Source organism: Marinovum sp. E3 (genome assembly GCF_055755275.1).
Window position 1 is genome coordinate 1 of sequence record NZ_JBVTQV010000007.1, and the last position, 111,298, is coordinate 111,298.

Sequence of the window (111,298 nt, forward strand, 5' to 3'; positions counted from 1 at the left end):
ATGAAAACGACAGACGGCACCGTTCGGCTGACCACGGCCCAGGCGATCATTCGCTGGCTGACCAATCAGTATATCGAGATCGACGGCCGGGAGCAGCGGCTCTGCGGCGGCGGATTTGGCATCTTCGGCCATGGCAATGTGACCTGTCTCGGCGAGGCGCTGAACCGGGTGCATGACGAACTGCCGCTCTATCGCGGTCAGAACGAGACCAGCATGGGCTTTGCCGCGGCCGGCTATGCCAAAGCCTGGCTGCGCCAGCGCTTCATGTTCTGCACCGCGTCCGCCGGGCCAGGCACCGCCAACCTGCTGACAGCCGCCGGGCTGGCCCATGCCAACCGCCTGCCGATGCTGATGCTCTGCGGCGATACCTTCATCACCCGGCTGCCCGATCCGGTGTTGCAGCAGATGGAGAACTACAACGACCCGACATTCGGCGTGAACGATGCCTTCAAGCCGGTCAGCCGCTACTGGGACAGAATCAGCCACCCGGCGCAGGTGATCCAATCGCTGCCCGCCGCCATCGCGACGATGCTCGACCCGGCCGATTGTGGCCCGGCCTTCCTCGGGCTGCCGCAGGACGTGCAGGGCTGGACCTATGATTATCCGGAAGCCTTCTTTGCCAGGAAGGTGCACCGCATCCGCCGCCAGTCACCGGATCAGGCCGAGATTGCCGATGCGGTGGCGGCGCTGAAGGCGGCCGAACGGCCGATGATCATCGCCGGCGGCGGGGTGCAATATTCCCGCGCGGTCCAGGAGCTGACCGGCTTTGCCGAGGCGCATCAGATCCCGGTGGTCGAAACCATTGCCGGCCGCGCCAACATGCTGGCGACGCATCCGCTGAACATCGGGCCCATCGGCGTGACCGGCTCGGAAAGCGCCAATGCGGTGGCGGAACGGGCCGATGTGATCCTGGCTGTCGGCACCAGGTTGCAGGATTTCACCACCGGCTCCTGGACCGCTTTCGACAAGGAGGCGAAAATCGTCGCCATCAACGCCGCGCGCCACGACGCCGGCAAACATATGTCGCTGCCGGTGGTGGGGGATGCGAAACTTTCGCTGACCGCGCTGAGCGACGCGCTGGACTATACCACGCCCGAGGATTGGCAGGGCTTTGCCCGGGAAGAGCGTGCCAAATGGGATGACTACGTCGCCGAGAACGTCAGACCCGGCAACCGGCCGAATTCCTATGCCCAGGCGATCGGCGTGGTGAACGAGCTTTGCGACCCGCGCGACCGTGTGGTCGCCGCCGCGGGCGGGCTGCCGGCCGAAGTCGCCGCCAACTGGCGCACGCTCGAGACCGGCACGGTGGATGTCGAGTTCGGCTTTTCCTGCATGGGTTACGAGATCGCCGGCGCCTGGGGGGCGCGCATCGCCCAGATGCAGCAGGCGCCCGAGCAGGACACCATCACCTTTTGCGGCGACGGCTCTTACATGATGCTGAATTCCGATCTCTATTCTTCGGTGCTCAGCCGCAAGAAACTGATCGTCCTGCTGCTGGACAACGGCGGTTTCGCCGTCATCAACAAGTTGCAGAACAACACCGGCAACGAAAGCTTCAATAACCTGCTGTCGGATTGCCCGACAATCCCCGAGCCGTTTGGCGTGGATTTCGTGGCGCACGCGGCCTCGATGGGGGCGATGGCAGAAAAGGTCGCCAATCCGGCCGAGCTTGGCGCGGCCTTCCAGCGCGCCAAGGCCTCCGACAAGAGCTATGTGATCGTGATGGATGTCGATGCCTACGACGGCTGGACCACCGAAGGTCATGCCTGGTGGGAGGTCGGCACGCCGCATGTCTCCGAGGATGCGAAGGTGCGTCAGGCGCATGAAGATTGGGAAGCCACCCGCGAACGCCAGCGGAGGGGGGTGTGATGACCGGCCTGATCGACGGCATCCGCAAGGGTAATTTCGCGGTCTTCGGCCGGGCGGGCATGGACATGTTCGCCGATCCGCCGGGCACCCGCGCCGACGAGGCCGAAACCTTCCGCGCCGATCTGGGCGGATCTTCGGCCAATATCTGCGCCGGGTTGTGCAAGCTCGGCATGCAATCGGCGCTGGTCACCTCGGTTTCTGACGATGCGGCCGGGCGGTTCTGTACCAAGCGGTTGCAGCATTACGGCGTCGATACGCAATACCTCAAGGTGCTGGGTGGCGAATACCGCATATCTCTGGCCGTCTACGAAAGCTGCATCGAGGATTTCCAACTGGTGATCTATCGCAACAACGCGGTGGATTTCCAGGTGACGGAAGCGGACGTCGACCGGGTCGACTACAGCCGTTTCGGCGCGCTGATCACCGCCGGCACGGTCTTTGCCGCCGAGCCGTCGCGCGGCTCGACCTTCCGCGCCTTCGAAAATGCCCGCAAAGCCGGGCTGCCGGTGATCTTCGACATCGATTACCGCCCCTACAGCTGGCCCTCGGCCGAGGTTGCCTCGGAGGTGCTGACCCGCGCCGGCGAGGAAAGCGACCTGATCGTCGGCAATGACGAGGAATTCGGCTTCATGGCCGGTGGCCTCGACAAGGGGCTGGCCAAGGCCCGCGAACTGGCCGCCAAGGACAAGCTGGTGATCTACAAGATGGGCCAGGCGGGCGCGATCACCTTTGCCGGTGGCGAGGAAATCCGCACCGGCATCTATCCGGTCACCGCCGTCAAACCCAATGGCGCCGGCGACAGCTTCATGGCCGGCCTGCTGGCCGCCATCGCCGAGGACCGCCCGCTGAAAGAGGCGGTGCTGCGCGGCTCGGCCTGCGCCTCAATCGTGGTCAGCCAGCCCGGCTGCGCCCCCGCCATGCCCACAACCGCCGCGCTCGATGCCTTTCTGGCAGAGCGCAATGGCCCCACTGACGTCTGAAAGGAATCGCCATGCATATCGCGCCGCATGACAACCAGAACAAACCCATTGTCGATGTCGATCACGACCTCGTGCCACTGAACTATTTTAACATCGTCAAGCTGAGGCGTGGCGAGACCTTCGAATATTCGGTGCCCGGCTACGAGACCTGTATCGTCCCCGCCACCGGCACCGTTGACGTCGATATCGATGGCGCGGGTTTTTCCGAGCTGGGCCATCGCGGCGAAGACGTCTGGGATGGCGATCCCGAAGGCGTCTATGTGCCGGTCGGGGCCAAGGTGCGCATGACCTGCATTTCCGATGCCACCGAAACCTTCATCGCCGGCGCCAAATACGACCGCGTGCTCGAGCCGTTCGACGTGCGGGTGCCCGATCTCGACCTTGTGCAATACGGCTCGGACGACACCAAGACACACCGCAAGATCAAGCATATCCTCGGCGCCAACCAACATGACAAGGTCGGCCGCCTGCTGGTGTCCGAGCTCTTTACCGTGGGCGCGGGCGGCTGGTCGGGCTTTCCCTCGCACAAGCATGACACCGACCGTCTGCCCGAGGAATCGCGGCATGACGAAACCTATAATTTCCGCTTCAAGCCGAACTACGGCTCGGGGCTTCAGATGCTGCAACGCGACGACAACGAGCCGGGCGACGCCTATCACATCATGGACCGCTCGACGATCCTGATCGACAATGGATATCATCCCTGCTGCGCGCTGCCGGGGTATCAGATGTATTATTTCACCATCCTCGGCGGGCTCTCGCAGCGTTCGCTCAAGCAGTATTTCCAGCCGACCCATGCCGAGCAGCTGCACACCATTCCGGGCATCATGGACATGGTGGCCAAGTTCAAATGACGCTGGTCACGCTTTCGGAGGTGCTGCAACCGGCGCTCCGGCAGGGCCATGCGGTGGCGGGCCTCGTCTGTCTCGGCTGGGAGGACATGCGCGCCTTTGTCGCCGCCGCCGAGGCCGAGCAGTGCCCGGTGATCCTGCAAGCCGGGCCGGGCTGTCGCGCGCATACGCCGCTGCCGGTGCTGGGCGCGATGTTCCGGCAACTGGCCGAGGCCGCCACAGTGCCAGTGGTGGCGCATCTCGATCATGGCTACACCGCCGAAGACTGCCGGATGGCGATCGACTGCGGCTTTACCTCGGTGATGTTCGACGGTTCGCGCAAGCCGCTGGCCCAGAACATCGCCGAAACCGCGGCCATTGCCGAAATGGCGCATGCGGCGGGCGTATCCTGCGAAGGCGAGATCGGCTTTGTCGGCTATGACGGCGGCGAGACCTCGGCCGGGACCGACCCGGCGGAGGCGGCCAAATTTGCCCGCGAGACCTCCGTCGATGCGATGGCGATCTCGGTCGGCAATGTGCATCTGCAACAGGACGCCGGCGCCGGGCTCGACGAGGCGCGCATCCGTGCCATCGAGGCGGTGACCGATGTGCCGCTGGTGATCCACGGCGGCTCGGGCGTGCCGATCACGCAGCGCCGGCGGTTGGCGCGGGGTTCGCAAATCTGCAAGTTCAACATCGGAACCGAGCTGCGCATGGCCTTTGGCGCGGCACTGCGCGCGGCGGTCGAGAAAGACCCGAACCGGTTCGACCGGGTGGAGATCCTGAAGGACACCCACGACCCGGTTGTTGCCGCCACCCGTCAGGTGCTGCGGGCGTTCAAGGCGGAATCACCGGGGTGACACGCGCCCAGGAGCAGGCGCGTGTCACCGAGCTCAGGCAGCCCGACCGCCGGGGTTCAGTGCGACCGCTTGCGGCCGTTCTGGTCCGCGATCTCGCGGCGCAGGCGCGCAACGGCCCAACCCTCGGCCAGCGCCTGGCGCAGTACGTCCTGCTGGCTCGGCGGGGCCATGCCCGACAGCGGCGAATCGATGTCGAGATTGGCCGGAAAGGGATAGCCCTCGGCAGTGGCCGCCACCACGGTGTCGGCCTCGCGCGCGGTCAAGGTGCCGGCGGCAAGCAAGGCCTTGAGGTCGTCATAGACCGCCAGGGTGATGCGGCTGCGGTCGACGATCTCGATCGAACGGCCATAGGCCGAGCCCACCTGCATCAGATTGGCAAAGCGATGGATATCGGCGGTCTTGTTGTCGCCCGCAGCATGGAAGGTCGCCGGGTTGAAGAACAGCATGTCTCCCTTCGCCAGCGGCAGCTGCACATGCGCCTCCTCGAAGAACGCGCGGAACTGCGGCAGCAGCACCGCGATATAGCCGGGCAGGTAGCTCTGCGAATAGGGCAGAAGCTTGGTCGGCCCGCTCTCGATCGGCATGTCGCTGTGCGCCACAGCGCCCTGCAAGGTCAGCGCCGCCGACAGCGCATGTTGCGAGGCCGGAGTGCGCTTGAGCGTTTCGACGTCCTGAAACCCCATGTGATAGTCGCGGTGCGCGGTCTGCGCCTTGCCGCCGGGGCGGACGACATTGGCCTGAAAGGTGATCTGATAGCCCGTTCCGAGCCAGCTTTCGCTGACCGCGCGGGTCAGTTCGTTGGCATTGTAGCGGGCAAAGAGCGCCGGCGCCTTCATGCAGAGCTTTTCATGCGCGTTCCAGACCCGGCTGTTGGCGCCGGCGGTGGCGAAATGGTCGCCTTTTCCGGTACTTCCGGCCTCTTCCTCGGCGATGATCGCATTCAGCTCTTCGGTAACGGCGTCGACGAGCCCGGTGTCGGCATACCCCTTGCGAATGGCGATGATGCCGGGACCGGAGAGAAAAGCCCGGTTCCATTCCGCCATCACCAGCCGCGCCTGCGCCGGCTCGGCCATCGCCTGCCGCATGGCATCGCCGTCATAAACCGGGATGTTGCTCGCGATTTCGGTGGCATGGGGGTAGTCTTCAGCCGGGGTCCGCTGCGCCGTGTGGCGCTTGAAGGCCTCGAGGTCGCAATCGCGGTCATCAAGCCATACCGTGGGCCGGCCGGTCTGTTGGTCGAGCATCTGTTGTCCTCCCGTGGTTGCACGTCCGACATCGAGACTAGGCAGCCAGTCGCACCCGGTCGCCGGGCAAATCCATCAAAAATACATCAGGCCCATGTCACACCGCTTCTCGATCAAGGAAATCGCGCATCAGGCCGGGCTCAGCACGGCCACCATCGACCGGGTGATCAACCGCCGCCCCGGGGTGCGTCGCCAGACCGCCAACCGCGTGCATGCCGCCATCCGCGAGCTCGAGGCGCAGGAGGCGCAATTGGCGATGTCGGGGCGCAAGCTGATGATCGATCTGTTGGTCGAGGCGCCGCAGGCCTTTCTCGACGCATTGCAGAGCGCGCTGCGCCAGGAGCTTCCCCTGATCCAGACCGCGATCTTTCGCGCCCGCAGCGATCTGCGCGCGCGATTCCCGACCGAGGCGCTTGTCGCCGGGCTGGAGCGGGCAGGCCGGCTGAAAAGCGATGGCGTCATCCTCATGGCCCCGGATACCGCGCCGATCCGCGCGGCGGTGGCGCGGCTGGCCGCAAGCGCAGTGCCGGTGGTGACCCTCGCCACCGACATGCCCGGCTCCGCGCGCGCCGGCTATGCCGGGCTCGACAACCGGCTGACCGGCGAAACCGCGGCCTGGCTGATGTGCCGGCTGATCGCCGGGCAGACGGCGCCGCATATCCTGGTCACCCAGCGCAACGATGCCTTTCGCGGCGAGGCCGAGCGCGCCGAGGGCTTCCGTGCCGCCATGGCCCGCGACCGGCCCGATGCGGCGATCACCCTGCTGGTGCAGGGCAAGGCGGGGGCGGATTTCGCCACGCAGGTCGCCGAGCGCTCACACCAGAGCCCGCCCGCCGGGCTTTATTCGATCGGCGGCAGCAATCGGGCGCTGGTGCAGGCCTTTGCCCGGCACGGGCTGCCGCGACCGGCGATGATCGGCCATGATCTCGACCCGGAAAACCGCGCGCTTCTGGCGGATGAGGCGCTGGATGCGGTGCTTTATCACGAGCTGACCGACGACATCCGCCACGCCTTGCAGGTCTTTCTGTCGGTGCACAGCCAAGGTGCGGTGCCGATGCCGGAAAACGGCACGCCGCTGCGGGTCATGTTGCCGCCGATGATGGCCGGGCCGGCGCGATCCGAAGCCTGAGCCCGGTTACACGCCGCTCATCAGCACATCGATGGCCCGCGTGATGGCATCGCCCTGATCGGCGACCTGCCCCCGGCGGCGCAGATCGGCGCGGCGCACCGCAGCAATCAGCCGAGTGGCCAGCACAAGCGCGCGACCGTCAAATCGGATCTCGGGATTGAGATGCCGGACCGCAGGGTACTCGGGCAGCAGCGGGATCACCACGACGGCAGGATCGGGCGGCAGAAGATCGCTTTCCACCACCACCATCAGAACGCCGCTGTATTCTGCGATGTCGAAGCGGCTCAGCGGCTCCATGTCGCCCCGCCGGGCGCAGCGATGATCTCGGCCAGCGGATGGCCATGGCGTTCGTGCCAATCCGCCTGTGCCACAAAGGCCTCGGCATTGTCCTTCAGCCAGTGCCGGTGCCGGGCCTCGGCCACGGCATGGCGCAGCGCCTGATCGGCCACCGCCGAGACATTGATGCCAAGCTCTCGGGCATCGGCCAGCGCCGCGGCATCAAGCGTGAGAGAGGTCTTGCGTCGGGGGGCAGGGGTCATGAATAGGGCTCCGCAAATATACCGCTAATGTATACCGCGCCGGCATCCGCTTCAAGCCCTGTGGCAAGGCGCGGCCTATTGGCCGGTCCTCAGCCGCGCCGCCACCTCGGCCATGGTCAGGGCTGCCTCGATACTGTCGATCACCGGGATGCCATGCCGGGCAGACAGGGCTCTGGCGCGGCCGGTCAGCCCGCCGGAGCCGAGGATGATTGCCCCGGCGCCGTCGAAGTTGCGGGCGTCCTGGATCGTCGCGTCGAGCTTGCGGGAAATCTCCGCCCCGCCCGCCGCCGCCGAGGCGACGCCGATCCCGGCGGCGCGCACCGTGCAGATATCGCCGGCGCCCAGGGCCGCCACCAGCGCGCGGATCCCCGGCACCATGGTGTCGACCGTGGTGACGATGGCGATGCGCGGCGCGAACAGCCGGGCCACGGAAATTGCCGCCTCGGCCGCGCAGACGATCGGCGCCTCCAGAAACCGCCGCCCGCCGCTGACCGCGATATCGTCGAAACAGGCCATGACATAGGCGTCATAGCCGGGATGCCGCGACAAGAGGTCGATGGCCAGGGGTTCGGCCACCGCCCGGTCGGCCCGGGTCTCGATCGAGCGCGGGCTGCCTTCGGGGTGCAAGACCCGGGCCGATGTGGCCCGGTCGAGCACCCCGGTGGCGGCATCGGAGACAAGGCGCGTGACCTCGGGATTGCCGTTGGGGTTGACGACGAGGATGCGGCGCAGAGCGGTCTGCTCTGTGGCGCGGGGTGAAACTGCGGTGTCCATCTCAGCGCCCCGCAGCCATATCGGGCAGGAAGAGCGCGATCTGCGGCACCGCCACCAGCAGCGCGGCAAAGACGATCATGATGATCACGAAGGGCGTCGCGCCGCGGATCACGTCGTTGAAATCGCCGCCGCCCTTGCGCACGCCCTGGACCACAAAGAGGTTCATGCCGACAGGGGGCGTGATCAGACCGATCTCGCACATCACCACCACGAAGACCCCGAACCACACCGGATCGACCCCGAGAGCGGTAACCATCGGCACCGCGATCGGCACGGTCAGCACCAGCATCGACATGGCGTCCATGAACATGCCGAGGATGACGTAGAACACCACCAAGAGCAGCAGAAGCGTGGTCTGCGACAGGCCCAGCCCGGTCACCCAGCGGGTCACCGCCTGGGTGCCGCCGGTCATCGACAGGGTCACGTTCAGCAGCAGCGCGCAGACGATCACCAGGATCACCATGCCCGAGGTGCGGGCCGACTGGATGAAACAATTCTCCAAGAGTTCCCAGCTCAGCCGGCCGCCTTTCCAGACGAAGTAGAAGGCCGCGATCACGCCGAGCGCGGCGCTTTCGGTGGGTGTCGCAAGCCCGCCGTAGATCGAGCCCATGACGATGCCAAAGATCACCGCCGGCGGCACGAGATGGCGCAGGAGGCGGCGTTTCTCCTCTTTCGAGACCTGCGGCGCGGCGGAATTGCGGCCCGCATCCGGATAGCTGAAGGCGACATAGGCCGAGAACAGCAGGGTCAGCAGCACGCCGGGCAGGATGCCGGCAATGAAAAGCTGCCCGACCGAGACATTGGCCAGCGAGCCATAGACCAGCAGGTTGACCGACGGCGGGATCAGAATGCCGAGCGTGCCGCCGGCGGCCAATGTGCCAAGCGCCGGGCGTACCGGATAATCGCGTTCGCCAAGCGCCGGCAGGGCGATGGTGCCGACCGTCGCGGCGGTGGCGACCGAAGAGCCCGAGGTCGCCGAAAACAGCGCGCAGGTGCCGATATTGGTGTGCAGCAGACCGCCGGGCAGGCGCCCGAGCCAGACCGCCAGCGTCTCGAACATGCGGTCGGCGATGCCCCCGCGCAGCAACAGCTCGCCCAACAGCATGAACAGCGGGATCGCGGTCATCACCGGGTTGTTGAGCGTGCCCCAGACAACGCCGCCCATGGTTTCGACCAGCGGCATGCCATAGGCCATATAGCCGCCGACACCGCCCACGGTCAGGATCGACACCGCCACCGGCATCGACAGGAACATCAACAGCAACATGACCATGAAGCCGGTGAAAATGACGGTAATGCTCATGCCCGTGCCTCCAGATCGGAAAGTTCGGCTTCCAGTTCGTCCTCGACGGTTTCCGGCGCGAAATCTCGGGTCAGCGCCGCGCCATTGCCGCGCCCGGCCAGCGCCAGGGCGCGCAGGGCCAGCAGGATGGTCGCGAGAGTGAAGACCCCCATGCCGATCATCCAGAACATCTGCGGCCAGATCAGCGGCGTCATCCAGGGCGTCTGCGCCACCGAGCCGAACATCTGGGTTTCCTGCACCGTGCGGACGGTAAAGACCGCCAGAAAGATCGCCAGCGCCGCAAGCGACACCGCCGACAGAAGGTTCAGAACCGCCTGCGCCCGTTCCGGCATCCGCATGTGCAGCAGGTTGATCCGGATATGGCTACGCTCGACCGCCGTTACGGCAAAGCAGAGGGGAGCCCCGATGGCGATGGCATAGCCCGAAAGCTCGTCCACCCCGGCCAGCGAATGATTGAGAAGTTTGCGCAACACGGTCTCGGCCGCGATGACGACGCAGAGCGCCGTCATCATCAGACCGAAGACAATCGCACATATTCGCGAATAGGTCTTCATCGGTAAATCCCTCCCTCTGACGTTGCCTTACAGGCCCAGCTTGGCGCCGACCGAAGCCATCCAGTCAGCCTCGCAGCTTTCGTTCACGGCATTGCATTGCTTGGTCCAGGCCGGCAGCGACGAGCCGACCAGCGCATCCGAGACGGCCTTGAGATCGGCGTCGGACACCGGCACGCTTTTCAGCGAATACTCGGTGCCATGTTCGCAGGGGGCCTGCCCGGTGTTGCAGTTCATCGCATCGACATAAAGCTCTTCGGAATAGGCCCAGACGTCGCTTACCAGCGTGTCGATGGCGCCTTGCAGCTTGTCCTGCTGTTCGCCGTCCAGCGCGTTCCAGCTGTCGAGGTTGATGGCATATCCGTTCACCGCCAGTTGCAGCGCGATCGGCAGCACGGTGGTGGTGACCTCGGGCCAGCCGGCGGAATTGGCCGAAGACGGCCCGGTGATCGCGCAATCGACAACCCCGCGCGCCAGCGACTGCTGGACCTCGCCAAAGGGCAGCGGGATGCCGGTGGCGCCGAACTGGCCGACAAAGGCGGCGGCGGATTGATCGCCGACCCGCACCTTCAGACCTTCGAGATCGGCAAGGCCGCCGATTTCCGGCTTGCAGAAGATCACCTGCGGGCCGGCCGGCCAGACACCCAGCAGCTTGGAATTGAAGCGCTGCTGAACCGCGGCGTCCACCACCGGCAGGAAGGCCTCGGTATGCGCCTTGCCGCTGGCGTAATCCGGGTTCTGGCCAACGAGATCGAGGCCCAGCATGGTGGGTTCGTCGCGGCTGACCTGCGGGCCACGGTAGGAAACGATGTCGAACAGACCGGTGCGGATCACCCGCATGCCGTCATTGTCGGGAATGCCGGCGACATCGACCGGCAGATATTCCACCGTGGCATCGATGCCCGAGGTTTCGGCGAAATTCTCGAAGAAGGGCTGTTCCTTCTGTTGCTGGATCAGGCCGGATCCGACCGGCTGGCCCAGAACGCGCAGCGAGACGGGCTCGGCTGCGGCGGCCTGGGCGAGACAGATCAGGGCGGTGGTGGCAAAGAGTGAACGCATGGCAATGTCCTTTCACGTGGGCATGAGTCGCGGTGTCGTTACACTGTCATGAAAACTCATTTTCATCATTTCACAAAGAACTTTTCGCGAAAGAAACGTTATTTTCTTCATTCGGGGCCGCAACGCGCGGAATTCGGGCAATTTCCCGGGCCCGGGCCCAGGCGGAAAAACCGCCCTCGGGCTCAGAGTTCGCGCAACAGGTCGTTGTAGTTTTCGATCGATTGCAACCTTTGGCGGCCCGAATCAGCGGCCAGCTCGATGGTCCTGTTGGTGATCAGATTGATCAGCGCCATGACGCTCACATGGCTGAACAGCGGCCCCGACGACCGGGTTGCGCAGCGGAAATGCCAGCCTGCGCCGCGGTTGGCCGCCACCCCTTCGTCGGTGATCAGCGCGATCTCGGCCCCGGTCGCGGCAATCGCCGCAAGCAGTTCGTCGAACCCGGCGATCCGGCGGCGCAGCCCGAACAGGACCACCACATCGCGCTCGGTCATCCGCGCCACATGTTCGCCCATGGTCTGGCCACCGCCGGGCACCGGAACTGCATCGTCAATCGCCTGAAGCAACTGCCATTGCAGGTATGTCGCCAGGGAATTCGAGGCGCGATAGCCCACACACCAGACCTTGCGCGCAGCCAGCAGCGCCTCGGCCAGACGGTCGATATCATCGCGCGAGACATCGCCGATGGTGTCGCGCAGATTGCGGATATCGCTGTCCAGATAGCTCTCGGGATCGGCCATATCGGCCTGGCCGGCATGTTGCAGATAAAGCCGCGATCCGCTGCTGGCCTCGTCGCGGGCGTCGCGCCGGGCATCTTCGTAGGATTTGTAGCCCAGCCGCCGGACAAAGCGCGTCACCGTCGCGTTCGACACCCCGGCCAGCGCCGCCAGCTCCGAGGCCGAGTAGCTGGCCAGTTCACCGGGGAAATCGCAGACCAGCTCGCCCAGCCGACGCTCCGCCGGGTGCAACTCGGGAAGTTTGCGGCGCACACGGGCAAGAAAGGACTGGTCGGGCATCGCGGCCTCCATGAAAACACATTTTCATGGATACGGGCTGCGGCGCCGTTTGCCAAGCCTTCTGTGTCAGCCGCCAAAGCCGGTGCGGCCGGCGCCCGCCTTGCCGAAGCCGCCGCGTGAGGTGGCGGTGGCGCGGGTCATCGGCGTCTTGCCGACGGTCGAGGCCGGGCGGGTGAACTGCGATGTGTTCAGCTTCGCCGCGCCCTTGTTGGTGGAAAAGGTGCTCGACCGGGCGGCATTGGTAAAGCGGCCATCGGAGGTCTTGTAAAGCGGCTGCGACGCCGCCATGCCGGAGCGGCCGCCCAGCATGTTGCCGATCAGATAGCCCGCCAGCAACGGCATGAAGATGCTGCCGGATCCGCCCTGCGTCGCCGCAGCCTCGGAGCCGCAGGCGCCCTCGCCGTGCTGCTCTTCGCAGACCGCAAGACTGTCGTAACGCGGCGCGGCCTCCACGTGCAGGGCCTCGGCCTCGGCAAAGGCGGTTTCGCACTGCTGCGCGGTGAACGCGCTGTTCAGCCCGGCTGCGTCGCGACAGCTTTGCAGATCGGGAAAGGCGGCGGCATCGACCTTTTCCTCTTCGCAGCCGGCCAGCGTAAAGGCGGCCGCGCCGACAATCGCAATGGCAACCCGTTTCGAACGTTTGGTCATGACAATCAGCTTTCTGCCAGGAGGCGGTTGGTGGTTCAGGCCTTGATATAATGCGGTTTGAACCGCGACAAATCCTGGGTGATGCGCGAACGGTCCTCGCGCAGCCCGATGCCGGCGCAGCTCTGGCCTATGATCCAGGCGCCGATCACCGGGCGGAAGCCATCGAACTCCGGCAGCGGCGCATAGGCCTGAAGGATACGGGGGTGTTCGGCATAGTCGGTGTTCTGCGACTGTTCGGTGACGGCGCCGGCCTCGACGATCGCCACCGAGGCGCCTTCGCGCGACAGGATCGGCTTGCTGACATGCCCCGCCGCCAGCTGTGCCTCGGCCCGGCCAAAGGCTTCGGCGACATCGGCGGGCGCGGCGCCACGCCCGGCCAGGGCCCCGGCGACATCGGTCTCGAAAAACGCCGGCAACAGGTTCGGATGACCTTCGAACATCTGCCAGAGAACGGGCAGCAGCCCCTTGTTCGACAACAGCGCCTTCCAGGCGGGCTCCAGAAACAGGCAGCCGGAGCCGGCGATCTGCTTGGCATAATCGTCGCGCAGCAGGTCTTCCCAGGGGTAGAGCTTGAACAGTACCGCGATCCGCCGGTTCTGATCGTCGAGAAACTGGCCGTCGTCGCTCAGCGCGATCTTGTCGAGGTCACAATAATGCGCGCCCATCCCGGCCTCCCGCGCGGCCCAGCCCATGGCCTCGACCGTGCCGTAATCTTCCGGGTTGCCGGCGACGGCGGTAAAATGCAGATCGCTGTCCGGCGCGAAGACCTCGGCAAACCGCGCGACAAGCGCCTCGTGGATGCCATTGAACTGGTCGCTGCCCTCGGCCAGCACACCGGCCGCAAGCTGATCTTCGAGCCATTGCCACTGAAAGGCCGCGCTCTCATACAGCGAGGTCGGCGTATCGGCGTTGTATTCCAAGAGCTTGGCCGGCCCGGTGCCGTCATAGGCGAAATCGAACCGGCCATAGATCTCGGGGTCGCCGTTGCGCCAGCTCTCGGCCACCAGATCGCGATGCGCCTCGGGGATCGCCAGCCGCTCCATCAGCGCCTCGCTGCCGATAATCTCCGCCACGGCCTCGCGGCACATGGCATGCAGTTCGGTGGCCGGATCTTCGAGATCGGTCTCGATCTGATCGAGCGAAAAGGCATAGGCCGAGGTTTCGTCCCAATAGGGCTCGCCGTGCATGTCGGCAAAGCTGAAGCCGACCTCTTCGGCATGCGCCCGCCAATGCGGCCGTTCGGGCAGGGTGATCTTTTGCATGTGACGGCTCTCCGGTGGTCCGGGCCGGTGTAGACGGTTTTGCGGCGGGCAACCAGAGGCTCCCGCCGCCGATCCGCGCGATAGTCAGACCGATGGGCTCAGGGGGAAGGCGCTGATTTCATACTGCGTGCGCCAGATCTCGCCCGCCCGCAGCGCAACACCCGCCGCCCGGTCCGCAACACTGTCGTCGAACGGCGCGATGCCCCGGTCGAACAGGCTCGAGACCGGCTCGACCCCTAGCCCGGTGAATTGACCCAGCCCCGGGATCTCGCCCCCGGGATTGGCCAGCCAGAGCAGGCAGTGCGGCAGATCCTCGGGCGCCCAGGTCAATCTGACACCCGCCGCTTCCTCGGCATAGCGCAGGGCGACCTCGCCCTCGCAGTCCCAGATCTGCACCAGCGCCTCGCGCTGCCGGGGAAACTCCGCCGGAAAGCGAAATTCCGTCCCGTCGAGACAGGCGACCGGGCCGCCCTTCGTGACCTGCGCGCCGGGCACGGGAGTCAGCGTCGGCGGCGCCAGCGCCTTTGGCAGGGTGGTCGCCTGCTGCCCGCCGGTCCAGTCCAGCGTCACGCCGGCGCCGCCTTCAGGCAGGCGAAAGATCGGGTGCAGGCCCAGCGGCAGGCAACAGTCGCTCGCGGCGGTGATCTCCAGCCCGAAGGTCACGCTGGGGCTGTCCGGGCTCAGCCGGACGCTGCGCGCCACCTGCGCGATATCATGCCCCGCCGGATAATCGATCGACAGCCGCGCGCTGCCGCCGTCGGCCGCGTCCAACCGCCAGACCGCATTGCTGCAAAATCCGTGGTGCTGCGGATCGGCGGGCGAGGTGCCAAAGGGCACACACGGCCATTCGCCGCCCAGCTCGGCCAGGTGCGGCGACAGGTCGGGGCTGTCCTCGGGCCGGGCTCGCCCGCTCCATTCCGCTTCGGCCAGCGGCGCGAACTTGCGGCCGTCGGGCAGGGTGAACGTCAGATCGTGAAGGATGGCGCCCAGCGGGCTGACCGCCGCGCTGCAATGCGCGGTTTTCAGCGGCGTCCAGCCGTCGCGCGGGGTGGACGGATGCGGGGGGATGTCAGGCATGAGAACGCTCCGGGTTGGCGACTGCCCGGCCGGGAATGGCGTGCGGGCGCAGATGGTTGCGCTATCAGTGGCATTTCGCACGGGGTTTTCCAATCGGATATCTCGTGCCTGCGGCCGTCACACCCCGAGATAGCGTTCGGTCGTCTGCGCATCGAGATCGGCAAAGTCGCCCTGCCAGACGCTGCGCCCCTTTTCCACGATCACCGCCGCATCGGCCACGCCGCCCAGCTCGCGGATCGATTTGTCGATCAGCAGGATCGCCAGCCCGGTCTCCGCCTTGAGCCGGGCGATGGCGGCCCAGATCTCCTGCCGCACCACCGGGGCCAGCCCCTCGGTCGCCTCGTCGAGGATCAGCAGGCGCGGGTTGGTCATCAGCGCGCGGCCGATCGCCAGCATCTGCTGCTCGCCGCCCGAGAGCGAGGCCGCGGTCTGATCGCGGCGCTCGGCCAGCCGCGGGAACAGCGCGGCGACGGCGGCGAAATCCCAGGCGCCGGGCCGCGCGGCGGCCAGCAGGTTTTCCGCAACCGTGAGCGTGGCGAAACAGCGCCGCCCCTCCGGCACCAGCCCGATGCCCAGTTGCGCCACCCGATGCGGCGGCAGCCCGCCGATATCCTGCCCGGCAAACCGCGCTTCGCCGTCGCGGGCGCGCAACAGGCGGCAGATCACCTTGACCGTGGTCGACTTGCCCATGCCATTGCGCCCCATCAGCGCCAGCACCTGGCCTTCTTCCAGCGACAGGTTCATATCGAACAGCGCCTGGCTGGCGCCGTAGAAAGCCGAGATCCGCGACAGCTGCAACAGGCTCATGCCTCGTCCTCCTCGCCCAGATAGGCGCGGCGCACCTCGGCGTCGCTGCGAATCTCGGCGACGCTGCCGGTGGCGATGATCTGGCCATAGACCAGCACGCTGATCCGGTCGGCCAGGGCAAAGACCGCATCCATGTCATGTTCGACCAGCAGGATCGGCGCGCGGCGACGCAGCCGGTCGAGAATGCCGGTCAGACGCTGCGATCCCTCGCTGCCGAGCCCCGCCATCGGTTCGTCCATCAGAAAAATGCGCGGCGCGAGGGTCAGCGCCACCGCCACCTCGAGCTGGCGGCGCTGGCCATGCGACAGCTCGGAGGTGCGCATGGCTTCGAACTCGGCCAAGCCAACCTCGTCAAGCGCGGCGCGGGCGCGGGCCAACAGCGCTGCATCCCGCATCACCGGACGAAAGAAGCGAAACACGCCGCCGCGCGCGCCAAGCGCGCCGAGTACCGCGTTTTGCAGAACGGTGTAGTCCATCGCCAGGGCCGAGATCTGAAAGGTGCGCCCCATGCCGAGCTGCGCCCGGGCGGCGGTCGAGAGCGCGGTGACATCCCGGCCGTCGAACAGTACCCGGCCGCTGTCGGGCGCCAGCCCGCCTGCGATCTGCTGGATCAGCGTCGATTTGCCGGCACCGTTCGGCCCGATCAGCGCGTGGATTTCCCCTGGCCGCAGGTCGAGCGAGATGTCGTCGCTTGCGGCCAGCGCACCAAACCGCTTGGTGACGCCGCGAATGTCGAGGATCGGCTCAGTCATGGGCCACCTCGCGCCCCGCGATCAGCCCGTAAAGCCCGCCGCGCGCAAACAGCACCACCCCCAGCAGGATGGCACCCAGGTAGATGTGCCAATAGGCGCTCAGCCCGCCCAGCAGATGTTCGAGCAGGATGAACAGAACCGCGCCGGCAACCGGGCCAAAGATCCGTCCGACGCCGCCAAGGATGACAAAGACCATGATCTCGCCCGAGGTCTGCCAGGAAAACATCACCGGGCTGACGAAGCGATTGAGATCGGCAAAGAGCGCCCCGGCCAGCCCGGTGATCGCGCCCGAGATCACGAAGGCCACGAGATAGAGCCGGTAAGGCGTCTGGCCCACCGCCTGCACCCGCGCCTCGTTCTGCCGTGCCGCGCCAAGCGCCAGCCCGAAGGCCGAGCGCGCCGCAAGGCTGACCAGCAGCAACACGATCAGCAGAAGAGCAAAACACAGGGCAAAGAATTGCAGCGGGTCCATCGTGTTGAGGCCCGGGAAACCGTTGCGCACATAGATCGAGAGCCCGTCCTCGCCGCCATAGGCCGCCCAGGAGATGGCGAAGTAATAGAGCATCTGGGCAAAGGCCAGGGTGATCATGATGAAATAGACGCCGCTGGTGCGCAGGCTGAGCGCGCCGATCGCCAGGGCCAGGAGCGAGGACAGGAGGATGCTGACCAGCCAGATCACCGGCATCGACTTGGTGCCCTGGATCAGCAGCGGCGCCTCGAACAGCGGCGTGTAGGTCTGGGCGTGATAGGCCAGCACCCCCATGACATAGCCGCCCAGCCCAAAAAACGCCGCATGGCCAAAGCTCACCAGCCCGCCAAAGCCCAGCGCAAAATTCAGCCCGACACCGGCAATGGCAAAGATCACCGCGCGGGTGGTGAGCGTGATCAGGAAGGGTTCGTCGCTGGCCTGCGCCCAGAGTGCCACCCCGAGGATCAGCGCCAGGAGCGCCAGGTTGAACACCATTTCGCGTTTCATATCAGGCGCTCCCGAACAGGCCCTTGGGCCGAAAGATCAGCACCCCGGCCATCAGGATGTAGATCGACATCGAAGCCAGCGAGGCGCCGACCGACCGCGCCGTCGCAGGGTCGAACACCAGCGCAAAGGCCTCGGGCAACAGAAACCGGCCCAGCGTCTCGGTCAGCCCGACCAGAAGCGCGCCGATGAAGGCACCCTTGATCGAGCCGATGCCGCCGATCACGATAACCACGAAGGCCAGGATCAGCACCGGCTCGCCCATGCCCACCTGCACCGACTGGATGGTGCCCACCAGCGCGCCGGAAAATCCGGCCAGCGCCGCCCCGAGCGCGAAGACGAAGGTGTAGAGCCGCGAGATATTGACCCCGAGCGCCGCAATCATCTCGCGGTCGTTTTCACCGGCGCGGATGCGGATACCGACGCGGGTCCGCGCGATCATCCAGAACAGCCCCGCCGCCACCGCCAGCCCGACCAGGATGATGGCTAGCCGATAGAGCGAATATTCGATGCCAAAGGGCAAAATCACCGTGCCCGACAGCCACTCAGGCTTGTCGAGAAACAGCGGGAAAGAGCCGAAGAGCCAGCGCGTGCCCTCGGAAAAGATCAGGATCAAGGCAAAGGTCGCCAGAACCTGATCGAGGTGGTCGCGGTCATAGAGCCTGCGGATCACCAGAACCTCGATCAGCACCCCGGCAAAGGCGGCGCAGACCAGGCTCGCCGCCAGCGCCAGAAGGAAAGAGCCCGAGGCCTGCGCCATGGCCGCCGCCGCGAAGGCGCCGATCATGTAGAGCGAGCCATGCGCGAGATTGATCAGCCCCATGACGCCAAAGACCAGCGTCAGCCCGGCCGCCATGAGAAACAGCATGACCCCGAATTGCAGCCCGTTCAGGGTCTGCTCGACAAGAAGGATAAGCGACATCAGCGTTGCGCTGCACCGCCCCGGCCCGCAAAGGGGCCGGGGCAGGCGGGTTACATCTTGCAGGCGTCGAGGAAGGCGTTGGACCGGTCTTCCAGCGCGACCCCGATGATCTTGTTGGTGTAGACGTCACCTTCCTTGATCACTTCGCGCACATAGATGTCCTGCACCGGATGGTTGTTGGCGGCAAAGGCAAAATCCCCCCGCGTGCTGGAGAAATCGGCCTCTTTCAGTGCCGCGCGGAACGCCTCCTGATCCGAAATATCGGCTTTTTCCATCGCCGAGATCATCAGGTTGGCAGTGTCGAACCCCTGGCTGGCGTAAAGCGAGGGCAGGCGGCCGTATTCGTCCTGAAAGCTTTCGACAAAGGCCTTGTTGGTCGCGTTGTCGATGTCCTTGCTCCACTGGCTGGTGTTCTTCACGCCAAGCGCCGCATCGCCCACCGCTTGCAGGATGCCCTGATCAAAGCTGAAGGCCGGGCCGACCACGGGCAGATCGACACCGCTGTCGGCATATTGCTTGAGAAAGGAAATCCCCATGCCGCCGGGCAGGAAAAAGAACACCGAGTCCGCCCCGCTGGCGCGGATCTGCGCGATCTCGGCGGCGTAATCGGTCTGGCCCAGCTTGGTATAGATCTCGCCCGCCAAATCCCCTTCGAAAAAGCGTTTGAAGCCGGTTAGCGCGTCCTTGCCGGCCGGATAGTTCGGCGCGAGGATAAAGCTGTTGGTATGGCCCGCGTCATTGGCATAGGCGCCGGCAGCCTCGTGCAGGTTGTCGTTCTGCCAGGCGACGTTGAAATAATTCTGGTGACAGGCCTGCCCGGCCAGCGCCGACGGCCCGGCATTGGGCGAGAGGTAGATCTTGCCCTGCGCCACCGCGCCCGGCACCACCGCCATGGCGAGGTTCGACCAGATGATCCCGGTCAGGATATCGACCTTCTCAGACTGGATCATCTTGTCCGAGAGCTGCACCGCCACATCCGGCTTGCGCTGGTCGTCCTCGATCACAACTTCGATATCGTCGCGGCCCGATTGCGCCACCGCGAGCATGAAGCCGTCGCGCACATCGATGCCGAGTCCGGCGCCGCCGCCGGACAGCGTGGTGATCATGCCCACCTTGACGCCTTCGGCCGTGACGCCCGTGGCCGCCGTCGCCATCGTGGCGGCCAGAATGATCGATTTGAGTTTCATCGTAATCCCTCCCAGGACAATTCTTTTTGTAACGGCTTAAGCTTTAGCGCTTTTTTCGCCCTGCACATAGGCCCGCCGGCAGAAAAGCCGCCGGCTCGGGGCGCGCCTTCGCCGAACGATGATACGTCCCAGAGCGCCACACAAGTCAAAAGCGTCGAAAGGTGACTGCATCGACATGTCGGCGCGGCGCCGGCCAGGACGGCAGCTTTTCGCGCCGCACCGCATGACGTGATTGCAAACACACCTATAGATGGAATTCCTTTGCGCCGTCGAAAATGCCGCTCTAGGGTTTGATTTGTGGAACGGGGGATCCATGTCTTTCTGTCAATCGATGGCGGTCGCAGCAGACCGGCAACCGTATAACCCGGGGAGGGGGTGAAGACGTGAGCAAATCTTCGATTTTTTTATTCTGTCTGACACTGACGCTTGCGTCGACGCAGGCGATGGCGGGGTCGAGCGCCGAAGATACCGAGGCAGAAGGCGCCACCAGCGAAGCGGCGGCAGATCAGGCCGACTTCGATCCGGCAGCGGGTGAAGAGCTCTACATGAAGGAATGCCGCGCCTGTCATGGCCCGACCGCCAAGGGCGTGTCGAGCTATCCCAAGCTTGTCGGCCAGTCCGCCGAATACCTCGTCACCATGCTCGAAAGATACCGGTCCGGCGAAAAGATCGGGCCGAACACGATGCTGATGGCGCCCCGCGCCCGCAAGCTGTCGGACGAGGACATTGGCGACGTCGTCGCCTTTATCACCTCGCTCGAATAACGCCGGCACAAGGCGGACCGGCACGGGAGGAGTGACCCGAACCGGAGATAACAATCAGACAGGACGTTCAGCACGCACATTTCCGATCGAGCGGTCATATATCACAAGGGAGGAAGTTTAATGCTTAGTCTACACCAATCATTTGCACTGGCAGTGGCGGTGGGCGCCGCCGTGGGGGCGACGCCGGCCCTGGCGCAGAACACCTCGAGCCTCACGCATTCCGTGGTGATCGAGGGCCTGGAAAACCCGTGGGACATGGCGTTCCTGGGCGATGGCACCATGCTGTTCACCGAGAAATGCAAGGGGCTGTCGGTGCGCATGCCCGATGGCAGCGTCAATGCGCTGCTCGGTATGGGCGGTGTCGAAGGCTACAACTCGGCCGAAGAGGACCTGTTTTGCGAAGGACAGGCCGGCATGATGGGGGTCGCCTTCGATCCGAACTTTGACGAAAACCGCCGGATCTATGTCTATGCCACGTCGAACATGTCCGATCCGCACACCAACCGGCTGATGCGTTTTGTCGTCAACGAGGATTTCAGCGGCGTGTCCGAACGCACCGACATCGTCGATGACGTGCCTTACAAGATGGCCGCCTCGGATCACCCGTTCGGCGGGCCCGGCGCGCACAACGGCGGGCGCGTCCGGTTCAACCCGGTCGATGGTTACCTGTATCTGACCACCGGCGACAACCACAACAGCGAGATCCCGCAAAGCCCGACGATGATGGGCTCGAAGGTGATCCGCATCGACACCGACGGCAATGCCGCCCCGGAAAACGCGCCGCCCGAGGGCTTTGACAAGCGGACCTATACCTATGGCCACCGCAACGTGCAGGGCATCGCCTTCAACGCCACCGGCACACCGATCACCGCCGAGCACGGACCTTGGCATTCCGACGAGATCACGGTGCTGGAAAACGGCGGCAACGCCGGCTGGGATCCGCGACCGAACATGGCGGGACGCGACGATTGCCCCGACGATTATTGCGGCTACAGCCCCAATCAGGCCGAAGGCATGAACCGTTTCGAGCGGGCCGCCTACATGCCGATGACCGACTTCGAGACCTATCCCGACGCGATGCCGCCGATCTGGAACAACAACGGCTGGTCGCAGGGCACCTCTTCGGCGGCCTTCCTCACGGGCGAGTCCTGGGGCGACTGGAATGGCGCGCTGGTCGTGGGCATCATGGGCATCGGATTCGGTGGCACGCCGATCGGCCAGCGGATCGACGTGATCGAGCTGACCGAGGACGGCACCGAAGTGGTCGATGTCACCGAAATGACCCTGCCGGACGGCATGGAGCCCGGGCGCTTCCGCTCTCTGGTGACCGGGCCGGACGGCAGCCTCTATGCCGCCGTCGATGAGGGTGTGATTCACAAGCTCACACCCTGAGGCATGACTTTGAGGCTGCGCCAACTTCGGCTGGCGCAGCCGATCCGCGATCAATTGCCGAACACGAATTCCCCGGACAGAACAAAGCGCTGGTCATCGACGCGCAGGTGATGCTGCCCGCCGTCGAGCCGCCAGTCGGTGTCGGTGCCAACCCCCGACATCGTGGCATTGGCGGCCACGAACTCTCCGTGCAGGAAATACAGATGCCGCGCGAAGCCGTTGGCGAAGGTGGCCACGACGGTCGCGTCGCCGCCGGTGCCCCGCGCCACCTCGGCGCGGCACAGTCCCAGCGCCTGACCGCGTTCCTGGGCGCAAACGATCTCGCCGCTGGCGTCGAAATCGCCGGCGCGGGCCCGGCGAGGCGAGCTGTCGAGGCCCATTGGCACGGCTCCGTCCGGCCCCGCCGCCGGTGCCAGGTGGCGACCGGGCACAAAGACGCGGGCCCCGCCGCGAAACCTCCGCACCTCGCACCAGGGCGCACCGTCCGCCAGCGTACATCCGAGGTTGGCCAATATCGCGCCGTCCTGCACCACGCCGACCGGTTCCGCCGTTTCCGAAGGCCCAGCCCGGGCTGTCACCGGGCCGCCGACGATCTCGAACCGCCGCGGACCGCCGTCGCTCGCGGCCGGCGGCACCTGCGCAAGCGCGGCGGCGGCGCAGCCCAGGGTCAACGCGCCGACGGCGAGGCCGCGAAAGAAAGCTGTGACCGGCATGAGGCGCTCCTCGTCATCGGGCGCGCAACCTGACGCGCCGCATCTGCACCATGGTGCGCCAGTGACGCAGCCAGGGCAAACCCGGATTGCTGCCGCCCGTGTAAACGCAAAATACGCATTATGTTAAGCGCCGGGTGCCACCTGAAGATTCAAATCCTCCGTCAGCGCCTTGTCACATTCCGGTCACGCGCGGCACGCCATAAGGACGGCGGATCATGTCATCGAAACATAGCGGCCAGCCTCGGACAACAGGACAGCCACCACGGCATGGCGTGCGATATTCGCACTGCGATGCGAACTATTTGACGCAGACCCCGGCCACCGCAATACCTGAGCCCAGATATTTCGGAGGAGAAAAACCCATGAATTTTCGAACGTTTGCCGCCGGCGCAGTTGCGCTTGCTCTGGCCGGGCCGGCCATGGCCGAGACCACACTGCGCATCCAGACCGCCCAGAACGCCGGCGATTTCGTCATGTCGCGGCTGCAAGACATCTGGGTGCCGAAACTCGAAGCCATGAGTGGCGGCGAGCTGAAGGTCGAACTTCTGCCCACCGGCGCCGTCGTGCCGCACCGCGAAACCCCCAAGGCGGTCTCCGCCGGGATCATCGACGGCCAGATGACCACCGCCAACTACTTTGCCGGCCAGGATGCCGCCTTTGCGCTCTTTGGCGATCTGATTGCCGCCTATGACAGCCCCGATCAGGGCCAGACCTTCTGTCGCAACCACAAGGGCCGCGAGGTTCTGCAACAGCTCTACGACAAACACTTCGGCGCCAAGCTTCAAGTCATCGGCTGCGGGCCCTACGCCCGGGAAGCGCTTGTCGCGACCGATCCGATCCGCACCCTGGCCGACATCAAGGGCAAGAAGATCCGCGCCCCCGAAGGCCTGGCCGCCGAGGTGTTCGGCGAGGTCGGCGCCACACCGGTGAGCCTGCCGTTCAGCGAGGTCTACACCTCGCTGGAAACCGGGCTGGTCGATGCGGCCGATGCCAGCGCGCTGGTCAACAACGAGGCGCTGGGCCTGCACAAGATCGCGAAATCGCCGATCTATCCGGGCATCCACTCGCAGGCGGTGCACAGCTTCTCGATCAACAAGGCCAAGTGGGACGGATTGAGCGAACAGCACCGCACCATCCTCGAGGTCTGGTACAACGCGGCTTATGACGACATCCGCCGCGCCGCCGATCTCGAAGACCGCCAGACCGCGGCTGATCTCGCCAGCCGCGACGGTTTTGAAATCGTCGACTGGTCGGCGCAGGATCGTCAGGCGTTCCGCGACGCCGCCCGCATCGCCTGGGAGCGTGCGGCCGAACAATCCGAGGATGCGGCGATGGTCTATGAGGCGCAAAAGGATTACCTGCGCCTGATCGGCCTGCTGAACGACTGATAGATTGCCAGCCGGGCCGGAGCGTCTGCTCCGGCCCTTTGCCGTGGAAGGACATCGGATGCAAGCGGCCAGCCTGCTCATCTCGCGGCTCAGCATTGCCATCGGCTATGCCTGCGCCCCGCTCTACTTCGTTTCGCTGCTCGTCGCCGTGCGCGAAGTCATCATGCGCTATTTCTTCAATGCCCCCTCGGACTGGGCCTTCGAGGTCACGCTGACCCTCTGCGCCGTGGCCTGGGCGCTGTCGGTGGGATATGTCGGCCAGCAAAACCGCCATATCGCCATCACCTTCCTGCACGATCTCGCCGGGCCCGCGCTCCGGCGGGTGCTGGATGTGGTGACGCTGGTGCTGACGGCCCTGGCCTTTGCCGCCCTTGCCTACGCCACCTTCGAGCCGGCGCTCGACGCCTTTACCCGGATCGAGCGGACCGGCAGCGCCTTCAACCCGCCGATGCCGGCAATCCTGAAACCGATCCTCTGCGCCTCGGCCCTGCTGGGCGTGGTCCAGTCCCTTGCCAATCTCGTGCTGGTGCTGACCGGCCAGACGCCGCCCGCGCCCGAGCCGGAGGATATCGCGCTATGAGCATCGCCCTTGTCACCGCCCTGATCGTCATCGCCCTTTTGGCGCTGATGGTGCTGGGAACGCCGCTGGGCGTGGCCACCCTGCTGGTCTCCGTCGCCACCTCGCTGATCTATTTCGGTCTGCCGGGCCTGTTTCTGGTGTCGAGCAACGTCTACCATGTGCTCGAGAATTATTCGCTGGTCGCGGTGCCGCTCTTTGTCTTCATGGCGGGCATTCTCGAACGCTCCGGCATCGCCGAGAGCCTGTTCGACGCCATGGCCGAGCTTGGCGGTTCGTTCCCCGGATCGCTGGGTATTCAGACCTGTGTGGTTGCCGTCTTTCTCGCCGCGATGAGCGGCATCATGGGCGGCGAGATCGTCATGCTGGGCATGATAGCCCTGCCGCAGATGTTCCGCCTGGGCTATGACCGCAAGCTGTCGATCGGCATCATCTGCGCCTCGGGCGCGCTGGCGACGCTGATCCCGCCGTCGATCGTGATGATCGTCTATGGCGTCACCGCCAATGTCTCGATCTCCGACCTCTTCCTCGGCGGCACCGGCCCCGGCCTGCTGCTGGCCTCGATCTACATGCTCTATATCTACAGCCGTGCCCGGATGAACCCGGCGCTGGCCCCGGCCCTGCCCGAAAAAGAGGGCCCCAGCGGCCCGCGCAAAAGGGCCGCCATCAAGGCGCTGATCGCGCCGCTTTTTGTCATCACCAGCGTGATGGGCACGATCTATTCCGGCATCGCCTCGGTGACGGAGGCGGCCGCCATCGGCGCCTGCGCCGCGCTCCTGGTGGCGTTGCTGCGCAGACGGCTGAGCTATGGCATGATCCGCGACACCTTTCGCCAGACGGTGCTGACCGTGGGTTCGGTGGTCTGGCTAGTGCTCGGCGCGGTCTCGCTGGTGGGCATCTACAACATCATCGGCGGCAGCCGTTTCCTGCAAGGCGTGCTCGAAGGGCTGGACTGGCACCCGCTGCTTGTGGTCCTGTTGATGATGGCCATCGTCTTTGTGCTCGGGACCTTCATGGAATGGATTGCCATCGTCTTTATCACCGTGCCGATCTTTGCGCCGGTGGTGGTGGGCTTCGGCTATGATCCGATCTGGTTCGGGGTGCTCTTTGCGATGAACATCCAGAGCTACTATCTCTCGCCGCCCTTCGGCCCGGCCTGTTTCTTCCTGAAAAGCGTGGCGCCGCGCGAAGTCACCCTGCAAGAAATCTTTGCCTCGGTCTGGCCCTTCGTGCTGATGCAGATCGCCGGATTGCTTCTGGTGCTCTTCTTTCCGCAAATCGCGCTGTTTCTCCCGGAGGTTCTGGCAAAATGAGCCCTGACGATCACCCCCGCCCCGAAACCCGGCTGAGCCGCCGCGCCAGCCTCGCCTCGGACATTGCCGGCTATCTGCTGGCCGGCGCGATCATCTTCGCGATGTTCGCCCTGTCCGGCTCGCTCTCCTGAAGAATGGACGCCCCATGACCAAGACCCCCGAAGATCTCCGCTCGCACCGCTGGTTCGGCGACCCCGGCCTGCGCACCTTCGGCCACCGCTCGCGGATGCGCCAGATGGGCTATGACCCGGAGGATTGGGAAGGCCGGCCGATCATCGCGATCATCAACACCTGGTCCGACATCAACCCCTGCCATGCGCATTTCCGCCAGCGCGCCGAGTCGGTCAAGACCGGCATTCTCCAGGCCGGGGGCTTTCCGCTGGAGCTGCCCGCGATCTCGCTGGCCGAGCAATTCGTCAAACCTTCGGCCATGCTCTATCGCAACCTTCTGGCGATGGAGACCGAAGAGCTGATCCGCTCGCATCCGATCGATGGCGTGGTGCTGATGGGCGGCTGCGACAAGACCACGCCGGGCCTGCTGATGGGCGCGATCAGCATGGATGTGCCGGCGATCTACCTGCCCGCCGGGCCGATGCTGCGCGGCAACTGGCAGGGCAAGACGCTGGGCTCGGGCTCGGACAGCTGGAAATACTGGGACGAACTGCGCGCTGGGCAGATCACCGAGGAGGATTGGCAGGGCGTCGAACGCGGCATTGCCCGCAGCTATGGCCATTGCATGACCATGGGCACCGCCTCGACGATGACAGCGATTGCCGATGCGCTGGGTATGACCCTGCCGGGCGCCTCGTCGATCCCCGCCGCCGACAGCAACCACATCGCCATGAGCAAGATGGTCGGCCGGCGCATCTGCGAGATGGTCTGGGAGGATCTGAAACCCTCGGACATCCTGCGCGAAGGCTCGGTCGAAAACGCCATCACCGTGGCCATGGCGATGGGCTGTTCGACCAATGCGATCATCCATCTGATCGCCATCGGCCGCCGCGCCGGGGTCGAGGCGACACTGGAGGATTTCGACCGGCTGAGCCGCGTGGTGCCGGTGATCGCCAACGTCCGGCCGAGCGGCAAGGAATATCTGATGGAAGACTTCTTCTACGCCGGAGGCTTGCCGGCGCTGATGACCCGGCTGACGGATCACCTCGACCTGGCGATGATTTCGGTCACCGGCCGGCCGCTGGGCGAGGATATCGCCACGGCCCGGGTATTCAACGACGATGTGATCCGCCCGATCGACAATCCGATCTATGCCGAGGGCGCGCTGGCGGTGCTCAAGGGCAATCTGGCGCCGCAGGGCTGTGTCATCAAACCCTCGGCCTGTAGCGAGAAATATCAGAACCACACCGGCCCGGCGCTGGTCTTCGACGATTACGCCGAGCTCAAGGCACAGATCGACCGTGACGATCTCGACGTGACCGAGGACAGCGTTCTGGTGCTGCGCAACGCCGGCCCGGTCGGCGGCCCCGGGATGCCGGAATGGGGCATGCTGCCGATCCCCGGCAAGCTGGTCAAGGCCGGGGTGCGCGACATGCTGCGGCTGTCGGATGCGCGGATGAGCGGCACCAGCTACGGCGCCTGCGTGCTGCATGTCTCACCCGAGGCGCATGTCGGCGGGCCGCTGGCGCTGCTCAAAACCGGCGACATGGTGACCGTCGACATCCCCGGCCGGCGCATCCACATGGAGGTCTCCGACGAAGAGCTGGCGCAGCGCCGCGCCGCCTGGACCGCGCCGGAAGACCCCTATCAGCGCGGCTTCGGCAAGATGTACATGGCCCATGTCAGCCAGGCGCACGAGGGCTGCGATTTCGATTTCCTGCAAACCGCCGCCGGCGCGCCGGTGCCGGAACCCAAGATCTTCTGAGCGCGATGACAAAGCCCCGGCCCGCCGCCTTTCCCGAAGACGCCATGCGCGACGCCCCCAAGGATTACTCGCTGACCCTGGCCAAGGGCATGGCGATCCTCGAGATGTTCTGCCCCGAGGTGCAGCGCGTCAGCTTCCAGAGCGCCGCCACCCACCTTGGCACGAGCCGGGCCACCGCCCGGCGGCTGATCCTGACGCTTCAGGCAATGGGCTATCTGGAAAAGACCGGCACCGGCGATTACGCGCTGACGGCCAAGAGCCTGGGCATCTCGCGCGCCTTCCTGTCGGGAAATTCGATCCTGTCGATGCTGGCCGAACAGGTCCGCCAGCTTGCCGCCGAGATCGATTGCCCCTGTTCCATCGTCTCGCTCAGCGGGCCGGAGGTGATGTTTCTCTGCCGCGACCCCTCGCGCCGGGTCTATGCCTCGCAATTGGCGCTCGGGGACCGGCTGCCGGCCCATGCCTCGGCCGGGGGCAAGCTCTTGCTGGCGACCAAGACCGACGACGATCTGCGCGCCTGGTGCGCCCGCCATGCGCCGCAGCCGCTGGCGAGCAGAACCATCACCGAACCCGAGGCGATGCTGGAAGACGCCGCCCGCACCCGCGCGCGCGGCTATGCCACCACCGATGGCGAGCTGGAGGACGGTCTTGTCTCCCTCGGCCTGCCGGTACGCGATCATCAGGGCGCGATCCGCCTGGCGCTGGTGGTGTCGCAATTCGCCAGTCGCATGTCCGGCAAGGCTTTCGTCGGAAAATTCCTGGCCCCGACCCGCGCCGCCGCCGAGCGCATCTCGGCCACCTACGCCGATTACCTTCGCCACAACGCCTGACGCGCGAGCGCCAGGCCGGGCCATCGGCTAAGGCGATCCGCGCCGCTGTGCCAGACGTGCCTTCATTTGGGTGATGCGCTGATGATGCGCCTCGTCGCGGCGCAGGCTGACGGCGGTCGACAGGATGTCGATCACCACCAGATGCGACAGCCGCGACACCGTGGGGGTGAACAGATCGGTGTTTTCCAGCGTCTCGACCACAAGCGCCACGTCGCAATGATCAAGCATCGGGCTGGGCTGACCGGTGATACCGATGGTGCCGGCGCCGTTTTCCTGCGCGACCTGAAGTGCGGTGACGATCTCGCGGGTGTGGCCGGTGTTCGACACCCCCACCGCCACATCGCCGTCGCCCAGCATCTCGGCGGTCATGTACATCTGATGTGCATCCGCCGGCGCGCCGCAGGGCGTGCCGAAGAGCGGAAACTTCTGCTGCGCGTCCCGCGCCACGATGCCCGAGGCGCCAAACCCGAAGAACTCGATCCGCCGCGCCCCCGCCAGAAGATCGACGGCGGCGCGCACCGCCTCCTGGTCCAGCTTGCTCTGCGCCCAGTTCAGGTTCGACAGGTTGTAGTCGAAAATCTTGGTCATCACCGCGCCCAGATCATCCTCCGAGGTGATCGCGGTATGCGATGTGGTGCGGGCAAAGGCCATCGAGCGCGCCAGCTTGACCCGCAGATCGCGAAATCCCTCGCAGCCGATGGCGGCACAAAACCGGATCACCGTCGGCTCGCTCACCCCCGCCGCTTTGGCCAGCTGCGCCAGCGTCATGGAGACCACCTCGCCCGGCGCCGCCAGCACCACTTCGGCGACGCGCCGGTCGGATTTGCGCAGTTCATCCTTCTGCCGCAGCACGGTCTCCAGCAGATTGTCATCCAGACCGTTGGCTGCGTGATCCATCAAAAGCGTCCTTCAATGCCCGATCCGCAAGTGGTGGCCTGCGGTGGGGCGGATGATCCTCGGGGTGGTCGACCGCGCGGCGGCGGCATCGATGGCGCCCGGGTCCAATGTGTTGAAGGCGAACATACCGAAGTGATGCGGTACGAGAAAGGCGCATTCGCGGGCCAGATGCCGGGCCTCCTCCAGCGTGAAATTGCCCGGGATCCTTGCCGCACGCCGCACCGCATCCCGGCCATTCACCGGCAAGAGCGCGATATCCGGGGCAAAGCGCTGAACCCGGGCATCGAGATCGGCAAAGGGAACGCTGTCGCCGGAGTGATAGAGCCGCACCCCGGGCACCGCGATGCCGTAGCCGAGAAACCTGTCGCGGCCCATGTCGTCGCGCGCGCGCACCTCATGCGCCGCCGGGAACACCTCGAGCGTCAGCCCCGGCAGCGGCACCAGCCGGTCGTCGGCCTGCACCGGGCGCAGCTTTGCCCCCGGCCCGATCCGGTCGCGCGCGATCTCTTCGACGGCGGCCGGCACCACGAACGGCAGATCGGGAAACCTCTCGCGCAGCGGCCCCAGAGTCTCGGGATCCATGTGATCGGTATGGGCATGGGTCACCAGCACCAGATCGGGCCGGGGCAACGCGGCCACCGATACCGGCGCGGCCATCATGCGAAGATGCGGATAGGCCGTGCCGGCATATTTCCGCGCCAGGCTGTCCGACAGATAGGGATCAATCAACAGCCGGTGCGCGCCGGTGTCGATCCAGAACCCGGCCTGCCCGAGCCAGAACAGCCCGGGCGTGCCGGTCGCAGGAAAGCCGGGCGCCGATTCAAGCCGCATGGCGGGAAAGCACCTGCAACAGATGATCGACGGCGCAGCGCGTCGACCGCTCCACCGATTGCCGCGTGAAACCGCCGATATGCGACGTGGTGATCACACGCGGATGACGCAACAGGCCCGTCATCTGCGGCGGTTCCTGGTGGAACACATCGGTGGCGTAGGTGCCGACCCGGCCGCTGTCGAGCGCCGCGATCATCGCCGCGTCATCGACCAGCCCGGCCCGCGCGGTATTGACCACCACGGCCCCCGGCGCCAGCAGCGCCAGTTCCGCACCGCCGAGTACCGGCCGGCCATCCGTAGGCATCGGCGCATGCAGGCTGACGACGCCGGCGCCGGCCAGGGTCCGGGCCAGATCGCCGCGCAGAAACGCCGGATGTGCCAGCCTGTCCTGCGGCGCGAAGGGATCGAATCCGTGCACCTCGGCTCCGAGCGTCAGACAGAATTCGGCAAAACTCGCGCCGATCGCGCCGAGGCCGACGACCCCCACCGCCGCGCCCTGGATCTCGGACCCGGTGCGGCGCGGCCACCGGCCCTCTTGCAGCCCGGCATGGGTCGGCACGATGTCGCGCAGCCCCGAAAGCGCCAGCGTCAGCGCCAGTTCCGCGACGCCGCGCGCATTGGTGCCTTCGGCCCGGCGCAACGCGATGCCGCGCCGCTCGAGCGCCGCCAGCGGCAGGTTGTCGATGCCCGATCCGTTTCGGCTGATGACGCGCAGATCGGTCGCGGCCTCGATCACCGCCTCCGACACCGGCTCGACCCCGGCCAGCCAGCCGACACAGCCCGGCACCGCGGCCAGCAGCGCCGCCTCGGACGGGGTTTCGCCGGGCGCCGGCATGACCAGTTCGAATCCGGCCTCTTCCAGCGCGGCCAGCGCCGGGTGACCGCCGGAGGACAACGAGCGGGGCGTTATCAGGATACGGCTCATGACGTCCGCCCCGTGGCCTCGGCGGCGATGCGCGAGATCGCATCGAATTGCGGGCCGGAGGTGGCGATCTCGATGTCGAAGACCTCGGCGATCACCTGGGTCCAGCCGTGGATGAAATAGGTCCAGCCATCCTCAATCTGCACCGCCTTTTCGGCCTGTTGCGCCCGGGCCTGATCGAGAAACACCAGATCACCGCGATAGTTCAGTTCCCAGACCACGCCATCCCGGGGGAACGGGCCGCCAAAGGTCAGGGGCGAGCCCGGCGCATCCTTGCCCAGACCGGTGGCGTTGATCACCAGCGATCCGGGTGTCAGACCCGCCATGGCGCGGTCATTGTCCTCGGGCGTCTCGGCGACGACATATTCACAGGGAATGTCGCTGCCGATCTGCGCATGGATTTCGCGGATGTGATCAAGCCGGGGCGCGCTGCGATTGGTCACCACGATGCGGCGCGGCCGGTTGGCACCGCGCGCGGCCTGCATCAGATGCCAGGTCAGCGCGATGGTCGAGCCGCCGGCGCCCATCGACAGCACCTCGGCCCCGGTCCTGGCAAAGTGATCGGCGGGCAGAAAGCCATCCAGCGCCAGCCCGGAAGAGATCGGATCCTTGGCGCGGCAGATCAGCTTGCCGTCACGTTTCGACAGGCAGGAGGTCTCGGACATCAGCGCGGCATGGGGATCGATAATGTCGAACATGTCGCGGCAGGCGGCGAACAGATCGAGCTTGTGGGTGGTGACCAGCGCGCCGAGCGACTGCGGGTCAGCCTTGAGAAACTGGATGACGGCGCGGTAATTTTCAGACGTGTCATGCGGCACCATGTCTATGCCCTTGATCTCGACATCGCCGAGACCGAGGTACTCGGCCCATTTCGGGAACACCCGCATGATCGAGGAACTGCCGGTGGTGACACCGATGAAATAGAACGTCGGGCGGGTGGCGGGGGTCAGCTGCATCACGCCCCCCGAATGTCGCGCACACGCGCCACGGCGGCGCGGGCGTTTTCGGTGATGACGTCCCAATTGCCGGCCGCGATGTCATCGCGCCGGGCAATCCAGGTGCCACCGACCGCACGGACCTGCGGCAGTGCCAGCCAGTCAGGCAGGTTCTCGGGCGTGACGCCACCGGTCGGATTGAAGCCGATGCCGGTGTGGGCGTAAGGCGCAGCGATGTTTTTCAGCATCGACGGCCCCCCCGCCGGCATCGCCGGGAAAAACTTCACCATCTCGCAGCCATGCCGCAGGGCGATCTGAAGCTCCGAAGGGCCCATGATGCCCGGCGCGAACGGCAGGCCGATCCTGGCGGCATGGGCCAGGACGGCGGCACCGATCCCCGGCGACAGGGCAAAGCGCGCGCCGGCCGCCAGCGCTTCGTCGGCCTGGGCCTCGGTCAACACGGTGCCGGCGCCGACGATCATCTCAGGGCGCTCGGCGGCGATTTTCGCGATGACATCTCGCGCGGCCTCGGTGCGAAAAGTGATTTCCGCCACAGGCAGGCCGCCGGCGATCAGCGCATCGGCCAGCGGCAGGGCCGCCGCTGCGTCGTCAATCGCGATGACCGGCACGACGCCGTAGGTGGAAAGCGTGTCATAAATGCTCATGAGGTCTGTCCGTCAGTCGGTGGTGGCATAAACGCGCGCGATCTCTTCGGCGGCGCGGGGGCAGTAGGTGGGATTGTCGATCGCGGCCCAGCCGTCGCCGTCGGCGACGATACGTTTGGCCATGCCGCCGGCGCGGGCGATGATCTCGTAGTCCTGGCCGCTGTCGCCGGGGTAGCAGAAGCTCATCACCAGCGGCTCGGGGCCGGTGTTGACCGAACGGTGAATCCACAGCGGCGGCACATAGACCAGGGTCTTGGGCCCGATCTCGACGATCTCGGTCGCGCCTTCGGGGGTTTCCAGCAGCATCACCCCCTGCCCGCTTTCGCCGTAATAGGTCTCGGGCCGGTTGCCGCGGGCGTGGATATGGCCGCGGGTCATGTAGTATTCGCCGCCGATCTGCCCCGGCTCCATGAAGGTGGTGCCAAAGATCAGATCGCCCCGGGTCGTTGCCGGGCGGACCTCGTTGACGGCATAGACGATGCGCCCGCCCGCCTCTTGCGCCGCACGGTCGAACGCCGGCGCATCGGCATAGAGCCCGGCAAGATCGCGCAGGCGTTTCTCGTACCGCCCGGTGGCATGGCTCATCGCGCCTGTCGCCGGGTCGATTCGATGCGCTGTCGGTGGCTGGTGCATGGTAGGCTCCCGTTCCAATTTGGTAGTGAACCTACAGAACTGGCGATCAGGCCGCAATGCATTTCTGTAGCCAAACTACCAAATGATGCACGGACCTCGCTGTGCGCAAAACCGTTGTGACTATGAGGATATCGAATTTCACCTTCTATATTAGCGATTTAGGCGAGAATGTGTCACCTCGGCACCCGATGCGAGCCGCACTACAGATGCTGGAGATTTTCACCTTTCCCCTGCACTTTCTGTAGTTATGCTACTTTTTGATGTTGATTTCGACCCCGGACTGCGGCAAGTTGCCCGGCAACGGAGGACACCTGACATGAGCCAAACCCCACAGCCTGACAGGGTGAAGTACGCCTTCATCTTTCCGGCCTTCCTGCTGGTGCTGACGATCACGCTTTTTCCGCTGATCTACGCCCTTGTCGTCTCGTTCCAGACGATCCGGATCGTGCCGCCGGTGCCGCCGAAATTCGTGGGTTTTGACAATTACGCCGAGATCCTGGCTTCGGCCCGCTTCTGGGGCTCGATCCAGGTGACGGCGGTGATCGTCTTTGTCTCGGTCGCGCTGCAATATGTGCTGGGCTTCGCGCTGGCGCTGACCCTGCATCACAATGTGCCGGGCGCGAGCCTCTACCGCGTCAGCTTCCTGCTGCCGATGTTCCTGGCCCCGGTCAGCGTAGCGCTGATTGCGAGGATGCTGTTTCACCCGGTGCTCGGCCCGGTGAACGAGTTCTTTACCCTCTTCGGGTTGGAAAACCTGCCGTTCCTGACATCGCCCAGCTTCGCCATCGCCACGCTGATTACCGTCGAGATCTGGCAATGGACGCCCTTCGTGGTGCTCTTGATGCTGGCCGGGCTTCAGGGCCTGCCGTCCGAAGTGTTCGAGGCCGCCCGCGTCGACAACGTCTCGGCCTGGCGCCGGTTTCGCGACCTGACCTTCCCGATGCTTCTGCCGCTCTCGGTGGCGGTGGTGTTCATCCGCCTGATCGAAGGCTTCAAGATCATCGATACCGTGTTCGTGCTGACCGGGGGCGGGCCCGGCACCTCGACCGAAACGCTGACCCTCTTCGCCTACAACGAGGGTTTCAAGAAATTCAACATCGGCATGACCTCGGCGCTCAGCTTCCTGTTCCTGATCGTGGTGATCCTGTTCGGCACGCTCTACCTCGCCGCGGCGCAACGCATGATCCGGAGATACCAGTGATGGACCGTACAACCTTTCGCCGCCTTGGCCTCGGCCTCGCGCTGATCTGGCTGGCCTTCTGCCTGTTTCCGCTCTGGTGGGTGCTGGTCACCGCCTTCAAGCCACCCTCGGCGGTGAGCGGCGGCGCCACCTATATCCCCTTTGTCGATTTTCAGCCCACATGGCAGGCCTTTCGCGATGCCTTTTCCGGGGTGCGGGGCGATTTTGCCGGGCCGATCTTCAGCTCGCTCGCGGTGTCGCTGGTCTCGACCGCGCTGGCGGTATTCCTCGGGGCGATGGCGGCCTATGCGCTGGTCCGGTTCGAGTTCCGCATCCGCCTGCTGGCCGGGCTGGTCTTTGGCGTGCTCTCGATCGGCGGTTTTGCCCTGCTCAACCAGGGCGCAGGCCTCTCGGTGCCGCAATCGCTGGGTCTTGTCATGCTCATCGCCCTGCCGGTGGCGATCTGGCTCAATGGCCGTAACCTGCCCGGGCCGGTGCTGGGCAATGACGATGTGACCTTCTGGTTTGTCTCGCAGCGGATGTTCCCGCCCATCGTCTCGGCCTTTGCGCTGTTCCTGCTTTATGCCGAGATGAACAAGGCCGGGGTGCGGCTGCTCGACAGTTTCCCGGGGCTGGTCGCCGCCTATACCGCCTTTGGCCTGCCCTTCGCAGTGTGGCTGATGCGCGACTTCTTTGCCAATGTCCCGGTCGAGGTCGAAGAGGCCGCGATGGTCGACAACATCGGGCGCATGCGGATCTTTTTCCAGATCGTGCTGCCGATGTCCAAGCCCGGGCTGGTGGCCACATCGATGATCGTTCTGGCCTTCATCTGGAACGAGTTTCTCTTTGCCCTGCTGCTGACCTCATCCAAGTGGCAGACCCTTCCCATCCTCATGGCCGGACAGAATTCGTCGCGCGGCGATGAGTGGTGGGCAATTTCCGTGGCCGCGCTGATTTCGATCATCCCGATGATCGCGGTCGCCATCTTTCTCGGGCGCATGATGCGTTCGGGGTTTCTTGCCGGCTCTATCAAGTGACGGCGTTTCCAGGGAGGAAAATCCACATGAAAAACCTGATGCTCGCCACCGCGCTTGTGCCGATTGCCGGGCTGGCCAGCGCGGCCTGCGCCCCCGATTATTCCGGCGTGACGCTGACCGTCTCGACCCAGAATGGCCCCTTCATCGCCTCGGCGCTGAAAACCGCCGCCGACAGCTGGCAGGAAAAGACCTGTGGCACCGTCGAGATCGTCGAATTTCCCTTCTCCGAGCTTTATCCCAAGTTCCTCACCGCGATGAGCCAGCAGACTGGCGATTTCGACGTCATCGGCTTTATCCCCGCCTGGGCGCCGGATTTCGCGCCCTTCCTGTCGACCATGCCGGCCGAGATGCAGCAGGGCCCGGCCTGGGAAGACATTCACCCGGTCTACCGCGAACGGCTGATGTCTTGGGGTGGCGAGGTGAAATCGGCGACTATGGACGGCGACATGCACATGCTGAACTATCGTGCCGACCTGTTCGAAGACGAAGCAAACAAGGCGACGTTCAAGGAACAATACGGCTATGACCTCGCCGCGCCGGTGACCTGGGATCAATATTACGACATCGCCGAATTCTTCACCGCCTCGGACGCGGTGGATTTCGGCACGGCCGAGGCCTACCGCCGCGGCGGCCAGCAGTTCTGGTATTTCTTCAGCCACGCCGCCAGCTACACCAACAACCCCAACACCCCCGGCGCGATGTTCTTTGATCCCGAAACGATGGATGCGCAGATCAACAACCCGGGCTGGCTCAAGGCGCTGGAGGATTACAAGCGCGGGCTGGAGTTCAATCCGCCGGGCGCGCTCAACAATGGCTCGGGCGACGTGCGGCCGCTCTATTCCGGCGGCACCGTGGCGATGAACATCGACTGGGCCGACAGCGGCGTTCTGGGGGCGACCGAAGGTGCGATTGCGGGCAATGTGCGCACCGCCGTCCTGCCCGGTGCGACCGAAATCTGGAACTCGGAAACCGAGAGCTGGGACAGCTTCGACAGCCCCGTCGCCTCGCCCTTCCTGGCCTTTGGCGGCTGGCAGCTGGCCGTCCCGGGCGACAGCCGCAACAGCGAGGCGGCCTGGTCTTACGTCGCCGAGGTCACCAGCCCCGAGGTCTCGGGCCAGGCCATCGTCACCGCCAACACCGGGGTGAATCCCTACCGGCTGAGCCACTACGAGAATCTCGACAATTGGTCGGCGATCTTCACCCCGGCAGAAGCCAAGAGCTACCTGACCGCGCAGCGCGCCTCGCTGGATGCCGACAACGTGGCACTTGACCTGCGGCTGCCGGGCTTTTTCTCTTATACCGAGGTGCTGGAGATCGAACTGTCCAAGGCGATTGCCGGCCAGGTCGAGCCGCAGGAGGCACTGGATGCCATTGCCGCCGAGTGGAACAAGCTGACCGATGAATTCGGCCGCGACAACCAGCTCGCTGCCTATCGCGCCGCGATGGGCCTCGACTGACCCTTGCCTCCCCCGTGGTCCCGCCCCTTCGGGCGGGGCCGCATCAGCGCCCGAATGACCGAGGAGAGAGCCATGCTCGACACCGCCGCAACGCCGCATATCGTCTTTGATCAGATCACCAAGTCCTATGGCGCGGCCCAGGTCGTGCCGCCGCTCGATCTGACCATCAACAAAGGCGAATTCATTGTCCTTGTCGGCCCCTCGGGCTGTGGCAAGACGACCACCCTGCGCATGCTCGCCGGGCTGGAAACCGTAACCAGCGGCCAGGTGCATATTGCCGGCGCAGACCTGACCCACGCCCGCCCCGGCGAACGCGACTGCGCCATGGTGTTTCAGAACTACGCGCTTTACCCGCATATGAGCGTGCGCGAGAATATCGGCTACGCCATGAAGGTGCATGGCACCCCGAAAGCCGAGATCGACGCCCGGGTCGACGAGGCCGCCCAGCTTCTGGGGCTGGAACCTTACCTCGACCGCAAGCCGCGCAATCTCTCGGGCGGGCAGCGCCAGCGGGTCGCCATCGGCCGGGCGCTGGTGCGCCATCCGCAGGTCTTTCTGTTCGACGAACCGCTGTCCAACCTCGACGCCAAACTGCGCGTGGAAATGCGCACCGAAATCAAGCTGTTGCAGAAACGCCTTGGCACCACCGCCGTCTATGTCACCCATGATCAGGTCGAAGCCATGACCATGGCCGACCGCGTCGTGGTGATGCGCGCCGGGGTGATCGAACAGGTGGATGCGCCGATCCGGCTTTACGAGGAACCGGCCAACCGCTTTGTCGCCAATTTCATCGGCTCGCCGGCGATGAATTTCTTCGAGGTCGCCACCCGCGACGGCGCCGCCTGGCTCGATGGTCAGCGCCTGCCGCTATCGTCCGAGGCTTTCGCCCGCACCGGCGCCCGCGAACGCGTCACCCTCGGCATTCGGCCCGAACATATGGACGGCGGCGACCAGCCCGAAGCGCTCACCCTGCGCTGCGACACGCTGGAGCCTCTGGGCGCCCATACACTTGTGCTGGGCCACATCGGCGGGGACAAGGTCGTGGCCCAGGTCGCGCCGCGCTTTCCGGCGGAACCGGGCCGCGACTGCACCGTGCAGGTCGATATGAGCAAGGCGCATTTCTTCGACATCGACACCGAGACAAGGCTTTGATGACCCGCGATCTCTATCTTGCGATTGACGTCGGCACCGGCGGCTTGCGCGCCGCCCTGGTGGGCCGCGACGGGCGCATCCTGGCACTGAGCCACCGCGAGCACGAGCAGATCGTGCCGCAATTCGGCTGGTCCGAGCAGCGGCCCGCCGATTGGTGGGCGGGCACCCGCGCGGTGGTGCGCGCGGTGCTGGATGAAATCGACACTGCCGCCAGCCGCGTCGCCGCAATCTGCACCTGCGGCCAGATGCATGGCACGGTGCTGATCGACGACGCCGGCGCGCTGACCCGCGATACCGTGCCGTTATGGAACGACAAGCGCACCGCGCCGCAGGTCGCGGGTTTTGCCGCCCGGACGGATCCGGCCGAGGTGCTGCGCCTGACCGCCAATCTGCCCGCCACCGCCTGGCCGGCCTTCAAACTGGCGTGGCTGGCCGAAAACGATCCGCAGGCGCTGGCCCGCGCCAGCAGCGTGCTGATGCCCAAGGACTGGATCAACTTCTGCCTTACCGGCCGCTGCGCACAAGATGTGACCGAGGCCTCGCTGTCCTTCCTGATGGACTGCCGCACCCGGAAATGGTCGGACGAGATGTGCGCGCTGACCGGCGTCGACCGCGCGCTTCTGCCCGATCTGCATGCGCCGCAGGACATCCTCGGCCCGCTCCTGCCGCAGGTTGCCGCCGAACTGGGGCTCTCGGCCGATATCCCGGTGCTGGTCGGCGCCGGCGATTATCCCCTGGCGCTCACCGGCTCTGGCGTGATCGCGCCTGGCATGGGCTCGGATGTCACCGGCACCTCGACGATCATCACCCTGATGCATGACGCACCGGTGATCGACCCCGAAATTTCCAATGTGCTCTCGGCCAGCGGCGCCTGGGGCGCGATGACGTTGCTCGATGCGGGCGGCGATGCCGTCCGCTGGGCGCGCCGGGCCTTTCACGGCAATGCCCGCAGCTATGCCGAGATCGCCGCCGACGCCGAGGCGGCGAACCCCGGCGCCGACAAGCTGTTTTTCCTGCCCTATCTCTCGGGCGAGCGCCATCACCCGGGCTCGCGGGCGCAGTTCTTTGGCCTGACCGCCGGCCATGGCCTGCCCGAATTGCACCGCGCGGTGCTCGAAGGGGTGGCGCTCGCCATGCGCCTCCGGCTGGACGGGTTGCAGGGCGATGCCGGTCGCCCGGAGCGCATCGTGGCCGCCAGCGGCGGCGCGAAAAACGCGCTCTGGCTCAGGATCAAGGCCAGCATGTTCGGCGTGCCCTACCTGGTGCCCGAAGAGCTGGAATGCGGCGTGGTGGGCGCGGCAATGCTGATGGCGACGGCCACCGGCGATGCGCCCGATCTCGCCCACGCCGCCCGCCGCATGGTGCGCTACGCCCATGAGATTGCCCCCGATCCGGGCTGGGCCGACACCTACAATCGCATGGCACCGGTCTTTCATCGGCTGTACCACACGGCCAATGACATCTATCCGGAGCTGGACAACCTGCCATGAGCACCCCGACACGCGCCATCCTGTGGGACATGGACGGCACCCTGATCGACAGCGAACCGGCACATGAGGCGGCCTTTGACAGCGCCCTGCGCGAGACCGGCCTGACCGTGCCCGAGAGCCTGCACGCCGACCTTCTGGGCGCCAGCGGCGACACGGTCTTTGCCGCGCTGCAAGAGGCCACCGGCACACCGCTTTCGCTGGCCGACTGGACCCGGCTCAAACATCGCCACTTCGAACATCACGCCCGCGCCATCACCCGCCTGCCCGCCGCCGCATTGGCCGAGCGGCTGGCGGCGCGCGGCGTGCCGATGGCGCTGGTGTCCAATTCCACCGCCGAAGAAGTGGCGTTCTGCCTGCGAACCACCGGCCTCGACACGCTGCTGACCACCATCGTCACCCGCGCCGACGTGTCCCAGGGCAAACCGGCACCCGAGGGCTATCTGCTTGCCGCCCGGCGCCTGGGTGTGGCGCCGCAACAATGTCTTGTCGTCGAAGACAGCCCGACCGGCGCCGCCGCCGGCTGTGCCGCCGGCATGCAGGTGATCTATCATCCGCAGTTTCCCGACCCTTCCCCGCCACCGGGCGCGCGCTATGTCGCCCCCGACCAGCCGCCGGTGCCGCTGATCGAAACATTTCTGACCCAGAAGGACCCCTTATGACCGACATCCGCCAACTCCCCCTCAACGACGACCGCCACCTGCCGCAACTGGGCATCGGCGTCTGGCAGATCGACGATGCCACCACTCCCGGCGTGGTCAGCACCGCCGTCGAACTGGGTGTGCGGCTGATCGACGGCGCCTTCATCTATGGCAACGAAGCCAGCATGGGCGAAGGCATCCGCCAGGCCCTGGTGTCGCGCGACGCGCTTTTTGTCACCTCCAAGGTGTGGAACGCCGATCAGGGCTATGACAGCGCCCGCGCCGCCATCGACGGCAGTCTCGGGCGGATCGGGCTCGATTACCTCGACCTCGCACTGATCCACTGGCCCTGCCCGGCGCGTGATCAATATGTCGAGACATGGCGCGCGCTGATCGACGCCCGTGCGGCCGGCAAGGTCCGCTCGATCGGGGTGTCGAACTTCAACCCCGACCACCTCGACCGGCTGATCGACGAGACCGGCGTTACCCCGGCGGTCAATCAGATCGAGATCAACCCGCAGTTCCAGAACGCCGGGGTGCGCGCCGCCAATGACGCGCGCGGCGTCGTATCCCAGGCCTGGACGCCCCTGGGCAATGGCAAGTCCTTCGACGCTCCCGCCATCCGCGAGGCCGCCGCGCGCAGCGGCAAGAGCCCGGCGCAGGTGATCCTGCGCTGGCATGTCCAGCTGGGACATTCGGTGATCCCGCGTTCGACCAAGCGGGATCATCTGGCCAGCAATCTCGACGTGATGGATTTCGAGCTGACCGGGGCCGAGATGGCCGCCATCGCCGCGCTGGAGGCCGGCGCGCGGTGCGGCCCGGATCCGGAAAGCTTCGAGGCCGAGTGAGCCCCCGGCCGCGCCCGTTCAGGGCGCGGCCACGCAGGGCACCGTGCGCGCCCGCTCCGTGCCGCCGGCATAGGCGCCCGCCGGCGAGGTTTTCAACCCGGCCGCCACCAGTGCCTCGGCCAGGGTCACCGCACAGGTCACCCCGTCGATCACCGGCAGGCCGAAGCGCCGCGCCAACCGGTCGTTCAGGTCTGCCATGCCGGCACAGCCGAGCACGATGGCATCGGCCCGATCCTCCGAGATCGCCGCAGCGATCTCGGCGGCGATACGTGTCTCGGCCCGGGCCGGATGGGTCTCGAGCTCGAGTACCGGCACGTCTGTGGCCCGCACCCCGACGCAGCGCCGGGCCAGCCCGTAGCGGTCGAGGTTGTCCTCGAGCCCCGGCACCGACCGCGCCAGGGTGGTGACCACGGCAAACCGCGTGGCGATCATCGTCGCGGCATGAAACCCCGCCTCGCCGATCCCGATCACCGGCCCGTCAAAGACACAGCGCAGCGCATCGACGCCGGTGTCGTCAAAACAGGCCACCACAACCGCATCGACATCCGGGTGCCGCCGCGCCACCTCGAGCAGCCCCTGCTGGCTGCGCGCGACATCAAGGAAACCCTGGATGCTTTCGGGGCCGATGTCGGGCTGGATGGCAATGATCTCGGTGCCCGGCCGCGCCACCCGGCGCGCGGCGGTGGCGATCTTGGCGGTCATGGCGCGGGTGGTGTTGGGGTTGATGACAAGCAGCCTCATGTCGCGGGCCTTTCTTCGGGAGATCTTGCAGAGCGCCACAGCCGGGCGGGTTCGTCGCGCAAGCCGGTCAGCCCGGCGTCGCGGATGGCGCGGTCGGCCGCCTCGGTTGCCTCTGCCAGCACCGTCTCCGGGTCCAGCGTTTGCGACCGGCGCTCGCGCAACACGACGCGGCCGTTGACCAACACGGTCTCGACATCGGCGGCATTGGCGAAATGGGTCACCGCATGCAGCGGCATGGCCTGCGGCGTCAGATGCGGTTTGCCCATGTCGATCAGCACCACATCGGCTTTCTTGCCGACCTCCAGCGAGCCGAGATCATCCGCGCGGCCCAGCGCGCGGGCGGCATCGATGGTGGCCATCTCCAGCACCTTGCCCGGCGGCAGGACCGTCGGGTCGCGGAAGTGGCGGCGGTGATAATGCATCGCCTGCGCCATGTGGCGGAACATGTCATAGCCCCGGTCCGGTGCGGCGGCGTCGGAGCCGAGCGCCACGGTGATGCCCCGGTCGATCATCTCGGGCGCCGGGCAGCGGCCGAAGATCGACATGATGGCGCTGGGGTTATGGGCCACGGCGGCGCCGGTCTCTTGCAGTGCCTCGATGTCCTCTTCGGTCAGATCAACGCAATGCGACAGGAGGGCATGCGGCCCCAGCAGCCCCAGCGCGCGGGCATAGGCAATGGTGCCGTCGCGGTGGCCGTCCTGGGTGAGCGGCACGTCATGCCGGGCGCGCAGGTCGCAGACCGCTTCGGTCATCCGCCGCACCTCGGCTTCGGGCACCTCCCCCCGGTCGTCGCTGCCATAGACCGGCATGACGAGGCAGACGCCGGTGCCGGCACCCAGAAGATCGTCATGCGCCGCGATCAGCGCCTCGCTGACCTCGAGCTGCCGCGCGAAACCGACCGCGACGGGCGCGCCGTCCGGCCCGTGATAAGGCAGCGGAAACGGCGGCCGGTTCGGACCCACCGCCAGCACCGTGCGAAGGCCCGCATCGCGGGTGGCGGCGCAATGCGCGGCGCCAAAGGCCGGGTCGTCGGTGCGATAGATATCGGCACCACCGCCCAGCAGGGTGACACAGGTGGTCACCCCGCCCAGCAGCCGCTCGAGCAGCGAGAGCCGCGCCTCGGCGGCCCAGAAGCCGGGCCCGGTCGGGCCGGTATAAAGCCGCGCGCAGGCGTCGAACCAGGTCGAGACATCGCCGGCCCCCAAGGCCCGCACCAACCCGTGACCGGCATGGGAATGACAGTCGATCAGGCCGGGAATGGCCACCCTGCCCCGCGCCTCGATCACCTCGCCCGCCCGGTCGGCCAGCGGCGCCAATTCGGCGTCGGGTCCGATGGCGGTGATCCGGTCGGCCTCGATGGCGATGGCGGCATCCTCGATCACCCTTCGGTCGGCATCGACGGTCAGCGCGGTGACATGGCGGATCAGGATATCGGTCATGCCGGCGCCTTTCGCAGCGGGTAGGCGGCGGGGAAGATCTCGTCCGGCGGCGGATGGCCGAAGGTGCGATCGGGGTATTGCGCCTTCATCGCGTCGAACCGCTGCTGCGCGCCCGCGCGCAGGGCGTCATGGTCGACGCCGGGGATGGCGCCATCCTCCATCACCGTGCGGCCCTCGATCACCACCGTCCGCACATCGCGGCCCGAGCCGTTGAGCATCAGCGTCTGGATCGGATCGATCACCTGCCCCATGGCCGGATCATCGAGCCCGATGACGGTGATATCCGCCCGCGCGCCGGGGCTCAGCCGGCCCAGATCGTCGCGGCCCAGCGCCCTGGCGCCGCCCAGGGTCGCCGCGTCATAGAGATCGGCGGCGCTGACGGCGCCGGCCTCGCGGCGCGCCAGCCGCGCGGTGATCAGCCCGATCTGCATGTTGAGGATCATGTCGGGCGGATGGGTGTCGGTGCCCATTCCGATGGTCAGCCCGGCGTCGCGATAGGCGGCGAAATTATCCATCGCCGTGCCGCCGCGCGCCATCACCAGCGGGCAATGCGCCAGCGCCGCGCCGCTTTCGGCGATGATCTCCAGATCGGGCGCCGCATGGGTCATGCCGTTGCGCCCCGCCAGATAGGTCAGATGCGGCAGGATCGCGCGCGGCGAGAGAAAGCCGATATCGCGCAGCCATTCCGCCGGGCTGCGGCCATGCATCCGCAACACGCTCTGATACTCGAAGGCCGACTGACAGCAATGCAGCCGCACCGGCACCTCCAGCTCGCGCACAGCCTCGGCGGTGCGCGCCAGCAGCGTCTCGGTGCAGGTCTCGATCCGGTCGGGCGTCAGCATGGTGCGGATCAGCCCGCCGCCCTGCCCCTCGAAATCGCGGCAGAAGCGCAGCGCCTCTTCCAGCCCGTGAAGTCCCCGCGCCTCGTCGAAATGAAAGCCGATCTCGCCGGCGCCTTTGACGTAGGTATTGCCGCTGCGATAGGCGGGGCCGAGGTAGACGCGCAGGCCCAGCTCTTCGGCCGCCGCGGCCGCACCGGCAAATTCCTCGCGGGTCTCGCCCCATTCGCGATAGAACAGCGAGGCGATGGGCAGCGCGGTGGTGATGCCATTGGCGATCAGCCGGGTGAAGGCATAGCGTTTCTGCCAGACCAGATCCTCCGGGCTGTACATCTCGCGCGGGCCCGCCTGCATATAGCTCTCGGGCCAGACGCGGCCCTTTTTCCAGGCCGGCTGGTTGTCGAGACCGAGAATGGTGGTGTCGAGATCCGAAAGCGCATCGAGGTCGATGAACCCCGGGCCAATCAGCGCCGCACCGCAGTCGATGCGCCGCGCCACTTCGCCGGGGAAATCATGGCCGACAAAGACGATCTCGCCGCCCTCGTAAACCACCTCGCCACGGGGCAGGAGCAGATGGCGGCCGTTTTCGTGGCCGACCACCCAGTCGGCTGTCATCAGCGTGCGACCCATCACGGCGCCTCCTGCAGGGCTTTGCCATCGCGCGCGACGATGCGCCCGGCCTTGAGCACCAGCCGGCGCGGCGGATGCGAGACCACCGCATGGGTCACCGTCTCGGCCTCCACCAGCACCAGATCGGCGGTGCAGCCTTCGGTGATGCCATGGCCCGCCAGCCCCATGACCCGCGCCCCGGCGCCAGAGCAGCACCAGAAGGCGTGTTCGACGTCACGGTCGGCGCGCAGGTTGTTGCGCAGGCCCAAGAGCATGGCGCGTTCCAGCATGTCGGCGTTGCCATAAGGCCCCCAGGTATCGCGGATCCCGTCCGAGCCGGCGCAGAGCACCACCCCGGCGGCCCGCAGGTCCTCGGCCAGAGGCACCGGCCGCGACGGCGTGGCGACGGTGGCGATATGCACCTGCGCCTCGGCCAGTTCGGCCACCAGCGCACGGGCACGGTCGCGGTCGGGCATGCCGAGGCAGAAGGCGTGGGAAATGGTCACCCGCCCCTGCATCCCGTGGGCACGGGTGCGGTCGAGGATCATCTCCATCGAAAAGGCGCCAAGCTCGCCCGGTTCATGCAGGTGGATGTCGATCGGCTTGCCGTATTTCTCGGCCAGCGCAAAGACCGCGTCGAGCTGCCCCTTGGGATCGGCGTCGATGCCGCAGGGATCGAGCCCGCCGACCACGTCGGCCGGGCCTTGCAGCGCGCGCTCCATCAGTTCGAGCGTGCCGGGGCGCGACATCAGCCCGGATTGCGGAAAGGCGACGATCTCGATGTCGATCTGCCCGGCGAGTTCCTCGCGGGTGCGGGCGACGCCCTCGATCCCCGCCAGCCCGCAATCGGTGTCGATGTCGACATGAGAGCGGATCGCCGTCGAGCCATGGCCGAGCGACAAGAGCGCCTGCCGCATCGACTGGCGGTAAGGGTCGATGTTCCACTCCTTGCGCAGCTTGCGCTCGTTGTCGATCTTGTCGCGCAGGGAGGGTCCGGCCTGATGTTCGCGCCAGCCCATGCCCCAGAGTGACTTGTCGAGATGGGTATGCGCCTCGACCAGACCGGGCAGCGCCAGCGCGCCGCCGCAATCCTCGACCGGCAGGTCTGGGGCGGCGAGGTCTTTGCCGATGCGGGCGATACGGCCCGCGCGGACCTCCATGTCGCAGGTCTCCTGCCCGAGCGGGCGCAGGTTCTTCAGCAGGATATCCATCAGCTCGCTTTCGCCGCGGCCAGCGCCGGGGTCGCCTTGAGCTCGAACTGCCGGTCCGAGACGATGTAATTGTCGGCATGCAGCCGCGCCACCGGCTGATAGACCTCGGGCCGCACATAACGGCCCTCGTCGTCGAGACAGGCGTCGCGCACATGCATCTGCACCACTTCGCCCAGCACGATGGCGCGGCGCGGGTAGTCGATGATCTGGCTCACCCGGCATTCCATCGCCGCCGGCGCCTCACCCACCCGCGCCGGCGCGATCTTGAGCGAGGGCGCATGACTGAGGCCGGTGAGTTCCACCTCGTCGACGTCATCGGGAAAGCCGATGCCGCAATCCACCATCTGCTGCGCGATCGCCATGTCGCAGAGGTTGACGGTGAACTCTTGCGACCGGCGGATGTTGCGCAAGGTCTCCTTTTCGCTGCCGCAGGGCTTGGCCTGGATGCCGAGGATGACAATCGGCGGATCCTGCGAGAAGACGTTGAAAAAGCTCATCGGCGCGGCGTTGGGCCGCCCATCCGCATCGCAGGTCGTCACCAGCGCGATCGGGCGCGGGGCGACGAAACTGCACAGCAGGCGGTAGCGGTCCTGCGGCGGCAAGGCCTCGAAATCGAATTCCATCAGGCGGCCCCCCGCGCCAATTGCATGCGCGCGCCCTCGCCAGTTTCGCACGCCACCGTTTCCGGCGTGTCGCGCCCCTCCTCGACCGCGTGGCAGGCAACGATGCTGCCCCCGGCCCGCCTGCGGGCCTCGGCGGCTTGCGCCCGGCAGCGGTCATTGGCCAGCGGGCAGCGCGGGTTGAAGGAACATCCGGGCGGCGGGGTGATCGGGTTCGGCACCTCGCCGATCACCGGCGCGCGGTTGCGCCGGCCCATGGTGATGTCGGGCACCGTGTCCATCAGCAGGCGGGTGTAGGGATGTTCCGGCGCCGAAAAGATGCGCTCGGCCGGCCCGGCCTCGACCAGCCGGCCCAGGTACATGACGCCGACATAGTCGGACATGAAGTCCACCACCGCCAGGTCATGGCTGATGAACAGATAGGTCAGCCCCAGCTCGTCCTGCAAATCGCGCATCAGGTTGAGAACCTGGCTCTGCACCGAGACGTCGAGCGCCGAGGTCGGCTCATCGCAGACCAGGAACTCGGGTTTGGACGAGATCGCCCGGGCAATCGAGATCCGCTGGCGTTGACCGCCGGAGAATTCATGCGGGAACTTCTCGCCATCGCGGGCCGAAAGGCCGACCAGCTCCAGCAGGCGGCCCACTTCGGCCCGTTCCTCGGCCTTCGAGGAGGTGATGCCGAAACTGCGCAGCGGCTCGGCGATGATGTCGCGCACCCGCCAGCGCGGATTGAGGCTGGCATAGGGGTCCTGAAAGATCATCTGGATGCGCTTGCGGAAAGCGCCACGGTCGGCGGCGGCCAGCTTGGTCAGATCGGTGCCGTCAAAGGTGATCTTGCCCGCGCTTGCCCCGTGCAGCCCGACCACCAGCTTGGCGACGGTGGATTTGCCGCAGCCGGATTCGCCCACCAAGGCAAAGGTCTTGCCGCGTGGAATGTCGATGTTGAGCCCGTCGACGGCGCGCAGGCTGCGGCGGCCCTTGCGCTCGATCAAGCGGTTCAGCAGCGGCGGCGAGAGGTCGAAGGTCTTGGACAGGCCGTCGAGCGCGACCAGCGGCTTCTGTTCGGTTGCGGTGCTCATGCCGGTTCCTCCTGGTAGAGATGACAGGCGACATGGCCGCCCTCGACCGGCAGCGCCGCCGGTCTGGTCTGTTGGCAGGTGTCAAAGGCGCGCGGGCAGCGCGGGTGAAAGGCGCAGCCCGAGGGCAGATCGGTCAGCCGCGGCATGGCGCCGTCGATCTGGGTCAGTCGCTGGACGCCCGAGCCGACGCGCGGGATCGATTGCATCAGACCCTTGGTATAGGGGTGGCGCGGGTCGCGGACGACGCGGTCGACCGATCCGATCTCGACCACCCGGCCGGAATACATCACCGCCACGCGGTCGGCGGTCTCGGCGATCACCCCCATGTCGTGGGTGACGAGGATCACCGCCGCGCCGCGTTCGCGGCACATCTTCTTCAGCAGGTCGAGGATCTGCGCCTGGATCGAGACGTCGAGCGCGGTGGTCGGCTCGTCTGCGATCACCAGCGACGGCTCGGCACAGAGCGCCAGCGCGATCACCACCCGTTGCCGCATCCCGCCCGAGAACTGGTGCGGATACTGGTCGATCCGCGCCTCAGGGGCGGGAATGCCGACCTCGGCCAGGCATTCGATGGCGCGGGCGCGCGCCGCCTCCTTGCTCTTGGGCAGATGGGTACGGATGGTTTGCACCAGTTGCTGGCCGACGGTCATCAGCGGGTTGAGGCTGGTCAGCGGGTCCTGAAAGATCGCGCCGATCCGGCGGCCGCGCAGCCGCCGCATCTCATCCGGCGACAGGGTGTCGATGCGCTTGCCCTCGAAGAGGATCTCGCCCCGGTCGATGCGGCCGGGCCGCTCCAGCAACCCGGTGATGGCGGTGCCGGTCAGCGATTTGCCGGCGCCGCTTTCGCCCACCATGCCGAGGATTTCGCCCGGCGCCAGATCGAAGGTGATGCCGTCGACCGCGCGCAGCGGCCCGTGGCGGGTGTCAAAGCAGATCGACAGGTCGCGCACGCTGAGCAGCGGGGCATTGGGGAAGGTCGTTGTACTCATCGTCATTCCTTTCAGCGCAGCTTGGGGTTCAGCGCGTCGCGCAGCCAGTCACCCAGCAGGTTGACCGCCAACACCAGCGCCACCAACGTCAGCGAGGGGAAGATCACCACCCACCAGACACCCGAGAAGAGATATTCGTTGCCGACGCGGATCAGCGTGCCGAGCGAGGGGTTGGTGGGCGGCATGCCGACCCCGAGGAAAGAGAGCGTCGCCTCGATCAGGATCGCCATGGCCAGGTTGATGGTCGCAATCACCAGCACCGGGCCCATGACGTTGGGCAGGATGTGGCTGAACAGGATGGCAAAGGGTTTCCGGCCGACAAGCTGCGCCGCATAGACGTATTCGCGCGAGCGTTCGACCATGGTCGATGAACGCACGGTCCGGGCATATTGCACCCAGGTCGTCACGGTGATGGCAAAGACCAGGACGATCAGAGCCGCGCTGTCGTGCATTTCGCGTGGCAGCGCGCCGCGGACGATCCCGCTGACCAGCAGCGCCACGAGGATGGTGGGAAAGCTCAGCATGACGTCGGCGATCCGCATGAAGAAGGCGTCGATGGCGCCGCCGAAATAGCCCGAGACCAGGCCGATCACGATGCCGATCACCATGGCGAAGGCGACCGAGACAAAGCCCACCGCCAGCGAGATCCGCGAGCCGTAGAGGATGGCCGAGAACACGTCGCGGCCCTGGTTGTCGGTGCCCAGCAGGAAGCGGGGATCGCCGCCCTCGGCCCAGACCGGGGGCAATTCGCTGTCCCACAGGCTCAGCGTCGAGACGTCGAAGGGATCATGCGGCGCGATCCAGGGCGCCAGAACGGCGGCCAGCACGATCACCAGCGTCACGACAAAGGCGCCGACGGTGATCCACGAGGTCCGGAACTTGTAGAACAAATCGCTTTCGATGATCGCGGCGAGGCGGGATTGGGGGAATGCTTCAAGAGACATCATGAACCTCCTTCACGCCCGCACCGAGAGGCGCGGATCGATGGCGAAGTAGAGAAGATCGACGATCATGTTGATCGCCACGAAGACCAGCGCCACCAGCACCAGGTAAGCGGACATCACCGGGATGTCGGCAAAGCTCACCGCCTGGATGAACAGCAGGCCCATGCCCGGCCACTGGAACACCGTCTCGGTGATGATGGCGAAGGCGATCATCGAGCCCAGTTGCAGCCCGACGATGGTGATCACCGGCATCAGGGTATTGCCGAGCGCATGGCCGAAGTGCACGGCGCGGTTCGACAGGCCACGGGCGCGGGCGAAGCGCACGAAATCCGATCGCAGCACCTCCATCATCTCGGCCCGCACCAGCCGCATGATCAGCGTCACCTGGAACAGCCCCAGCATCACCGCCGGCAGGATCAGCGACTTGAGCCCGCTCACGGTCAGGAACCCGGTGGACCACCAGCCGATGTCAACAGTCTGGCCGCGTCCGAAGCTGGGCAGCCAGTTCAACCAGACCGAAAAGATCAGGATCAGCAGGATGCCGGTCACGAAAGTCGGCACCGATATGCCGATCAGCGAGGCGACGTTGAGTGTATTTGCCAGGAAACCCTTGGGATGCAGCGCCGCATAGATGCCCATCGGCACCCCCAGCAGCAGGGCAAAGACCGCCGCCGCCAGCACCAGTTCGAGCGTGGCCGGCAGGCGTTCGGCGATCATCTCCGAAACCGCGCGCTTGTTGCGGTAGGAAACGCCGAATTCCCCCTGCACCGCGCCGGTGACGAACTTGGCGAATTGCGTGGTCACGGGCTGATCGAGGCCGAGCTGTTCACGCAGCACCTGGCGATCCTCGACAGAAGCATTTTCGGGCAGCATGGAGTTCACCGGGTCGCCGATGAAACGGAACATGGAAAAGGCGATAAGGGCGACGGCGAGCATGACCAGCACGGATTGCATCAGCCGTCTGAGAACGTAGGCGATCATCGTGGAACCTCCACTTTGCGATCAGGGTGTCACGGGGGACTGTCAGAAATCGTCGCAGGCCCACGCGCAGGATGCACGCGGGCCCGCTCCGGGGAGGATCAGTCGATGGTGGCGTACCAGAGCCGCGGCTTGTTGTCGGCGGCGGCGGGGATGTTCACCCCGTCCCGCACCGCCCAGGCCAGCGGCTGCTGGTGCAGCGGGATGATGGCCACGTCGTCGCGGGCAATCTTCAGCGCCTCGGTCATCATCGCGGTGCGCTTGTCGGTATCCAGCTCCACCGCGACCTTGGCGGTCAGCGCGTCCAGTTCGGCGTTGGAATAGCGACCGGGGTTCCAGGCCCCCATCCGCTCGCCCGGGGTATGCAGCAGCGCCGAGAGCACCGAATAGGTGTCGAGCATCGGCAGGGTCGCCCAGCCCACCATGTAGACATCGGAGCCGCCGCCCAGCACCTTCTCGAAGTGTTTCGACGGGGTCTGCGACGACAGGTTGGCCTTGACCCCGATCCGCGACCACATCGAGGTGATGGCCTGGCAGATCTCCTCGTCGTTCACGTAGCGGCTGTTGGGGCAATCGAGCCCGACCTCGAAGCCGTCGCCATAACCGGCCTCGGCCAGCAGCGCCTTGGCCTGTTCGGCATTGGCCGGCGGCAGCACGTCGAGCGCCGCGTCATAGCCCGGCACCGGCGGCGCCACCAGCAGCGCCGAATTGCGCGACATGTCCCGCATGATCTTCTTGCGGATCAGCTCCATGTCGATGGCGCGCCAGAGCGCCTCGCGCACCCGGCGATCCTGCAACGGGTTGGCATCGGTGAGGTTGGAGTTGTGCAGCTTCTCGGTCTGGTTCATGCCCAGCATGATGGTGCGCAACGCCGGCGCGATGATCGCCTTGGCTCCGTCAGAGCGGTTGATCCGGTCGATGTCTTGCAGCGGCGCCGGCATGATGAAATCCAGCTCGCCCGAGAGCAGCGCGGCAATCCGCGTGGCATCCGAGCCGATCGGGCTGAACTCGATCCGGGTCAGGTTGTGTTGCGGCTCGTCCCACCAGTCTTCGTTGACGGTCAGCACGGTGCTGGCGTCGGGCTGGCGGCTTTCGAGAATGAAGGGCCCGGTGCCGTTGGAATTGGCCACCGCATAGTTTTCGCGGCCGCCGCGCATGTCGGCGGGCAGCAGGGCGTCATTCTCCTCCATCCATTCGCGGTCGAGGATGTGGATGTTGGTCAGATAATTGAGCACGATCGGATCCGGCCCGGTGAGGATCAGGTCGACGGTCAGGTCATCGACCTTTTCGACCGAGGCCATCGAGGGGATGTTGCTCTTGACCGGCGAACTTTCATGCGCAGCGCGCTCCAGCGAGGCGACGACGTCATCTGCGGTGAAGGGATTGCCGTTGTGAAAGGTCACACCCTCGCGCAGCGAAAAGCGCAGGCGGGTCGGTTCGACGAATTCCCAGGACGTGGCCAGCGCCGGCTCGACCTCGAGGTCCTGATTGTAGCGCACCAGGCCTTCGTAGACGTGGTTGAGAAAACCGATGGTGTTGCTCTCGGTCATCGAATGCGGGTCCATCGCCGCGATGTCGGAGGAATCGGCCATGCGCAGGGTGTTCGCGCCAGCGGCTCCGGCCAGAAGCGCTGTCAGCGCGCCAACGGCGATCCCGGTTTTCAGGCGAGTGGTGAGGGTCATTCAAAGTCTCCTTGTTGATGTGTCGGGTCCGATTCTGACGTCGGGTTAGCTAGATCGTATACAATCTTCGTATGCGATCAAGCTTTTTTCTACCGTTCAAAAATTGTATACATTTTGCCGGCGATCCGTGCTAAACGCTTTGAAGGCATGTCGCGCGGTTGAAAAAACTGGCTGTGGAAGGGATTATGATGAGCAAGGGATTGACCAAAGCCCCCAATGGCACCGCGGCCAAGACCCGCGAATCAATGGACCCGAACCAGATCTACACCCGAATCTTCGACGCCATCGTTGACCACAAGCTGCTTCCCGGCACCCATCTGAAAGAGGACGAGCTCTGCGATCTGTTCGGAGTCGGGCGCACAAGGATTCGCACCGCGCTGTCACGGCTGTCGGGGGATCACGTGATCGAATTGGTCGCCAATCGCGGTGCCTTTGTCGCGCGCCCCTCGGTCGAGGAAGCGCGCGAGGTGTTTCGGGCCAGAAGGGTGATCGAGGGCCATCTGATCCGCCGCGCCGCCGACATGCGCGACGACGCGATGCACAGTGCGCTGAACGATCATCTGCACACCGAGGACGCCGCCCGCGCCGCCGGCGACGCCGCGCGGGTGATCCGCCGCTGCGGGCGCTATCACCAGGTGCTGGCCGATCAGGCCGACAGCCCGATAATGGCGCGCTTCGTGCGCGAGCTGATTGCCCGGTCATCGCTAATCATCGCGATCTACGAAACCGGCCATCACGGCGATTGCGAGATGGACGAACACCGGCAATTGTCGGAACTGGTACTGCAAGGCAAGGGCGAGGCGGCGGCCGATTTGCTCGACCGGCACCTGACCGGCATCGAGGACCGGCTCGACCTCAAGCCACAGGGCGACCCGGCCAGCGACCTGCGCGCCAGCCTTGGGTTCGGCTGAGCCGCGGCGGGCCCCTGCCCTGCCCGGCTGACCGCCGGACGCGAGCGTCAGGCCTCAGGCAAAGGGATACAGCACCACGCGGGTGTCCATCGGAACCTGGTCGTACAGCTCGATGATCTGCGAATTCACCAAACGGGCGCAGCCGTTTGACACCCGGCGGCCGAGCGTGTCGGGATCGTTGGTGCCATGGATGCGCAGAAAGGTGTCGCCGCGCTCCGGCGTGAACAGATAGAGCGCGCGGGCGCCCAGAGGATTGTCGATCCCGCCGGGCATGCCGTCCTTGTACTTGGCGTATTTCTCCGGCTCACGGTCGATCATGCCGGGGGTCGGCGTCCAGCTCGGCCATTCCTTTTTGGCCCCGACATAGAATTCGCCCGACTCGTAGAGCCCGGGCCGGCCCACGCCGACGATATAGCGCATCGCGTCGCCGCCGGGCAGCGTCCAGTAGAGCGCGAATTCGATCGGATTGACGTGGATTTCGCCGGGGGCAAATCCCGGACCCATGCGCACCAGACGCGGCAACATGGCCTCCGGCAACTCATGATCCTTGACCTCGGCTTCATGCGCCTTGGCCACTCCGGGCAGCGACATTGCCGCCAGCCCCATCCCGGTTTTCAAAAGTTCGCGTCGGTTCATAGCTGTGCCTCTCGTCCGTAGTCTGCGCGCAATTTCGCGCCTTGTCTCGGGCTCAACCACTTTTATAGGCCCTGGTTCCGATCACATGAGATCACATCCCTGCGCGAGCGGTCCGGCCAAAACCCGCCGCGATCTCTGGACCTTGGCGGCGCGGCTTCGTAACAGTTGGGCGACGCGGCGCGGCCCGCGCAGCCAATCCCGGAGCCCGCATGACACCGAACTCCCCCCTCGACCGGGCCGCCGCCGTCCTGCTGGCGCTGCTCGTGCTGCTGACCGGGCTGGTCGAATGGCGGGTGCCCGCAGCCGAAACGCCGCGTGCCCTGGTGGCGGCGGCGGTGGTGGTCCTGCTCGCACCGCGCATCCGCGCCTCGCGGCTGGCCTTCGTGGCGGTCGGGCTGGGGCTGACGCTCTGGACCGGTGCCGTTTCGGACAATTGGGCGGCGGTTCTGGCCCGGGGCCTTGCCTCGGCCGGATTCATCGGCGCCTTCTTCTGCGCGCTGGCGACCCTGCGCAGCATTGCCCAGAGCTCGCCGGCGATTGCCGACGCCGGGCGTTACCTGGCCTCGCAGCCGCCGGGCCGGCGCTATCTGGCGCTGAGCCTCGGCGGCCACATGTTCGCGCTGCTGCTGAGCTATGGCGCGATCGCGCTGCTTGGCGGGCTGGCCACCTCTGCGGCCGCGGCAGACAGCGACCCGGTGATCCGAGGCCACCGCAGGCGGCGCATGCTGCTGGCGATCCAGCGCGGCTTTGTCTCGACGCTGCCCTGGTCGCCGCTGGCGTTTTCCATGGCGATCACCACCGTGCTGATCCCCGGCGCAAGCTGGCGCGATGCAGCCCTGCCCGGCATGGTCTCGGCGCTGATCCTCGCCGGGCTCGGCTGGGCGCTGGACACGCTGCTGAAGCCGCGGCTGGCCGTCCGCCCCCCACCCCGCCCCATCGAGGGCTCGTTCCGCCGGCTGACGCCGCTCTTTGTGCTGCTGGCGCTGCTCGGGGTGTCGGTCGGCGGGCTGCACCTGCTGACCGAGGTGCGTATCGTCGGTGTGGTGCTTCTCGTGGTGCCGCTGATCTCGCTGGTCTGGGCGCTGTTGCAATATCGCGGCGCTATCGCCGCCCCGGCGCGGCAATTCCTCTTTACCGACCTCCCCGGCTATCGCGGAGAGATCGTGTTGCTGATGATGGCCGGCTATATCGGCACGCTCGGCGCGCCGCTGCTGGCGCCGATCATGGCCGGGCTGGGGCTTGACCTGGGGGTGATGCCGCCCTGGCTGCTGCTGGTCTCTCTGGTGTGGATCGTTCCGTTGCTGGGCCAGCTTGGAATGAACCCGATCCTCGGGGTCACCCTGATTGCGCCGCTTATCCCCGAGGCCGCGAGCCTGGGTGTCACCCCGGCGGCGCTGGTCACCGCGATTGTCGCCGGTTGGGCCATTGGCGGCATCTGTTCGCCCTTTACCGCCACCACCATCCTGACCGGCAGCTTCGGCGGTGTCAGCCCGCTGCATGTCGGCCTGCGCTGGAACGGGCTCTTCGTGATCACCCTCGGGCTGGCGCTGAGCCTCTGGACGCTGCTCTATGCTTTCGTGCTGGCCCCGGCCTGACGCGCGGCATCCCACGGTGTCAGGCGCAGATCTCGATCCGCCTGAGATCGGGGAATTCCATCTGCGCGGTGCCCAGGAGCAGCCGCTGATGATGGGTCTGAACATACCGCGCCTGAAACTGCGACGGCGCCCGAAGCGTCAGCACGCCGGCCTCGCAGGCCCCGGGTGTAAGCGCGGCGAACCAGCTTCGGTGCAATGCCGGTTCGAGCTGCGCCAGCCGCGCCAGCGTTCGCGCCCAGGGACCGCCCTGCCCGGCGGGTGGATCGATCTGCTGCGGTGGGTCCGCCGGTTGGGCCGCCGCGAAATCGACCTGTGTCACCGTGGGCGCTGCGGGTGGCGGCCCCTGGTGCGCCATCCGGTCGGCGTAGTCCGGGCCGACCCGATCCCAGACCGGCGCGCTCAGCCGGTGGATTTCGGCTATGTTGAGCCGGTAGGCGGCCACCCTGCCTCGCACCCCCGGTCGAAGCTGAAGCAGGATCGATGCCGCCGTCAGCCGCTTGATCTCGCGTTTCACCGTCCGTTCATCGACCGACCAGAGCCGCGCCATTTCGCGTTGCCCGACGGTCAGCTCGTTGCGGCCCCAGTTGTAGCGTGCCGTCACCAACGCCACCAACCGCAGCATCGAGGTCTGAAACCCGGGAGAGCCGCTCAATCCCGCCACCGACAGCGCAGTCAGAAGATCGTACTTCTGTGACCCCGCCTGTGGCCCGGTATACCGCTTTGCATCCATATCTGCCCACTCTTTGCCTCCGGGATCGTCTCTCTGTCCGATTCCCGTTCTGGTGTTGAGTGTTCACTAATCCCGTTTTTTGTCAACAACGAGTTAAATACGGGAACGCTCTCTGAAATCCTGAAAATAAAGAAATAGAAGGTATATTGGTATAGGGGGACACTCAGTTGTCACCTTATTGCCCGCTGTCTGTCACCCTATATCCTGCGATTGGCATCACGGTGTCACCCAATTCGTTGCAGGTTCTCCACAAATTTCCCGTTTTTCCCGGCGCTTCCGGCAAAAATCGCGATTTCGGGATTTCTGCGTTTTGCGCTTCGGTAAAATCCGGTTATTCAGGCTTCAATAGCATAAAACGCGAGTGAGGTCATGCGAGATCATTCCAACCTGCAATCGATGAACGAACGAAGCCTTGCGCAACAGGCGGCGGTCCGCAAGGCGACCTTCTCTCCGGGCGAAGAGAAAATCCTGCGTCCGTTCTCGATCTGGGAAATCAGCCAGTTCATGTTCAACGTGCCTGCCGATACCTTGCGCAAGAAGCTGGCCGACGACCCGTCGCTGCCGCAGGGCGCCACCGAAGAGGACGGCCGGCAGCGCTGGTTCTCGCTGGCCGAGATCAACGAGCTGCGCCGCCGCATCCGGTTTCGCGGCAAGACCCTGCTGCCCAAACGCCCCGGCGGCCGAGCGATGCGGGTCGCGGTGTCGAACTTCAAGGGCGGTGTCGGCAAGACGGTGGTGGCGCAGCACCTGGCCAATGCCGCCGCGCTCGACGGCTACCGCGTGCTGGTGGTCGATTTCGATCCGCAGGCGACCCTGACCCATTCCATGGGGCTGGTCGAGGTCAAGGAATGGAACACCGTCTGGGGCATCATGTGCCGCGATCTCTGCCGCGAGGCCGACCGCATTGCCGCCGCCTATGACGACCCCGCCGATTGCCCCTACCCCACCGCCGACGAGCTGCCGGAGGATGTGCAATCGATCGGCGCCCAACGGGTGCAGGATTTCATCCAGAAAACCGCCTGGCCCACCATCGACATCATCCCCTCTTGCGCCAATGCCGCCTTTGTTGAATTTGCCAGCGCGCAATATCGCTCGATGCACAAGGCCTGGAGCTTCTTTGGCTGCGTCGCGCGATATCTGGACGAGTTGCCGGACGACCAGTTCGATCTGATCATCTTCGATTGCCCGCCCGCCATCGGCTATCAGTCGCTGAATGCCGCCTTTGCCGCCGATATCCTCTATATCCCCTCCGGCCCCGGCTATTGGGAATATGACAGCACCACCAGCTTTCTGGGCCAGCTCGGTGATGCGCTCGAGGATATTTCGGAGGGGTATGCCAGGATCGCCCAGGACGCCGGTATCACTCTGCCCAAGCAGTTCGATGACATCCGGCTGCTAATGACCCGTTTCGAGGCGTCGAACCCGTTGCATGTCGCGATGATGGAGGCGTTCCGCAATGTCTTTGGCGCCGACGTCTGCAACAACGCCATCGAGATGACCCGCGCGGTCGAGCAATCGGGGCGCTTTCAGATGTCGGTCTACGAACAGGATTATCGCCAGATGACGCGCGAGACATGGAAGCGCGCGCGCCAGTCGTTCGATGCCACCTATGACGAGTTCAAGGAGGTGGTGCTGCGCGCCTGGGAGCGGCGCGAGGCAAAAGAGGAGGTTGAGGCATGAGCAAGAACAAATTCGGTTTCGGCCCGATCGAGACGCCGGACACCCCCAAGCGCAAACGCGAGGTCGGCCCGATGGGGGCCGCGGTGCGCGAAGCGGCCGGATCGCTGGCCGAAAGCACCGAGAGCCTGGTCGAGCAGCGCCGGCAGAATGCGTCCGACGCCAAGGAATGGCGCCGGGCGCAGGGCGAGGGCCGGGTGCTTGTCGAGATCGCGCTCGGTGACATCCAGACTGACGCCCTGCCGCGTGACAGGCTCGATCTCGACGCGGTGGCCGCCTCGGACGAGATGGAGGAACTCAAGACCTCGATCCGCGAACGCGGCCAGAAGGAGCCGATCGAGGTCTTTGCCGTCGCCGGCGGCTATCAGCTCAAGAAAGGCTGGCGACGGCTGACCGCGCTGCGACAGCTTTACAAGGAAACCGCCGACGACCGCTTTGCCCATGCGGTGGCGCGGGTCGATGACGGCGCGGTGAACCGCATCGATCTCTATATCGACATGGTCGAGGAGAACGTCATTCGCGAAGACCTGACCTTTGCCGAGATGGCACAGGTGGCGATCATCGCGGCGCGCGAGGAGGGGCAGGCGGCCGCCGATCTGGTCAGCCGGATCTATGCTTCGCTGCACAAGATGAAGCGCAGTTATATCCGCAGCTTCGTCTTCCTGCTGGACGAGCTGGACACGGCGCTGAAATTCCCCAAGGCGGTGGCGCGCAATCTGGGGGTCGAGGTGGCGCGGCGGTTGCAGGGGGCGCCCGATCTGGCGCCGGCCCTGCGTGCGGATCTGGCAGAGGCGGAGACCGCCGAAGAGCAGACCGCCATCCTGCGCCGCTTTGCCGATGGCACCGCCCAGACGCCGCGCAAGCCGCAGGCTGAGAAAAGCGTGAAGTACGAATTTCACGTCGGCAGCACCAAGGTGACCGCCCGCAAGGGCGAATGCCGCATCCTGTCAGAGATCGATTTCTCGTCGGTCGATCGCAAGCGGCTGCAACACGCGATCGAGGCTTTCGAGGCCGCGCTGAACCGGTAACCCGCGGGTTACCACAGCGACCGTAACCCATGGGTTACCCGCAACGCCCGCCCACATTGGCGGGCGTTCTGCTTTGCGGGGCAGGGGATCCGGCGGGATAGGTTTCGCGCAGCACATCGAGGAACACCCGGGTCAGCCGGTTCGGCTCGGGTGCGCGGCGGGTGGCGGCGGCAAAGGAGGTGCGATAGTGAATCTGGTCTGGCAGCACCCGGCGCATTTTGTCCTGCTGCTCGAATTGCTCGGCCATATGGGCCGGGATGAAGCCGACGTATTGGCCCGACAGCACCAGCATCGCCAGCATCATCTCGTTCTGCACCACGGCCCGGGACCGCATGTTCAGTGATTGCCCGACCTGGAGGTTGGGCGAGTTGAACGAGATACCAGCATATCGCGCGCCACGCACCGTTTCCAGATCGAGCGCCTCGGGTGCGTCAAAGAACGGGTGACCGCGGCCGCAATAGAGGTACATGTCCTCGCCATGCACCGGCATGTAATCGAGACCGGGCAGGGGGCGGTGACGGGCGATGATGCCGATATCGAGCTGTCCCTCCTGAAGCCGTGCCTCGATAATGTTGGGCGGCAACATCGACAGGTCTAGATCGACATCCGGCGCACGGTCCGAAAACAGCCGCAGCGCATGGCTCAGCCGCGCCTCGGGGTTGGAAATGCTCTGATCGAAGGCGGCGATGCGCAGTGTGCCGACCAGTTTTTGCCGCACCTCGTTCATCCGGGTGCGAAAGTCGCGGACCGATTCCAGCAGCGCATCGGTGGCCGTCAGAACCTGCGCGCCTTCGTCGGTCAGGAAAAACCCGGCCGGCCCCCGGTTGCACAGTCGAAAGCCAAGTCGTGTTTCCAGGTCGGACAGGTGTTTCGAAATCGTCGAGCGCCCGGTGTTCAGCTCGGATTCGGCGGCCGAGATGCCGCCGCATTCCGCCACCGTCTTGAAAATCCGCAACAGTTTCAGGTCGGCATTGCCGATCTGCGGGATGAGCATCTGTCGGGCCATGGTAATGTTTCCAATTTATGAAACCATACTTTCAATCTGGCACATTTTTGCACGCATTGAAACGCCCTATACCGGCCCCATCGTGCTTTGGGACAACGAACCCCGAGGCGGGAAATTTCAACTGCCTCGGGAGGATGGCATGACTTTCATTGGAAAACTGGCGCGTTTCGGCACGGCGGTCTCGCTGGCGGCGCTGATCGCGGCGGCTCCGGCCTCGGCCAAAAATTTCAAGATCGCGGTCGGCGATGGCGCCGGCGGCACCCAGGAAGCGCTTGGCAAGGCCTTCGTCGCCGCGCTCGAGGAAAATACCGGCGGCGCGCATACCGGCACGCTGTTCCTCAACGGCCAGCTTGGCTCCGAGCAAGACACCGTCAATGACGCCGCCATGGGCCTGCTGGATTTCTCGATCCTCGCGATCAACAACGTCACGCCGTTTTCGCCCAGCGTCGGCGTGCTGACCCTGCCCTACATGATGCTGAGCCTCGAGGATGCCGAAACCCTGACCCAGGGCCCGATCGGCCAGGAGCTGGTGGAAAACACCCTGCGTGACAGTGGCGTGCGCATCCTCGGCTGGGCCTATTCCGGCTTTCGCGTCCTCACCAACTCGAAGAAACCCGTGACCACCGTCGCCGATCTTCAGGACCTGGTGGTGCGCGTGCCGAAAAATGAGATCATGATCGCCACCTACAAGGCCTGGGGTGTGAACCCGACGCCGATGGCCTGGTCCGAGACGTTCGCCGGCCTGCAAACTGGCGTGGTGGACGGTCAGGACAACCCCTATATCACTGTTTACTCAATGAAATTCGACGAGGTTCAGAGCCACGTCACCAATCTGCGCTACCTGTTCTCGATCGAGCCGCTGATCGTGTCGGAAGCGGTGTTCCAGGGCTTGTCGGAAGAGGAACAACAGGCCGTTCTGGACGCGGGGCAGGCGGCCACCGAATTTTCGGCCCAGTATCTGCGCGAGCAGGAAGAGCAGATCAAGAACGTGCTGGTCGAGCGCGGCATGCAGATCTCCGACCCCGCAGACGGCGAGCAGGAGTTTATCGATCTCGCCACCAGCGAAGTCTGGCCGCAGTTCTATGATTCGATCGGCGGTGTCGAAAAGCTGAACGAGGCGCTGGCCGCCATCGGCCGCGATCCGGTCGCCACCAACTAACCCGGTTCCCCTCCCCAAACCGGCCGACCGGACGGGGAAGCGCAGACCCGCGCTTCCCCGAACAGGACAGGAGTGCCCCATGCTGGCCCGCATCTTCAACAATCTCGAAAGCCTCATCTGCCGCACGCTGCTCAGCGGCTTCGTGCTGCTGCTCTTCGTTCAGATCGTGGCGCGCGAGGTGTTTGGCTATTCCTTCTCGTGGATCGAGGAACTCAGCGTCTACATGTTCGTCTGGTTCGTGTTCTTCGGTGCCAGCTACGCGGCGCTGAAAGGCGCACACAACCGCGTCACGTTTCAGTTCCGATTCCTGCCGCGCCGCCACGTGAAATGGATCGAGGCCTTTGCCGATCTGTTCTGGGTGGCCTTCAATGTCACCTTCGTCTGGCTGTCCTACGACTTTGTCTTCAACAAGATGAACAAGTTCTGGAAAAGCCAGACCCTCGGGATCGAGATGAAATGGGTCTATGTGGTGCTGCCCGTGGCCTTCACCCTGATGACGATCCGCATCCTTCAGGTGAATTACATCAAGCTGGTGCGCGGTGATGACGTGTCCGACCCCGACCAGATCGACCTCGACGCCATCCAGGCCGAAACCCCCGCAACCCGCGTGCAGGAGGCCTGAGCGATGGAAACCGAAATCACCACCCTGCTGTTCGGCTCGTTCCTGCTGCTTCTGATCATCGGCGCGCCGATCACCGTGGCGCTTGGCGTCTCGTCGCTGGTCTCCTTCGTCGTGCTGGGCGACAACCCGATCAAATTCGTGCAGATCGCCTTTACCTCGGTCGGGTCGTTCCCGCTGATGGCGCTGCCCGCCTTCATTCTGGCCGGCGCGCTGATGGAGGCCGCCGGCATCTCGAAGCGGCTGATCAATGTCGCCGAGAGCTTTGCCGGGCCGTTCACCGGCGGCATTTCCGCCGCCACCGTCATGGCCTGCCTGTTCTTTGGCGCGATCTCGGGCTCGGGCCCGGCAACCACCGCCGCCGTCGGCATGCTGATGATCCCGGCGATGATCCGTCGCGGCTATGACAAGGGCTATGCATCCGCCGTCACCGCCTCGTCCGGGGGGCTTGGCATCGTCATTCCGCCGTCGATCCCGATGGTGATCTTCGGCATCGCCGCCCTTGGCATGGTGCCGCCGCCCGAGGCCGTGGCCGAACATGGCACCTTTCAGTCGGTGTCAATCTCCAAGCTCTTCATCGCGGGGTTCGTGCCGGCCTTCCTGATCGCCTCGTCGCTGCTCTTGATGAACTTCCTGCTGGCCCGCAAGCGTGGCTATTCCGGCAATGCCGAAGGCTGGTCGATGCAGACCATCACCACCCAGCTTTACAAGGGCTTCTGGTCGCTGATGGCGCCGCTGGTGATCCTGGGCGGCATCTACACCGGCTTTTTCACCCCGACCGAGGCCGCCATCGTCGCCATCGCCTATACGCTCTTTGTCGGCGTCGTGATCTATCGCGAGCTGACCTGGAAATCCCTGTTCCAGTCACTGGAAGCCACCACCTGGCTCACCGGTCGGGTGCTGCTGATCCTCTTCACCGCCACCGTCTTTGGCCGGCTGCTGGTGGAAAACCAGATCCCTGCGATGATCGCCGAGTCGATGCTCGATCTCACCTCGAACATCTATGTCATCTGGGCGCTGATCATCTTCTTCCTTCTCTTCGTCGGCATGTTCATGGAGACGCTGGCCACGATCCTGATCCTGGTGCCGGTCATGCTGCCGGTGGCCTACAGCGTCGGCATCGACCCGATCCACTTCGGCGTGGTCATGGTCTGCGCGCTCGGCATCGGCTTCCAGACCCCGCCGCTGGGCGAAAACCTCTTCATCGCCTCGGGCATCTCGAACATCTCGATCGAGGAAATCTCGCTCCGGGCGCTGCCCTTCGCCGCGATCAACACGATCACCATCTTCATCATCGCCTTCGTGCCAGAGCTGTCCCTGTGGCTGCCGCGGCTCCTGGGCTACTGAGCGGGGCAGGGGACATGACACCAAGCGTTACCCACATCCTCTTTGCCACCAACCTGTCGCGCAATTCGACCTATGCGCTGCGCCACACCGCCAGCCTGGCGCAGGCCACCGGGGCAAAGATCCACGTACTGCACGTCAACGAGCCGGTCTCGGAAGACGCCCGCATCACCTTCGAGCTTTTCGTTGTGAACGAGGACAGCCGGACATCCGCCACCCGGGCGCGGCATGAAATGGTGCGCAAGCTGCTGGCCGAGCGCCAGGCGCGCTTCTGGGCGGCGCTGGAGGACAAAGACCGCAAGGTCCGCGATCAGGTGACCAGCGTCGAGGTGACCGATGGCTATCCGGCCGAGGTGATCTTGCGCCGCGCCCGCGAGCTGGGCTGCGACCTGATCGTCATGGGCACCCATGACCACGGGCTGTCGCACAGCTTCCTCGGCACCGTCGCCAAGCGGGTGCTGCGCCGATCCGACATTCCCACGCTGATCATCCCCTATCGGGATGACGCCGACACACCCGCCAAATGAAAGGACATGACATGACTACCACGCTTGAGAAAACCCTGACCGCCGATGATCTGGCCGCCACCTTCGACGCCTTCAACCGTCACGACATCGATGGCGTGATGACCCATTTCGCCGAGGATTGCGTGTTCTACACCGTTGGCGGCGACGAGAAATTCGGCGCCAGGGTGGACGGGGCCGAGGCCATTGCTAAGGCGTTCTCCGGGGTCTGGGCCGGCATGACCGATGCGCATTGGGATCACCATTCGCATTTCGTGCACGGCGATCGTGCGGTGTCGGAATGGACCTTCTCGGGCACCGACGCGAACGGCATGCGGATCGAGGCCGAGGGCGCCGATCTCTTCACCCTGCGCGACGGCAAGATCGTCGTGAAACAGGCGCTTCGCAAATCCCGCCCGGCCTTCAAGGCCTGATCCCAGCTTTCCCCGCTCACTCTCAGGAGGTTGTTCCAGATGCCCGACGGTTCGATCCCTCTCTGCTGGCCCAAGGCCAGCTACGATCCGAAGTATGATCCCATTGTCGACGCGGGGCCGGGCCACAACCGGGACTTCGCGCCGACCTACTGGGTCGGCACCGCCGGCCCGGCGCCAGAGGACGACGGCCCGATCACCGCCGATTGCGAGGCTGATGTCGTGGTGATCGGCTCGGGCTATACCGGCCTGTCGACCGCGATCCACCTGGCCAAGGATCACGGCTTGCAACCCCTGGTGCTCGAGGCCAATTCGGTGGCCTGGGGCTGCTCCACCCGCAATGGCGGTCAGGCGCAGATCTCCTCGGGCCGGCTCAAGCGGTCGCAGTGGATCAAGCGCTGGGGCGTCGATGTGGCGCGCGCCATGCACGACGAGGTGACTGAGGCCTTCCGGCTTTTCGAGGACCTGATCGCCAGCGAGGAGATCGATTGCGATCCGCAGCCCGGCGGCCATTACTACATTGCCCACCGCGACAAGGTGATGGCCGGGCTTCGCCGCGAATGCGAGGTGCTGAACCAGACCTTCGGCTACGGCGCGAAAATCCTCTCGCGCGAGGAACTGCACGCGGAACATGTCAAGGATCAGGAAGCCGCCGGCGCGCTCTGGGAGCCGGATGGCACCTGCATCCACGCCGCCAAGCTGGCCTTTGGCTATGTCCGCATGGCCCGGCGTCTGGGCGCGCGCATCCACACTGCGAGCCCGGTGATGGGCTGGCGGGAGCAGGGCGGCTGGCACTACCTGCGCACGCCGGGTGGCACGGTCAAGACCAGGACCGTCGCCGTCGCCACGGCCGGCTATACTCCGGTCGGCCTGCACAAGCGCACCAAGCATCGGCTGATGCCGATCCTGTCGAACTCGATGGTGACGCGGGTGCTGACGCCTTCCGAGCTCGAGGCCTGCGGCATTCAGGTGACCTCGCCGCTGACCGACACGCGGACCCTGCGCCACTACTACCGTCTGCTGCCCGACAACCGGATGCAGATCGGCTCGCGCAGCGCCGTCACCGGGCGCGATGCCGAGAACGACAAGCATCTGGCGCTGCTGCGGCGCGGGCTGGCACGCAAGTTCCCGGCGCTCGGAGGCATCGGCCTGGATTATTCCTGGTGGGGCTGGGTCGATGTCAGCCACGACATGATGCCCCGGATCTGCCAGCCGGATCGGGAGTCGCGGATTTTCTATGCCATGGGCTATGGCGGCAACGGGGTGATGTATTCCGCCCAGGCCGGCCGCCGCATGGCGCAGCAGATCGCCGGCGAAAAGACCCCCGTTCTGCCGATCTTCAATTCGCCGCTGCCCTCGCACGGGCTGCTCACGCCGTTCCGCAGGTTGGGCCAGCGCATGGCCTACGGCTGGTACTACCTCAAGGACGAAATCATCTAACGCCCCCGGTTCAAAAGGAGAATTCCCATGAAAATGACCACCGAAGAAGCCTTCGTCAAGGTTCTGCAACGCCACGGCATCCGCCACGCCTTTGGCATCATCGGCTCGGCCATGATGCCGATCTCGGATCTCTTCCCCAAGGCCAAGATCACCTTCTGGGACTGCGCGCATGAAGGCAGCGCCGGCATGATGGCCGATGGCTACACCCGCGCCACCGGCGAGATGTCGATGATGATCGCCCAGAACGGGCCGGGCATCACCAACTTCGTCACCGCCGTGAAAACCGCCTATTGGAACCACACCCCGCTGCTGCTGGTGACGCCGCAGGCGGCCAACAAGACCATCGGCCAGGGCGGCTTCCAGGAAGTCGAACAGATGAAACTGTTCGAGGATATGGTCGCCTATCAGGAAGAGGTGCGTGACCCGTCGCGCGTCGCCGAGGTGCTGACCCGGGTGATCGCCCAGGCCAAGCGGCTCTCGGGCCCGGCGCAGCTCAACATTCCGCGCGACATGTGGACCCAGGTGATCGACATCGACCTGCCCGACCCGATCGAGTTCGAAGCCTCGCCGGGCGGCGAGACCTCGATCGAGAAGGCGGCGGAGCTGATCTCCAACGCGAAGAACCCGGTGATCCTGAACGGTGCCGGCGTCGTCCTGTCCAATGGCGGTATCACCGCGTCGAAGGATCTGGCCGAACGTCTGACCGCGCCGGTCTGCGTCGGCTATCAGCACAATGACGCCTTCCCGGGCCCGCATCCGCTGTTTGCCGGTCCGCTGGGCTACAACGGTTCCAAGGCGGGCATGGAGCTGATCGCCCAGGCCGATGTGGTGCTCTGCCTCGGCACGCGGCTCAACCCGTTCTCGACCCTGCCGGGCTATGGCATGGATTACTGGCCCAAGGACGCCAAGATCATCCAGGTCGACATCAACCCCGACCGCATCGGCCTGACCAAGAAGGTCTCGGTCGGCATTGTCGGGGACGCTGCCAAGGTCGCCAACGGAATCCTGTCGCGGCTCTCCGACACCGCCGGCGACGAAGGCCGCGAAGAGCGCAAGAACCGCATCGCCGAAACCAAGTCGCGGTGGGCGCAGCAGCTCTCCTCCATGGACCACGAGCAGGACGATCCCGGCACCACCTGGAACGAGCGTGCGCGGGAAGCCAAGCCCGACTGGATGTCCCCCCGCATGGCCTGGCGGGCGATCTCGGCCGCTCTGCCGAAAGAGGCGATCATCTCGTCCGACATCGGCAACAACTGCGCCATCGGCAACGCCTACCCGGATTTCGAGGCGGGCCGCAAATACCTGGCGCCCGGTCTCTTCGGCCCCTGTGGCTATGGTCTGCCGGCGATTGTCGGCGCCAAGATCGGCCAGCCGGACACCCCGGTGGTGGGTTTTGCCGGTGACGGCGCCTTTGGCATCGCGGTGAACGAACTGACCGCCATCGGCCGGGGCGAATGGCCGCCGATCACCCAGATCGTGTTCCGCAACTACCAGTGGGGCGCGGAAAAGCGCAACTCGACGCTCTGGTTCGACGACAACTTCGTCGGCACCGAGCTCGACACCCAGGTGAGCTATGCCGGCATCGCCAATGCCTGCGGGCTCAAGGGCGTCGTGGCGCGCACCATGGAAGAGCTGACCGAGGCGCTGAACACCGCGATCAAGGATCAGATGGAGAACGGCGTGACCACGCTGATCGAAGCGATGATCAACCAGGAACTGGGCGATCCCTTCCGCCGCGATGCGATGAAGAAACCGGTGCAGGTCGCCGGGATCGATGGCGCCGACATGGCCGCCCCGGTGCGCCTGGCCGCCGAGTAACCCCCTCTCTCCCGGCCTTCAGGGGCCGGGAGACCCCTTTCCCTGACGAGGATCGCCATGCAGACGGCACTTGCCCCCCGCTCCGCCCTTTTCGCCCTGCGCGAGATCGTGCAACCCAAGCTGCACGGCTTTCTTGTTGCGGCGGTCATCGCTGCCGCGGCGCAATTCCTCTCGGACCATTATGGCGCGCCGGCGATGCTGATGGCGCTGCTGCTGGGCATTGCCTTTCACTTCCTGGCCGAAGACGGCCCCTGCAAGCCGGGCATCGAATTCACCGCCCGCTCGGTGCTGCGTTTCGGCGTGGCGCTGCTGGGGGTGCGGATCTCGGCCGAGCTGATGGTGGGGCTGGGCGCAGAGCTGATCGGGCTGGTAATCGCCGGGGTGGTGCTGACCATCCTCTTCGGCCTCGCCGCCGCGCGGCTTCTGGGCCGGGGCTGGCGCTTTGGCGTGCTGACCGGCGGCTCGGTGGCGATCTGCGGCGCCTCGGCCGCCATGGCGATCTCGGCCGTGTTGCCCAAGAACGAACATTCCGAACGCAATCTGATCTTCACCGTGCTCTCGGTCACCGTGCTGTCGACCGTGGCGATGATCCTCTATCCGATCCTGGCGCGGACCTTCGAATTCTCTGACGAGGTGGCCGGCGTCTTCCTGGGCGGGACCATCCACGACGTGGCCCAGGTGGTTGGCGCGGGTTTCTCGGTCTCGAACGAGACCGGCGAGGTCGCCACCCTGGTCAAGCTGATCCGGGTCGCGATGCTGGCGCCGGTGGTGCTGGTGATCTCGATCCTGGTGCGCCGCCATGCCAACGGCGCCGACGCCGGCAAGCGCCCGCCGCTGCTGCCGGTCTTTGTGGTCGGCTTCCTGTTCTTTGCCACGCTCAATTCCTTCGGGCTGATCCCGTCCCAGATCTCCGACGCGATGTCGGATCTGTCCCGCTGGGCGCTGCTGATCTCGATCGCCGCCGTCGGCATGAAGACCTCGCTGAAACGCATCCTCGATGTCGGCGGTCAGGCGATCTTCATGATCGTGGCGGAAACTCTCTTTATCGCCGCGCTGGTCATTGCCGGCGTGATGTTGCTGGGCCACTGAGGAGCCATGTCATGAAACCGCTCGAAATGTTGCTGGCCAATGCCGCCCGCTCGAACCGCCGCATCGTGCTCAGCGAGGGTGCCGATCCCCGCGTCATCCAGGCGGCCTGCGCCGCCCGCGACAGGCAGATCGCCAGGCCCATTCTGGTGGGCCCCGAAGCCGCGATACGCGCCGGATTTGCCGCGGCGGGCCTTTCCGCCGAGGGCATTGTGCTGCACGATCCCGAAACCTCTCCGCTGTCCGACGATCTGGCGGCGCTGTTCCACGCCCGCCGCAAGCACAAGGGCGTCACGCCCGAGGCGGCCCGCGCGGCGGTGAACAATGCCCATGTCTTTGCCGCCGCGCTGGTGGCCTCGGGGCAGGCCGACGGCACCATCGGCGGCGCCGTCGCCACCACCGCCGAGATCGTGCGCACCGCGATCCAGGTGATCGGGCCGAAACCCGGCACGCCGCTGGTGTCGAGCTTTTTCCTGATGCTGTTCTGCGCCGAACAACACGCCAAGAAAGGCGCTCATATCTTTGCCGACAGCGGCCTGGTGATCGATCCCGACGCCGAGGAAATGGCGATCATCGCGCGCTCTGCCGCCGAAAGCTTCCGCACGCTGACCGCCGAGGTGCCGCGTGTCGCCATGCTGTCGTTCTCGACCCGGGGCAGCGCCGCGCATGACGCGGTCTCCAAGGTGGTGCAGGCCACGGCGCTGGCACGAGCCGCCGATCCGACGCTGCTGATCGATGGCGAATTGCAGTTCGACGCCGCCTTCGTGCCCGATGTCGCCGCCGCCAAGGCCAAGGATTCGCCGCTGGGCGGCAATGCCAACGTCTTTGTCTTTCCCAACCTCGAAAGCGGCAACATCGCCTACAAGATCGCCCAGCGTCTGGGCGGTGCGGTGGCCATCGGCCCGGTGCTTCAGGGTCTGGCCAAACCGGCCAACGATCTGTCGCGCGGCTGTTCCTCCGAAGACATCCTGCACATGATCGCCGTCACCGCCGCCCAGGCCGATGCCGCCTGCCTTGCCGAACCGGAGCCTGCCTTATGAGCCATGTCATCAACCTGTCGACCGCCGCCGCCGACACCTCCGAACGCCGCCTCGCCGACGAGCCCGGCCGCGTCACCGATGGCGATCCGCACCAGCGGATCGGATTGCACTATGACGGGGCAGGGGGGCGGCTGAAGGCCGGAAGCTGGGTCTCGACTCCGGGGCGCTGGCAGGCTTTCACCGGCCGCGACGAATATTGCTACATCCTGCGCGGCCGCTGCGCGCTGATCCACGAGGACGGCCACAGGCAGGAGTTCGGCCCCGGCGACAGCTTCCTGATCCCCAACGGCTTTCGCGGTCACTGGGAAGTGCTGGAGACCTGCGAGAAACATTTCGTCATCTTCCAGGAGTGATCCGCCCCGGCTTGGAGCCCGGCGGCCTTGCCTGTAGCCTGTCCTGACACGATCACCATCACTCAGGGCGCCGAATACCCCGTGGTTCCGACCTCATACACAGTTTCCATCCGCCCGGTCCGCCTGTCGTGACCGAGGCGACGCAGGATCGGCTCGCCAGCTGGATCACGGCCGAGATCGACCGGTGCGGTCCCGGCGCGCGGCTGCCGACAATGCGCGAGCTCATGCGCCGGTTCCGCACCTCGCAGCGGGTGGTCGAACGTGCGCTGGCGCCTTTCATCGCGACCGGTCGGCTCGAGGTGCGGCGCGGGCTGGGGATCGTCATCCGCGACCCGGTTCCTTCCACACCGGCGCATGAGGCCGACATCCTGCTGCTCTACAAGGTCTCGGACAGCCGGCTGGCCCGGACCCTGATCCTCGAGATCGAAAAGCGGATGAAGGCGGCCGGCATCTCGATCCTGCTTCTGGGGTTCACCGACGAGGCGCAGGCGCTTTCGATTCTGTCGCGGATCGGGCGGTTCCGGGTGTGCCTGCTACAGACCCATTTCGAGACGCTGCCTCTGCCATTTCTGTCGCGGATCACCGAGATCGCGGGTTCTGTGGTGTTCGACGGCATCTCGGCCACCGGGCTTCGGATGGATGCGATCGGCACAAACTGGCGCGAGGCCTTCGCGCTGGCCTGGCGCAACCTGCGCGCTGCGGGGCATGAGCGCATCGGCTTTCTCACCTCGGCGCATTCGGCCCGGCCGATCGCCATGGCGCGGCGGGAATATCAGCGCCTGAGCGACGCCGCGGGGCAGGGGGCAGGCTGGCTGATCGAGCTCGATGCGCTGCCGGGCTCCTTCCCGGGCGCCGACATCTCGACCTCGATCGCAGGGTTGCGCGGCGATGACGGCGCGCTGAGCGTGACCGGGCTGATCACCTTGGGCGTGGTCGAGGGCTATCTGCTCGATCGCGCGCTTTGGGAAAACGGCATCGTGCCGGGGCGCGATCTTTCGGTGATGATGTTGGGCAGCGTGGATTTCCCGTCGGAGCACTTGAACCGGTTCGACACCGTCGGCAATGCCGACGCCGAAAAGATCGACACCTTCGAGCGGGTGCTGCGCGACCGGCTCACGCCCGACGGGCCGCCGCCCGAGGTGCATTACCTGCCGATCCACACGGCCAGGTTCGGCAGCGTCGACGACCTGACAGTTGATGTCACCGGGTGAGTATAACCCTGGATGTGGCATGAGTTATACTCATTTAACCTGATCCCGAATCGAGCATTCGGGAGCGCCCATGCCACAGAGTTCCGCACATCCGACGGCCAGCTATACGCCCGGATCGGGCCAACGCAGCATCGGCGTCGCGGTGATCGGCGCGGGCGAACGCGGCATCTATTACGTCGGCAGCCGGATGGCGGAACTGGCGCGCGAGACCGGGTTTCGCATCGTCGCGGTGCATGACCGGCTGCCCGAGCGGGCACAGATGGCGGCCCGGCATCTCAATGCGATCTATGCCAGCCAGGGCCTCGGCCCTCTGGCCCGCCCCGCCGTCAGCCTGGCCGAAGCGGTGTCCGATCCGCAGGTCGACCTTGTCATCGTCACCACCCATACAAACGCCCATCTCGAACCGGTGCGCGTGGCGGCGGCGGCGGGCAAGCGCATCTATCTCGACAAGCCGATTTCCGTCAGTCTCGCGGATGCCCGCGGGATCGTCGCGATCGAGGCCGAGAGCGGCCAACCGATCATGATGGGCTTTACCCGCCGCTACGAGCGGCCCTGGATCGAAGCCATCGGCCTGGCCCGCACCGAGGCGATCGCCGAACCCCGCATGGTGCTGTTGCGTTCGGTCATTCCCTACAGCCGTTATCTGCAACTCTGGCACCGCGAGGATGCAGCCTCGGGCGGGGCGATCAATGACAAGGGCTCGCATCATTTCGACGTGCTGAACTGGATCGCGGGCTGCGAGCCGGTTTCGGTCACCGCGACCGGCGGGCGCACGACGATCTTTGCCCCAGATCCGACGGCACCGGCGCGTTGTTCCGAATGCGACCGCGACTGCCCTTACCGCCGCCACGAGACGTTGATCGACAAGGCCGAGGGCGTCGGCCGGGTTCCCAACGACAGCTGGCTGACCGCCGAGGCCGCGCAGGACCGCAACGACAATTGTGTCTATCTCCCCGGCGCCGACATCGACGACCACGCCGTCGTCACCGTGCGCTTTACGAGCGGGCTGGTGGCCACGCTGTTCTTCACCATCTTCGGCCCCTATTCCGAAGACCAGGAAACGCTTGAGATCATCGGCGCCAACGGCCGGTTGCGGATGGAGCGGCATTCCGGCCAGATCGACCTGGTGAGTGCCCATGGCAAGAACCGCGAGATCATCGAGGCCGGAGCGGCGGACAGGTCGAGCTCGCATTTTGGTGCCGATCTGGAACTGGTTCGCGCCATGCGCCGGTTCATGGACGGAGAGCTGCCACCGGCCGGCGTGCGCGACGGGCTCGTCTCGCTCGAGCTGGTCGCCGCGGCCAAACGGAGCTTGGCCGCGCAGGGCCGCCCGGTCGATCCCAGAACCCAGGAGTTCCTATGAGCCGCGCCTATCTGCCCCCGGCCGACCTGCCACTTGCCCGCCGTCTGGGCGTGGCGCCGCGTTTCGGCGACATCCACAACCATTGCGACCTGTCCTATGGTCATGGCCGCTTTGCCGATGCGCTGGCGCGGGCGGCGTTGCAGCTTGATTTCGTGTCGATAACCGGCCATGCCCATTGGCCGGACATGCCGGTCGATGACCCGGCGGTCGCGCATATCGTCAATTTCCACGTCGAGGGCTTTGCCCGGCTGCGCGACGGCTGGCGCGCCCATTTCGACGTGTTGGCGGCGGCAGAGACCGAGGCGTTCACGGTTTTTCCGGGGTATGAAATCCATGGATCCGAGCACGGCGATTACACCATCGTGTACCGCGATCTCGCGCCCGCGCCGCTCTGGCTCGCCGACAGCCCGGCCGAGCTGCATGCCCTGCTGGACCGCGAGATGCCGGGGCGCGCCTTTGCCTTCCCGCATCACATCGGCTATCGCCGGGGCGCGCGGGGGATCAACTGGGACAGCTTCGAAGAGCGGCTGTCGCCGGTGGTGGAGATGAACTCCATGCACGGCTGCGCCGAAACTTCCGAAACCCCACGCAGCTACCTGCATTCCATGGGGCCTGTGGATGGCCATTCGACGATGCAGTGGGGGCTGGCGCAGGGCCATGTCTTTGGCGTTGTCGGCAATACCGATCATCACAGCGCCTTTCCCGGGTCCTACGGCCACGGGCGCATGGCGGTGTTTGCCGATCATGCCGGTCGGGCAGGTCTCTGGGACGCGATCATGGCGCGTCGGACCGTGGCATTGACCGGCGACAATATCCACCTGCTGAGCGCGGTGGGCGATGTAATGACCGGCGGCGTGATGGCACCCGCCAAGGCGGCGCAGCTCGACATCGAGGCGGTCGCCGGCGGCGAGATCGACGTGATCGACGTGATCCGTAACGGCCGGCTGCACGCCCGCCTCTCGCCGGCGCTGGACCCGGCGCCGCTGACCGGGGTGGGCGAGACGATCCTCTATCTCGAGCTGGGCTGGGGCGCGCGCGGATCGGCGCATCGCTGGACCGGCGAGATCCGCGTCGAGGGTGGCGAGATACTCGCGCTGGAGCCGCGCTTTCGCGGCCAGGAGGTCGTGTCGCCACTGGAAGGCGAGGATGCGGGCCACGCGTTGCCCGAGGCGCAGCTGGCGGGCGGGATCGCGCGATTTGCCGTGACCGCCGAGGCCAATCCGAACAATTCCACCGCCGCCACCCAGGGTCTGGCCCTGCGGCTGCGGCTGGCGCCCGGCGCGCGGATCCTCGCCAACCTTTGCGACCAGCGCCTCAATATTGATGCCGCGCGGCTGTGCGATGGCGCGCTGGCCGGCAATCTCGGGCCGATTGACAGTCCGGCCTACCGCTTTCATCCGCTGCCGGCACCGTCACGCTGGCAATGGGCGGGCGCGGTGCCGCTCGGCCCGGTCGAAGACGGGGAAAACATTTACGTCCGGCTGCGCCAGTCGGACGGGCAGATGGCATGGGGCTCTCCCATCTTCTGCCGAAAAGGCGCGTAAACATCACCAGGGAGAACGACATGTCACTGTGGAAGACCCTCACGCTCAGCCTTGCGGCCAGCACCGCCCTTGCCGGTTTCGTCAGCGCCGATGAGCTCAATATCGTGCACGGCGCGGTTGGCCGCGATCAGGATGTGCTGCGCGCCAACCTTGACCGCTTCGAAGCGGAAACCGGGCATACCGTCAACATCGTCTGGATGCCGGAGCGCACGACCGATCAGTTCGCGCAATACAAGCTGTGGCTGGCGGCGCAGAGCGCCGACATCGATGTTTACCGGCTCGACGTCATCTGGGCGCCGCAACTCGCCGACCATTTCATCGACCTCACCGAAGCCACCGCCGATATCATCGATCAATTCGTGCCCGCCGCGGTGGAAAGTCAGACGGTCGATGGCAAGCTGGTGGCGCTGCCGATGTTTCTTGGCGCGCCGGCGCTCTATTACCGCGCCGACCTGCTGGAGAAACACGGCAAGCCGGTGCCCGGAACCTGGGAAGAGCTGACCGCCACCGCCAAGGAGATCATGGAGGCCGAACGCGCCGCCGGCAATTCCGAGCTCTGGGGCTATGTCTATCAGGGCGCGGCCTATGAAGGGCTGACCTGCAACGCAATGGAATGGATCGCGTCTTACGGTGGCGGGCAGGTGGTCGAGCCGGACGGCGTCATTTCGGTCAATAACGAGGCCGCCGTCGAAGCTCTGACGCTGGCCGCCTCCTGGGTCGGTGACATCGCCCCCGAAGGCGTGCTGAACTATGCCGAGGAAGACGCCCGCGGCGTGTTCCAGTCGGGCAATGCGGTCTTCATGCGCAACTGGAATTACGCCTATGCGCTGGTCACCGGCGAGGACAGTCCGATCAAGGACGACGTCGATGTCACCACCCTGCCGGCCGGGGCCTCGGGGCAGGGCGCCTCGATCCTCGGCGGCTCGCACCTGGGCGTGGCGCGCTATTCCGAGCATCAGGACGCCGCGATCGAGCTGGTGCGCTTCCTCAACGACACCGAGAGCCAGCGCAAGCGCGCGATCGAGGCGTCCAGGCCGCCCACGCTTTCGGCGCTCTACCAGGATGAAGAGATCGGCGCGCGGCAACCGTTCATTCCGCTGTGGCAACCGGTGATCGACAATGCCATCGTGCGCCCCTCGGCGCCGACCAAGGCCGATTACAACGAGGTGTCCTCGGAAATCTGGACCGCCGCGCATGACGTGATGTCCGGCGAGATGGAGGCCGGCGCCGCCGTCGCCCGGTTGAACGCCCGGCTGAGCCGGCTCAAGGGCGCGGGCTGGTAGGCCTTCGGCCGGCTGCACCCCCACCAGGCCGCGCCGCCGTTCGGCGCGGCCCTACAGATCCACGGAACCCCGACCATGCCACAGAAGACAGGACTGACCCGACAGCGCACCAGGGCGGCATGGATGTTTCTTGCCCCGATGCTGATCGTGTTGGGGGCCGTGGCGCTCTTTCCACTCGGCCAGACGATCTGGTTCGGCTTCACCGATGCCTCGCTCAACAATATCGATGCGGCGCGATTTGTCGGGCTGCGCAACTACATCGAATGGCTCGACTACGGCAATGACCAGGGTGAATGGCTGGGCCTGCTGGCCGATGACCGCTGGTGGCGCGCGGTGCGCAATACCGTATGGTTCGCGGTGGTCAGCGTCTCTTTCGAGACCCTGTTCGGCCTGATCATCGCGCTGGTGCTGAACGCGAAATTCCCGGGCCGTGCAGTGGTCCGCACGCTGGTGCTGGTGCCCTGGGCGATCCCCACCGTGGTTTCGGCCAAGATGTGGGGCTGGATGCTGCATGATCAGTTCGGCATCATCAACGACATGCTGATCAAGCTGGGCCTGATCGCCACCCCGATCGCCTGGACCGCCTCGGCCGATACCGCCATGGCGGCGGTGATGATGGTCGATATCTGGAAGACGACGCCTTTCATGGCTCTGCTGATCCTCGCCGGGCTGCAAATGATCCCGGATGACATCTACGAAGCTGCGCGGCTCGACGGCATCAACCCGGTGCGGGTGTTCCGCAAGGTGACGCTGCCGCTGGTGATGCCGGCCCTGCTGGTGGGGGTGGTGTTCCGGGGGCTCGATGCGCTGCGTGTCTTCGACATCGTCTACGTGCTGACGCCCAACACCGACGCGACCCGGACCATGTCGGTCTATGCGCGCGAAAACCTCTTCGATTACGACAAGTTCGCTTATGGCTCGGCGGCCTCGACGTTGCTGTTCCTGATCGTGGCGCTGATCACCATCGGGTTCATCTACCTCACGCGGATGGACTTGGAAGGCAAGGAGACCGACTGATGCGGATCGCGAAAATCGCCGGCTTCTACGCGCTGGTGGCCATCATTCTGGCGCAGGCGCTGTTCCCCTTCTACTACGCGGTGCTCACCTCGCTCGAGAGCGGGCAGGCGATCTTCGACGTGAACTATCTTCCCAAGGTCATCGACCTGTCGAACTATCGCGCGGCCTTCGAGGATGGCGTCTTTGGCCGGCAGATCCTCAATTCGGTCTTTGTCTCGACCGTCGTGGTGATCGTGTCGCTGGGGTTCGCGGTCACCGCGTCTTATGCGCTGGCCCGGGTGCCGTTTCGCGGGCGGGGCAAGATCCTGCTGCTGATCCTGTCGGTGTCGATGTTCCCGCAGATCGCCGTCCTGTCGGGGCTGTTCGCATTGATCCGGGCGATGGGTCTGTTCAATTCGCTGTGGTCGCTGGTCTTTTCCTACATGATCTTCACCCTGCCGTTCACCGTCTGGGTGCTGACCACCTTCATGCGCAAGCTGCCCAAGGAGATCGAGGAAGCGGCGATCATGGATGGCGCCGCGCCGTTGACGATCATCCGCAGGGTGTTCCTGCCGCTGCTGTGGCCGGCGCTTGTGACGACCGGTCTGCTGGCCTTCATCCATGCGTGGAACGAATTCCTGTTCGCGCTGACCTTCATGTCGACCGACACTCAGCGCACGGTGCCGGTCGCGATCGCGCTGATCTCGGGCGCGAGCGAGTTCGAGATCCCCTGGGGCAGCATCATGGCGGCCTCGGTGATCGTGACGCTGCCGCTGATTGCGCTGGTCCTCGTTTTCCAGAGAAAGATCATTTCCGGCCTGACCGCCGGCGCGGTGAAAGGATAAATCCATGGCCAAAGTCGAGCTGAACAAGATCTGCAAATCCTTCGGCAAAGCCCGGGTTGTCACCGATGTCGACCTGTCACTGGAAAAGGGCGAATTCGTCGTCTTTGTCGGCCCTTCGGGCTGTGGCAAATCCACCCTGCTGCGGATGATCGCCGGGCTGGAGGACATCACGTCGGGCAAACTGCGGATCGGCGGCGAGGACATGACCGAGGCGTTGCCGGCCGCGCGCGGGGTGTCGATGGTGTTTCAATCCTACGCGCTCTACCCCCATATGACGGTGCGCGAGAACATGTCGTTCGGGCTCGAACAGGCGAAGCTGGCGAGGTCCGAGATCGCCGCGCGGGTCGAAGACGCCGCGCGCATGCTCAAGATCGGGGACCTGCTGGAGCGCAAGCCCCGCGCGCTTTCGGGCGGCCAGCGGCAGCGGGTGGCCATCGGCCGGGCGATCACCCGCAAGCCGCGGGTGTTCCTGTTCGACGAGCCGTTGTCGAACCTCGACGCCGCGCTGCGCGGCGAGACCCGGGTCGAGATCGCGCGGCTGCATGCGCGGCTGGCCGGCACGACGATGATCTATGTCACCCACGATCAGGTCGAGGCAATGACGCTGGCCGACCGGATCGTCGTTCTGAATGGCGGCCATGTCGAACAGGTGGGCACGCCGCTCGATCTCTATGAGCGCCCGGCCTCGCGCTTTGTCGCCGGCTTCATCGGCAGCCCCCGGATGAACTTCATTGCCGGTGAACCGGCCGCGGCCCGGGCGGCGGCGGAATACGGCATCCGCCCCGAGCACCTGTCGCTGTCCTCGGACGGCCGGGGCTGGCCGGGCCGCGTCCTGCTGACCGAGGATCTGGGGTCGGACACCTATGTGCATGTCGAAACCGCGCAGTCGGAGACGCCCCTGGTGGTGCGCGCGCCGGGGCAGATGCGGATCGGGGCGGGTGATACGGTCTGCGTCGCGCCCGACGAAAGCCGCGCGCATCTGTTTGATGCCGAGGGTCGCCCGTTTGCCCGCGCGCCGGAGGCAGAGTGATGGCGGAGACCGGACTCGACATTCTCAATGCCGAGATGGCCCGGCAGCATCGTGACGCGCTGACGAGCTTTCGCAGCCAGGCGCCGGCGGAGGCCCGGCTGGCGGCCGCGATTTTCCGCGCACTGCCGGTGGCGCAGCGGAGCGTGCCCGACATGGGAACGCCGCTGCGCTCGACCAAGGCGACCTCGGGAGAGGCGGCATGACGCGATCGATCTGCGTCATCGGCAATCTCAACGTCGATCTGGTGATGGGCACGCTGGCGCATTGGCCTGAGCCGGGCACCGAGACCTTTCTGGACCGCTGTGACCTGCGCCCGGGCGGATCGGCCGCCAATACGGCGCTTGCCTTGCAGCGGTTGGAACATCCCGCCGGGCTGATTTCGGCCATCGGGTCCGACCCTCTGGCAGACATCCTGGCGGCGCGGTTTTCCGGTCGGCTCGACCGCATCCGCCGGCTGGACGGACAGACGGGCATCAGCTTCGGGGTGCTGCACGACGGGGCAGAACGCACCTTTCTGTCTTTCGGCGGGCATCTGGCGGCGCTTGATCTGGCAATGGTCGAGGCGCTGCTCGAGGGCTGGCCGCTGGAGGATGCGCTGGTGCTGGTGGCGGGCGGTTTCGCCACGCCGGGACTGGCGGCCGAGGGTGAGGCGCTGCTCACGTGTTTGCGCCGCGCCGGAGCCGGGATCGCCATCGATCCGGGCTGGCCCGACGGCGGCTGGACCCCTGCGACCCGCGCGCAGGTGATGGGCTGGGCCGCACTGTCCGATCACCTGCTTCTCAATGACAAGGAACTGACCGCGCTTGCCGCGCGGACGGAAGATGATCTGGCCGCCGCCGCCCGGTCCCTCTCTGACGGGCTGCCGGAGCGCTGCCACATCATCGCCAAACGCGGCCCCCGGGGCGCGAGTTGCTGGCAGGGCAGCCGGGTTTTCCACGCATCCGCACCGCCGACCGCGCCTTTCGATACGGTCGGCGCCGGCGATGCCTTCAACGCCGGTTATCTCGCGGCCATCGCCGAGGGCGCGGCGCCCGAAGCGGCGCTGGGACGCGGATGCGCCACCGCGAGCCGCCTGATCGCCGAGTTTCCGCGCGGCACCGGTCCGCTGGCGGATCGCTGGGCATGAGACGCCGCAACATTCTGCTGATGATCGCCGATGACCTCGGGATGACGGCGGGGTGTTACGGCGATGCCTCGGCGCGGACCCCCAATATCGACCGATTGGCCGCGCAGGGCACGCGCTTTACCCACGCATTCACCTCCACCGCCTCGTGCTCCGGCAGCCGCAGTGTCATCCAGACCGGCCTGCATACGCACCAGTCCGGGCAATACGGGCTGCACCACGGCCGCCACCATTTCCAGACCTTTGCCGATGTCGCCACTGCGCCCAATTTGCTGGCTGCGGCGGGCCATGCCACCGGGATCGTCGGCAAGGTGCACCTCGGCCCGGACAGCACCTATCCCTGGGCATCGCGCCAGGAAAGTGACAGCCGCGATGTCGCCTGGGTGGCAGCGCGGGCCGAGGCCTTCATCGCCGGGGCCGGTGCGCGCCCGTTCTTTCTGACCGTCGGCTTCATCGACCCGCACCGAGATGCCAGCCGGGCGGGGTTTGGCGATCCCGCCGGACCCGATCCGATCTTTGCGCCCGAAGCGGTCACCGTGCCGCCCTGGCTTGCCGACCTGCCCGAAGTGCGGCACGAGCTGGCCGCCTATCATCACGCCGTGGCCCGCATGGATCGCGGCGTCGGCCTTGTCCTTGATGCGCTTGACCGGCAGGGCGCGGCGGACGAGACCTTGGTGGTCTTCCTGTCAGACAATGGTGCGCCCTTCGTGCATTCCAAGACGACGCTGTTCGACGCCGGCGTCCATCTGCCGCTGATCCTGCGGGTGCCGGGGCAGGGGGCGGGGGTCGCCAATCCCAACCTGGTTTCCTTTGTCGATCTCTTGCCCACCTTTCTCGACTGGGCCGGGGTGGAGGCGCCGCAGGATGGCCGCCGACGCGAGGGTCGCTCGCTGCTGCCGGTCCTGCACGACCGCGCGCGCCGTGCCGGGTGGGATCGGGTGTTCGGCTCGCACACCTTTCACGAGATCACCAATTACTGGCCCACCCGCTTTTTGCGCGATACGCGCTACAAATATCATCGCAATGTCGCCTGGCAGCTGCCCTTTCCGGTCTCTACCGACATCTACGGCTCCCTGTCCTTCGCGGCGATACGCCGGGCCGGGGCCGGGGCCCGGCCGCTGGAACGCCTGGTTCGCCGCCCTGCCGAAGAGCTTTTCGACCTCGCCGCAGATCCGCTGGAACTTCACAATCTTGCCGGCCATGCCGGCTATGGGGCGGTTCTGGCCGAGATGCGCGCGTCGCTGGAGCAATGGCAGCGCCGAACCCGCGACCCCTGGCTGCTGCGCGATGGTGTCTCTGTGCTGGCCGCGCAAGACCATGTCGCGGCCGGTTTGAAGTTGCCCGGCGCTTGGGATTTCACCCCCTGATCGCCGCGTCCGGGCCGGCTGCCATCCTGATCATTCGTCTGCGCCCGACCCGCGGTTGCCCGAAAAGGGGCCGGATTTGTCGTAGCCAAGTGGCTCGCCATTTGGTAATACTCAATTTGTAGTAACAAATACATCGGATTCTCCCGCCGTGGCCACCCAAGCAGCAACCCCGCCAGCGTCTGCCGCCCAGGACCGTGGCTATGTTGTGCGCCATGCCCTGGCGCAATTGCTGTTCTGGTCGGCCTTCTACTACCTGCTGCCCGCGGTGCTGCCGCATATGCTGCGCGACACGGGCTGGTCGCCGGTCGCGGTCTCGGCGGCGGTGAGCGCGGGGTTTCTTGTCTGGGCGATGCTCTGCCCGCTGGCAGGCAGCGCCGTCGACCGGGGCTGGGGGCCGCGCGGGCTGCGGCTGGCCGGGGTGGGCGGCGCGGCGCTTCTTTTGATTGCGGCGCTGGGCCAGAGCCTCTGGGCGGTTGCCGCCGCGCTGGTGCTGCTGGGCGCGCCGATGGCGATGTCGCTTTATGACCCCTGTTTCAGCCTGATGATCCGCCGCTTCGGCCCGGCGGCGCGTCGGCCGATTGTTGCGGTGACGCTGCTGGCCGGGTTCGCCACGCTGCTGACCTTTCCGCTGGTCTCGGGGCTGGCGGCGGCCGGGCTGGGCTGGCAGTGGATCCTGGTCGCCTTTGCCGGGCTGGCCTTGCTCGGGGTGCTGCTGCTGCCGCCAGAGCCGGCCGACAGGCCCGCGCCCGAAGCCCGGCAGACGCCCGGTGCCGCCGCACCCGGGGGGCGCACGCTTGTTTTTGGCCTGGCCTTTGCCCTGCTGATGTTCGGCCATGCGGCGCTGTTGTTTCAGCTGCCGGTGCAGCTGGCCGAGACCCGCGGGCTGGCCAATGCGCTGGTGCTGCCGATGGTGCTCGGCCCGGCCCAGATCGCCGGGCGACTGGCCTGGGAGCGGATGCAGGGAGGGCTGGGCCTCGAACGGGCGGCGCTGGGGCTGTTCACGGTGATGCTGCTGCCGCCGCTGGTGCTGCTGGGCGGCGCGGGGATGGGGGTGGTGCTGCTGGCGCTGGTGATCCAGGGCGGCTGCTACGGGGTGCATACCATCCTGCGGCCGCTGCTGGCCGCGCATTGGCTGCCGCAGGCGGGTTTTGCCCGGCGGCTCGGGGTGATCGCGATGATCGGTCTGTTGATGATGGCGGCCGCGCCCGCCGCCGGGGCCTGGGCGGCGGCGGTCTTTGGCCTCTTCGGCCTGCTGGCGCTGGTGTTCCTGGCCGACCTGGCCGGGCTGGCCTTGCTGGCGGGGCTGGTGCTGCGGGCCCGGCGCGAGGGCTGGGCATGAAGGATCTGCGGATCGCCGGCGGCGCGATGACGCCGTTCAACCGTCGCAAGGACGGCAGCTCCTGGCGAGACTGGTGTCTCGCGGCCTTTGACGAGGCCCTGCGCGATGCGGCGCTCGAAGTGGCGGATGTGGATGCGCTGGTGGTGGCGAGCGAGAGCGATTTCTTTTCCTTGCAGCTCAACCCGGCGGCAATGATCGCCGATGCGTTGGGGCTGCACGGCATCCGGGTGCAGCGGGTCGAAGGCGGCGGCGCCACCGGCCATCTGGCGGTACAGGCCGGCGCGGCGCTGGTGGCGGCGGGGTTGGCGCGGCGGGTGGCGGTGCTGGGCTTCGAGGCTTCGGCGTCGCATCTCGACGGGGCCAGCGTTGGTGCGCTCTACAGCCTGTCCTACGACGCCTGGTCAGAGGGCGAGAGCGGTATCGGCTCGGCCGCGATCTACGCGCTCTCGGCGCGGGCCTGGATGGCCGAGACCGGCGCCACCGAGGCGGATTTCGCCCGCGTTGCCGCCCGCAACCGCCAGAACGCGCGACACAACCGCTTTGCCCATCTGCCGCTCGATGTGACCGAGGCCGATGTGCGCGCCTCGGCCGTGGTCGCCACGCCGTATCGGCGGCTCGATTGCTCGCCGCTGAGCGATGGTGCGGCCTGCGTGATCCTCGCGGCGCCAGGGGATCTGCCTGCCGGGGCCGGCCGGGCGCGGCTGGCCGGCATGGGCGTAGCCAATGACCGGGTACGGCTGGGCGACCGGGCCGCGCCGGGGCGGTTCATCGCCAAGCGCGCCGCTCTGCGCGCGGCGCTGGGCCAGGCCGGATGTGCCCTGTCCGACATCGGCCTGGCCGAGGTCTACGACAGCTTTTCCGGCGCGCAATTGCAGGCGCTCGATGCGCTGGGGCTGACGGACGACGTGCTGGCGGCGGAACGCGCGGGCCATTTCACCGCTGAGGGCGCGCTGCCGGTCAACCTCTCCGGCGGGCTGCTGGGGCAGGGCGCGCCGGTGGGCGCCACTGGCGTGGCGCAGGTGCTGGCGGCGGCACAACAGCTCGAGGGGCGCTATCACGGACTGCGGCCAGCAGTGCCGCCACGCTTTGCGCTGGTCGACACCCACGGCGGCATTGCCACGCTCTGCGCCGTCTCGATCCTGGAGGCGCCGCGATGAAACGCAGCCTGCGGCTTGACTATACCCTGCCCAAAGGTCGGCTTGCGCCGCATTTCGACGCGCTGGCCGAAGGTCGGGCGCTGGCGTGGCGCTGCGTTTGCGGCCATGTGGCCTTTCCGCCGGGGCTGACCTGCTTGGCCTGCGGCGCGCGGGACGGCCAATGGATCGAACTGGCCGGCACCGCCCGCGTCGAACACCGCACCGACACCCCCGGGGCCGCCTGGGTGCTGGCCCGTTTCGACGGCGCCGATACCGCCGTGATGGTACGGATCAAGACCCCCGAGCTGACCACAAGTCGCGGCTATCTGGTGCCGCCCGAAGAGGATGCCGGCCCGTGGCTGGCGTTGGAGGAGACCGAAGATGAAAACCGAAGTGTTCGCTGACTGGAGTGACGAGGCCCTGGCCGGGATCGGCCTCAGGCGCAGCGGCCGCGGCGTCGAGATCGACATTCCCGAGGACGCCAACATCTATGCGATGACGGTCGGTCGGCAGTTGGCCGCCGGACGTTCCGCGGCGCCGGCGATGGTCTTTGAGCGCCCCGACGGCAGCCTCGAGCGCTGGAGCTTTGGCGAGATCGACCGAGCAGCCACGGTGCTGGCGGCGCATCTGCGGGCGCTCGGCTTCGGGCGGGGCGATCCGATCGGTCTGCACACCGGCATGCGGCCGGAAACTGCGATCGGCCATATGGCGGTCTGCAAGCTGGGCGGTGTCGCGGTCACCCTGTCGCAGCTCTATGGCCCGGATGCGCTGGCCCATGCGCTCAACCACTGCGGCGCGCGTTGTCTGCTGACAACCGAGGCCGGCTGGTCGGGGCTGCGGAGCGAGGCAGCGGGGCTGTTCCCGGCGCTGGCGCATGTGCTGGTGGCCGAGACCACCGGGGAAGAGACCGAGCTGCGCGATGTGCTGGCGGGGCCTGCGCCCGAAGGCTTTGTTCCTGAGTACACCGGCGCCGATGACGAGGCGCTCTTGATGTATACCTCCGGCTCGACCGGCATGCCCAAGGGCATTCGCCACGGCCATCGGGTGCTGGCCTCCTACGTGCCCTCGATCAGCCTGTTCTTCGATCTGACGATGGATGACGCGGATGCGGTGTTCTGGTCGCCCTCGGACTGGGCCTGGGTCGGCGGGCTGCTCGACATGTTGTTCCCGGCCTGGCTGGCAGGACGGCCGGTGGTCACCTCGGAGGCCCGGTTCAAAGCCGATTGGGCCTATGCCTTCATGGCGCGGCACCGGGTGACGCATACCTTTCTCGCCCCCACCGCGATCAAGCGGCTGGCGCAGACGCCCGACCCGCGCGCCGATCATGATCTGGCGCTGCGGGTGATCTGCACCGGCGGCGAGGCGCTGGCGGCCGATACGCTGACCTGGGCCGAAGAGCGGCTGGGCGTCGTCTGCAACGAGTTCTACGGCATGACCGAGGTCAACCACCTGATCGGCAATTGCGCCGCGCTTTACCCGCGCAAGCCCGGCTCGATGGGCGTGGCCTATCCCGGCCACAGGGTGGCGCTGGTCGATGCCGAGGGGCGCGAGGTGGCTGACGGCGAACCTGGCGAGATCGTGACCCCGGCCACCGCGCCGACGCGCTACCTTGGATATTTGAACAATGCCGAAAAGGAGGCCGAGCTGCGGCTGGGAGACTGGATGCGCACCCATGACCTCGCGGTGCGCGATGCCGATGGCTATTTCTGGTACAAGGGCCGATCCGACGATCTGATCAAATCCTCCGGCTTTCGCATCGGCCCGGCGGAGATCGAGGAATGCCTGCTGGCGCATCCGGCCGTGGCCGAGGCGGCGGTGATCGGCAAGCCCGACGCCGAGCGCGGCCAGATCGTCAAGGCCTTTGTCCGGCTTGCGGCATCCGCTGCCGCCGGGGCCGAGCTGAGCGAGGCGTTGAAATCCCATGTCCGCGACCGGCTCGCCGCCTACAAGGCGCCGCGTGAAATCGAATTCGTTCCCGGGTTCGAAATGACCTCTTCGGGCAAGATCAACAGAAAGGCGCTTCGGGCGCGGGAAATGGCGGATTCGGATTTGACATAACAAATCTGTACATACTAATGTGACTGCAACAGGGAGGACGCGATGAAATTCGGAATTCATGCCGGTCTGTGGATGGACCGCTGGACCCAGGATCCGGCGCCGCAGTTCGACCGGGCGGCGGCCCTCGGTTTCGACGCCGTGGAGCTGTCGCTTCTGGGGATCGGTCCGGAGCAGGCCGCCCGTCTGCGCCAGTCCGCCGCCGATGCCGGTGTGGCGCTGAGCTGTTCCACCGGGCTGGGGCCCGAGGCCGATCCTGCCTCGGCCGACCCGGAGGTGCGGCACCACGCCCGCGAGACCCTGGCGCGCGCGATCGAGACGGTCGCGGCGCTGGGTTCCTCCCGTCTCGCCGGTGTGGTCGCCGCGCCCTGGGGGCAGTTCGATCCGGCGCACAAGTCCGACCGCGCCAAGCGCTCGGGTGAAACGCTCGGGCAGATGCAGGCGCATCTGGCGCAGCATGGCGTGACCCTGGGAATCGAGGCGCTGAACCGCTTCGAGAGCGATCTGACCAGCACCGCCGCCGAAGCCTGCGCCATCGCTCGCGCGGCCGGGGCGGCGAATGTCGGTGTGCTGCTCGACAGTTTTCACATGAATATCGAGGAGAAGGATCCGCCCGCCGCCCTGCGCGCTGCCGGTGACACGCTGGTGCATTACCATGTCTCCGACAATGACCGTGGCGTGCCGGGCAGCGGCCGCTACGATTTCGCCGCCGATGCAAGGGCGCTCAAGGACATCGGCTATCAGGGCTGGATCGTGGCCGAAATGTTCGTGCGCGCCGGTCGCCCCACCAGCGCCGATCTGAATATCTGGCGTGATATCGAGCCGGATGCCGATCAGGCGGCGGCGCAGGCGCTTGCCCATATGAAGGAGGTCTTTGCCAATGTCGGCTGAGCGATATTTCACTGCCCTGCGCGATCTGGCCGAAACCGAGCGGGACCGGCTCAATGCGCTGGATGCGGCGCTGGGTGACGGCGATCACGGCAGCACCCTGTTGCGCGGGCTGACCCGCGCCGCCGGCGCCGCCGATGGCGCGCGGGCCAAGGCTTTCATGCGCGCCTCTGGCGGGGCGTCGGGCACGCTTTTTGGCCTGGTGCTGCACGAGATCGAACAGCATCTCGACAATGGCGCCGATCTGGCCGCCGGTCTGGCCCGGGCCGAGGCGCGGATCCGCGATCTGGGGCAGGTGAAGCCCGGCGACAAGAGCATGGTGGACGCGCTTTCGCCGGCGGTGGCGGCGCTGCGCGGTGGCGCTCTGGCCGCGGCGGTGACAGCGGCGGAACAGGGCCGCGATGCGACGGTGGAGATGGTCGCGCGGCGCGGCCGGGCGCAATATGTCGAAGGTGGTGGCAAGGGAGAGATCGACCCCGGCGCCGTGTCGCTGACGATGATACTGGCGCTGCTGGCCAAAACCGGGGGGGCGACATGAAAAAGCTGTTCAATTCCGCCGAGACGATGGTCGACGACATGATCGACGGCTTTGTCACTGCCTGTCCGCAGGTCAAACGCGGCACGCTTGATCCGCGCGTGGTGGTCCGCCGGCGCGGCGCCAAGAACCCAGACGAAAAGGTGACGCTCTTGATCGGCAATGGCGCCGGGCACGAGCCGATCGCCATGGGGTTTGTCGGCGAGGGGCTGCTTGACGCCAACGTAGTGGGAGATGTCTTTGCCGCGCCCTCGGCCGACCTGATCCTCGACGGCGTGCGCGAGGTGACCGGCAAGGCGGGCTCGATCCTGCTGATCTCGCAGCATTCCGGTGATGTCATCAACGGCCGCGCCGCGACCATGCTGGCCGAGGAGGACGGCATCAACGTGCTGCCGCTGCTGATGTATGACGACATTTCCGCCGCACCGCCCGAGCGGAGGCAGGACCGGCGTGGCGCCCCCGGCACGATGTTCATCTACAAGATCCTCGGGGCCGCCGCCGAGGAGGGGATGGATCAGGCCGCGCTGATGCGCTTGGGCGAGGCGGTGCGTGACCGTACCGTGACGCTCGCGGCGGCCGTCTCTCCGGGCATATCGCCGCTCACCGGTCAGCCGATGTTTTCGCTGCCCGAGGACGAGATTTACCTCGGCATGGGGGTGCATGGCGAACCGGGCGTCGGCCGGGTCAAGACCGGGCCGGTCGCGGGGCTGGTCAAGGAAATGCTGGCCCGGCTGCTCGAGGACCGGCCGATTGCCGAAGGTGGCCGCGCGGCGGTGATCGTCAACGGCATGGGCGGCACCACGCAGATGGAACTGCTCACCGTCTGGCGCGAGACCGAGGCTGAATTGCGCCGCCGGGGCATCACGCCGCTGGCGCCGATGGTGGGCAGCTTTGTCACGACGCAGGAAATGGGCGGCGTCTCGATCTCGCTGCTCGAACCGGACGACGAGATGCTGCGCCTGTGGTGCGCGCCGCAGGACAGCCCGGCCTTTCCCGAAATTCACCTGATCCCCGAGGAGGGCCAGACATGACCGACATTTCCTTGAGCCAGCGCCGGCCGATCCACGGCGTCGCCGTCGATCAGGGCAGCGGTCTGGCGGCGGCGCTCCGTACCGCGCGTGGCGACGCCGCGCGCGACGACGACCTGTTCCGCTTCAAGCAGCTGGTGGCGCGCACCATGAGCGCCGAGGCGACAACGCTGCTGGTCGATGCCTACTACGGCCGCGAGTTGCTGCCCGAGATCGCCGCGCCCTGCCTGCCGATGCTGGCCTATGAGGCCGATGTCTACCGGATTTCGAACGACGACCGGATCACCGTGCTGCCCGACAACCTGAAGGTATCGGACTATTCCGGGCTGGGTGTCGGGGTGCTGAAGTTCTTCCTCTACTACGGCCCCAACGACCCCGCCGCGATCAACGACCGCAAGCAGGCGCTGGTGCGGCAGATCGGGGCCGAGTGCCGGGAACACGGCGTCAGTTTCCTGTTCGAGCCGATTGTCTATGACCGCGGGATCGAAGACGGCGCCTCGGCGGAGTTTGCCGGGATCAAGCCGGAGCTGGTCGAACGCGCCACCCGCAGTTTCGCGGCACCGGAGTTCAACATTGATATTCTCAAGGTCGAGCTGCCGGTCAATCTCAACCATGTTGAGGGCATCGGCGAAAACCGGATGAGCCGCGCCGAGGCCGAGGCGGCCTTTCGCCGGGCGGCCGAGGCGGCGGGCGATGTGCCGCTGCTTTACCTCAGCGCCGGGGTGACGTTCGAGCAGTTCGAGGCCGGGTTGCAGCTGGCGCGCGCCGCCGGGGTCGATGTGGCGGGCTTCATGTGCGGTCGGGCGATCTGGTCGGATGCGATCGATGTCTTTGGCGCCGAGGGCCCCGAAGCCGCCGAAGCCTGGATGGCCGATGAGGGCCTGCGCCGGCTGCGCAAACTGGGCGAGGCGCTGGCATGAGCATGATTGCCCCTCTGCCCGAGGTGGCAGGCTTTCTCGACAAGGTTCAGGGGCTGCGTATCGGCGGCGACCGGGTCGACAGCGCTGCCGCCCTCACGGTTGAGAACCCCTCGACCGGCGAAAAGCTGGCCGAGGTCGCCTGTGCCATCGGAGGCCATGTCGACGATGCCGTCGCCGCCGCCCGCGCCGCGCTCGCCGGTCCCTGGGGGCAGATGACGGCGCATGACCGTGGCCAGCTTCTCTGGCGGCTGGCCGATGCCATCGAGGACCGCAAGGCGATCTTCGGCCAGCTCGACGCGCTCGACAACGGCAAGCCCTTCGCGGTGGCGCGCGATGTCGATGCGGTCTGGTCGGCGCGGCATTTCCGCTATTTCGCCGGCTGGCCGAGCAAGATCGAAGGCGCGACGATCCCGGTTTCGACTCCTGGGCGCTTCAATTACACGCGGATCGAGCCGGTCGGTGTCTGCGGGCTGATCACGCCGTGGAACTATCCGACGCTGATGGTGGCCTGGAAACTGGCGCCGGCGCTGGCGGCGGGCAATACCGTGGTGCTGAAACCGGCGGAACAGACGCCGCTGTCTGCCCTCTACCTCGCCGATCTGGCGCTCGAGCTGGGCTTTCCGCCCGGCGTTCTCAACGTCATTCCCGGCTATGGCCGCGAGGCCGGCGCGGCGCTGGCGGCGCACCCCGGTGTCGACAAGGTGGGCTTTACCGGCTCGACCGAGACCGGGCGGCGGATTGTCGAGGCTTCGGCCGGCAACCTCAAGAAGGTCTCGCTCGAACTTGGCGGCAAGGCGGCCAACGTCATCTTTGACGATGCCGAGCTGGACCGCGCAATTTCCGGCGCCTTCTGGGCGCTTTTCGGCAACAATGGCCAGTCCTGCACCGCCGGCGCGCGGCTGTTTGTCCAGCGGCCCCTGCTGGAGCGCGTGACCGAGGCGCTGGCCGAAATGGCGCGCGGGCTGAGCATCGGGCCGGGGATGGCTTCGACGGGGCATGACCTGGGGCCGGTGATCTCTTCGCCGCAGATGGAAAAGGTGCTGGGCTATATCGACAGCGGGCGCGCCGAGGGCGCCGAGGCGGTGGCCGGTGGCGCGCGGCAGGGTGAGGCCGGATATTTCGTGCAGCCGACGGTGCTGGCCGGAGTGCGCGACGCGATGACCATCGCGCGGGAAGAGATCTTCGGCCCGGTGCTCTGCGTGCTGCCCTTCGACGAGGAGGAGGAGGTGCTGGCGCGGGCCAATGACTCCGTCTACGGCCTCGCCGCCGGTTGCTGGACGCAGAACCTTGGCCGCGCCAATCGCATGGCGGCGGGGCTGCGCGCCGGGACGATCTGGACCAATTGCTGGGGCGACACCGACGCCGCCTCGCCTTTCGGCGGCATGGGGCAGAGCGGATATGGCCGCGAGATGGGCCGCGAGGCGCTGTCGCTCTACTCGCAAACCAAGTCTGTCTGGCAGGGCTGACGGATGCGTGATTTGATGCAATCAATTGGACGCATCAGAAAGGTATCAGGATGAACACGCGCGCGGCCCCGAAATATCAGGTTGTCCATGACGAGTTGCTGCGGCGGCTCAAGGCCGGGATGTATTCGGTCGGCACCCGGCTGCCTTCGGAGGAGACGCTGGCGCAATCCTTTGCGGTCAGCCGGGTCACCGCGCGCCGGGCGCTGGAACTGCTGGTCGACGCCGGCTATCTGGTCTCGCGTCAGGGCAGCGGCTATCTGGTCAACACGCTGTCGCCGCCGGAAACCACCTGCCTCACCTCCTTTACAGACATGGTGCTGCGCGAAGGGCGGATGCCCGGCGCCCGGCTGATCGAAATCCGCGAAGAGGATCCGACCCCGCCCGCCGAGGTCACGGCGCTGTTTGACGAGCCGGTGGCGCTGATCCGCCGGCTGCGCACCATCGACGACGAACCCAAGCTCCTGGTCAGCACCTGGCTGCCGCGCCGGCTGGTGCCGGGGCTGAGCAAGGCGGATTTCCCGGAGCAGGGGCAGGATCAGTCGATCCTGCGCATCCTCGCCGACCGCTTCAAGATCGACTGGGGCCGCGCCTGCGAGACCGTGGGCTCCTGTGCCGCGCCGGCCGATGCCGCCGAATGGCTGGGCATCAAACCCGATACGCCGATCCTGTCACAGGCCTGCACCGCCTTCGACGATGACCAGCGGCCGGTGTTTTTCGACCAAGTCTACCGGGTCGGTCCCATCACCTACACCCTTGTCGGGGCGCGGCGCGAAGCCGACCCGGCCTGAACCCAAGGAATGCCCATGCCCCTCGTGATCGGCCTGATCAAGGCCTCCCTGCCCAGCTACTTTCCCGAGCGCCACGGCGTGTTCGACGCCGCGCTGGCCGCGCTTGAAGAGATCGCCGGGGCCTGTGGCGCGCGGATCGTCGAGGCCGAGGGCGTGCCGATGACCGGCGCGGAGGCGCAGAAGGCGCTGGATCAGTGCCGTGGGCAGGGGGCGGAGTTCATCCTGTTGCTGCATGGCGGATTTACCATGGGCGACGTGGCGCGGCAGATCGCGCTGTCGGACCTGCCGATGGGGGTCTGGGCCACGCCCGAGCCCGGCCACGAGGGTGATATCCAGCTCAACAACTTTGTGTCGCTCAACATGAGCCTGTCGATTGCGCGGGGCGTGCGTGACCTGCGTCGCAATCCGGTGCAATGGTATTTCGGTGCGTCGGAAGACACGGCCCTGCGCGCCCGGTTGGGCCGCAGCTTCCGCGCCCTTTCGGCGCGGGCGGCGCTGCGCGATGCGCGGGTCGGGGTGATCGGCGGGCTGGCGCCGACCTTCTACAACATGGCGGTCTCGCCCGATACCTTGAAGCGTGCGACCGGGGTGGAGCCGGTGCATGTGGACATGCATCGGCTGACCGCCACGATGGCCGCTTGCGGCGCCGAGCCGGTGGCGCAGGAGGTGGCGGCCATGGAGGCGCGGGCCGAGGTGCGTGGCGTTTCGGACGCGCAGATGGCGCTGACCGCACGGGCGGCGCTGGCCTTGCGGCAGATCGTGGCCGAGGACGGCTTTGCCGGACTGGCGGTGTCGGATTGGCCGGCCTTGCAGGACGACCCGGGCATGCATCCCGGCGCCGCCTTCACCTGGCTCGAAGAGGTCGACAACCTGCCGCTGGCCTCGGAGGGCGACGTTCTGGGCACGGTGACCCAGATCGTCACGCGGGCGCTGACCGGCCGGGTCGGCAGCCTGCTCGACATGACTTCGCCGCAGCTCGACGCCGACCGCATCCTGATGTGGCACGGCGGCGGCGGGCCGCTTTACATGGGTGGGGCCGAGGCCGCCTGGATCAACCACCCGATGATCGGACGCGGCACGCCGGACGGCCCGCGTTTCGGCGCCATCGCTGATTTCGTCTTTCCCGACGGGCCGCATACGGTGCTGCGGGTGGCCCGCAACGGCAGCGCCGCCTTTGGCTTCGAGGCCGAGGTCAGGGCGGGGGGCGAATCGGGGTTCACCGGCTGTCGCGGCTGGGTCACCGACTTTCGCTCGGCCAGGGGCGCCCACTCTGCCGGCGATATCGTGACTTCGGTGATGGAGCACGGGCTCGATCACCACTTTGTTCTGGTGCCCGGATCTTTTGCCAGTGATTTCCGCGAATTCGCCGCCTGGATGGCGATGGAGCCGCTGGAGATCATCAGCGAACATGACGGTTTGGCGAACGGTATCGGTTGACAGAACCGCTCGCGCGTGTGAACTTGTACATACTAATTAGACAATACAAATTGTCTGTAGGGAGGCCCATGTGACCAAGGTCCAGCTCAACGCCGTGCGAAAGCAGTTCGGCGGCTTCGTGGCGATCGAGAACATCGATCTGGAGATTGCATCGGGAGAGCTTGTCGCGCTGCTGGGTCCGTCGGGCTGTGGCAAGACGACGACCCTGAGGATGATCGCGGGGCTGGAACGTCCGAGCGGCGGCGCCATCCTGTTTGACGATCAGGACGTCTCGGAACAGCCGGTGCAGGACCGCAATGTCGGCATGGTCTTTCAGCGCTATGCGCTGTTCCCGCATATGACGGTGGAGAAGAACGTGGCTTTCGGGCTGAGCGTGCGTGGCACGCCGCGCGCCGAGATCGCCGATCGGCTGGAAGAAATGCTCGATGTGGTGCAGCTCGGCCAGTTCCGCCACCGTTTTCCGGCACAGCTCTCGGGCGGGCAGATGCAGCGGGTGGCGATTGCCCGCACGCTGATCACCAAGCCCTCGGTGCTGATGATGGATGAGCCGTTGGCCAACCTCGACACCAAGCTGCGCGGCGAGATGCGGCGCTTTATCCGCGACCTGCAACAACGCTTCGGCATCACCACGATCTTTGTCACCCATGACCAGGTCGAGGCGATGGAGTTGGCCGACCGGGTGGCGGTGATCTTTGACGGCCATCTGGCGCAATATGATGCGCCCGACCGGCTCTATCGTCAGCCGGCCAATCTCGATGTCGCCGATTTCATGGGGGCGACCAATATCGTCCCCGCCGCGATGAAAGCCGACGATCTGGCCGAAACCGGCGTCGGCGCGATCCGGGTGGCACCGCGACCGGGCTTTGGCGCCGGAGAGAACGTGCAGGTGATGCTGCGCAGCGAGGCGATCGACCTGATGATCACCCAACCGACGCAGGGAGGCGTTCCGGGCAAGGTGGTGGCGCGCGATTTCTTTGGCGCCAGCGTCAACTACACGGTCGATTGCGGCGCTCATCAGATCACCGTCACCGAACAGGCGCGGCGGCTGGTGGAGGTCGATACCCCGGTCTGGCTCGACATCGACCCGGACAGGGTCTGGCTGCTGGCAAGCTGAGCTGCGAGCGGTTCTTGGATAACTCAGGGAGGAAGATCATGAAACATACAGCAACAGTCGCGAGCCTGCTCGCGCTCTTTGCGGCGGGGGCCGCTCAGGCCCAGGACGCCGAGGCGGCGCAGTTCCGCGACGGATTTCTCGCCGGCGAGATCGACTGGTCTGCGGTCGAGGCACGGGCGGCCGAGGAAGGCACCGTCAATCTCTATTACTGGGGCGGCTCGGATCTGCTGAACGTCTGGATGGACAGGGTCGTCACACCGGCCCTGGCCGAGCGCGACGTCACGCTCAACCCGGTGCGCATCACCGGCACCAAGGATGCCGTCGATCTGGTGCTGGCCGAGAAGAACTCGGGCAAGGGCGTGGGCCAGGGCAGCGTCGACATGATCTGGCTCAATGGCGAGAATTTTGCCACGCTGAAGCGGCAGGACGCGCTTTTCGGCAGTTTCGCGCGGCTGTTGCCGAATGCGGAAAACCTCGAATGGAACCCCGACGACCCGCGCGCGCTGCTCAACCTGCGCGACTTCGGGGTCGAGACCGGCGGCGCCGAAGTGCCCTGGTCGGGCGAACAATATGTCTGCGCCTACAACGCGGATCGGGTGGCGGCCGAGGATGTGCCGTCGACCTTTGCCGAGCTGCGCGGCTATCTCGAGGCGAACACCGGCAAATTCACCTATATCAAGCCGCCGCATTACATCGGCAACACCTTCGTGCAGGAGGCGATCTATGCGCATAACCCCGATGGCAACGGCGCCGAGCCGTTCCAGCGCTCGGTCGACGAGATCCCGGCCGAAGAACTGGCGCGGCTGATCGCGCCGGGGCTGGACTATCTGCGCGACCTCGAGCCGCTGCTGCTCGACGCCGCCGGCGGCACGCCGCGTTACCCGGAAGACAATGCCGCGCTCGACGGCCTGTTCCTTAACGGAGAAGTCGATTTCAATTGCAAGTTCGGTCTTTATGCCGTGGCCACGGGCCTCGCCACCGGCTCTTATCCCGAAGCCGCGACGCAGTTCGTCTTTCCCGAAGGCAACATGATCAAGAACAAGAACTATCTGGCGATCCCGGCCAATGCGCCGAACCCGGGTGCCGCGCTTGTTCTGGCCGATTGGATGACCTCGGTCGAGGCGCAGGCCTCCAAACTGCAACAGACCGGCATGCCGGCCGGCATCGACGGCTGGACACTGGAGGAGGCCGAGGCGCAATCCATCGTCGAGGCCAGCCCGGGGCTGGTCGGGGTGACCCAGGCCGAACTGGACGCCAATGCCGCGCCCGACACCAATGCGACGCTGGTCGACGTGATCGAGGCCACCTGGCTCGAATACATCGAGCGTGACAGCACCGACCCGATCGAGGCGATCGTCGCGCGCGCCTACGACAACCTGTCGAAGTAACCGGCAGGGCGGCCGCCCACCGCTCCCCAGGGTGGCCGCACCTTTTTCCTATCCCAATCGGAGGCACGGATGTCCGTATCATCGTCGATTGCGTCCAGATCCGGCGCCCAAGAACGGATGACGGCGCGCGAACGCCGCACCCGGTTCTGGCAGATGGTCCAACTCGTGCCGATCATGGCCATCCTGGTGCTGCTGTTCGGCGGCGCGCTGGTTCTGGCGATCCTGCAATCGCTGGGTTTCGCGCCCTGGTTCGGGGTCAACACCTTCCCGGATTTCAGCTATTTCGGTGCGCTCTGGGGCTCGTCCACCTTCTGGGTCTCGCTCGGGCTGACGCTTTATTATGCCACCGTCTCCACCGTGATCGCGCTGATCCTCGGCATCCTTTTGGCGCTGGCGCTGGTCAAGACCTTTCCCAGCAAGACCTTCTACAAGTATCTCTACAAGCTGCCGCTGATGATCCCCTACACGGTGGGCATCGCGCTGGCCGTGCTGATGCTGTCGAACGGCGGGATGCTGTCGCGACTGGCGGCGTTTTTCGGCCTGATCGACGACCCGGCGCAGTTCCCGCAAATCCTCAAGACCCATTACGGCTGGGGCATCATCGCGGTCTATGTCTGGAAGCAGACGCCTTTCATCACCCTGGCGGTCTATGCCGTGCTGCTCGGCATCGGCCGCGAGACCGAAGAGGCGGCGGCGATCCTCGGGGCCAACCGCCGCACGATCTTCTTTCGGGTGACCCTGCCGCAGATTCTGCCGGGCGTGGTGTCGTCGACGCTGATCTGCTTTGCCTTCAACGTCGGGGCCTTCGAGGCGCCCTTCATCCTCGGTGGCGGCTTTCCCGATACGCTGCCGGTGGTGGCCTGGCGCTATTTCAACGACGCGGACTACACGCTGCAACTTCAGGGCATGGCGACGGTGGTGTCGATCGGGCTGGTCGCCGGGGTGATCCTGTTTGGCTATCTCGCCGCCTACCGCCGCTACGAACGCCGCATGGGACGCAACTGACATGGCCAGGAAATTCAACATCGCATTGTCGAGCCGGCTGTCGCCGTTCCAGAAGTTCTACCTTCTGATCATCGCGGGGTTCATCCTCGGGCCGTTCATTCCGCTCATCATCCAGAGCTTTGCCTTCCGCTGGGCCTGGCCCGACCTGTTGCCCGGCACCTGGTGGCTGGAACAGCGCGACCGGGCGATGGTGCCGCTGGCCTGGGATTACGTGCTCTCGCCCTACAGCCGGGTCTGGGAGGCGACGGTCAACACCGTGCTGATCGGCTCGATCGTCACCGTGATCTGCCTGGCGATCTGCCTGCCGGCGGCGCGGGTGCTGGCGCGCGAGAAGTTCCGCGGCAAGAGCGCCTTCGAATTCTTTCTGTCGCTGCCGCTGATCGTGCCCGAAGCCGCCATCGGCATCGCGCTTCTGATGATGTTCATACGGCTCGGGCTGGCGGGGAGTTACGTGGGCATCATCATCGCCCATCTCATTCCGACCATTCCCTACATGGTGCGGATGCTGACCGCAGTCTATCAGGGGCTGGGCCGCGATTTCGAGGAACAGGCGATGATCCTCGGGGCAAGCCGCTGGCAGGTGCTGCGGCTGGTGACCCTGCCGATGCTGCTGCCCGGCGTGGTGGCAGGCGCGCTCTTCACCTTCCTCGTCTCGACCAACATCTTTCTGCTGACCTTCTTTCTCGGTCAGGGCCAGATCGTGACGCTGCCGACGCTGCTGTTCTCCAAGATCGCCGGCGGCACGCTCGACGCCTCGGCGGCGGGGATCACCCTGATTGTCACCCTGCCGGGCATCATCCTGCTGATCATTTCCGAGCGCTTCATCAAGGAAGAGGCCTTCGGCAAGGGCTTTGGAAACTAAGGAGACCATTCCATGACCACCCCGCAATCCATCCTCAACCGGTTTCCGAAGCTCGACGATGCCTTCGTCGAGGCGCGGCTCGGCCGCCCGGGCGCGAAACCGCGTGTCATCATCGACACCGACACCGCCAACGAGATCGACGATCAATATGCCGTCGCCTGGGCACTGCTCTCGCCCGAGCGGCTCGAGCTCGAAGGCGTCACCGCGGTGCCCTTCAGCTTTGCCCATCACCGCGACGAGCTGATCGCCTCGGTCGAGGCGCTCGAAGCGGCGCGGGACTCCGGCGAAAAGGGGCGCTTCATGGGCGGTCTTGGCGGCTGGGCGCAGCGGCTGGTGGATCAGGGCAAGCGGGCCGAAGATGTCAAATTCGTTGGGCCCGACGAGGGCGCGGAACTGTCCTATGAAGAGATCCTGCGGGTGTTCGACAAATGCGGCGTGCCCGCGGAGGGCAAGGTGTTTCGCGGCACGCCGGGTTACCTCGAAACCCTGGAACAGCCGGTCGACACCCCGGCGGCGCGCTTCATCATCGAACGCGCAAGGGCCGAGGACGAGCGGCCGCTGTACATCCTGGCCATGGGGGCGCTGACCAATATCGCCTCGGCCCTGCTGATGGCGCCCGACATCATCGAAAGGATCGTCGTGGTCTGGACCTCGGGCTTTCCGTCTTACGCGCCATTCTGCAACGTGCCGTCGCTGAATCTGGTGCAGGACCCGCTGGCTTCGCAACTGCTGTTCGATTGCGGTGTGCCGCATGTCTATCTTCCGGGCTATCACGTCGGCGCGCAGCTCAAGCTGTCGCTGCCGGAAATGGAAAGCTTCGTGAAGGACAAGGGGGCGATCGGCGCCTATCTGCACCATCTCTATACCCACAACCCGCTGCACGAGATGTTCGCTATCACCGAGCGGGAAACCAAGACCTGGGTGATCTGGGACGTGATCAACGTCGCCTGGCTGTTCGACGAAAGCTATGTGTCGACCCATATGACCCGGTCGCCGCTGCTCGATGACGGGCTTTACTGGCAACATCCCGAGGGGCGGCACCTGATGCTCGAGGCCTATGATCTCAACCGCGATGCGATTTTCGAAGACATGTACCGGGCCTTGGCGCGCGCGCCTTCCTGACCGGCGGTCTCTCCTGAAAGTCAAAGGGGGCGCGTGTTTCGCGCCCCCGAGCTATTTGTGGCCTGACCGGCTCAGGCCCGGTCGCCGGGCTCGGACGGGCCGGCCAGATGCCGCAGATCGGCGGCGGGCTCGAGCTCGCCGGCAAAGTGACAGCGGACCTTGGCGTCGCCCACCTCGCGCACCGGCGGCGGCGTCTGCCGGCAGAGATCGCGCGCATGGGCGCAGCGCGGATGAAACGGGCAGCCCGAGGGCGGCATGATCGGATTGGGCACCTCGCCTTCGAGCACGATGACATCGCGGTCTTTCTGTTTCGGATCGGGCACCGGCACCGCCGATAGCAGGGCCACGGTATAGGGGTGCCGGGGTGTGCGGAACACCGCGTCGGTCGGGCCTTCCTCGACCACCTGCCCCAGATACATCACGATCACCCGGTCCGAGATGTGGCGCACCACCGACAGGTCATGCGCAATGAAGAGGTAAGCCAGCCCAAGCTTGTCTTGCAGATCCTTCAACAGGTTCACCACCTGTGCCTGTACCGAGACATCGAGCGCCGAGACCGCCTCGTCACAGACGATCACCTCGGGCTCCAGCGCCAGCGCGCGGGCGATACCGATCCTCTGGCGCTGACCGCCGGAGAACTGGTGCGGATAGCGGTCGGCGTCGGAGGGGTTCAGCCCGACCAGCGTCAGCAGCTCGGCCACCCGTGCCTCGCGCCGGGCGGGCGGCACGATGTCGGGAAAGACCTGCCAGGGTTCCGATAGGATGCGGCGCACGGTAAACCGGGGATCGAGCGAGCTGTAGGGATCCTGGAACACCACCTGGATATGGCGGCGCAGCTTCTGCATCTCGGCCTTGGGCAGATCGAGAATGTTGCGCCCGTGATAACGCACCTCGCCGCCGGTCGGCTCGTTGAGACGGAGCACGGTGCGGGCGAGGCTCGACTTGCCGCAGCCGGATTCCCCGACCAGCCCGACCGTTTCGCCGTGGCGCAGGGTAAAGCTGACGTCGCGCACCGCGGCCAGCGACCGCAGCTTGCCGCCGAAGAGGCCCGGCTTGCCCAGAACGTAGTCCTTGCGGATGTCACGGACTTCGAAAACGGGGGTGTCAGTCATGGCGCGTCTCCTCGGCCAGATGGCAGGCGGCGGCCTGGCCCTTGGCCACCATCCGCAGGTTCGGCCGCTCGGTCAGGCAGCGGTCGACCCGCTGCTCGCAGCGGGGGTGAAAGGCGCAGCCCCTGGGCATGCGCCCGGCGGCAGGCGGCGTGCCGCCGATGGCGTGCAGCGCGCCCGATGCCCCGTCGAGGCGCGGCATCGAGCGGATCAGCCCGCGCGTGTAGGGATGGGTCGGGGTTTCGAAGAGCGCGTCGACCGGGCCGCTTTCGACGATCCGCCCGGCATACATCACCATCGCCCGGTCGACGGTTTCCGCCACCAGCCCGAGATCATGGGTGATCAGCACCAGCGCCATGCCGTCTTCGCGCTGCAACTCGGCCAGCAGGGTCATGATCTGGCGCTGCACGGTGACGTCGAGCGCCGTCGTCGGCTCGTCCGCGATCAGGATCTGCGGGTTCAGCGCCAGCGCGGTGGCGATCATCACCCGCTGGCACATGCCGCCGGAAAACTCGTGCGGATAACAGCCGACCCGCGTCTTGGCCGAGGGGATCTTGACCCGGTCCATCAGCTCGATGGCCTTGCGTTCGGCCTCGGCTTGGCTGCATTTGCGGCGCAGGCGGTAGACCTCGGCAATCTGGGTGCCGACGGTCAGGCTGGGGTTCAGCGCGCTCATCGCATCCTGAAAGATCATTGCGATCTTCTCGCCCCGGAGCTGCCGGCGGTCGCGCTCCGCCATGGTCAGCACGTCGCGGCCGTCAAACAGCACCTGCCCCGAAACATGACCGGGGGGTGATTTGATCAGCCCCATGATCGCCTCGAGCCCGACGCTCTTGCCCGAGCCGCTTTCGCCGATAATGCCCAGCGTCTCGCCGGGAGAGAGCGACCAGCTGACGCCGCCGACCGCCTTGACCAGCCCGTGCGGCGTGTCGAAGCTCACCCGCAGGTCGCGGATGTCGAGCAGGGGGGCCGGGACGGCATCCAGGGTTTCATAGGGTTGCATGGCTCGCATCTTGGTCTCCGGCTCAGTCTTCATCGTCGATCGGCTGGCTATTGCGGCGCGGCGGCGTCAGCCAGCGCCAGCGCTGCACCGGGTCGGTGATCGCCCGCGCCCAGGCGGCAACGAGGTTCAGCGCCAGCGCGGTGAGAAAGATCGCCGCGCCGGGCATCACCACCAGCCACCAGGCCGAGCTGATGTATTCCCGCCCGCGGGCGATCATCAGCCCCCAGGAGGATTGCGGCGCCTGCACCCCGAAGCCGAGGAAGGACAGCGAGGCCTCCGACAGGATCAGCACCGCGATTTCCAGGGTGAAGAGCACGATCAGCGGTGAGATCATGTTGGGCAGGAGATGCGTCAGGATGATCCGCCGGTCGCTGCCGCCGATGGCGCGGGCGGCGGTGATATAGGTGTGCTGCTGGTGGTTGAGCGTCAGCGAGCGCGCCATCCGGGCAAAGACCATCCAGTGCAGCAGGGTAAAGATCAGGATCAGATTGCCAAAGCCCGGCCCGATCACGAACAGGATGAACAGCGCGATCAGCAGCGAGGGCAGGGCCATCATGCCGTCTACCGCGCGCATCAGCACGTCTTCCAGCAGGCCGCGGTAAAAACCGGCCAGCACCCCAAGCGTGATGCCGACAATGCCGGAACAGAGCGCGCCCAGAAGGCCGATCGACATCGACACCCGCGCGCCATGCATCAGCCGCGAGAACAGGTCGCGGCCCAGCTCGTCGGTGCCCAGCAGGTGAAAGCCGCCGTCGCGCGCGGTGCCCAGGGGCGGCACGAAACGCGCCCGCAGGTTGGCCTGGTTCGGCTCGTAGGGCGCCAGCAGATCGGCGCCGAGGGCGGCGATCAGCAACAGCCCGAGAAAGATCGCCGAGACAAAGGCCACCCGGTCGCGCATCAAGGCGCCGAAATAGGCCCGGCTGGTGATTGCCGCCGCGCGGTCATGCGCCTCGTCTTGCGGCAGGGTCTGTGCGTCGACGGCGGTCATGCCCGGCCTCCCCGGTTGTCCATTTCGATACGCGGGTTCAACACCGTATAGGCGAAGTCGACCGCCAGGTTCACGAGGATCACCAGGGCGGCGACCACGCAGATGCCGGCCTGCACCATCGGCAGATCCCGCCGCCCGAGCGAGTCGATCAGCAAAAGGCCGATGCCCGGCCAGGCAAAGACCGTCTCGACCAGCATCGCCCCGGTCAGGAGTTGCGACAGCTCGTCACCGGTGATGGTGACGATCGGGATCGAGGCGTTCTTGAGCGCATGCACGAAGACCACGCGCCATTCCGGCACGCCCTTGGCGCGGGCGGCGGCGATATAGGGTTTCGACAGCTCGTCGAGCATGGCGCTGCGCACCACCTGGGAAATCCGCCCCAGCGGCCGCGCCGCCAGGGTCAGCGCCGGCAGGATCAGATGTTGCCAGGAGCCGTAGCCGCCGGTGGGCAACAGGCCGAGCTGCACGCTGAACACGATGATCAGGATCAGCCCGAGCCAGAACTGCACCACCGAGACCGAGGCCAGCGAGATCACATTGACCAGATTGTCGATCCAGGAGCGCGGATACATCGCCGCGAGACAGCCCAGCACCACCGCCAGCGAAAACGCCAGCACCAGCGCGGTGCCGGCCAGCAGGAACGTGGCCGGCAGACGGCTCAGCACGATCGGCAGCACCGGCGTGCCCTCGGCGCGCAGCGCATCCGACGGCATCATCGAAAAACCGTAGCGGAAGCTGACGCCGAAATCGCCCTGCACCAGATCTCCGAGGAAGACCAGGTATTGCTGCCAGATCGGCTGGTTCAGACCGAGGTTCTCGCGCAGTTGGTCGAGCGCGGTCTCGGAGGCGCTGGTTCCCAACATGATCAGCGCCGGATCACCGATGATCCGGCCGACGACAAAGACAAAGGAGATCAGGACGAACAGCAGCAGCAGCGACTGCATGAAACGTCTGAGCAGGTAGGGCATCAGGCTATACCTCGGCTGAAGTCAGGGGGACGCGGAGCGCCGGAACGCTCCGCGCAGCTCGGTTCAGGAGTCTTCCGCCGGTGTCACGTTCACCGCCAGGAACCGGTGATCGACCCCGAAGGTATAGTCGAATGTGTCCCGGATCAGATAGCCCTTGTCGAGCAGGGCCAGCGGGATGATCGGGTATTGCCCGTGCAGAAAGCCCACCAGCTCCTTCAGCGCCGCGTCGCGGTCGTCGCCGGCAAGGGTCAGCGCCTTGGCCAGCTTGGCATCGAATTCGGGGTTGCAATGCACCGAGGACCGCGAGGCGCCCGAGGGATCGTCGATGTCGGGGCAGGCGTAGTTGCCCAGCAGGTTGGTGCCGAATTCGCCAGAGGCGTTCTGTTTCACATGCACCTGCATCATCGCGCGCGGCGCCTCTTCGGCATAGCCCTTGATGCGGACCCGCGGGTTGAAGACATCGGGCAGTTGCACGTTGATCTCGGTGTTGATGCCGACCTGCTCGAGGAAGAAGCCGATCACCTCGGTCACGGATCCGACCCGCGGCGTGGTGTTGCGGCCGACCACTTCGACGACCAGCCCGTCGACATCCACGCCATCGGCGCGGGCTTCCTCCAGAAGCTGGCGGGAAAGCGCGGGGTCGTAGTCGTATTGCGACAGATCCTCGTCGAAGCCGAGCATGTCGGGCGTGCCGAGCTGGCCCTGTGGCACCGACGCGAGGCCGATCAGATCGGCGATGCCTTCGTAATCGAGGGCGTGAAAGATCGCCTTGCGCACCCGCATGTCCTCGAGCGCGGGATGGGCGTGCAGCGACTGGTCGAGCCGGCCATAAAGATAGGCGTCCGAGGGGCCGGTGACGCAGGAATAGCCGTCATTGCCTTCGGCCGCGTCGCAATCTTCGGGCGAGGGGTTGGTGGCCAGATGCGCCTCTCCGGTGCGGACCATGGCGTTGCGGGCCGATCCCTCGGGCCGGAAGACAAAGCGCAGGGTCTCGAATTGCCGGGTTGTCTCGCCATAGGCGTCTTCGGCGCTCAGGCCCCACCAATCGGGGTTGGCGCTGGCGGTCCAGTATTGGCCGCGCACCCATTCGTCAAAGACATAGGGCCCGGTGCCGATCGGATGGCTGAAGTGCGACGCCGGGCTTTCCTCGATCTGCTTGGCCGAAGAGATGCCGGTCAGGGTCAGGCGGAATTCCAGCATCGGATCGGGCTCGGTCGAGGTGACCTCGATCTCGAGCGGGCCGATGGCCTTGGCGCTCATGACGCCGGGGCCGGCGTACTCCTGAATGGTGAAGGCGCTGTCGGGGCTCCAGATGAAGCTGATGGCCCTGGCGGCCGCTTCGGCGGTCATCTCGGTGCCATCGTGGAATTGCACGCCCTCGCGCAGGGTCAGGCGGACGGTTTTCTCGTCCACACGCTCCCATGCGGTGGCCAGGATCGGGACGTATTCGCCGCTCACCGGATCGGTGGCGATCAGGGTTTCGAGCACATTGCGCAGGCCCGGGGCATTGATTTCCTTGTATGCGCCCTGGGCCGCGAGGTCCTGCGGCTCCTGGTGCACGGCCACCACGAATTCGCCCGCGGGCGCTGCAAGCGCCGGGCCCGCAATCCCTGCGGCCTGTGCCGCGACCAAGGCCAATACCGACAAGTTGTGTCGCATGTGTCTCTCCTCCCGAGGTTCCCGGCCTGTGCCGGCTTGAAGTGATCCGAGGTTACGGTTGGTCCAGAATTTTTGCAAGGGCTTGCAAAAAGAAATTCATCCGATATGGTTCAACCCATCAAGTAAATAGCTTTCTTTTACGGGCGGCCTGCGCCAAAATTGAAAGCCCATGCAAGGATGAGCGTGAATGAGCGACGGATTGATAATTGCGGTTTGCGGCGATTCGGGGGCCGGGAAATCGACCACGACCGGGCTGCTGCGCGACGAGGGGTTCGCGCCTTATTCGCTGTCGGCCTTTTTGCGGCAAGAGGCCGAGGCGGCAATCGACACCCCCACCCGCGAACAGGTGCAAAGCCACGGCAAGAATCAGCAGGAGCGCCACGGCAATCACTATTATGCCGAGGTGCTGATCGCGAAGACCGATCTGATGGCGCAGCGCCGCGCGGTGATCGACGGGTTGCGCAACCTCGACGAGCTGGACCACCTGCGCAGGGTCGCGAGGGACAAGGGGCTGCGGCTGGTTCTGCTGGCGCTGGTGCTGGACACCGAAAGCCGCTTTCAGCGGGTGCAGGGCCGGGCCCGGGCCGGCGATCCGGCCGAGCTCGAGCGGTTTCGCAAGGACGATGCGCGCGCCAATGGCGGCGATGGCGTCTTTCAGAACAATGCCGAACTGATCACCGCCGCCGACGTGCGGATCGAGAACACCGGCGATCTCGACACCCTGCGCGGCAATCTTCGCACGGTGCTGGTGCGGGCCGGCGCCATGGGCGAAAGGCAGGGCAGCGCATGACCGCGACAACCATGACACAGAGCTATGAAGCGCGCTCCCGCGCCGCCGGCGAGATCGTGCGCGAGGCCGGCGCGGTGGCGCTGGCGGCGTTTTGCGACCGGGGCAGCCTGTCGGTGCAGACCAAGGGCAGGCAGGACTGGGTGACCAATGTCGATCTCGAGGTCGAGGCGCTGATCCGCGACCGGCTGGGCCGGCTTTTCCCCGGGGATGCGATTGTCGGCGAGGAAACCGCCCATGACCCGGCAAGCGGCAATACCGCCTGGGTGATCGATCCGATAGATGGCACCACATGTTTCATGTTGGGCGTGCCGCAATGGTGCGTGGTGCTGACCTATACCATCGACGCCCGGCCAGTGGTCTCGGCGATCTACGCGCCGGTCACCGACGAGCTGTTCCATGCCACCGCCGGCGGCGGCGCCTTTCTCAACGGCGCGCCGATCCGGGTGGCCGATGCCAAGGGCATCGGCGCCGGGCTGATCGCGGTCGGGGCGAACGAACATGGCGCGCCGCACAAATCGGCGACCTTCATCGGCAATCTGGTGGCCGACGGCGGCATGTACATTCGCGTCGGTGCCTGCGCCCTGGCTCTGTCTTATGTCGCCTCGGGGCGGCTGCTGGCGGCTTATGAGCCCAAGGTTTCGCCCTGGGACGACCTGGCTGGCATGCTGCTGGTGCGCGAGGCCGGGGGGCGCACCAATGATTTCGCCCCGTCGCTTGCCTCTGAAACGAAACGGCCGGTGCTGGCTTCGACGCCGGGGCTCTGGGATGCGGTGCGCGGGCTTTACTGACCCGAGGAACCGTTTGCGCCGCTTGGAAAATACATCATATTGTCGCGGATCATGAAGGAAAGCACCGAAACTCCCTCTGAGCGGAATGCCAGCCGCATCACCGCGATGGATGTCGCGCGCGAGGCCGGCGTTTCGCTGTCGGCGGTCTCGCGCGTCTTCACCCCGGGCGCCAGCGTTTCGGCCAAGATGCGGGTCAGGGTGATGGAAGCGGCCGACAAGCTCGGCTATCAGCCCAATGTGCTCGCCCGCAGCCTGATGACCCAGCGGACAAACCTCGTCGGTGTGATCCTCGCCAACTTCAAGAACCCGATCTACCTTACGGTGCTCGATCATTTCACCCGGGCACTTCAGGCCCGTGGCTTGCGGGTCTTGCTGCTCAACGTCTCCGACGGCCAGGATCTCGAAGAGATGGCGCGACTGGTGCTGCAATACAGCGTTGACGGGCTGGTGGTCTCGGCGGGGTCGATCTCGCCACATATCACCGAGCAATGTCACAAGCGCCGCATTCCGCTGGTGGCCTTTGCCCGGCGTCCGCGCCGCGCCAATCTTCATGTGGTCTGCGCCGACAATGCCGCCGGCGGCCGGGTCGCCGGGGCGCGGCTGCTGCAATCGGGGCGTCGGCGGTTCGGGTTCATGGCCGGACCTTCGACGGCCTCGACCACGATCGAACGGGGCAAGGGGTTTCGCGCCGCGATCGAAGAGGCGGGGCAGGGGGTGATCGCGACGACCCATGCCCGCGAATACACCTATACCGCCGGGGTCGAGAGCGCCCGCAAGCTTCTGAGCCGGGCCGAGCGCCCCGACGCGGTGTTCTGTGCCAACGACCTGCTGGCGATGGCGCTGATGGATGTGGCGCGTGACGAATTCGGCCTGACCCTGCCGCGCGATCTCTCGGTCATGGGGTTCGACGATGTCGATCTGGCCGCCGCCGCCTCCTATCGTCTGACCACCATCCGTCAGCCGCTCGAGGCCATGGTGCAGGAGACGGTCGATATCCTCAGCCACCGTATCAACACCTGGTCCGAGGGCTGGGAAACCCGGCAGCTTGCCTGTACTGCGGTCGAGCGGGCCTCGATCGCCGAGCCGCCGCCGGACTGACCTTTCAGAAACTCCGTCTCCCATTTGTCTGCGCCTGCGGCGCCGAAGGACCGCCCTACCATGGAAACGCTTGGATTGTTCCTGCTCGCCGCGCTGATCGTCGGCGCATCGAAAGGCGGGCTGGCCTCGGCGGCGGCGCTGGCGGTGCCGATCCTGTCGCTCTGGATGGATCCGCTGATGGCCGCCGGCGTGCTGTTGCCGATCTTTCTGGTCAGCGATGTGGTGGGGGTCTGGCTCTATCGCCGCGAGTTCTCGGCCAGAAACGTGGCGCTGCTGATCCCCGCAGGGTTGGTCGGGGTGATCCTCGCGACCTTTCTGGCGCCGTACATTTCACGCAGCGTGGCCGAGATGGCGACCGGACTGGTCGGGCTGTTCTATTGCGGCCATGCGGTCGGCAAGAAGCTGCGCGGCCGGACCGAGGTGGTGCCGTTCCGGCCTGCCAAGGGGATGTTCTGGGGTGCACTCACCGGCGTCACCAGCTTCATTTCGCACACCGGGGCGCCGCCGTTTCAGACCTTTGTGCTGCCGCAGAAGCTGCCCAAGATGCAATACGCCGGGACCAACACGCTGGTGTTTGCGGCGATCAACCTGTTCAAGCTGCCGGCCTATTCCGCCGTCGGATTGTTTGCCAACATCCATCTGCCGACGCTGCTGGCGATGGCCGCCGTCGCCTCGGTCGGGGCGGTGCTGGGGCGGCGGCTGGCGCTGTGGATGCCCGAAGCGGTCTATATGTTTGTCATCCAGGCGCTGCTGTTCGTGGTCTCGGCCTATCTGGTGATCAAGGCCTCCGGCCAATTGTTCTGATCCGCGGGGCGCACGCGCCGCCCGGGCCCCGCGATTGTGTTGTATACGCTTTTGCAAGCGGTTTATATTGGGCTCTGGCGCGGCGGAAACCGGAAAGGACATGGTCCGGACCACAGAATGGACACGGCAACATGGCAGTGACATTGAGAGAGGTGGCCCTGCGTGCCGGAGTGTCGCGATCGGCAGTGTCGCGGACCTTTACCGAAGGCGCCTCAGTCTCGGCCAAGACCCGGGCCAAGGTCGAGAAGGCGGCGCGCGAACTGGGGTACAGCCCCAATGCGCTGGCTTCCAGCCTGACAACCGGACGGACCAAGATGGTCGGGATGGTGTCGAACAACTTTCACAACCCGATTTTTCTCGAGGTCTTCGATCTCTTCACCCGCGGGCTTCAGGACCGGGGATTGCGCCCGTTGCTGCTCAACCTCACCGACGAACAGGAGCCCGAGGATTCGGTGCGGATGCTGCGGCAGTATTCGGTTGACGGGGTTGTCGTCGCCTCTTCCACTTTGCCACAGGATTTTTCCAAGGCGTTCAAGGATGCCGGCATGCCGGTGGTACACGCTTTCGGCCGCGCTTCGACCGCGCCAGAGGTGCATGTAGTGGGCATCGACAACGTGGCCAGCGGCCGGCTCGCGGCGCGAACGCTGCTGGCTCGCGGCTACCGCGACATCGCCTTTCTCGGCGGCCCGACGACGGCGACCACGACGCAGGACCGCTACACGGGCTTCATGGCCGAACTCGCCAGCCATTCCGAGGTGACGGTCAGCCATTCCTTTGCCGGGAGCTATTCCTTCGAAGCCGGGCGCAGCGAGATGATCCGGCTGCTCGAGAGCCGCCCGGCCGAGGCCTATTTTTGCGGCGATGACGTGCTGTCGATCGGGGCGCTGTCGGCGATCCAGGACTCGGGTTACAGCTGTCCCGGCGATATCGGCATTCTCGGGCTGAACGACATGGAAATGGCGCGCTGGAACAACATCAACCTGACGACGCTGCACCAGCCGATCGGCGAGATTGTCGCCTCGTCGATCGAGCTGATGGTTGCCACGTTGGAAAACAGGGAAATGACGCCGGAAGCGCGGGTCTTTTCCTGCTCGGTGGTCGAGCGGGGCACCTTGCGCCCCGCCCCCTGATCGCTATCTGAACATCGGCGGGCGGGCATCGACCCAGGCGCCTTTGTCGCGGGCCGAGTCCACCGCCTGATGCACCGCTGCCATTGACCGGACACCGGCCTCGGCGCCGGGCAGCCCGTCGCGGGCCTCACCGGCAATCGCATCGGCCAGGTCGCAATAGATGTTGGCCACCGCCAAAGGAAAGCCCTCGGGGTGGGCAATTGACACCCGGCTGAGGCGCTGCGCGTCTTCGTGCAGCCCGGCTTCGCCCTTTTCGATGATCTGGGTGCGGCCGCCGACCGGCGTGTAGATCAGCTGGTTCGGCTGTTCCGACATCCAGCGCAGCCCGCCGGTTTCGCCAAAGATCTGGATGTCGAAACCGTGCTGCCGCCCGATCGCCACGGAAGAGGTCCAGAGCCGCCCGACGGTGCCACCCGACAGGCGGAAATTGATCATCGCGTCGTCTTCCAGCTCGCGGCTGGCAATCGTCGAGGCGAAATCGGCCGAGAGCCTTTCGACCTCGTCGTCGCAGACAAAGCTCGCCATATGCAGCGCGTGAATGCCGCAATCGGCGAATTGCCCGGAGACACCGGCCATCTTGGGATCATAGCGCCAGCGCACGCGCGGATTGTCGGCGTCGGTGGCATCGCCATGGTGGCCGTGGCTGAAGTTGGTGACCACGAGCCGCACCTTGCCGATCTCGCCGGCGCGCACCATGGCGCGGGCCTGGCGCACCATCGGATAGGCCGAATAGCAGTAGTTGACCGCGCAGATACGGCCGGTCTTTTCCGCCACGCGCACGATCTCTTCGCCTTCCTCGACCGTCATGGTCATCGGTTTTTCGCAGAGCACGTTGAAGCCGGCCTCGAGAAACGCCTTGGTGATCTCGAAATGCGTGGCGTTCGGCGTGGCGACGGTGACCAGATCGATCCGGTCGGCGCGGTCTTTCTCGCCCGCCAGCATCTCTTGCCAGTCGCCATAAGACCGGTCGGCGGCGAGGCCCAGTTTCTGCGCGTAGGCGCGGCCTGCCTCGGGCCGGTGATCCAGCGCCCCTGCGGTGAACTCGAACCGGCCATCCGCCAGCGCGCCCAACCGGTGTGCCGGGCCAATCTGACTGCCTTCGCCGCCGCCGATCATGCCCCATCTGAGTTTTGCCATGTCCCTTGCCCTTTACTTGAAGCCGATGGATTCGAGGTATTCCCGGTTCGCCCGGGCATCGCCCAGCGGATCGGGATCCAGCGTCGGATCGCAATCCTGCTCGACCGTGCACCAGCCTTCGAAGCCGGCGTCAAGCAACACCTGCGGCAGCGCCGGAAAATCCACGTCGCCTTCGCCGAGATTGCAGAAGATGCCCTGGCCGCAGGCCTCATAGAAGCCGGTGCGGTTCTCGATCACCCGGGCTTTGACCTCGGGGTCGATGTCCTTGAAATGCATGTAGGAAATGCGACCGATGTGTTTCTTCATGAAGGCCACCGGATCGAAACCGGCATAGGAATGGTGGCCGGTGTCGAAACAGATCTTGAGGATCTTGTCGTCGACCTCGTCCAGCAGGCGCTCCAGCTCGGGTTCGAAATCCATGAAGCCGGCGGCGTGGGCGTGGATGCCCACCGTCAGGCCGTATTCCTCGCTGCCGATCCGGGCGCTTTCCGCGATCCGGTCACGAAAGGCCTGCCATTCGGCCTTGTCCATCTGTTCGGCCTCGCCGGCGCGGCCGGCGGTGGGGGCCCGGCGCGGCGAGATCGAATCGATCAGCACCATATGCCGCGCGCCATGCGCCTGGAGCGCGCGGGCGGTGCGGTGGGTGGCGTCGAGCACGTCGTCCCAGGCGGACGGGTCGTGATAGGGGCGGAACACCACGCCGCCGATCAGCTCCAGCCCGTGTTCGGCCAGCGCCTCGCCGAGGATTGCCGGGTCTTCCGGCATATAGCCCACCGGCCCCAGCTCGATCCCCGTGTAGCCGGCCTCGGCGTTCTGCCGCAGCACCTCGCGCCACGCCGGGTTGCGCGGGTCGCCGGCGAATTCGACACCCCAGGAGCAGGGCGCATTGCCAATTCTGATTGTCATGTGATCTGACCTCTGAATCTCAGTAATCGTTGATGTCTGTCCAGGCCTCGGCATCGGCCGAGGCCAGCGTGGCGGCGATCACCCGGTTGACCTCATGCCCGTCGCGGAACGTCGGCCAGAGTGCCTTGCCGGCGTGGATCGCGGTCAGGAAATCCTTGGCCTCGATGATGATCTGATCCTGGTAGCCGGTGCCATGGCCGGGGCCCTGGCAGAACGGCTGGTAGTCGGGATGCGCCGGGCCGGTGAGGATCTTGGTGAACCCTCGCGTCGCCTCCGGCCCCTCCATGCGATAGAGCCAGAGCGCGTTTTGATCCTCCTGGTCAAAGCGGATCGCGCCCTTGGTGCCCGAAATCTCGTAGGCATAGCCCATCTTGCGGCCGGTGGAGACCCGGCTGAAATACATCTGCCCCATGGCGCCGTTCTCGAAGCGGCACATCAACTGGGCATGGTCATCGTTGGTCACTTCGCCGCCGGGGCGAGCGCGGTGGACCGTCTCATGCGTGCCGATCAGGCGCGCGATCGGCCCGATCAGCGCCAGCGCGCCATTGATCATATGCGGCGCGAGATCGCCCATCGTGCCATTGGCCATGCCGGTCGTGCGCCAGGTGGCCGGGGCCTCGGGATCGGCATAGAAATCCTCGGTATGTTCCCCGCGAAACCAGGTGATCGCTCCGATCACACCGTCGGCGATCAATTGCCGCGCGAATTGGCTGGCCGGGGTACGGATGTAGTTGAACCCGACCATGTTGACCACGCCTGCGGCCTCGGCGGCGGCAACCATCGCGGCGCTTTCGTCGAGCGAGGCACCCAGCGGCTTTTCGCAGAACACCGGCTTGCCCAGCTTGAACGCCGCTTCGGCAATTTCGCGGTGGGTTTCCTGCGGGGTGGCGATGACCACGGCCTCGACCGCGGGGTCATTGACCAGCACGCGCCAATCATCGGTGCCGCGCGCGAAACCATAGGCGGCACGATAACGTTCCGCGCTTTGCGGGGTGGTGGCGCAGACCATTTCCAGACGCGGCTTGAGCGCGGTGTCGAAAATCGCCCCGACAGAAGACATGGCGACCGCATGCGCCTTGCCCATGTAACCGCCCCCCAGAATGCCGATGCCGATCTCAGCCATCGTTTTTCCTCCCTCTGTCCATTTTCGTTTTGCAACCGGTTGCAAAACAGGTATCGTGACTCTAGACATCTCGCAAGTCCGATTTCGCCAGAGATCGAAATTTCCCAGGGAGGGTTCGCGCAA

The 111,298-nt window shown here is 66.0% G+C and carries 109 protein-coding genes; 65 read left to right on the forward strand and 44 right to left on the reverse strand.

The features are described from left to right. The 4 genes from iolD to AC0J5K_RS21980 are packed head-to-tail and all read left to right on the forward strand — an operon-like array spanning position 1 to position 4,539. Positions 1-1,869 carry a 3D-(3,5/4)-trihydroxycyclohexane-1,2-dione acylhydrolase (decyclizing) gene (gene iolD, locus AC0J5K_RS21965; RefSeq protein ID WP_074837803.1) on the forward strand — a complete coding sequence of 623 codons (1,869 nt, stop codon included), beginning with the start codon at positions 1-3 and terminating at the stop codon, positions 1,867-1,869. Then, entirely contained in the window at positions 1,869-2,849 is a 981-nt protein-coding gene (gene iolC, locus AC0J5K_RS21970; RefSeq protein ID WP_283638755.1) for a 5-dehydro-2-deoxygluconokinase, read from the forward strand. The genes iolD and iolC overlap by 1 nt, the downstream gene beginning before the upstream one ends. 11 nt (positions 2,850-2,860) lie before the next feature. Beyond that, on the forward strand, positions 2,861-3,703 hold the full coding sequence (locus AC0J5K_RS21975; RefSeq protein ID WP_074837807.1) for a 5-deoxy-glucuronate isomerase: 843 nt from the start codon (positions 2,861-2,863) through the stop codon (positions 3,701-3,703). Then, complete coding sequence (locus AC0J5K_RS21980) at positions 3,700-4,539, forward strand: class II fructose-bisphosphate aldolase (RefSeq protein WP_274590847.1); 840 nt, start codon at positions 3,700-3,702, stop codon at positions 4,537-4,539. The genes AC0J5K_RS21975 and AC0J5K_RS21980 overlap by 4 nt, the downstream gene beginning before the upstream one ends. Before the next feature lie 56 nt (positions 4,540-4,595). Here AC0J5K_RS21980 and AC0J5K_RS21985 read toward each other — a convergent pair whose 3' ends face one another. Continuing rightward, positions 4,596-5,783 carry a phytanoyl-CoA dioxygenase family protein gene (locus tag AC0J5K_RS21985; RefSeq protein ID WP_283644526.1) on the reverse strand — a complete coding sequence of 396 codons (1,188 nt, stop codon included), beginning with the start codon at positions 5,781-5,783 and terminating at the stop codon, positions 4,596-4,598. Between the two features lie 94 nt (positions 5,784-5,877). Between AC0J5K_RS21985 and AC0J5K_RS21990 the strand changes: the two genes are divergently transcribed. Further along, positions 5,878-6,912: a LacI family DNA-binding transcriptional regulator gene (locus AC0J5K_RS21990; protein WP_074837813.1), complete on the forward strand. Its 1,035-nt coding sequence runs from the start codon at positions 5,878-5,880 to the stop codon at positions 6,910-6,912. 6 nt (positions 6,913-6,918) lie between these two features. Here AC0J5K_RS21990 and AC0J5K_RS21995 read toward each other — a convergent pair whose 3' ends face one another. The 15 genes from AC0J5K_RS21995 to AC0J5K_RS22065 all read right to left on the reverse strand — a co-directional run bounded on the left by AC0J5K_RS21995 (position 6,919) and on the right by AC0J5K_RS22065 (position 19,782). Then, complete coding sequence (locus tag AC0J5K_RS21995; RefSeq protein WP_074837815.1) at positions 6,919-7,209, reverse strand: CcdB family protein; 291 nt, start codon at positions 7,207-7,209, stop codon at positions 6,919-6,921. Continuing rightward, positions 7,197-7,451, reverse strand: coding sequence for a type II toxin-antitoxin system CcdA family antitoxin (locus AC0J5K_RS22000; RefSeq protein WP_420398444.1), 255 nt, complete (start codon positions 7,449-7,451; stop codon positions 7,197-7,199). Before AC0J5K_RS22000 ends, AC0J5K_RS21995 begins: the two co-directional genes overlap by 13 nt. A gap of 75 nt (positions 7,452-7,526) precedes the next feature. Next, on the reverse strand, positions 7,527-8,225 hold the full coding sequence (locus AC0J5K_RS22005) for an aspartate/glutamate racemase family protein (protein ID WP_074837819.1): 699 nt from the start codon (positions 8,223-8,225) through the stop codon (positions 7,527-7,529). A 1-nt stretch (position 8,226) separates the two neighbouring features. Beyond that, positions 8,227-9,528 (reverse strand): TRAP transporter large permease, encoded by a 1,302-nt coding sequence (locus AC0J5K_RS22010; RefSeq protein ID WP_274590850.1) that lies wholly within the window; start codon positions 9,526-9,528, stop codon positions 8,227-8,229. Next, positions 9,525-10,082, reverse strand: a complete 558-nt coding sequence (locus AC0J5K_RS22015; RefSeq protein ID WP_048535828.1) for a TRAP transporter small permease subunit — start codon at positions 10,080-10,082, stop codon at positions 9,525-9,527. Before AC0J5K_RS22015 ends, AC0J5K_RS22010 begins: the two co-directional genes overlap by 4 nt. Before the next feature lie 27 nt (positions 10,083-10,109). Further along, positions 10,110-11,138 (reverse strand): TRAP transporter substrate-binding protein, encoded by a 1,029-nt coding sequence (locus AC0J5K_RS22020; RefSeq protein ID WP_420398445.1) that lies wholly within the window; start codon positions 11,136-11,138, stop codon positions 10,110-10,112. 182 nt (positions 11,139-11,320) lie between these two features. After that, complete coding sequence (locus AC0J5K_RS22025; protein WP_211568940.1) at positions 11,321-12,154, reverse strand: MurR/RpiR family transcriptional regulator; 834 nt, start codon at positions 12,152-12,154, stop codon at positions 11,321-11,323. A gap of 66 nt (positions 12,155-12,220) precedes the next feature. Beyond that, complete coding sequence (locus AC0J5K_RS22030) at positions 12,221-12,802, reverse strand: DUF1190 domain-containing protein (protein WP_048535832.1); 582 nt, start codon at positions 12,800-12,802, stop codon at positions 12,221-12,223. 35 nt (positions 12,803-12,837) lie between these two features. After that, on the reverse strand, positions 12,838-14,064 hold the full coding sequence (locus AC0J5K_RS22035) for a glutathionylspermidine synthase family protein (protein ID WP_283638759.1): 1,227 nt from the start codon (positions 14,062-14,064) through the stop codon (positions 12,838-12,840). An 84-nt stretch (positions 14,065-14,148) separates the two neighbouring features. Continuing rightward, positions 14,149-15,141 (reverse strand): hypothetical protein, encoded by a 993-nt coding sequence (locus AC0J5K_RS22040; RefSeq protein WP_420398446.1) that lies wholly within the window; start codon positions 15,139-15,141, stop codon positions 14,149-14,151. Between the two features lie 117 nt (positions 15,142-15,258). Next, complete coding sequence (locus tag AC0J5K_RS22045) at positions 15,259-15,948, reverse strand: ABC transporter ATP-binding protein (RefSeq protein WP_074837831.1); 690 nt, start codon at positions 15,946-15,948, stop codon at positions 15,259-15,261. Beyond that, positions 15,945-16,700, reverse strand: coding sequence for an ABC transporter ATP-binding protein (locus AC0J5K_RS22050; protein WP_074837833.1), 756 nt, complete (start codon positions 16,698-16,700; stop codon positions 15,945-15,947). Before AC0J5K_RS22050 ends, AC0J5K_RS22045 begins: the two co-directional genes overlap by 4 nt. Then, positions 16,693-17,676 (reverse strand): branched-chain amino acid ABC transporter permease, encoded by a 984-nt coding sequence (locus tag AC0J5K_RS22055; protein WP_048535841.1) that lies wholly within the window; start codon positions 17,674-17,676, stop codon positions 16,693-16,695. The genes AC0J5K_RS22050 and AC0J5K_RS22055 overlap by 8 nt, the downstream gene beginning before the upstream one ends. A 1-nt stretch (position 17,677) precedes the next feature. Next, a complete protein-coding gene (locus AC0J5K_RS22060; protein ID WP_420398447.1) occupies positions 17,678-18,595 on the reverse strand; it encodes a branched-chain amino acid ABC transporter permease in 918 nt (305 codons plus the stop codon). A gap of 50 nt (positions 18,596-18,645) precedes the next feature. Next, the gene (locus tag AC0J5K_RS22065) at positions 18,646-19,782 is read right to left on the reverse strand and encodes an ABC transporter substrate-binding protein (protein WP_074837835.1); all 1,137 of its coding nucleotides are present in this window, start codon (positions 19,780-19,782) and stop codon (positions 18,646-18,648) included. 443 nt (positions 19,783-20,225) lie between these two features. Between AC0J5K_RS22065 and AC0J5K_RS22070 the strand changes: the two genes are divergently transcribed. Continuing rightward, a complete protein-coding gene (locus AC0J5K_RS22070; RefSeq protein ID WP_074837922.1) occupies positions 20,226-20,546 on the forward strand; it encodes a c-type cytochrome in 321 nt (106 codons plus the stop codon). Between the two features lie 120 nt (positions 20,547-20,666). Continuing rightward, positions 20,667-21,938 carry a PQQ-dependent sugar dehydrogenase gene (locus AC0J5K_RS22075; RefSeq protein WP_420398448.1) on the forward strand — a complete coding sequence of 424 codons (1,272 nt, stop codon included), beginning with the start codon at positions 20,667-20,669 and terminating at the stop codon, positions 21,936-21,938. A gap of 50 nt (positions 21,939-21,988) precedes the next feature. Here AC0J5K_RS22075 and AC0J5K_RS22080 read toward each other — a convergent pair whose 3' ends face one another. Further along, complete coding sequence (locus tag AC0J5K_RS22080) at positions 21,989-22,651, reverse strand: SH3 domain-containing protein (RefSeq protein ID WP_274590856.1); 663 nt, start codon at positions 22,649-22,651, stop codon at positions 21,989-21,991. A gap of 362 nt (positions 22,652-23,013) precedes the next feature. Here AC0J5K_RS22080 and AC0J5K_RS22085 point away from each other — a divergent pair, with 362 nt between their 5' ends. From AC0J5K_RS22085 to AC0J5K_RS22110, 6 genes are read left to right on the forward strand one after another with little or no spacing between them, the layout of a single operon-like run. Beyond that, positions 23,014-24,039 carry a TRAP transporter substrate-binding protein gene (locus AC0J5K_RS22085; protein WP_420398449.1) on the forward strand — a complete coding sequence of 342 codons (1,026 nt, stop codon included), beginning with the start codon at positions 23,014-23,016 and terminating at the stop codon, positions 24,037-24,039. A 58-nt stretch (positions 24,040-24,097) separates the two neighbouring features. Then, positions 24,098-24,619: a TRAP transporter small permease subunit gene (locus tag AC0J5K_RS22090; RefSeq protein ID WP_048535851.1), complete on the forward strand. Its 522-nt coding sequence runs from the start codon at positions 24,098-24,100 to the stop codon at positions 24,617-24,619. After that, on the forward strand, positions 24,616-25,929 hold the full coding sequence (locus tag AC0J5K_RS22095) for a TRAP transporter large permease (RefSeq protein ID WP_420398450.1): 1,314 nt from the start codon (positions 24,616-24,618) through the stop codon (positions 25,927-25,929). Before AC0J5K_RS22090 ends, AC0J5K_RS22095 begins: the two co-directional genes overlap by 4 nt. Continuing rightward, a complete protein-coding gene (locus tag AC0J5K_RS22100; protein ID WP_274590859.1) occupies positions 25,926-26,060 on the forward strand; it encodes a hypothetical protein in 135 nt (44 codons plus the stop codon). The genes AC0J5K_RS22095 and AC0J5K_RS22100 overlap by 4 nt, the downstream gene beginning before the upstream one ends. 14 nt (positions 26,061-26,074) lie before the next feature. Beyond that, positions 26,075-27,805, forward strand: coding sequence for an L-arabinonate dehydratase (araD, locus tag AC0J5K_RS22105; protein ID WP_283643833.1), 1,731 nt, complete (start codon positions 26,075-26,077; stop codon positions 27,803-27,805). Between the two features lie 5 nt (positions 27,806-27,810). After that, positions 27,811-28,635: an IclR family transcriptional regulator domain-containing protein gene (locus AC0J5K_RS22110; protein ID WP_420398451.1), complete on the forward strand. Its 825-nt coding sequence runs from the start codon at positions 27,811-27,813 to the stop codon at positions 28,633-28,635. A 27-nt stretch (positions 28,636-28,662) separates the two neighbouring features. Here AC0J5K_RS22110 and AC0J5K_RS22115 read toward each other — a convergent pair whose 3' ends face one another. Genes AC0J5K_RS22115 through AC0J5K_RS22140 form a run of 6 tightly spaced genes read right to left on the reverse strand, consistent with a single transcriptional unit; the run spans position 28,663 to position 33,518 of the window. After that, on the reverse strand, positions 28,663-29,532 hold the full coding sequence (locus tag AC0J5K_RS22115; protein WP_074837847.1) for a MurR/RpiR family transcriptional regulator: 870 nt from the start codon (positions 29,530-29,532) through the stop codon (positions 28,663-28,665). A gap of 12 nt (positions 29,533-29,544) precedes the next feature. Beyond that, on the reverse strand, positions 29,545-30,363 hold the full coding sequence (locus AC0J5K_RS22120) for an MBL fold metallo-hydrolase (protein WP_074837849.1): 819 nt from the start codon (positions 30,361-30,363) through the stop codon (positions 29,545-29,547). Beyond that, positions 30,353-31,288: an NAD(P)-dependent oxidoreductase gene (locus AC0J5K_RS22125; RefSeq protein WP_420398452.1), complete on the reverse strand. Its 936-nt coding sequence runs from the start codon at positions 31,286-31,288 to the stop codon at positions 30,353-30,355. Before AC0J5K_RS22125 ends, AC0J5K_RS22120 begins: the two co-directional genes overlap by 11 nt. After that, positions 31,285-32,241: a shikimate dehydrogenase family protein gene (locus AC0J5K_RS22130; RefSeq protein WP_420398453.1), complete on the reverse strand. Its 957-nt coding sequence runs from the start codon at positions 32,239-32,241 to the stop codon at positions 31,285-31,287. The genes AC0J5K_RS22125 and AC0J5K_RS22130 overlap by 4 nt, the downstream gene beginning before the upstream one ends. Further along, complete coding sequence (locus AC0J5K_RS22135) at positions 32,241-32,885, reverse strand: bifunctional 4-hydroxy-2-oxoglutarate aldolase/2-dehydro-3-deoxy-phosphogluconate aldolase (RefSeq protein ID WP_420398454.1); 645 nt, start codon at positions 32,883-32,885, stop codon at positions 32,241-32,243. Before AC0J5K_RS22135 ends, AC0J5K_RS22130 begins: the two co-directional genes overlap by 1 nt. A 12-nt stretch (positions 32,886-32,897) precedes the next feature. Further along, complete coding sequence (locus AC0J5K_RS22140) at positions 32,898-33,518, reverse strand: glucose-6-phosphate isomerase family protein (protein ID WP_283643839.1); 621 nt, start codon at positions 33,516-33,518, stop codon at positions 32,898-32,900. 316 nt (positions 33,519-33,834) lie between these two features. Between AC0J5K_RS22140 and AC0J5K_RS22145 the strand changes: the two genes are divergently transcribed. The 7 genes from AC0J5K_RS22145 to AC0J5K_RS22175 all read left to right on the forward strand — a co-directional run bounded on the left by AC0J5K_RS22145 (position 33,835) and on the right by AC0J5K_RS22175 (position 41,320). Then, on the forward strand, positions 33,835-34,719 hold the full coding sequence (locus tag AC0J5K_RS22145) for a carbohydrate ABC transporter permease (protein WP_274590862.1): 885 nt from the start codon (positions 33,835-33,837) through the stop codon (positions 34,717-34,719). Continuing rightward, positions 34,719-35,735 carry a carbohydrate ABC transporter permease gene (locus AC0J5K_RS22150; protein ID WP_283643840.1) on the forward strand — a complete coding sequence of 339 codons (1,017 nt, stop codon included), beginning with the start codon at positions 34,719-34,721 and terminating at the stop codon, positions 35,733-35,735. The genes AC0J5K_RS22145 and AC0J5K_RS22150 overlap by 1 nt, the downstream gene beginning before the upstream one ends. 26 nt (positions 35,736-35,761) lie before the next feature. Further along, positions 35,762-37,192 carry an extracellular solute-binding protein gene (locus tag AC0J5K_RS22155; RefSeq protein WP_274590863.1) on the forward strand — a complete coding sequence of 477 codons (1,431 nt, stop codon included), beginning with the start codon at positions 35,762-35,764 and terminating at the stop codon, positions 37,190-37,192. 72 nt (positions 37,193-37,264) lie between these two features. Next, on the forward strand, positions 37,265-38,344 hold the full coding sequence (locus AC0J5K_RS22160; RefSeq protein ID WP_283638769.1) for an ABC transporter ATP-binding protein: 1,080 nt from the start codon (positions 37,265-37,267) through the stop codon (positions 38,342-38,344). Continuing rightward, positions 38,344-39,834, forward strand: coding sequence for a xylulokinase (locus AC0J5K_RS22165; protein ID WP_283643842.1), 1,491 nt, complete (start codon positions 38,344-38,346; stop codon positions 39,832-39,834). Before AC0J5K_RS22160 ends, AC0J5K_RS22165 begins: the two co-directional genes overlap by 1 nt. Further along, positions 39,831-40,493 (forward strand): HAD family hydrolase, encoded by a 663-nt coding sequence (locus AC0J5K_RS22170; RefSeq protein ID WP_074837870.1) that lies wholly within the window; start codon positions 39,831-39,833, stop codon positions 40,491-40,493. The genes AC0J5K_RS22165 and AC0J5K_RS22170 overlap by 4 nt, the downstream gene beginning before the upstream one ends. After that, a complete protein-coding gene (locus tag AC0J5K_RS22175; RefSeq protein ID WP_283646524.1) occupies positions 40,490-41,320 on the forward strand; it encodes an aldo/keto reductase in 831 nt (276 codons plus the stop codon). The genes AC0J5K_RS22170 and AC0J5K_RS22175 overlap by 4 nt, the downstream gene beginning before the upstream one ends. Positions 41,321-41,338: 18 nt before the next feature. Here the strand turns inward: AC0J5K_RS22175 and AC0J5K_RS22180 are convergent, their stop codons facing one another. The 10 genes from AC0J5K_RS22180 to AC0J5K_RS22225 form a co-directional block, all read right to left on the reverse strand. Next, positions 41,339-42,061, reverse strand: coding sequence for an aspartate/glutamate racemase family protein (locus AC0J5K_RS22180; RefSeq protein WP_420398455.1), 723 nt, complete (start codon positions 42,059-42,061; stop codon positions 41,339-41,341). Further along, complete coding sequence (locus AC0J5K_RS22185) at positions 42,058-43,500, reverse strand: amidohydrolase family protein (RefSeq protein ID WP_420398456.1); 1,443 nt, start codon at positions 43,498-43,500, stop codon at positions 42,058-42,060. The genes AC0J5K_RS22180 and AC0J5K_RS22185 overlap by 4 nt, the downstream gene beginning before the upstream one ends. Next, positions 43,497-44,969, reverse strand: a complete 1,473-nt coding sequence (locus AC0J5K_RS22190; protein WP_420398457.1) for an amidohydrolase family protein — start codon at positions 44,967-44,969, stop codon at positions 43,497-43,499. Before AC0J5K_RS22190 ends, AC0J5K_RS22185 begins: the two co-directional genes overlap by 4 nt. Further along, the gene (locus AC0J5K_RS22195; RefSeq protein WP_420398458.1) at positions 44,969-46,159 is read right to left on the reverse strand and encodes an amidohydrolase family protein; all 1,191 of its coding nucleotides are present in this window, start codon (positions 46,157-46,159) and stop codon (positions 44,969-44,971) included. Before AC0J5K_RS22195 ends, AC0J5K_RS22190 begins: the two co-directional genes overlap by 1 nt. Further along, on the reverse strand, positions 46,159-46,782 hold the full coding sequence (locus tag AC0J5K_RS22200) for a flavin reductase family protein (RefSeq protein ID WP_283638771.1): 624 nt from the start codon (positions 46,780-46,782) through the stop codon (positions 46,159-46,161). Before AC0J5K_RS22200 ends, AC0J5K_RS22195 begins: the two co-directional genes overlap by 1 nt. Next, a complete protein-coding gene (locus AC0J5K_RS22205) occupies positions 46,782-47,858 on the reverse strand; it encodes an ABC transporter ATP-binding protein (protein ID WP_420398459.1) in 1,077 nt (358 codons plus the stop codon). Before AC0J5K_RS22205 ends, AC0J5K_RS22200 begins: the two co-directional genes overlap by 1 nt. Then, entirely contained in the window at positions 47,855-48,847 is a 993-nt protein-coding gene (locus AC0J5K_RS22210; RefSeq protein WP_048535881.1) for an ABC transporter ATP-binding protein, read from the reverse strand. Before AC0J5K_RS22210 ends, AC0J5K_RS22205 begins: the two co-directional genes overlap by 4 nt. Positions 48,848-48,858: 11 nt before the next feature. Continuing rightward, positions 48,859-49,794, reverse strand: coding sequence for an ABC transporter permease (locus tag AC0J5K_RS22215; RefSeq protein ID WP_371399033.1), 936 nt, complete (start codon positions 49,792-49,794; stop codon positions 48,859-48,861). 9 nt (positions 49,795-49,803) lie between these two features. After that, the gene (locus AC0J5K_RS22220) at positions 49,804-50,772 is read right to left on the reverse strand and encodes an ABC transporter permease (protein ID WP_074837889.1); all 969 of its coding nucleotides are present in this window, start codon (positions 50,770-50,772) and stop codon (positions 49,804-49,806) included. Positions 50,773-50,870: 98 nt separating this feature from the next. Beyond that, a complete protein-coding gene (locus AC0J5K_RS22225) occupies positions 50,871-52,451 on the reverse strand; it encodes an ABC transporter substrate-binding protein (RefSeq protein ID WP_283638772.1) in 1,581 nt (526 codons plus the stop codon). Positions 52,452-52,639: 188 nt separating this feature from the next. Between AC0J5K_RS22225 and AC0J5K_RS22230 the strand changes: the two genes are divergently transcribed. After that, positions 52,640-53,362 (forward strand): GntR family transcriptional regulator, encoded by a 723-nt coding sequence (locus tag AC0J5K_RS22230; RefSeq protein WP_158499073.1) that lies wholly within the window; start codon positions 52,640-52,642, stop codon positions 53,360-53,362. A gap of 54 nt (positions 53,363-53,416) precedes the next feature. On the opposite strand, the gene AC0J5K_RS22235 is transcribed toward AC0J5K_RS22230, so the two are convergent. Beyond that, positions 53,417-53,998, reverse strand: a complete 582-nt coding sequence (locus AC0J5K_RS22235; RefSeq protein ID WP_048535889.1) for a L,D-transpeptidase — start codon at positions 53,996-53,998, stop codon at positions 53,417-53,419. Between the two features lie 209 nt (positions 53,999-54,207). On the opposite strand from AC0J5K_RS22235, the gene AC0J5K_RS22240 reads away from it, so the two are divergent. Next, entirely contained in the window at positions 54,208-55,593 is a 1,386-nt protein-coding gene (locus tag AC0J5K_RS22240) for a hypothetical protein (protein ID WP_274590871.1), read from the forward strand. A 19-nt stretch (positions 55,594-55,612) separates the two neighbouring features. Here AC0J5K_RS22240 and AC0J5K_RS22245 read toward each other — a convergent pair whose 3' ends face one another. Beyond that, on the reverse strand, positions 55,613-56,323 hold the full coding sequence (locus tag AC0J5K_RS22245; protein ID WP_420398460.1) for a DnaA N-terminal domain-containing protein: 711 nt from the start codon (positions 56,321-56,323) through the stop codon (positions 55,613-55,615). Positions 56,324-56,692: 369 nt separating this feature from the next. Between AC0J5K_RS22245 and AC0J5K_RS22250 the strand changes: the two genes are divergently transcribed. Then, a complete protein-coding gene (locus tag AC0J5K_RS22250) occupies positions 56,693-58,003 on the forward strand; it encodes an AAA family ATPase (protein ID WP_139211457.1) in 1,311 nt (436 codons plus the stop codon). Beyond that, complete coding sequence (locus AC0J5K_RS22255) at positions 58,000-59,028, forward strand: ParB/RepB/Spo0J family partition protein (protein ID WP_274590873.1); 1,029 nt, start codon at positions 58,000-58,002, stop codon at positions 59,026-59,028. The genes AC0J5K_RS22250 and AC0J5K_RS22255 overlap by 4 nt, the downstream gene beginning before the upstream one ends. Before the next feature lie 34 nt (positions 59,029-59,062). Here AC0J5K_RS22255 and AC0J5K_RS22260 read toward each other — a convergent pair whose 3' ends face one another. Continuing rightward, positions 59,063-60,034 (reverse strand): LysR family transcriptional regulator, encoded by a 972-nt coding sequence (locus AC0J5K_RS22260; RefSeq protein ID WP_274590874.1) that lies wholly within the window; start codon positions 60,032-60,034, stop codon positions 59,063-59,065. A 139-nt stretch (positions 60,035-60,173) separates the two neighbouring features. Between AC0J5K_RS22260 and AC0J5K_RS22265 the strand changes: the two genes are divergently transcribed. The 36 genes from AC0J5K_RS22265 (at position 60,174) to AC0J5K_RS22440 (ending at position 97,672) form a co-directional block, all read left to right on the forward strand. Then, positions 60,174-61,193 (forward strand): TRAP transporter substrate-binding protein, encoded by a 1,020-nt coding sequence (locus AC0J5K_RS22265; RefSeq protein ID WP_274590875.1) that lies wholly within the window; start codon positions 60,174-60,176, stop codon positions 61,191-61,193. A gap of 79 nt (positions 61,194-61,272) precedes the next feature. Beyond that, on the forward strand, positions 61,273-61,815 hold the full coding sequence (locus AC0J5K_RS22270; protein WP_420398461.1) for a TRAP transporter small permease: 543 nt from the start codon (positions 61,273-61,275) through the stop codon (positions 61,813-61,815). Between the two features lie 3 nt (positions 61,816-61,818). Beyond that, positions 61,819-63,159, forward strand: a complete 1,341-nt coding sequence (locus AC0J5K_RS22275) for a TRAP transporter large permease (RefSeq protein ID WP_048535736.1) — start codon at positions 61,819-61,821, stop codon at positions 63,157-63,159. A 14-nt stretch (positions 63,160-63,173) separates the two neighbouring features. Then, a complete protein-coding gene (locus AC0J5K_RS22280; protein WP_074837750.1) occupies positions 63,174-63,683 on the forward strand; it encodes a universal stress protein in 510 nt (169 codons plus the stop codon). 35 nt (positions 63,684-63,718) lie between these two features. Next, on the forward strand, positions 63,719-64,093 hold the full coding sequence (locus tag AC0J5K_RS22285; RefSeq protein WP_139211467.1) for a nuclear transport factor 2 family protein: 375 nt from the start codon (positions 63,719-63,721) through the stop codon (positions 64,091-64,093). A gap of 39 nt (positions 64,094-64,132) precedes the next feature. Further along, complete coding sequence (locus AC0J5K_RS22290) at positions 64,133-65,530, forward strand: NAD(P)/FAD-dependent oxidoreductase (RefSeq protein WP_283638775.1); 1,398 nt, start codon at positions 64,133-64,135, stop codon at positions 65,528-65,530. Between the two features lie 27 nt (positions 65,531-65,557). Beyond that, positions 65,558-67,348 carry a sulfoacetaldehyde acetyltransferase gene (xsc, locus tag AC0J5K_RS22295; protein WP_283638776.1) on the forward strand — a complete coding sequence of 597 codons (1,791 nt, stop codon included), beginning with the start codon at positions 65,558-65,560 and terminating at the stop codon, positions 67,346-67,348. A 57-nt stretch (positions 67,349-67,405) separates the two neighbouring features. Further along, entirely contained in the window at positions 67,406-68,437 is a 1,032-nt protein-coding gene (locus AC0J5K_RS22300; RefSeq protein ID WP_053083424.1) for a YeiH family protein, read from the forward strand. 11 nt (positions 68,438-68,448) lie between these two features. Continuing rightward, on the forward strand, positions 68,449-69,474 hold the full coding sequence (gene pta, locus AC0J5K_RS22305) for a phosphate acetyltransferase (protein ID WP_350154152.1): 1,026 nt from the start codon (positions 68,449-68,451) through the stop codon (positions 69,472-69,474). Continuing rightward, on the forward strand, positions 69,471-69,827 hold the full coding sequence (locus AC0J5K_RS22310; protein ID WP_274590816.1) for a cupin domain-containing protein: 357 nt from the start codon (positions 69,471-69,473) through the stop codon (positions 69,825-69,827). The genes pta and AC0J5K_RS22310 overlap by 4 nt, the downstream gene beginning before the upstream one ends. Positions 69,828-69,955: 128 nt before the next feature. Continuing rightward, positions 69,956-71,038 (forward strand): hypothetical protein, encoded by a 1,083-nt coding sequence (locus AC0J5K_RS22315; RefSeq protein ID WP_420398425.1) that lies wholly within the window; start codon positions 69,956-69,958, stop codon positions 71,036-71,038. A 70-nt stretch (positions 71,039-71,108) separates the two neighbouring features. Next, complete coding sequence (locus tag AC0J5K_RS22320; protein ID WP_074837756.1) at positions 71,109-72,401, forward strand: Gfo/Idh/MocA family protein; 1,293 nt, start codon at positions 71,109-71,111, stop codon at positions 72,399-72,401. After that, positions 72,398-73,945, forward strand: a complete 1,548-nt coding sequence (locus tag AC0J5K_RS22325) for a CehA/McbA family metallohydrolase domain-containing protein (RefSeq protein WP_420398426.1) — start codon at positions 72,398-72,400, stop codon at positions 73,943-73,945. Before AC0J5K_RS22320 ends, AC0J5K_RS22325 begins: the two co-directional genes overlap by 4 nt. 20 nt (positions 73,946-73,965) lie before the next feature. Continuing rightward, complete coding sequence (locus AC0J5K_RS22330) at positions 73,966-75,228, forward strand: ABC transporter substrate-binding protein (protein ID WP_420398427.1); 1,263 nt, start codon at positions 73,966-73,968, stop codon at positions 75,226-75,228. 75 nt (positions 75,229-75,303) lie between these two features. Continuing rightward, positions 75,304-76,245 (forward strand): carbohydrate ABC transporter permease, encoded by a 942-nt coding sequence (locus AC0J5K_RS22335; RefSeq protein WP_274590820.1) that lies wholly within the window; start codon positions 75,304-75,306, stop codon positions 76,243-76,245. Further along, positions 76,242-77,069 carry a carbohydrate ABC transporter permease gene (locus tag AC0J5K_RS22340; RefSeq protein ID WP_048535758.1) on the forward strand — a complete coding sequence of 276 codons (828 nt, stop codon included), beginning with the start codon at positions 76,242-76,244 and terminating at the stop codon, positions 77,067-77,069. Before AC0J5K_RS22335 ends, AC0J5K_RS22340 begins: the two co-directional genes overlap by 4 nt. Positions 77,070-77,073: 4 nt before the next feature. Next, on the forward strand, positions 77,074-78,099 hold the full coding sequence (locus AC0J5K_RS22345; RefSeq protein ID WP_420398428.1) for an ABC transporter ATP-binding protein: 1,026 nt from the start codon (positions 77,074-77,076) through the stop codon (positions 78,097-78,099). After that, the gene (locus AC0J5K_RS22350; RefSeq protein WP_274590822.1) at positions 78,099-78,302 is read left to right on the forward strand and encodes a hypothetical protein; all 204 of its coding nucleotides are present in this window, start codon (positions 78,099-78,101) and stop codon (positions 78,300-78,302) included. The genes AC0J5K_RS22345 and AC0J5K_RS22350 overlap by 1 nt, the downstream gene beginning before the upstream one ends. Next, positions 78,299-79,225 (forward strand): carbohydrate kinase family protein, encoded by a 927-nt coding sequence (locus AC0J5K_RS22355; protein ID WP_283638781.1) that lies wholly within the window; start codon positions 78,299-78,301, stop codon positions 79,223-79,225. The genes AC0J5K_RS22350 and AC0J5K_RS22355 overlap by 4 nt, the downstream gene beginning before the upstream one ends. Further along, on the forward strand, positions 79,222-80,589 hold the full coding sequence (locus tag AC0J5K_RS22360; protein WP_420398429.1) for a sulfatase family protein: 1,368 nt from the start codon (positions 79,222-79,224) through the stop codon (positions 80,587-80,589). The genes AC0J5K_RS22355 and AC0J5K_RS22360 overlap by 4 nt, the downstream gene beginning before the upstream one ends. Positions 80,590-80,737: 148 nt before the next feature. Further along, positions 80,738-81,928, forward strand: a complete 1,191-nt coding sequence (locus AC0J5K_RS22365; RefSeq protein WP_420398430.1) for an MFS transporter — start codon at positions 80,738-80,740, stop codon at positions 81,926-81,928. Continuing rightward, positions 81,925-83,085, forward strand: a complete 1,161-nt coding sequence (locus AC0J5K_RS22370) for a thiolase family protein (RefSeq protein WP_420398431.1) — start codon at positions 81,925-81,927, stop codon at positions 83,083-83,085. Before AC0J5K_RS22365 ends, AC0J5K_RS22370 begins: the two co-directional genes overlap by 4 nt. Further along, the gene (locus tag AC0J5K_RS22375; protein ID WP_420398432.1) at positions 83,082-83,468 is read left to right on the forward strand and encodes a Zn-ribbon domain-containing OB-fold protein; all 387 of its coding nucleotides are present in this window, start codon (positions 83,082-83,084) and stop codon (positions 83,466-83,468) included. The genes AC0J5K_RS22370 and AC0J5K_RS22375 overlap by 4 nt, the downstream gene beginning before the upstream one ends. Then, complete coding sequence (locus AC0J5K_RS22380) at positions 83,446-85,122, forward strand: acetate--CoA ligase (protein WP_420398433.1); 1,677 nt, start codon at positions 83,446-83,448, stop codon at positions 85,120-85,122. The genes AC0J5K_RS22375 and AC0J5K_RS22380 overlap by 23 nt, the downstream gene beginning before the upstream one ends. 42 nt (positions 85,123-85,164) lie before the next feature. Beyond that, the gene (locus AC0J5K_RS22385; protein ID WP_420398434.1) at positions 85,165-86,010 is read left to right on the forward strand and encodes a sugar phosphate isomerase/epimerase family protein; all 846 of its coding nucleotides are present in this window, start codon (positions 85,165-85,167) and stop codon (positions 86,008-86,010) included. Then, on the forward strand, positions 86,000-86,545 hold the full coding sequence (locus AC0J5K_RS22390) for a DAK2 domain-containing protein (RefSeq protein WP_074837769.1): 546 nt from the start codon (positions 86,000-86,002) through the stop codon (positions 86,543-86,545). Before AC0J5K_RS22385 ends, AC0J5K_RS22390 begins: the two co-directional genes overlap by 11 nt. Next, the gene (locus AC0J5K_RS22395) at positions 86,542-87,573 is read left to right on the forward strand and encodes a dihydroxyacetone kinase subunit DhaK (RefSeq protein ID WP_074837771.1); all 1,032 of its coding nucleotides are present in this window, start codon (positions 86,542-86,544) and stop codon (positions 87,571-87,573) included. Before AC0J5K_RS22390 ends, AC0J5K_RS22395 begins: the two co-directional genes overlap by 4 nt. Next, positions 87,570-88,490 carry a tagatose 1,6-diphosphate aldolase gene (locus AC0J5K_RS22400; protein ID WP_283638784.1) on the forward strand — a complete coding sequence of 307 codons (921 nt, stop codon included), beginning with the start codon at positions 87,570-87,572 and terminating at the stop codon, positions 88,488-88,490. The genes AC0J5K_RS22395 and AC0J5K_RS22400 overlap by 4 nt, the downstream gene beginning before the upstream one ends. Next, a complete protein-coding gene (locus AC0J5K_RS22405; protein WP_274590831.1) occupies positions 88,487-89,956 on the forward strand; it encodes an aldehyde dehydrogenase family protein in 1,470 nt (489 codons plus the stop codon). The genes AC0J5K_RS22400 and AC0J5K_RS22405 overlap by 4 nt, the downstream gene beginning before the upstream one ends. A gap of 50 nt (positions 89,957-90,006) precedes the next feature. Beyond that, a complete protein-coding gene (locus AC0J5K_RS22410; RefSeq protein WP_048535781.1) occupies positions 90,007-90,744 on the forward strand; it encodes a GntR family transcriptional regulator in 738 nt (245 codons plus the stop codon). A gap of 15 nt (positions 90,745-90,759) precedes the next feature. Further along, a complete protein-coding gene (locus AC0J5K_RS22415) occupies positions 90,760-92,181 on the forward strand; it encodes an L-fucose/L-arabinose isomerase family protein (protein ID WP_420398435.1) in 1,422 nt (473 codons plus the stop codon). Positions 92,182-92,251: 70 nt separating this feature from the next. Next, the gene (locus tag AC0J5K_RS22420) at positions 92,252-93,295 is read left to right on the forward strand and encodes an ABC transporter ATP-binding protein (RefSeq protein WP_420398436.1); all 1,044 of its coding nucleotides are present in this window, start codon (positions 92,252-92,254) and stop codon (positions 93,293-93,295) included. Between the two features lie 38 nt (positions 93,296-93,333). Beyond that, positions 93,334-94,683 carry an ABC transporter substrate-binding protein gene (locus tag AC0J5K_RS22425; protein ID WP_048535785.1) on the forward strand — a complete coding sequence of 450 codons (1,350 nt, stop codon included), beginning with the start codon at positions 93,334-93,336 and terminating at the stop codon, positions 94,681-94,683. Positions 94,684-94,752: 69 nt separating this feature from the next. After that, positions 94,753-95,688 (forward strand): ABC transporter permease, encoded by a 936-nt coding sequence (locus AC0J5K_RS22430; protein WP_211568937.1) that lies wholly within the window; start codon positions 94,753-94,755, stop codon positions 95,686-95,688. Between the two features lies 1 nt (position 95,689). Beyond that, on the forward strand, positions 95,690-96,550 hold the full coding sequence (locus tag AC0J5K_RS22435; protein ID WP_048535788.1) for an ABC transporter permease: 861 nt from the start codon (positions 95,690-95,692) through the stop codon (positions 96,548-96,550). A 12-nt stretch (positions 96,551-96,562) separates the two neighbouring features. Then, positions 96,563-97,672: a nucleoside hydrolase gene (locus tag AC0J5K_RS22440; protein WP_420398437.1), complete on the forward strand. Its 1,110-nt coding sequence runs from the start codon at positions 96,563-96,565 to the stop codon at positions 97,670-97,672. A gap of 71 nt (positions 97,673-97,743) precedes the next feature. On the opposite strand, the gene AC0J5K_RS22445 is transcribed toward AC0J5K_RS22440, so the two are convergent. The 5 genes from AC0J5K_RS22445 to AC0J5K_RS22465 all read right to left on the reverse strand — a co-directional run bounded on the left by AC0J5K_RS22445 (position 97,744) and on the right by AC0J5K_RS22465 (position 103,399). Beyond that, positions 97,744-98,784: an ABC transporter ATP-binding protein gene (locus tag AC0J5K_RS22445; RefSeq protein ID WP_420398438.1), complete on the reverse strand. Its 1,041-nt coding sequence runs from the start codon at positions 98,782-98,784 to the stop codon at positions 97,744-97,746. Further along, the gene (locus AC0J5K_RS22450; protein ID WP_048535793.1) at positions 98,777-99,793 is read right to left on the reverse strand and encodes an ABC transporter ATP-binding protein; all 1,017 of its coding nucleotides are present in this window, start codon (positions 99,791-99,793) and stop codon (positions 98,777-98,779) included. Before AC0J5K_RS22450 ends, AC0J5K_RS22445 begins: the two co-directional genes overlap by 8 nt. Positions 99,794-99,806: 13 nt before the next feature. Further along, the gene (locus tag AC0J5K_RS22455; protein ID WP_274590837.1) at positions 99,807-100,772 is read right to left on the reverse strand and encodes an ABC transporter permease; all 966 of its coding nucleotides are present in this window, start codon (positions 100,770-100,772) and stop codon (positions 99,807-99,809) included. Beyond that, positions 100,769-101,740: an ABC transporter permease gene (locus tag AC0J5K_RS22460; RefSeq protein ID WP_082154709.1), complete on the reverse strand. Its 972-nt coding sequence runs from the start codon at positions 101,738-101,740 to the stop codon at positions 100,769-100,771. Before AC0J5K_RS22460 ends, AC0J5K_RS22455 begins: the two co-directional genes overlap by 4 nt. Positions 101,741-101,803: 63 nt before the next feature. Beyond that, positions 101,804-103,399 (reverse strand): ABC transporter substrate-binding protein, encoded by a 1,596-nt coding sequence (locus tag AC0J5K_RS22465; RefSeq protein WP_074837790.1) that lies wholly within the window; start codon positions 103,397-103,399, stop codon positions 101,804-101,806. Between the two features lie 187 nt (positions 103,400-103,586). Between AC0J5K_RS22465 and AC0J5K_RS22470 the strand changes: the two genes are divergently transcribed. The 5 genes from AC0J5K_RS22470 to AC0J5K_RS22490 all read left to right on the forward strand — a co-directional run bounded on the left by AC0J5K_RS22470 (position 103,587) and on the right by AC0J5K_RS22490 (position 108,009). After that, positions 103,587-104,189 carry an AAA family ATPase gene (locus AC0J5K_RS22470; protein ID WP_420398439.1) on the forward strand — a complete coding sequence of 201 codons (603 nt, stop codon included), beginning with the start codon at positions 103,587-103,589 and terminating at the stop codon, positions 104,187-104,189. Then, a complete protein-coding gene (locus AC0J5K_RS22475; protein WP_420398440.1) occupies positions 104,186-104,977 on the forward strand; it encodes an inositol monophosphatase family protein in 792 nt (263 codons plus the stop codon). The genes AC0J5K_RS22470 and AC0J5K_RS22475 overlap by 4 nt, the downstream gene beginning before the upstream one ends. 39 nt (positions 104,978-105,016) lie before the next feature. Then, positions 105,017-106,075: a LacI family DNA-binding transcriptional regulator gene (locus AC0J5K_RS22480; protein ID WP_420398441.1), complete on the forward strand. Its 1,059-nt coding sequence runs from the start codon at positions 105,017-105,019 to the stop codon at positions 106,073-106,075. 60 nt (positions 106,076-106,135) lie between these two features. After that, complete coding sequence (locus AC0J5K_RS22485; RefSeq protein ID WP_048535804.1) at positions 106,136-106,879, forward strand: sulfite exporter TauE/SafE family protein; 744 nt, start codon at positions 106,136-106,138, stop codon at positions 106,877-106,879. 131 nt (positions 106,880-107,010) lie between these two features. After that, on the forward strand, positions 107,011-108,009 hold the full coding sequence (locus tag AC0J5K_RS22490; protein ID WP_274590842.1) for a LacI family DNA-binding transcriptional regulator: 999 nt from the start codon (positions 107,011-107,013) through the stop codon (positions 108,007-108,009). Positions 108,010-108,012: 3 nt separating this feature from the next. Here the strand turns inward: AC0J5K_RS22490 and AC0J5K_RS22495 are convergent, their stop codons facing one another. Genes AC0J5K_RS22495 through AC0J5K_RS22505 form a run of 3 tightly spaced genes read right to left on the reverse strand, consistent with a single transcriptional unit; the run spans position 108,013 to position 111,175 of the window. Continuing rightward, positions 108,013-109,146: a Gfo/Idh/MocA family protein gene (locus AC0J5K_RS22495; protein WP_420398442.1), complete on the reverse strand. Its 1,134-nt coding sequence runs from the start codon at positions 109,144-109,146 to the stop codon at positions 108,013-108,015. Between the two features lie 12 nt (positions 109,147-109,158). Further along, positions 109,159-110,052 (reverse strand): TIM barrel protein, encoded by an 894-nt coding sequence (locus AC0J5K_RS22500; protein ID WP_420398443.1) that lies wholly within the window; start codon positions 110,050-110,052, stop codon positions 109,159-109,161. A gap of 19 nt (positions 110,053-110,071) precedes the next feature. Next, a complete protein-coding gene (locus AC0J5K_RS22505) occupies positions 110,072-111,175 on the reverse strand; it encodes a Gfo/Idh/MocA family protein (protein ID WP_283638753.1) in 1,104 nt (367 codons plus the stop codon). Between the last annotated feature and the right edge of the window lie 123 nt (positions 111,176-111,298).

Coding starts and splice junctions, on each gene's coding strand:
- iolD (WP_074837803.1), top strand. CDS start 1: ATGAAAACGACAGACGGCACCGTTCGGCTGACCACGGCCCAGGCGATC.
- iolC (WP_283638755.1), top strand. CDS start 1,869: ATGACCGGCCTGATCGACGGCATCCGCAAGGGTAATTTCGCGGTCTTC.
- AC0J5K_RS21975 (WP_074837807.1), top strand. CDS start 2,861: ATGCATATCGCGCCGCATGACAACCAGAACAAACCCATTGTCGATGTC.
- AC0J5K_RS21980 (WP_274590847.1), top strand. CDS start 3,700: ATGACGCTGGTCACGCTTTCGGAGGTGCTGCAACCGGCGCTCCGGCAG.
- AC0J5K_RS21985 (WP_283644526.1), bottom strand. CDS start 5,783: ATGCTCGACCAACAGACCGGCCGGCCCACGGTATGGCTTGATGACCGC.
- AC0J5K_RS21990 (WP_074837813.1), top strand. CDS start 5,878: ATGTCACACCGCTTCTCGATCAAGGAAATCGCGCATCAGGCCGGGCTC.
- AC0J5K_RS21995 (WP_074837815.1), bottom strand. CDS start 7,209: ATGGAGCCGCTGAGCCGCTTCGACATCGCAGAATACAGCGGCGTTCTG.
- AC0J5K_RS22000 (WP_420398444.1), bottom strand. CDS start 7,451: ATGACCCCTGCCCCCCGACGCAAGACCTCTCTCACGCTTGATGCCGCG.
- AC0J5K_RS22005 (WP_074837819.1), bottom strand. CDS start 8,225: ATGGACACCGCAGTTTCACCCCGCGCCACAGAGCAGACCGCTCTGCGC.
- AC0J5K_RS22010 (WP_274590850.1), bottom strand. CDS start 9,528: ATGAGCATTACCGTCATTTTCACCGGCTTCATGGTCATGTTGCTGTTG.
- AC0J5K_RS22015 (WP_048535828.1), bottom strand. CDS start 10,082: ATGAAGACCTATTCGCGAATATGTGCGATTGTCTTCGGTCTGATGATG.
- AC0J5K_RS22020 (WP_420398445.1), bottom strand. CDS start 11,138: ATGCGTTCACTCTTTGCCACCACCGCCCTGATCTGTCTCGCCCAGGCC.
- AC0J5K_RS22025 (WP_211568940.1), bottom strand. CDS start 12,154: ATGCCCGACCAGTCCTTTCTTGCCCGTGTGCGCCGCAAACTTCCCGAG.
- AC0J5K_RS22030 (WP_048535832.1), bottom strand. CDS start 12,802: ATGACCAAACGTTCGAAACGGGTTGCCATTGCGATTGTCGGCGCGGCC.
- AC0J5K_RS22035 (WP_283638759.1), bottom strand. CDS start 14,064: ATGCAAAAGATCACCCTGCCCGAACGGCCGCATTGGCGGGCGCATGCC.
- AC0J5K_RS22040 (WP_420398446.1), bottom strand. CDS start 15,141: ATGCCTGACATCCCCCCGCATCCGTCCACCCCGCGCGACGGCTGGACG.
- AC0J5K_RS22045 (WP_074837831.1), bottom strand. CDS start 15,948: ATGAGCCTGTTGCAGCTGTCGCGGATCTCGGCTTTCTACGGCGCCAGC.
- AC0J5K_RS22050 (WP_074837833.1), bottom strand. CDS start 16,700: ATGACTGAGCCGATCCTCGACATTCGCGGCGTCACCAAGCGGTTTGGT.
- AC0J5K_RS22055 (WP_048535841.1), bottom strand. CDS start 17,676: ATGAAACGCGAAATGGTGTTCAACCTGGCGCTCCTGGCGCTGATCCTC.
- AC0J5K_RS22060 (WP_420398447.1), bottom strand. CDS start 18,595: ATGTCGCTTATCCTTCTTGTCGAGCAGACCCTGAACGGGCTGCAATTC.
- AC0J5K_RS22065 (WP_074837835.1), bottom strand. CDS start 19,782: ATGAAACTCAAATCGATCATTCTGGCCGCCACGATGGCGACGGCGGCC.
- AC0J5K_RS22070 (WP_074837922.1), top strand. CDS start 20,226: ATGGCGGGGTCGAGCGCCGAAGATACCGAGGCAGAAGGCGCCACCAGC.
- AC0J5K_RS22075 (WP_420398448.1), top strand. CDS start 20,667: ATGCTTAGTCTACACCAATCATTTGCACTGGCAGTGGCGGTGGGCGCC.
- AC0J5K_RS22080 (WP_274590856.1), bottom strand. CDS start 22,651: ATGCCGGTCACAGCTTTCTTTCGCGGCCTCGCCGTCGGCGCGTTGACC.
- AC0J5K_RS22085 (WP_420398449.1), top strand. CDS start 23,014: ATGAATTTTCGAACGTTTGCCGCCGGCGCAGTTGCGCTTGCTCTGGCC.
- AC0J5K_RS22090 (WP_048535851.1), top strand. CDS start 24,098: ATGCAAGCGGCCAGCCTGCTCATCTCGCGGCTCAGCATTGCCATCGGC.
- AC0J5K_RS22095 (WP_420398450.1), top strand. CDS start 24,616: ATGAGCATCGCCCTTGTCACCGCCCTGATCGTCATCGCCCTTTTGGCG.
- AC0J5K_RS22100 (WP_274590859.1), top strand. CDS start 25,926: ATGAGCCCTGACGATCACCCCCGCCCCGAAACCCGGCTGAGCCGCCGC.
- araD (WP_283643833.1), top strand. CDS start 26,075: ATGACCAAGACCCCCGAAGATCTCCGCTCGCACCGCTGGTTCGGCGAC.
- AC0J5K_RS22110 (WP_420398451.1), top strand. CDS start 27,811: ATGACAAAGCCCCGGCCCGCCGCCTTTCCCGAAGACGCCATGCGCGAC.
- AC0J5K_RS22115 (WP_074837847.1), bottom strand. CDS start 29,532: ATGGATCACGCAGCCAACGGTCTGGATGACAATCTGCTGGAGACCGTG.
- AC0J5K_RS22120 (WP_074837849.1), bottom strand. CDS start 30,363: ATGCGGCTTGAATCGGCGCCCGGCTTTCCTGCGACCGGCACGCCCGGG.
- AC0J5K_RS22125 (WP_420398452.1), bottom strand. CDS start 31,288: ATGAGCCGTATCCTGATAACGCCCCGCTCGTTGTCCTCCGGCGGTCAC.
- AC0J5K_RS22130 (WP_420398453.1), bottom strand. CDS start 32,241: ATGCAGCTGACCCCCGCCACCCGCCCGACGTTCTATTTCATCGGTGTC.
- AC0J5K_RS22135 (WP_420398454.1), bottom strand. CDS start 32,885: ATGAGCATTTATGACACGCTTTCCACCTACGGCGTCGTGCCGGTCATC.
- AC0J5K_RS22140 (WP_283643839.1), bottom strand. CDS start 33,518: ATGCACCAGCCACCGACAGCGCATCGAATCGACCCGGCGACAGGCGCG.
- AC0J5K_RS22145 (WP_274590862.1), top strand. CDS start 33,835: ATGAGCCAAACCCCACAGCCTGACAGGGTGAAGTACGCCTTCATCTTT.
- AC0J5K_RS22150 (WP_283643840.1), top strand. CDS start 34,719: ATGGACCGTACAACCTTTCGCCGCCTTGGCCTCGGCCTCGCGCTGATC.
- AC0J5K_RS22155 (WP_274590863.1), top strand. CDS start 35,762: ATGAAAAACCTGATGCTCGCCACCGCGCTTGTGCCGATTGCCGGGCTG.
- AC0J5K_RS22160 (WP_283638769.1), top strand. CDS start 37,265: ATGCTCGACACCGCCGCAACGCCGCATATCGTCTTTGATCAGATCACC.
- AC0J5K_RS22165 (WP_283643842.1), top strand. CDS start 38,344: ATGACCCGCGATCTCTATCTTGCGATTGACGTCGGCACCGGCGGCTTG.
- AC0J5K_RS22170 (WP_074837870.1), top strand. CDS start 39,831: ATGAGCACCCCGACACGCGCCATCCTGTGGGACATGGACGGCACCCTG.
- AC0J5K_RS22175 (WP_283646524.1), top strand. CDS start 40,490: ATGACCGACATCCGCCAACTCCCCCTCAACGACGACCGCCACCTGCCG.
- AC0J5K_RS22180 (WP_420398455.1), bottom strand. CDS start 42,061: ATGAGGCTGCTTGTCATCAACCCCAACACCACCCGCGCCATGACCGCC.
- AC0J5K_RS22185 (WP_420398456.1), bottom strand. CDS start 43,500: ATGACCGATATCCTGATCCGCCATGTCACCGCGCTGACCGTCGATGCC.
- AC0J5K_RS22190 (WP_420398457.1), bottom strand. CDS start 44,969: ATGGGTCGCACGCTGATGACAGCCGACTGGGTGGTCGGCCACGAAAAC.
- AC0J5K_RS22195 (WP_420398458.1), bottom strand. CDS start 46,159: ATGGATATCCTGCTGAAGAACCTGCGCCCGCTCGGGCAGGAGACCTGC.
- AC0J5K_RS22200 (WP_283638771.1), bottom strand. CDS start 46,782: ATGGAATTCGATTTCGAGGCCTTGCCGCCGCAGGACCGCTACCGCCTG.
- AC0J5K_RS22205 (WP_420398459.1), bottom strand. CDS start 47,858: ATGAGCACCGCAACCGAACAGAAGCCGCTGGTCGCGCTCGACGGCCTG.
- AC0J5K_RS22210 (WP_048535881.1), bottom strand. CDS start 48,847: ATGAGTACAACGACCTTCCCCAATGCCCCGCTGCTCAGCGTGCGCGAC.
- AC0J5K_RS22215 (WP_371399033.1), bottom strand. CDS start 49,794: ATGATGTCTCTTGAAGCATTCCCCCAATCCCGCCTCGCCGCGATCATC.
- AC0J5K_RS22220 (WP_074837889.1), bottom strand. CDS start 50,772: ATGATCGCCTACGTTCTCAGACGGCTGATGCAATCCGTGCTGGTCATG.
- AC0J5K_RS22225 (WP_283638772.1), bottom strand. CDS start 52,451: ATGACCCTCACCACTCGCCTGAAAACCGGGATCGCCGTTGGCGCGCTG.
- AC0J5K_RS22230 (WP_158499073.1), top strand. CDS start 52,640: ATGAGCAAGGGATTGACCAAAGCCCCCAATGGCACCGCGGCCAAGACC.
- AC0J5K_RS22235 (WP_048535889.1), bottom strand. CDS start 53,998: ATGAACCGACGCGAACTTTTGAAAACCGGGATGGGGCTGGCGGCAATG.
- AC0J5K_RS22240 (WP_274590871.1), top strand. CDS start 54,208: ATGACACCGAACTCCCCCCTCGACCGGGCCGCCGCCGTCCTGCTGGCG.
- AC0J5K_RS22245 (WP_420398460.1), bottom strand. CDS start 56,323: ATGGATGCAAAGCGGTATACCGGGCCACAGGCGGGGTCACAGAAGTAC.
- AC0J5K_RS22250 (WP_139211457.1), top strand. CDS start 56,693: ATGCGAGATCATTCCAACCTGCAATCGATGAACGAACGAAGCCTTGCG.
- AC0J5K_RS22255 (WP_274590873.1), top strand. CDS start 58,000: ATGAGCAAGAACAAATTCGGTTTCGGCCCGATCGAGACGCCGGACACC.
- AC0J5K_RS22260 (WP_274590874.1), bottom strand. CDS start 60,034: ATGGCCCGACAGATGCTCATCCCGCAGATCGGCAATGCCGACCTGAAA.
- AC0J5K_RS22265 (WP_274590875.1), top strand. CDS start 60,174: ATGACTTTCATTGGAAAACTGGCGCGTTTCGGCACGGCGGTCTCGCTG.
- AC0J5K_RS22270 (WP_420398461.1), top strand. CDS start 61,273: ATGCTGGCCCGCATCTTCAACAATCTCGAAAGCCTCATCTGCCGCACG.
- AC0J5K_RS22275 (WP_048535736.1), top strand. CDS start 61,819: ATGGAAACCGAAATCACCACCCTGCTGTTCGGCTCGTTCCTGCTGCTT.
- AC0J5K_RS22280 (WP_074837750.1), top strand. CDS start 63,174: ATGACACCAAGCGTTACCCACATCCTCTTTGCCACCAACCTGTCGCGC.
- AC0J5K_RS22290 (WP_283638775.1), top strand. CDS start 64,133: ATGCCCGACGGTTCGATCCCTCTCTGCTGGCCCAAGGCCAGCTACGAT.
- xsc (WP_283638776.1), top strand. CDS start 65,558: ATGAAAATGACCACCGAAGAAGCCTTCGTCAAGGTTCTGCAACGCCAC.
- AC0J5K_RS22300 (WP_053083424.1), top strand. CDS start 67,406: ATGCAGACGGCACTTGCCCCCCGCTCCGCCCTTTTCGCCCTGCGCGAG.
- pta (WP_350154152.1), top strand. CDS start 68,449: ATGAAACCGCTCGAAATGTTGCTGGCCAATGCCGCCCGCTCGAACCGC.
- AC0J5K_RS22310 (WP_274590816.1), top strand. CDS start 69,471: ATGAGCCATGTCATCAACCTGTCGACCGCCGCCGCCGACACCTCCGAA.
- AC0J5K_RS22320 (WP_074837756.1), top strand. CDS start 71,109: ATGCCACAGAGTTCCGCACATCCGACGGCCAGCTATACGCCCGGATCG.
- AC0J5K_RS22325 (WP_420398426.1), top strand. CDS start 72,398: ATGAGCCGCGCCTATCTGCCCCCGGCCGACCTGCCACTTGCCCGCCGT.
- AC0J5K_RS22330 (WP_420398427.1), top strand. CDS start 73,966: ATGTCACTGTGGAAGACCCTCACGCTCAGCCTTGCGGCCAGCACCGCC.
- AC0J5K_RS22335 (WP_274590820.1), top strand. CDS start 75,304: ATGCCACAGAAGACAGGACTGACCCGACAGCGCACCAGGGCGGCATGG.
- AC0J5K_RS22345 (WP_420398428.1), top strand. CDS start 77,074: ATGGCCAAAGTCGAGCTGAACAAGATCTGCAAATCCTTCGGCAAAGCC.
- AC0J5K_RS22350 (WP_274590822.1), top strand. CDS start 78,099: ATGGCGGAGACCGGACTCGACATTCTCAATGCCGAGATGGCCCGGCAG.
- AC0J5K_RS22355 (WP_283638781.1), top strand. CDS start 78,299: ATGACGCGATCGATCTGCGTCATCGGCAATCTCAACGTCGATCTGGTG.
- AC0J5K_RS22360 (WP_420398429.1), top strand. CDS start 79,222: ATGAGACGCCGCAACATTCTGCTGATGATCGCCGATGACCTCGGGATG.
- AC0J5K_RS22370 (WP_420398431.1), top strand. CDS start 81,925: ATGAAGGATCTGCGGATCGCCGGCGGCGCGATGACGCCGTTCAACCGT.
- AC0J5K_RS22375 (WP_420398432.1), top strand. CDS start 83,082: ATGAAACGCAGCCTGCGGCTTGACTATACCCTGCCCAAAGGTCGGCTT.
- AC0J5K_RS22380 (WP_420398433.1), top strand. CDS start 83,446: ATGAAAACCGAAGTGTTCGCTGACTGGAGTGACGAGGCCCTGGCCGGG.
- AC0J5K_RS22385 (WP_420398434.1), top strand. CDS start 85,165: ATGAAATTCGGAATTCATGCCGGTCTGTGGATGGACCGCTGGACCCAG.
- AC0J5K_RS22390 (WP_074837769.1), top strand. CDS start 86,000: ATGTCGGCTGAGCGATATTTCACTGCCCTGCGCGATCTGGCCGAAACC.
- AC0J5K_RS22395 (WP_074837771.1), top strand. CDS start 86,542: ATGAAAAAGCTGTTCAATTCCGCCGAGACGATGGTCGACGACATGATC.
- AC0J5K_RS22400 (WP_283638784.1), top strand. CDS start 87,570: ATGACCGACATTTCCTTGAGCCAGCGCCGGCCGATCCACGGCGTCGCC.
- AC0J5K_RS22405 (WP_274590831.1), top strand. CDS start 88,487: ATGAGCATGATTGCCCCTCTGCCCGAGGTGGCAGGCTTTCTCGACAAG.
- AC0J5K_RS22410 (WP_048535781.1), top strand. CDS start 90,007: ATGAACACGCGCGCGGCCCCGAAATATCAGGTTGTCCATGACGAGTTG.
- AC0J5K_RS22415 (WP_420398435.1), top strand. CDS start 90,760: ATGCCCCTCGTGATCGGCCTGATCAAGGCCTCCCTGCCCAGCTACTTT.
- AC0J5K_RS22425 (WP_048535785.1), top strand. CDS start 93,334: ATGAAACATACAGCAACAGTCGCGAGCCTGCTCGCGCTCTTTGCGGCG.
- AC0J5K_RS22430 (WP_211568937.1), top strand. CDS start 94,753: ATGTCCGTATCATCGTCGATTGCGTCCAGATCCGGCGCCCAAGAACGG.
- AC0J5K_RS22435 (WP_048535788.1), top strand. CDS start 95,690: ATGGCCAGGAAATTCAACATCGCATTGTCGAGCCGGCTGTCGCCGTTC.
- AC0J5K_RS22440 (WP_420398437.1), top strand. CDS start 96,563: ATGACCACCCCGCAATCCATCCTCAACCGGTTTCCGAAGCTCGACGAT.
- AC0J5K_RS22445 (WP_420398438.1), bottom strand. CDS start 98,784: ATGACTGACACCCCCGTTTTCGAAGTCCGTGACATCCGCAAGGACTAC.
- AC0J5K_RS22450 (WP_048535793.1), bottom strand. CDS start 99,793: ATGCGAGCCATGCAACCCTATGAAACCCTGGATGCCGTCCCGGCCCCC.
- AC0J5K_RS22455 (WP_274590837.1), bottom strand. CDS start 100,772: ATGACCGCCGTCGACGCACAGACCCTGCCGCAAGACGAGGCGCATGAC.
- AC0J5K_RS22460 (WP_082154709.1), bottom strand. CDS start 101,740: ATGCCCTACCTGCTCAGACGTTTCATGCAGTCGCTGCTGCTGCTGTTC.
- AC0J5K_RS22465 (WP_074837790.1), bottom strand. CDS start 103,399: ATGCGACACAACTTGTCGGTATTGGCCTTGGTCGCGGCACAGGCCGCA.
- AC0J5K_RS22470 (WP_420398439.1), top strand. CDS start 103,587: ATGAGCGACGGATTGATAATTGCGGTTTGCGGCGATTCGGGGGCCGGG.
- AC0J5K_RS22475 (WP_420398440.1), top strand. CDS start 104,186: ATGACCGCGACAACCATGACACAGAGCTATGAAGCGCGCTCCCGCGCC.
- AC0J5K_RS22485 (WP_048535804.1), top strand. CDS start 106,136: ATGGAAACGCTTGGATTGTTCCTGCTCGCCGCGCTGATCGTCGGCGCA.
- AC0J5K_RS22490 (WP_274590842.1), top strand. CDS start 107,011: ATGGCAGTGACATTGAGAGAGGTGGCCCTGCGTGCCGGAGTGTCGCGA.
- AC0J5K_RS22495 (WP_420398442.1), bottom strand. CDS start 109,146: ATGGCAAAACTCAGATGGGGCATGATCGGCGGCGGCGAAGGCAGTCAG.
- AC0J5K_RS22500 (WP_420398443.1), bottom strand. CDS start 110,052: ATGACAATCAGAATTGGCAATGCGCCCTGCTCCTGGGGTGTCGAATTC.
- AC0J5K_RS22505 (WP_283638753.1), bottom strand. CDS start 111,175: ATGGCTGAGATCGGCATCGGCATTCTGGGGGGCGGTTACATGGGCAAG.